General features: G+C 37.5%; 104 protein-coding genes, 4 pseudogenes and 2 riboswitches (1 of these 110 only partly in view). Of the genes and pseudogenes, 92 read left to right on the top strand and 16 right to left on the bottom strand.

Annotated elements, in window-relative coordinates:
* Both ACQ4QH_RS03485 and ACQ4QH_RS03490 read left to right on the top strand, forming a co-directional pair.
* Positions 1 to 534 carry the 3' end of a CDP-glycerol glycerophosphotransferase family protein gene (locus ACQ4QH_RS03485; RefSeq protein ID WP_439819292.1) on the top strand. It extends 609 nt beyond the left edge of the window, so 534 of the gene's 1143 nt are visible here — the last part of the coding sequence; the start codon falls outside the window, past its left edge; it ends in the stop codon at positions 532 to 534.
* A 779-nt stretch (positions 535 to 1313) separates the two neighbouring features.
* Positions 1314 to 3047 carry a hypothetical protein gene (locus tag ACQ4QH_RS03490; RefSeq protein ID WP_439819293.1) on the top strand — a complete coding sequence of 578 codons (1734 nt, stop codon included), beginning with the start codon at positions 1314 to 1316 and terminating at the stop codon, positions 3045 to 3047.
* A 390-nt stretch (positions 3048 to 3437) separates the two neighbouring features.
* On the opposite strand, the pseudogene ACQ4QH_RS03495 reads toward ACQ4QH_RS03490, so the two are convergent.
* Together ACQ4QH_RS03495 and ACQ4QH_RS03500 are read right to left on the bottom strand one after the other, a co-directional pair.
* Positions 3438 to 4970, bottom strand: a pseudogene (locus ACQ4QH_RS03495) (IS3 family transposase).
* A 70-nt stretch (positions 4971 to 5040) separates the two neighbouring features.
* Positions 5041 to 5121: pseudogene (locus ACQ4QH_RS03500) on the bottom strand (transposase); the annotation flags it as partial.
* Between the two features lie 183 nt (positions 5122 to 5304).
* Between ACQ4QH_RS03500 and ACQ4QH_RS03505 the strand changes: the two are divergent.
* The 3 genes from ACQ4QH_RS03505 (at position 5305) to ACQ4QH_RS03515 (ending at position 7931) form a co-directional block, all read left to right on the top strand.
* Positions 5305 to 5529: a hypothetical protein gene (locus ACQ4QH_RS03505; protein WP_439819294.1), complete on the top strand. Its 225-nt coding sequence runs from the start codon at positions 5305 to 5307 to the stop codon at positions 5527 to 5529.
* Complete coding sequence (locus tag ACQ4QH_RS03510) at positions 5529 to 5969, top strand: IS3 family transposase (protein ID WP_439819295.1); 441 nt, start codon at positions 5529 to 5531, stop codon at positions 5967 to 5969. The genes ACQ4QH_RS03505 and ACQ4QH_RS03510 overlap by 1 nt, the downstream gene beginning before the upstream one ends.
* A 387-nt stretch (positions 5970 to 6356) precedes the next feature.
* The gene (locus ACQ4QH_RS03515; RefSeq protein WP_439819296.1) at positions 6357 to 7931 is read left to right on the top strand and encodes a GH25 family lysozyme; all 1575 of its coding nucleotides are present in this window, start codon (positions 6357 to 6359) and stop codon (positions 7929 to 7931) included.
* A 92-nt stretch (positions 7932 to 8023) separates the two neighbouring features.
* On the opposite strand, the gene ACQ4QH_RS03520 is transcribed toward ACQ4QH_RS03515, so the two are convergent.
* A complete protein-coding gene (locus tag ACQ4QH_RS03520) occupies positions 8024 to 8251 on the bottom strand; it encodes an integrase core domain-containing protein (RefSeq protein WP_439819500.1) in 228 nt (75 codons plus the stop codon).
* A gap of 272 nt (positions 8252 to 8523) precedes the next feature.
* Between ACQ4QH_RS03520 and map the strand changes: the two genes are divergently transcribed.
* From map to ACQ4QH_RS03605, 17 genes are all read left to right on the top strand, one after another.
* Positions 8524 to 9306 carry a type I methionyl aminopeptidase gene (map, locus tag ACQ4QH_RS03525; RefSeq protein WP_439819297.1) on the top strand — a complete coding sequence of 261 codons (783 nt, stop codon included), beginning with the start codon at positions 8524 to 8526 and terminating at the stop codon, positions 9304 to 9306.
* Positions 9307 to 9337: 31 nt separating this feature from the next.
* Positions 9338 to 9961, top strand: coding sequence for a sugar transferase (locus tag ACQ4QH_RS03530; protein WP_439819298.1), 624 nt, complete (start codon positions 9338 to 9340; stop codon positions 9959 to 9961).
* Between the two features lie 159 nt (positions 9962 to 10120).
* Complete coding sequence (locus ACQ4QH_RS03535) at positions 10121 to 10894, top strand: DUF4422 domain-containing protein (RefSeq protein WP_439819299.1); 774 nt, start codon at positions 10121 to 10123, stop codon at positions 10892 to 10894.
* Between the two features lie 57 nt (positions 10895 to 10951).
* Complete coding sequence (glf, locus tag ACQ4QH_RS03540; RefSeq protein WP_439819300.1) at positions 10952 to 12127, top strand: UDP-galactopyranose mutase; 1176 nt, start codon at positions 10952 to 10954, stop codon at positions 12125 to 12127.
* Positions 12128 to 12370: 243 nt separating this feature from the next.
* Entirely contained in the window at positions 12371 to 13828 is a 1458-nt protein-coding gene (locus tag ACQ4QH_RS03545; RefSeq protein ID WP_439819301.1) for a flippase, read from the top strand.
* Positions 13829 to 13882: 54 nt separating this feature from the next.
* Positions 13883 to 14812 carry a glycosyltransferase family 2 protein gene (locus tag ACQ4QH_RS03550; protein WP_439819302.1) on the top strand — a complete coding sequence of 310 codons (930 nt, stop codon included), beginning with the start codon at positions 13883 to 13885 and terminating at the stop codon, positions 14810 to 14812.
* Between the two features lie 752 nt (positions 14813 to 15564).
* On the top strand, positions 15565 to 16590 hold the full coding sequence (gene hrcA, locus ACQ4QH_RS03555) for a heat-inducible transcriptional repressor HrcA (RefSeq protein WP_436585613.1): 1026 nt from the start codon (positions 15565 to 15567) through the stop codon (positions 16588 to 16590).
* Between the two features lie 19 nt (positions 16591 to 16609).
* Entirely contained in the window at positions 16610 to 17176 is a 567-nt protein-coding gene (gene grpE, locus ACQ4QH_RS03560; protein WP_002827417.1) for a nucleotide exchange factor GrpE, read from the top strand.
* 55 nt (positions 17177 to 17231) lie between these two features.
* On the top strand, positions 17232 to 19067 hold the full coding sequence (gene dnaK, locus ACQ4QH_RS03565; RefSeq protein WP_439819303.1) for a molecular chaperone DnaK: 1836 nt from the start codon (positions 17232 to 17234) through the stop codon (positions 19065 to 19067).
* 104 nt (positions 19068 to 19171) lie between these two features.
* The gene (locus ACQ4QH_RS03570) at positions 19172 to 20095 is read left to right on the top strand and encodes a DnaJ C-terminal domain-containing protein (RefSeq protein WP_439819304.1); all 924 of its coding nucleotides are present in this window, start codon (positions 19172 to 19174) and stop codon (positions 20093 to 20095) included.
* A 78-nt stretch (positions 20096 to 20173) separates the two neighbouring features.
* Positions 20174 to 20446 (top strand): hypothetical protein, encoded by a 273-nt coding sequence (locus ACQ4QH_RS03575; RefSeq protein WP_439819305.1) that lies wholly within the window; start codon positions 20174 to 20176, stop codon positions 20444 to 20446.
* 14 nt (positions 20447 to 20460) lie between these two features.
* The gene (locus ACQ4QH_RS03580; protein ID WP_439819306.1) at positions 20461 to 21204 is read left to right on the top strand and encodes a hypothetical protein; all 744 of its coding nucleotides are present in this window, start codon (positions 20461 to 20463) and stop codon (positions 21202 to 21204) included.
* Between the two features lie 144 nt (positions 21205 to 21348).
* The gene (gene rnz / locus ACQ4QH_RS03585) at positions 21349 to 22329 is read left to right on the top strand and encodes a ribonuclease Z (RefSeq protein ID WP_251940277.1); all 981 of its coding nucleotides are present in this window, start codon (positions 21349 to 21351) and stop codon (positions 22327 to 22329) included.
* Between the two features lie 14 nt (positions 22330 to 22343).
* Positions 22344 to 24650, top strand: a complete 2307-nt coding sequence (recJ, locus tag ACQ4QH_RS03590; RefSeq protein ID WP_439819307.1) for a single-stranded-DNA-specific exonuclease RecJ — start codon at positions 22344 to 22346, stop codon at positions 24648 to 24650.
* Between the two features lies 1 nt (position 24651).
* On the top strand, positions 24652 to 25170 hold the full coding sequence (locus ACQ4QH_RS03595; protein ID WP_439819501.1) for an adenine phosphoribosyltransferase: 519 nt from the start codon (positions 24652 to 24654) through the stop codon (positions 25168 to 25170).
* Positions 25171 to 25508: 338 nt separating this feature from the next.
* Positions 25509 to 26108: an IS110 family transposase gene (locus ACQ4QH_RS03600; protein ID WP_439819308.1), complete on the top strand. Its 600-nt coding sequence runs from the start codon at positions 25509 to 25511 to the stop codon at positions 26106 to 26108.
* A 212-nt stretch (positions 26109 to 26320) separates the two neighbouring features.
* Positions 26321 to 26710 carry a transposase gene (locus tag ACQ4QH_RS03605; RefSeq protein WP_439819502.1) on the top strand — a complete coding sequence of 130 codons (390 nt, stop codon included), beginning with the start codon at positions 26321 to 26323 and terminating at the stop codon, positions 26708 to 26710.
* A 175-nt stretch (positions 26711 to 26885) separates the two neighbouring features.
* On the opposite strand, the gene ACQ4QH_RS03610 is transcribed toward ACQ4QH_RS03605, so the two are convergent.
* The 4 genes and pseudogenes from ACQ4QH_RS03610 to ACQ4QH_RS03625 form a co-directional block, all read right to left on the bottom strand.
* The gene (locus ACQ4QH_RS03610; RefSeq protein WP_439819309.1) at positions 26886 to 27341 is read right to left on the bottom strand and encodes a transposase; all 456 of its coding nucleotides are present in this window, start codon (positions 27339 to 27341) and stop codon (positions 26886 to 26888) included.
* Positions 27334 to 27495 (bottom strand): annotated as a pseudogene (locus tag ACQ4QH_RS03615) (transposase); the annotation flags it as partial. The gene ACQ4QH_RS03610 and the pseudogene ACQ4QH_RS03615, both read right to left, overlap by 8 nt.
* A 116-nt stretch (positions 27496 to 27611) precedes the next feature.
* Positions 27612 to 27986: a hypothetical protein gene (locus ACQ4QH_RS03620; protein ID WP_439819310.1), complete on the bottom strand. Its 375-nt coding sequence runs from the start codon at positions 27984 to 27986 to the stop codon at positions 27612 to 27614.
* Between the two features lie 317 nt (positions 27987 to 28303).
* The gene (locus ACQ4QH_RS03625; RefSeq protein WP_439819311.1) at positions 28304 to 28558 is read right to left on the bottom strand and encodes an acyltransferase family protein; all 255 of its coding nucleotides are present in this window, start codon (positions 28556 to 28558) and stop codon (positions 28304 to 28306) included.
* 150 nt (positions 28559 to 28708) lie between these two features.
* Between ACQ4QH_RS03625 and ACQ4QH_RS03630 the strand changes: the two genes are divergently transcribed.
* Complete coding sequence (locus ACQ4QH_RS03630; RefSeq protein WP_439819312.1) at positions 28709 to 29305, top strand: sugar O-acetyltransferase; 597 nt, start codon at positions 28709 to 28711, stop codon at positions 29303 to 29305.
* A 128-nt stretch (positions 29306 to 29433) separates the two neighbouring features.
* On the top strand, positions 29434 to 30099 hold the full coding sequence (locus tag ACQ4QH_RS03635) for an MgtC/SapB family protein (RefSeq protein WP_150190691.1): 666 nt from the start codon (positions 29434 to 29436) through the stop codon (positions 30097 to 30099).
* A gap of 79 nt (positions 30100 to 30178) precedes the next feature.
* Here the strand turns inward: ACQ4QH_RS03635 and lexA are convergent, their stop codons facing one another.
* Positions 30179 to 30754 carry a transcriptional repressor LexA gene (lexA, locus tag ACQ4QH_RS03640; RefSeq protein ID WP_404975589.1) on the bottom strand — a complete coding sequence of 192 codons (576 nt, stop codon included), beginning with the start codon at positions 30752 to 30754 and terminating at the stop codon, positions 30179 to 30181.
* Between the two features lie 135 nt (positions 30755 to 30889).
* Between lexA and ACQ4QH_RS03645 the strand changes: the two genes are divergently transcribed.
* Together ACQ4QH_RS03645 and ACQ4QH_RS03650 are read left to right on the top strand one after the other, a co-directional pair.
* Positions 30890 to 31144 carry a DUF896 domain-containing protein gene (locus ACQ4QH_RS03645; RefSeq protein ID WP_002827396.1) on the top strand — a complete coding sequence of 85 codons (255 nt, stop codon included), beginning with the start codon at positions 30890 to 30892 and terminating at the stop codon, positions 31142 to 31144.
* Positions 31145 to 31216: 72 nt separating this feature from the next.
* Positions 31217 to 31453 carry a YneF family protein gene (locus ACQ4QH_RS03650; RefSeq protein ID WP_150177026.1) on the top strand — a complete coding sequence of 79 codons (237 nt, stop codon included), beginning with the start codon at positions 31217 to 31219 and terminating at the stop codon, positions 31451 to 31453.
* 116 nt (positions 31454 to 31569) lie between these two features.
* Here the strand turns inward: ACQ4QH_RS03650 and ACQ4QH_RS03655 are convergent, their stop codons facing one another.
* A complete protein-coding gene (locus ACQ4QH_RS03655; protein WP_439819313.1) occupies positions 31570 to 32202 on the bottom strand; it encodes a lysophospholipid acyltransferase family protein in 633 nt (210 codons plus the stop codon).
* A gap of 87 nt (positions 32203 to 32289) precedes the next feature.
* Between ACQ4QH_RS03655 and ACQ4QH_RS03660 the strand changes: the two genes are divergently transcribed.
* The 19 genes from ACQ4QH_RS03660 to ACQ4QH_RS03750 all read left to right on the top strand — a co-directional run bounded on the left by ACQ4QH_RS03660 (position 32290) and on the right by ACQ4QH_RS03750 (position 54299).
* The gene (locus tag ACQ4QH_RS03660; protein ID WP_040760246.1) at positions 32290 to 33054 is read left to right on the top strand and encodes a tRNA1(Val) (adenine(37)-N6)-methyltransferase; all 765 of its coding nucleotides are present in this window, start codon (positions 32290 to 32292) and stop codon (positions 33052 to 33054) included.
* On the top strand, positions 33047 to 33334 hold the full coding sequence (locus ACQ4QH_RS03665; protein WP_150177028.1) for a GIY-YIG nuclease family protein: 288 nt from the start codon (positions 33047 to 33049) through the stop codon (positions 33332 to 33334). The genes ACQ4QH_RS03660 and ACQ4QH_RS03665 overlap by 8 nt, the downstream gene beginning before the upstream one ends.
* Before the next feature lie 146 nt (positions 33335 to 33480).
* Positions 33481 to 34257: a 30S ribosomal protein S2 gene (gene rpsB, locus ACQ4QH_RS03670; protein WP_040760244.1), complete on the top strand. Its 777-nt coding sequence runs from the start codon at positions 33481 to 33483 to the stop codon at positions 34255 to 34257.
* A 176-nt stretch (positions 34258 to 34433) separates the two neighbouring features.
* The gene (gene tsf, locus ACQ4QH_RS03675) at positions 34434 to 35315 is read left to right on the top strand and encodes a translation elongation factor Ts (protein ID WP_002827389.1); all 882 of its coding nucleotides are present in this window, start codon (positions 34434 to 34436) and stop codon (positions 35313 to 35315) included.
* 20 nt (positions 35316 to 35335) lie between these two features.
* Positions 35336 to 36058, top strand: a complete 723-nt coding sequence (gene pyrH, locus ACQ4QH_RS03680; protein WP_002827388.1) for a UMP kinase — start codon at positions 35336 to 35338, stop codon at positions 36056 to 36058.
* Positions 36059 to 36062: 4 nt separating this feature from the next.
* Positions 36063 to 36620, top strand: coding sequence for a ribosome recycling factor (frr, locus tag ACQ4QH_RS03685; protein WP_002827387.1), 558 nt, complete (start codon positions 36063 to 36065; stop codon positions 36618 to 36620).
* Positions 36621 to 36817: 197 nt separating this feature from the next.
* A complete protein-coding gene (locus tag ACQ4QH_RS03690; protein WP_439819314.1) occupies positions 36818 to 37927 on the top strand; it encodes an LCP family protein in 1110 nt (369 codons plus the stop codon).
* 234 nt (positions 37928 to 38161) lie between these two features.
* Positions 38162 to 39346, top strand: a complete 1185-nt coding sequence (locus ACQ4QH_RS03695) for an ammonium transporter (RefSeq protein ID WP_131473650.1) — start codon at positions 38162 to 38164, stop codon at positions 39344 to 39346.
* Positions 39347 to 39819: 473 nt separating this feature from the next.
* Positions 39820 to 41637 (top strand): glutamine--fructose-6-phosphate transaminase (isomerizing), encoded by a 1818-nt coding sequence (gene glmS, locus ACQ4QH_RS03700; protein ID WP_259704925.1) that lies wholly within the window; start codon positions 39820 to 39822, stop codon positions 41635 to 41637.
* Between the two features lie 112 nt (positions 41638 to 41749).
* Positions 41750 to 42580: an MYG1 family protein gene (locus ACQ4QH_RS03705; RefSeq protein ID WP_259704924.1), complete on the top strand. Its 831-nt coding sequence runs from the start codon at positions 41750 to 41752 to the stop codon at positions 42578 to 42580.
* Positions 42581 to 42694: 114 nt separating this feature from the next.
* Positions 42695 to 43912 carry a CCA tRNA nucleotidyltransferase gene (locus tag ACQ4QH_RS03710; RefSeq protein WP_150177654.1) on the top strand — a complete coding sequence of 406 codons (1218 nt, stop codon included), beginning with the start codon at positions 42695 to 42697 and terminating at the stop codon, positions 43910 to 43912.
* A gap of 6 nt (positions 43913 to 43918) precedes the next feature.
* Entirely contained in the window at positions 43919 to 45820 is a 1902-nt protein-coding gene (locus tag ACQ4QH_RS03715) for an ABC-F family ATP-binding cassette domain-containing protein (RefSeq protein ID WP_439819315.1), read from the top strand.
* A 1-nt stretch (position 45821) separates the two neighbouring features.
* Positions 45822 to 46319, top strand: a complete 498-nt coding sequence (locus ACQ4QH_RS03720; RefSeq protein ID WP_040760235.1) for a dihydrofolate reductase — start codon at positions 45822 to 45824, stop codon at positions 46317 to 46319.
* 93 nt (positions 46320 to 46412) lie between these two features.
* A complete protein-coding gene (locus tag ACQ4QH_RS03725; RefSeq protein WP_040760232.1) occupies positions 46413 to 46601 on the top strand; it encodes a YjzD family protein in 189 nt (62 codons plus the stop codon).
* Positions 46602 to 46729: 128 nt separating this feature from the next.
* Positions 46730 to 50098, top strand: a complete 3369-nt coding sequence (locus ACQ4QH_RS03730) for a DNA polymerase III subunit alpha (RefSeq protein ID WP_439819316.1) — start codon at positions 46730 to 46732, stop codon at positions 50096 to 50098.
* Between the two features lie 157 nt (positions 50099 to 50255).
* On the top strand, positions 50256 to 52487 hold the full coding sequence (locus tag ACQ4QH_RS03735; protein WP_251940304.1) for a RelA/SpoT family protein: 2232 nt from the start codon (positions 50256 to 50258) through the stop codon (positions 52485 to 52487).
* The gene (gene dtd / locus ACQ4QH_RS03740) at positions 52487 to 52933 is read left to right on the top strand and encodes a D-aminoacyl-tRNA deacylase (protein WP_439819317.1); all 447 of its coding nucleotides are present in this window, start codon (positions 52487 to 52489) and stop codon (positions 52931 to 52933) included. Before ACQ4QH_RS03735 ends, dtd begins: the two co-directional genes overlap by 1 nt.
* Before the next feature lie 138 nt (positions 52934 to 53071).
* Entirely contained in the window at positions 53072 to 53248 is a 177-nt protein-coding gene (locus ACQ4QH_RS03745) for a type II toxin-antitoxin system RelB/DinJ family antitoxin (protein WP_002827374.1), read from the top strand.
* A gap of 85 nt (positions 53249 to 53333) precedes the next feature.
* A complete protein-coding gene (locus tag ACQ4QH_RS03750; RefSeq protein WP_251940306.1) occupies positions 53334 to 54299 on the top strand; it encodes a cation:proton antiporter in 966 nt (321 codons plus the stop codon).
* Positions 54300 to 54533: 234 nt separating this feature from the next.
* On the opposite strand, the gene ACQ4QH_RS03755 is transcribed toward ACQ4QH_RS03750, so the two are convergent.
* A complete protein-coding gene (locus ACQ4QH_RS03755) occupies positions 54534 to 55085 on the bottom strand; it encodes a hypothetical protein (protein ID WP_439819318.1) in 552 nt (183 codons plus the stop codon).
* Positions 55086 to 55326: 241 nt separating this feature from the next.
* Between ACQ4QH_RS03755 and ACQ4QH_RS03760 the strand changes: the two genes are divergently transcribed.
* From ACQ4QH_RS03760 to ACQ4QH_RS03845, 18 genes are all read left to right on the top strand, one after another.
* Positions 55327 to 56199, top strand: a complete 873-nt coding sequence (locus ACQ4QH_RS03760; RefSeq protein ID WP_040760226.1) for a CvfB family protein — start codon at positions 55327 to 55329, stop codon at positions 56197 to 56199.
* 1 nt (position 56200) lies between these two features.
* Positions 56201 to 57109 carry a site-specific tyrosine recombinase XerD gene (gene xerD, locus ACQ4QH_RS03765; RefSeq protein WP_259703857.1) on the top strand — a complete coding sequence of 303 codons (909 nt, stop codon included), beginning with the start codon at positions 56201 to 56203 and terminating at the stop codon, positions 57107 to 57109.
* A gap of 22 nt (positions 57110 to 57131) precedes the next feature.
* Entirely contained in the window at positions 57132 to 57497 is a 366-nt protein-coding gene (locus ACQ4QH_RS03770) for a hypothetical protein (RefSeq protein WP_002827369.1), read from the top strand.
* Positions 57494 to 58285, top strand: coding sequence for a segregation and condensation protein A (locus tag ACQ4QH_RS03775; RefSeq protein ID WP_251940314.1), 792 nt, complete (start codon positions 57494 to 57496; stop codon positions 58283 to 58285). Before ACQ4QH_RS03770 ends, ACQ4QH_RS03775 begins: the two co-directional genes overlap by 4 nt.
* Positions 58275 to 58916: an SMC-Scp complex subunit ScpB gene (gene scpB, locus ACQ4QH_RS03780; RefSeq protein WP_002827366.1), complete on the top strand. Its 642-nt coding sequence runs from the start codon at positions 58275 to 58277 to the stop codon at positions 58914 to 58916. Before ACQ4QH_RS03775 ends, scpB begins: the two co-directional genes overlap by 11 nt.
* Entirely contained in the window at positions 58916 to 59683 is a 768-nt protein-coding gene (locus tag ACQ4QH_RS03785; RefSeq protein WP_439819319.1) for a pseudouridine synthase, read from the top strand. Before scpB ends, ACQ4QH_RS03785 begins: the two co-directional genes overlap by 1 nt.
* 61 nt (positions 59684 to 59744) lie before the next feature.
* A riboswitch (FMN riboswitch) is annotated at positions 59745 to 59881 on the top strand.
* Between the two features lie 94 nt (positions 59882 to 59975).
* Positions 59976 to 60554: an ECF transporter S component gene (locus ACQ4QH_RS03790; protein WP_002827364.1), complete on the top strand. Its 579-nt coding sequence runs from the start codon at positions 59976 to 59978 to the stop codon at positions 60552 to 60554.
* Between the two features lie 78 nt (positions 60555 to 60632).
* Positions 60633 to 61688: a helix-turn-helix domain-containing protein gene (locus ACQ4QH_RS03795; RefSeq protein ID WP_439819320.1), complete on the top strand. Its 1056-nt coding sequence runs from the start codon at positions 60633 to 60635 to the stop codon at positions 61686 to 61688.
* Positions 61689 to 61694: 6 nt separating this feature from the next.
* Positions 61695 to 63134 (top strand): RecQ family ATP-dependent DNA helicase, encoded by a 1440-nt coding sequence (locus tag ACQ4QH_RS03800; protein ID WP_439819321.1) that lies wholly within the window; start codon positions 61695 to 61697, stop codon positions 63132 to 63134.
* 85 nt (positions 63135 to 63219) lie between these two features.
* Positions 63220 to 63825: a hypothetical protein gene (locus ACQ4QH_RS03805; protein WP_002827360.1), complete on the top strand. Its 606-nt coding sequence runs from the start codon at positions 63220 to 63222 to the stop codon at positions 63823 to 63825.
* 132 nt (positions 63826 to 63957) lie between these two features.
* Positions 63958 to 64632, top strand: a complete 675-nt coding sequence (gene cmk, locus ACQ4QH_RS03810; RefSeq protein ID WP_150190720.1) for a (d)CMP kinase — start codon at positions 63958 to 63960, stop codon at positions 64630 to 64632.
* Positions 64633 to 64729: 97 nt separating this feature from the next.
* Entirely contained in the window at positions 64730 to 65947 is a 1218-nt protein-coding gene (gene rpsA / locus ACQ4QH_RS03815; RefSeq protein ID WP_002827357.1) for a 30S ribosomal protein S1, read from the top strand.
* 333 nt (positions 65948 to 66280) lie between these two features.
* A complete protein-coding gene (gene der, locus ACQ4QH_RS03820) occupies positions 66281 to 67591 on the top strand; it encodes a ribosome biogenesis GTPase Der (protein ID WP_140836921.1) in 1311 nt (436 codons plus the stop codon).
* A 207-nt stretch (positions 67592 to 67798) separates the two neighbouring features.
* Complete coding sequence (locus ACQ4QH_RS03825; RefSeq protein WP_002827353.1) at positions 67799 to 68074, top strand: HU family DNA-binding protein; 276 nt, start codon at positions 67799 to 67801, stop codon at positions 68072 to 68074.
* A 128-nt stretch (positions 68075 to 68202) separates the two neighbouring features.
* A complete protein-coding gene (locus ACQ4QH_RS03830) occupies positions 68203 to 69009 on the top strand; it encodes a bifunctional hydroxymethylpyrimidine kinase/phosphomethylpyrimidine kinase (protein WP_439819322.1) in 807 nt (268 codons plus the stop codon).
* 5 nt (positions 69010 to 69014) lie between these two features.
* On the top strand, positions 69015 to 69521 hold the full coding sequence (locus ACQ4QH_RS03835; RefSeq protein ID WP_140836918.1) for an ECF transporter S component: 507 nt from the start codon (positions 69015 to 69017) through the stop codon (positions 69519 to 69521).
* 237 nt (positions 69522 to 69758) lie between these two features.
* Complete coding sequence (locus ACQ4QH_RS03840; RefSeq protein WP_439819323.1) at positions 69759 to 70931, top strand: exonuclease SbcCD subunit D; 1173 nt, start codon at positions 69759 to 69761, stop codon at positions 70929 to 70931.
* A 1-nt stretch (position 70932) separates the two neighbouring features.
* Positions 70933 to 74139 carry an AAA family ATPase gene (locus tag ACQ4QH_RS03845; RefSeq protein WP_439819324.1) on the top strand — a complete coding sequence of 1069 codons (3207 nt, stop codon included), beginning with the start codon at positions 70933 to 70935 and terminating at the stop codon, positions 74137 to 74139.
* A gap of 168 nt (positions 74140 to 74307) precedes the next feature.
* Here ACQ4QH_RS03845 and ACQ4QH_RS03850 read toward each other — a convergent pair whose 3' ends face one another.
* Positions 74308 to 74784 carry an NUDIX hydrolase gene (locus ACQ4QH_RS03850; RefSeq protein ID WP_439819325.1) on the bottom strand — a complete coding sequence of 159 codons (477 nt, stop codon included), beginning with the start codon at positions 74782 to 74784 and terminating at the stop codon, positions 74308 to 74310.
* A 115-nt stretch (positions 74785 to 74899) separates the two neighbouring features.
* Between ACQ4QH_RS03850 and ACQ4QH_RS03855 the strand changes: the two genes are divergently transcribed.
* The 13 genes from ACQ4QH_RS03855 (at position 74900) to ACQ4QH_RS03915 (ending at position 88687) form a co-directional block, all read left to right on the top strand.
* Positions 74900 to 76603, top strand: coding sequence for a hypothetical protein (locus tag ACQ4QH_RS03855; RefSeq protein ID WP_439819326.1), 1704 nt, complete (start codon positions 74900 to 74902; stop codon positions 76601 to 76603).
* A gap of 10 nt (positions 76604 to 76613) precedes the next feature.
* The gene (locus ACQ4QH_RS03860; protein ID WP_439819327.1) at positions 76614 to 76754 is read left to right on the top strand and encodes a hypothetical protein; all 141 of its coding nucleotides are present in this window, start codon (positions 76614 to 76616) and stop codon (positions 76752 to 76754) included.
* 21 nt (positions 76755 to 76775) lie between these two features.
* Positions 76776 to 78044 carry a tetratricopeptide repeat protein gene (locus ACQ4QH_RS03865; protein ID WP_166434731.1) on the top strand — a complete coding sequence of 423 codons (1269 nt, stop codon included), beginning with the start codon at positions 76776 to 76778 and terminating at the stop codon, positions 78042 to 78044.
* Positions 78045 to 78195: 151 nt separating this feature from the next.
* A complete protein-coding gene (locus ACQ4QH_RS03870; protein WP_439819328.1) occupies positions 78196 to 78897 on the top strand; it encodes a tRNA (adenine(22)-N(1))-methyltransferase in 702 nt (233 codons plus the stop codon).
* Positions 78884 to 79681 (top strand): Nif3-like dinuclear metal center hexameric protein, encoded by a 798-nt coding sequence (locus ACQ4QH_RS03875; protein WP_002827340.1) that lies wholly within the window; start codon positions 78884 to 78886, stop codon positions 79679 to 79681. Before ACQ4QH_RS03870 ends, ACQ4QH_RS03875 begins: the two co-directional genes overlap by 14 nt.
* Positions 79682 to 79700: 19 nt before the next feature.
* A complete protein-coding gene (pepT, locus tag ACQ4QH_RS03880; RefSeq protein WP_040760202.1) occupies positions 79701 to 80936 on the top strand; it encodes a peptidase T in 1236 nt (411 codons plus the stop codon).
* 60 nt (positions 80937 to 80996) lie between these two features.
* Complete coding sequence (locus ACQ4QH_RS03885) at positions 80997 to 81179, top strand: hypothetical protein (protein ID WP_002827338.1); 183 nt, start codon at positions 80997 to 80999, stop codon at positions 81177 to 81179.
* A 135-nt stretch (positions 81180 to 81314) separates the two neighbouring features.
* Positions 81315 to 84752, top strand: a complete 3438-nt coding sequence (locus tag ACQ4QH_RS03890; protein ID WP_439819329.1) for a pyruvate carboxylase — start codon at positions 81315 to 81317, stop codon at positions 84750 to 84752.
* A gap of 144 nt (positions 84753 to 84896) precedes the next feature.
* On the top strand, positions 84897 to 85529 hold the full coding sequence (locus ACQ4QH_RS03895; RefSeq protein ID WP_150190733.1) for a hypothetical protein: 633 nt from the start codon (positions 84897 to 84899) through the stop codon (positions 85527 to 85529).
* Between the two features lie 194 nt (positions 85530 to 85723).
* Positions 85724 to 85873 (top strand): 50S ribosomal protein L33, encoded by a 150-nt coding sequence (rpmG, locus tag ACQ4QH_RS03900; protein WP_002827335.1) that lies wholly within the window; start codon positions 85724 to 85726, stop codon positions 85871 to 85873.
* A gap of 2 nt (positions 85874 to 85875) precedes the next feature.
* Positions 85876 to 86145: a 30S ribosomal protein S14 gene (rpsN, locus tag ACQ4QH_RS03905; RefSeq protein ID WP_002827333.1), complete on the top strand. Its 270-nt coding sequence runs from the start codon at positions 85876 to 85878 to the stop codon at positions 86143 to 86145.
* Positions 86146 to 86292: 147 nt separating this feature from the next.
* The gene (locus ACQ4QH_RS03910; RefSeq protein ID WP_439819330.1) at positions 86293 to 87483 is read left to right on the top strand and encodes a class I SAM-dependent methyltransferase; all 1191 of its coding nucleotides are present in this window, start codon (positions 86293 to 86295) and stop codon (positions 87481 to 87483) included.
* Between the two features lie 97 nt (positions 87484 to 87580).
* Positions 87581 to 88687, top strand: a complete 1107-nt coding sequence (locus ACQ4QH_RS03915; protein WP_439819331.1) for an SLC13 family permease — start codon at positions 87581 to 87583, stop codon at positions 88685 to 88687.
* Between the two features lie 125 nt (positions 88688 to 88812).
* Here the strand turns inward: ACQ4QH_RS03915 and ACQ4QH_RS03920 are convergent, their stop codons facing one another.
* Positions 88813 to 89469: an NAD(P)H-binding protein gene (locus tag ACQ4QH_RS03920; RefSeq protein ID WP_131473631.1), complete on the bottom strand. Its 657-nt coding sequence runs from the start codon at positions 89467 to 89469 to the stop codon at positions 88813 to 88815.
* A gap of 201 nt (positions 89470 to 89670) precedes the next feature.
* On the opposite strand from ACQ4QH_RS03920, the gene ACQ4QH_RS03925 reads away from it, so the two are divergent.
* The 7 genes and pseudogenes from ACQ4QH_RS03925 (at position 89671) to ACQ4QH_RS03955 (ending at position 98867) form a co-directional block, all read left to right on the top strand.
* Complete coding sequence (locus tag ACQ4QH_RS03925) at positions 89671 to 90486, top strand: AraC family transcriptional regulator (RefSeq protein WP_150190738.1); 816 nt, start codon at positions 89671 to 89673, stop codon at positions 90484 to 90486.
* A 142-nt stretch (positions 90487 to 90628) separates the two neighbouring features.
* Positions 90629 to 92050 (top strand): glycoside-pentoside-hexuronide (GPH):cation symporter, encoded by a 1422-nt coding sequence (locus ACQ4QH_RS03930; protein WP_150222801.1) that lies wholly within the window; start codon positions 90629 to 90631, stop codon positions 92048 to 92050.
* Positions 92051 to 92081: 31 nt separating this feature from the next.
* On the top strand, positions 92082 to 93248 hold the full coding sequence (locus ACQ4QH_RS03935; protein WP_150222802.1) for a galactokinase: 1167 nt from the start codon (positions 92082 to 92084) through the stop codon (positions 93246 to 93248).
* A gap of 17 nt (positions 93249 to 93265) precedes the next feature.
* Entirely contained in the window at positions 93266 to 94771 is a 1506-nt protein-coding gene (locus tag ACQ4QH_RS03940) for a UDP-glucose--hexose-1-phosphate uridylyltransferase (protein ID WP_150176522.1), read from the top strand.
* A gap of 91 nt (positions 94772 to 94862) precedes the next feature.
* Positions 94863 to 95435, top strand: coding sequence for a TetR/AcrR family transcriptional regulator (locus ACQ4QH_RS03945; RefSeq protein WP_439819332.1), 573 nt, complete (start codon positions 94863 to 94865; stop codon positions 95433 to 95435).
* A gap of 128 nt (positions 95436 to 95563) precedes the next feature.
* Positions 95564 to 96895, top strand: coding sequence for a dihydrolipoyl dehydrogenase family protein (locus tag ACQ4QH_RS03950; protein ID WP_439819333.1), 1332 nt, complete (start codon positions 95564 to 95566; stop codon positions 96893 to 96895).
* 355 nt (positions 96896 to 97250) lie between these two features.
* Positions 97251 to 98867 (top strand): annotated as a pseudogene (locus tag ACQ4QH_RS03955) (peptide ABC transporter substrate-binding protein).
* Positions 98868 to 99009: 142 nt separating this feature from the next.
* On the opposite strand, the gene ACQ4QH_RS03960 reads toward ACQ4QH_RS03955, so the two are convergent.
* Entirely contained in the window at positions 99010 to 100743 is a 1734-nt protein-coding gene (locus ACQ4QH_RS03960; RefSeq protein ID WP_439819334.1) for a hypothetical protein, read from the bottom strand.
* A gap of 124 nt (positions 100744 to 100867) precedes the next feature.
* Here ACQ4QH_RS03960 and ACQ4QH_RS03965 point away from each other — a divergent pair, with 124 nt between their 5' ends.
* Positions 100868 to 101491 (top strand): pyridoxamine 5'-phosphate oxidase family protein, encoded by a 624-nt coding sequence (locus ACQ4QH_RS03965; protein WP_439819335.1) that lies wholly within the window; start codon positions 100868 to 100870, stop codon positions 101489 to 101491.
* Positions 101492 to 101544: 53 nt separating this feature from the next.
* Positions 101545 to 101589: riboswitch (PreQ1 riboswitch) on the top strand.
* Positions 101590 to 101597: 8 nt separating this feature from the next.
* Entirely contained in the window at positions 101598 to 102098 is a 501-nt protein-coding gene (locus ACQ4QH_RS03970) for a QueT transporter family protein (protein WP_439819336.1), read from the top strand.
* Positions 102099 to 102145: 47 nt separating this feature from the next.
* Here the strand turns inward: ACQ4QH_RS03970 and lepA are convergent, their stop codons facing one another.
* The gene (gene lepA, locus ACQ4QH_RS03975) at positions 102146 to 103927 is read right to left on the bottom strand and encodes a translation elongation factor 4 (RefSeq protein WP_439819337.1); all 1782 of its coding nucleotides are present in this window, start codon (positions 103925 to 103927) and stop codon (positions 102146 to 102148) included.
* Positions 103928 to 104189: 262 nt separating this feature from the next.
* On the opposite strand from lepA, the gene ACQ4QH_RS03980 reads away from it, so the two are divergent.
* The gene (locus ACQ4QH_RS03980; protein WP_288572791.1) at positions 104190 to 104459 is read left to right on the top strand and encodes a helix-turn-helix domain-containing protein; all 270 of its coding nucleotides are present in this window, start codon (positions 104190 to 104192) and stop codon (positions 104457 to 104459) included.
* Between the two features lie 111 nt (positions 104460 to 104570).
* On the opposite strand, the gene ACQ4QH_RS03985 is transcribed toward ACQ4QH_RS03980, so the two are convergent.
* The gene (locus ACQ4QH_RS03985; protein WP_439819338.1) at positions 104571 to 106505 is read right to left on the bottom strand and encodes a glycoside-pentoside-hexuronide (GPH):cation symporter; all 1935 of its coding nucleotides are present in this window, start codon (positions 106503 to 106505) and stop codon (positions 104571 to 104573) included.
* Between the two features lie 181 nt (positions 106506 to 106686).
* On the opposite strand from ACQ4QH_RS03985, the gene ACQ4QH_RS03990 reads away from it, so the two are divergent.
* Together ACQ4QH_RS03990 and ACQ4QH_RS03995 are read left to right on the top strand one after the other, a co-directional pair.
* Positions 106687 to 108906, top strand: coding sequence for an alpha-galactosidase (locus tag ACQ4QH_RS03990; RefSeq protein ID WP_439819339.1), 2220 nt, complete (start codon positions 106687 to 106689; stop codon positions 108904 to 108906).
* Between the two features lie 78 nt (positions 108907 to 108984).
* The gene (locus ACQ4QH_RS03995) at positions 108985 to 109929 is read left to right on the top strand and encodes a Dyp-type peroxidase (RefSeq protein WP_439819340.1); all 945 of its coding nucleotides are present in this window, start codon (positions 108985 to 108987) and stop codon (positions 109927 to 109929) included.
* Between the two features lie 54 nt (positions 109930 to 109983).
* On the opposite strand, the gene ACQ4QH_RS04000 is transcribed toward ACQ4QH_RS03995, so the two are convergent.
* The gene (locus ACQ4QH_RS04000; RefSeq protein WP_439819341.1) at positions 109984 to 110634 is read right to left on the bottom strand and encodes a DUF3862 domain-containing protein; all 651 of its coding nucleotides are present in this window, start codon (positions 110632 to 110634) and stop codon (positions 109984 to 109986) included.
* Between the two features lie 168 nt (positions 110635 to 110802).
* On the opposite strand from ACQ4QH_RS04000, the gene ACQ4QH_RS04005 reads away from it, so the two are divergent.
* From ACQ4QH_RS04005 to ACQ4QH_RS04020, 4 genes are all read left to right on the top strand, one after another.
* Positions 110803 to 111882, top strand: coding sequence for a YdcF family protein (locus ACQ4QH_RS04005; protein WP_439819342.1), 1080 nt, complete (start codon positions 110803 to 110805; stop codon positions 111880 to 111882).
* A 902-nt stretch (positions 111883 to 112784) separates the two neighbouring features.
* Positions 112785 to 113576 carry an FxLYD domain-containing protein gene (locus ACQ4QH_RS04010; RefSeq protein ID WP_439819343.1) on the top strand — a complete coding sequence of 264 codons (792 nt, stop codon included), beginning with the start codon at positions 112785 to 112787 and terminating at the stop codon, positions 113574 to 113576.
* A 248-nt stretch (positions 113577 to 113824) separates the two neighbouring features.
* Positions 113825 to 114037, top strand: a complete 213-nt coding sequence (locus ACQ4QH_RS04015; RefSeq protein ID WP_439819503.1) for a tyrosine-type recombinase/integrase — start codon at positions 113825 to 113827, stop codon at positions 114035 to 114037.
* A 108-nt stretch (positions 114038 to 114145) separates the two neighbouring features.
* Positions 114146 to 115111: a D-2-hydroxyacid dehydrogenase gene (locus ACQ4QH_RS04020; protein WP_439819344.1), complete on the top strand. Its 966-nt coding sequence runs from the start codon at positions 114146 to 114148 to the stop codon at positions 115109 to 115111.
* Positions 115112 to 115343: the final 232 nt, after the last annotated feature.

Here is a 115343-nt window from a genome sequence, read left to right on the forward strand (position 1 = left end):
ATATCGGCTGCGCAGATTAAACGTCAGTTGGGAATCACGTCAGAAAAGCCAGTTTTATTATATGTACCAACTTTTAGAGGATATCAAGCTAAAGAGCAAACCAATTTAACGCAAGCAGCATTGAAAGAATTGACAAAGAACTACACGGTTATTTACCGTGGACATTATTTTTCTGAAAGTGTTAAGCAAGGGCAAGTAATTACTGCTGACACGTATTCTTTGTATAAATTATTTATGATAACGGATATATTAATTAGCGATTTTTCAAGTGTTTTTTTTGATTTTGCTGTTTATGGAAAAAAAATCTATATGTTCCAACCGGATATTAACGAATACTATGCTCGACGTGGTGTCTATTTGGATGCAAAAAAAGATTTAGGATTACCTGTTGCATATTCCGAAGCAGAATTAATGGATTTATTACATACTAATCATTATGATTATGGAGTACTAGCAAAGATTAGTAAGCAATATAATGATCATGATGGAGATGATGCTGTGACAGCATTAAAGAATATCTTGAAGCATGTATAGTGAGTGATATGTAATCTAAGAAAAGTTAATATAATTTTCTGGGTAACGATTTGTGTGGTTGATATTTATGCCATAAATGGAGTATGTATATGATTATGGTGCCATATTAAACAAGTTTTTTGGTATTTTGTGTTATACCAATGAATATATTAAGCTAATGAATTTATAAAATTTTGATTTGTGGATAAAATAATTCTGTTTTTAAATATATGTCCAAAGAAGCTACTACCTTGTGCACTATTTGGCATATAATCTATCTTAGATATTGAACGTGGTATTTAATTTGTTTCTATCAATTTAATCCAAATTAGTCATCAATGGAGTCTTGATTGCCTCATATAATGTGTTTACGCACAGCTTTTATTTCTGTGATAATGTTATTATAGAAGGCTAATTTTGTTACAAAAAGATACAAAAAAGTTGAAGTATATTGATGCTAAAATGTTTAATATATTTCAACTATATAATGAATTTATTCAGCAATATGGTATTTCTACTGAATTGATTTGCCTGTGTGTGAAAAATGCTAATAAGAATAGTCCTTCAAAAAAGATTGTTTTGGAATACAAGGATGTCTATTGATTAAGTAATGTGTCACTAAGGGGGTTAATATGGTCCTAATTATAATTAGTTAATTAATCAACTATTAAAAATAACAGTCTATAAGTTTAAATAAGGGAACTTTTTTAGAATCAAAAAGAAAAATTATTTATACTGCTAAGGAAAAAGGGTGTAGGAAATTGAGAAGAGGGTTAATTAAGAATTCTAGAGTAAATAAGGTGTTAATTTCTATTTTTATAATTTTAATAGTGTCATTTATTATTGTTTCACCACAAATTTATCAAAAGTATATTGTTCTAGGACATGATGTTATGTTTCATTTTAATCGATTTTATGATTTATATCGTCAAATTGAAACAGGTCACTTTAACTATTTTCAATCAAATTATGGTTTTGATAATAGTGGCAGAATAATTAATGCCTTATACGGCTATGATTCAGCTTTTTTTCAGGCAATCCTACTATATATAACTAAATCATGGTTAAAATTTCAGATTATATCCTCTTTTTTGTGCTTAGTTACTTCAGGAATTACAATGTATGCTTTATCAAAAAAAATTGGTATTTCTAACAAATTTGCAGTTCTTTCGGGTATTCTATATATGACTAGTGCATGTGTAAACTATTATGTTAGATATCAAGCATTCACGGGTTGGGGAGCAGCCTTTCTTCCTTTAATTTTTATTCCGGCAATGTATGCTTTACAAAACAAAGAAAAACCAATAAACTCTATTTATTTGGCAATACCAGTGGCTATTTTAATAAATGTTCATATAATGAGTGCTGTTATGGGCGTTTTAGCAATTATTCCATTTTATCTGGTAAGTTTTGTTCAAACGAAAAAAAAAGGTCAATGGATTAAGGATGCTTTTGTTGCAGTTTTATTAGTAGTTTTGATGTCTTTGAATACATTGTATAGCTATTACGAAGTGTTTTCGTCTAATAAGATACTTTCCCCATTTATTTCTAAATCAATGTTTTTAGATGCATTTAACTTATCAATCACAGGACCTTCATTTCAAAAGAGTGCCGGAGTTATTTTTAGCATTATATTTCTAATAACTATTGCTTTCAGTATTCTTAATTGGCAACGTCAAACTAGGGGGAAAAAAGTAATAGATTCAGTTGGAATCAGCTTTTTAATTTTGTCTTCAACTTTGTTGCCATGGGATTTTCTAGCTAATCATTTTACATTTATTTCTATTATTCAGTTTCCTAGTAGGTTCTCGGTTATAGCGTATATTTTACTTATAATTTCTTTTTTTCTAAATATTAAGGGATTATATGAAATGGGAAATGATAAAATAAAATTAATTATAGGTTCTATGGCATTGGCTCTTACTTTATTATCTGTAGTTTCAATTCATAATATTATGGTTGAAAATGCTAAAAATTGGCAGGTGACTCCTTTAGTGACGGGGGATAACAAGAATGATGTGAGAGTAGAAAGTATGGAGGAAGTTCGCAATAATTTTAGAAGTGAAGACTTGGGAAAGGCTTTACAAACTATTTCTAAAGGAACACCAGATTATTTACCGATTTCAGGAGAATACAGCAATAAAGAAATGTATGAGAAAAGAAGGCCTTACACAATGTATATAAATGAAGTCATAAAAAATGATATTGTGACTAAAAAAGAGGTTCTTAAAGATGGAAGCATTTCTCTAAATTGGAAACAGGCAAAGAAGGAAGAAGTTATTCTACCAATTATTATTTACAACCACAGTACGGTAAAAATAAATGATGTGAACTTGCCATCTAAAAATGTGAATAAAACTGAGATAGGTTCGTTAAAAATGACTGCTAAAAAAGGTCAGAATCATGTTATTGTTGGATATCAGCCCAAAATAAAAATGAGTATTATTTTGAGTATTAAGATTGTAACTGTTTTAAGCGTCTTTCTTTATTTAATCGTAAAAATAATTGTTACAAAATTCTTTTTTAATAATTAAACGGGATCATAAAAGAGTTATCAAATATAATAGTGATTACCATCAATTTATAGATTATCCGTATAGGAAACATATTAACATTAGAAGCAGGAACAGATATGACGATATCTGTTCCTGCTTCTTTAATTGGCTCAATGTCAAGTGGCATGAAAAATCGTAAAATCGACAAATTGAGTTTGTGAAAACAGGCTGTTCGTCAAATGGTACTGATAGCAGAATTATTTAATTGAATAGCTTGCACATCAAGCAACTGAATTCTTCACGAATTTGGTTGCTTTTTTTGTATAGTTTTGTGAGTAGAAGCTGTCTTTAAAAGCAATTAAAATGCGTATGTAAAGGGTCATCGTAAAATGTCATAAAGGGCGTGCGGATATTTTTCTGAACCAATTATTAGCTTAAATTACGGCTATGCCGATATTCTGATAAGCTTTTCCCTTCTAAAGAAATTTTTCGACGTTTGGTATTGTACCAATGAATGTATGAATCTAATGATTTTCTAAAATCTTGATCAGTCTTTCCAATCCAATTCTGTGAATAGAAAAATTCTGTTTTTAAATGGCCAAAGAAGCTTTCAGCTTGCGCATTATCTGGTGTATAACCCTTCTTAGACATTGAACATGGTAATTGATGCTCTTTCATTAATTGAATCCAAACTGGCCAGCGATAGTGTGCACCTCGATCAGAATGAACAATGGGCTTCTCAGACTCTGTTAAGGTTTCTAATGCGGCACGTAACATAGCATTAACTAACTCGGCATTGGGATGCCTACCAATTGTCCAACTAACAATTTGTCCATCGAAACAGTCAATGATGGGTGATAAATAAATTTTATCAGCTTGAATAGTAAATTCTGTAATATCAGTGACCCATTTTTGATTAGGTTTATTAGCATTAAAATCACGCCTTAGTAGATTGGGCACAGCGGGTGATATTTCACCAGCGTAAGAACTATATTTTTGATAGCGACGATTGATAACCTGTAAGTTTTCTTCTTTCATCAGACGACGAATCACTTTTTCTGATAGTTGAATACTTTCATCTGCAAGTTCTAGTTTCATACGTCGATAACCATAGCTTGCATAATTTTGTTTAAAAATTATTTTTAGCCGTGGACGAATACTGGCATATTTATCATCACGTTCGAAAACATGTTGTTGGTAAAAGTAGCTACTTTTTGAAAGTGATAACTGACTTAAAAGTGTTTTCAATGAATATTTTGATCGTAAGGCATTAATCACTTGTACTTTTTCAGCATTTGTTAAAATTAATTGATTAATGCCCTGTTCTTTTTTAGCAGGTAATTAACTTGTCGTAAAATATCATTTTGTAGTTCTAATTCTTTAACTCTAGCACGTAATGCAACTGTATCTAGAGCTGTTGGATCTACTGTATTTTTTAATTCATTTGATTGTGCGGGAAAGTCATCACCTAAAAGGTCAGCTTTCCCGTCATATAGAGTTTTTCTACTAACGTGATATTGATTGGCTATCTGTTGCACAGTTTGTCTCCGTTCGTAGATGGCTGCGACAGCTTTTGTTTTTATTGCTGTTGTGGCAGCTTCCTTCGAAGCGGTAGATGGTGATTTTTGCACATGCAATGAAATATCATAACGGGAATCCGCACGTAACCACTTGCGAAGGATTTGTTTTGATGGATAGCCCAGTGCTTGAATAGTTTTCATAATAAATTGCCCATGTTCAAAATAATAATCGGTAGCAATTTTTTGTTGTTCAGTTGTAAATTTAGGCTTTTTATCTAACATCTAACCGCTTTAGTGATAACGCATCAGTCTAATACGCTTTAATCCACGCTTTTAAAGTACCTACTGATGGATATCCTAAGTCTCTTGTAACTGCCACCCAGGCACGATTATACTGATAGAAAAGGTTAATTGCTTTTAGTTTTTGATCTTTTGTATACATAAACTTATTTTACCTTAAGTCCAGAATTTTGTCCGCATTCCCTTATGACAGTTTACGATGGCCCTTGACAGCGTAAACGAAATAGTTTAAAGTTACGGAATCCGTAGGCTGTACGTTTAATGACTTTGATTTTATTGTTGGCTCCCTTAACAGAGGATATTAAAGTTGTATCAAATCGAATCAGGCGTGGATTAGAATTGTCATTTCCTGAAATGAACACGGCTCCTATACTGAATTTACGCACAACTTTTATTCGTGCGATAATGTCACTATAGGAGCTTAATTTTATGGCAAAAAGATACACAAAAGAATTTTTAAAGATACTGTTGTTGAAATGTTTAACACGGGAAATTATACCTATGATGAACTGGCTCAGGAGTATGGTCCTTCGGCGGACTCTATTCGTCTGTGGGTTAAAAATACCCGGCCTGTTGGTATTGATGAAAACGGCGAGACGGTGACTTTAGCCGAGTACAAGAAGCTTCAGAAGGAACTGAAGCGTGTCAAAGAAGAAAATGAAATTTTAAAAGTAGCAGCGGTGTTACTGGGAAAGCGTTAATGCAGGGCGGCCGTCTGGTCGTCCTTTCTGTTATCAGACAGAGTTTATCTCAGAGACACCGCTTATCTGCTATATTATCTGCGTTTAAGGTACCGCACCGAACTTATTACGACTGGCTAAACTATGCACCATCTCACCGTGATAAACGGCGAAAAAAGTTAATTAGCTTGGTGCATGCACTTTGGAAAGCCCATCCAGAATACGGCTACGTTCGTATTGCAAAGGCAATTCGACAGACTTTTAAATTAAAACTCAGTAATCGTACAGTTTGGTCAATCATGTCTAATCTAGGAATTCATTCGATTATGTGCCACAAGCGGAACCGTAAACCAACAACCATTACCCAAAAACCACAAATGCCTAATTTAATCCAGCAACTAGATGATCTTTCAGGCGTTGTGACAACAGATATTACTTATGTTCAACTGAAATCTGGTTGATGGGCATATGTTTTAACGGCCTATAATCCTGAAAATCGTCAAGTATTGGCATTTCAAGTGAGTGATCATATGACAGCTGAATTAGCTACTGAACCAGTCAAACAGTTAATTGATCGTCATTATCCATTTAAGATTGTCCATCTGATAATGGTCGCCTTGGGGCATATCATTCTTTAAGAATGAGCTAGCAATTTGAAATAAATTTGTGCGGGTTATTGACATTCCTGCATATTGCTTGATTATAATTGCTTATAATAAAAATATTAATAATTTGATGACTATTTTTTTAACCGTTGATAAATAACTGTTCATTTTTAATTTATCAAATATAGTAAGATAATTCAGTGCTTTTGAAAGTACAATCCTACAATATGAGGTAAGTTTAAGATGTATTATTTTAAACGTTTTTTAATTGTGTTGCTAATTGGTATGTTGGGTACTCTAATGTTAGCAAAATGTATTTCAGCTAACGGCATACCAAGTATAGTTGCCGGTCAATCGGGAATACCAAGGATTGACTTTGTGGATGTCTCATCATGGAACGGTCGTCTTTTATCCGATGATTTTAAAAAAATGAAGGATTATGGTGTGAAAGGCGTTGTTGTTAAATTAACTGAAGGCAAGTATTATTTGAACCCAAATGCACGATTACAAATAGATGGTGCTCGTCAAGCAGGGTTAAAAATAGCGGTGTATCATTATTCAAAATTTGATTCACCATCAGAAGCAGCGCTAGAAGCAGATTATTTCTTAAACCATGTTAAGCAGTTTGGATTATCTCGAGAGACAGTTTTAGTAAATGATTTAGAAGATGCACAGACGCAACAACCAACTGTAACTGCAAGTGCGGTTGTATTTCGTAATTGTTTGGTGAAATCGGGCTATTCAAAACATATGGTGTATACATCTCCCAATTATATAACGGTAACAAAGTTTGACGTGCGATTATTTGGAAATCGAAATATTTGGATGGCGTCATACCCATACCAACCAACAAGTAGCAATTTATGGCATACCCAATATGGGGCATGGCAGTGGAATTCAAAAACCAATTTTCCAGGAGTTTCCGGGCTGTTTGATGTTAGTGTAGATTATGGATCGACTTTTTTACAACAAGCTAAGCCAATTGAGCCTCAGAATACCATCATTAATAGGAATCAGCAAAAGAAGTATAACGATAATCTAAATGGATATCATCGTGACGGCAAGGGGTGGTATTGGTTTGAAAAGGGAAAACGATATACAGGTTTCAAACATTATATGGGGAAATACTATTGGTTTATTAATGGTGTTCGACAAAATAACCAATGGAAGAAAAATGGGAGATATTGTTATTATTTTGGTTCTAATGGTCAGGCTGTTCAGGGAATAAATAAAATTGGACAATATCAATACTATTTTGGTGAAAATGGCACGTATTTCTTACACATTAATAAAGTTTTAACAATTAAGGGACAAGCTTATTATGCTAATGCACGGGGAGTATTGACCCTATATCAAGGGTACCTTAATGCTAATACAGGGTGGCGTTGGTACGAAAAGGGTAAGCTATATACTGGTCGACGATATTATAGGGGATCTTACTATTGGTTCAATAAAGGAGAACGGCAAAATAATCAATGGCGACGGGATGGAAAATATCGCTACTATTTTGGTATTAATGGAAAAGCAGTTCAGGGAATTAAAAAAATAGGCCGATATCAATATTATTTTGGTGAAAATGGTACGTATTTCTTACGCGTCAATAAAGTTTTAACAATTAGGGGACGAACTTATTATGCCAATGCACAGGGAGTACTGACACCTTGTAAGGGATACGTCAAGACTGATATGGGATGGCGTTGGTATGAAAAGGGTAAGCTATACACTGGGTTCCGATATTATAAAGGATCTTATCATCGGTTTAACAAAGGAAAACTACAAAATAATAAATGGAAGAAGCCGAGGGAATATACCAATTAAAGAAAGTGGTTAATCAATTTTATAAAAAGCTGTTAATTTGACATGTGTACTAGGCCCCGACAAGTTGACGGTTGAAATAATATAAAATTGAATTAGGCACTCTTGCCATTGTAAATGGTCATATTCCGGAAATCCTCCGGGGTATGACCATTTATTGTTTCTGAGCGTCGCATAAGATTAAAGTAATCAATTCCTGCTTTGATTGCTTCAATCGCTTCTTTTAATGTGTAACTGTGTTGCTTATCCCACCATTCCACTTTAAAGTCATTCCAAAACTTTTCCATGATGGCGTTGTCGTATGGCGTGCCTGGACGAGACACGCTTCGTCGCGCATTGTGACGGCTCAAGTAATTTTTGAAGGCTCCTGATGTATAGGCGGCTCCTCGATCAGAGTGGACTAAGACATCCTCTAGGGGAGTATAGCAATGAATGCCAGATTAACGGCTTTTTTAATAGTGCTAAATTTGTGGGGATGCCTTTTATTAAAAATAATGTACTATAAGTGAATGTTAAGAAAAGTTAGCAAGAATTGTTCAAGTAAGCGTATAATATTACTAGTTAAACTGAATTAAGAAAAGCAGGTTAAAAACAAATGATTACAATTAAATCACAACGTGAAATAGAAGGCATGAAAAAGTCCGGTGAAATTATTGCGGGCATGCATAAAGGTCTACGTGAATTAATCAAACCAGGTATTTCAACTTGGGAGATTGAAGAATTTAGTCGCAATTACATTGAGAGTCACGGTGGTCGTGCCGCACAAATTGGTTTTGAAGGCTTTAAATATGCAACGACTGTATCTGTTAACAATGAAGTTGCGCATGCCTTCCCTAGGAAAAAGTTATTCTTAAAAGATGGTGATCTAGTTAAAGTGGATACTGTTGTTGACCTAGATGGTTATTACTCAGATTCAGCATGGTCATATGCGGTAGGAAATGTTTCTAAAGAAGTGCAACGATTAATAGAGGTTACCAAGAAAGCACTATATATTGGGATTGATCAAGCTCAAGTTGGTAACCGTATTGGTGACATTGGAGCAGCTATTGATAAATATGTGACTGAAGAAAACGGTTATGGTAATGTTCGTGAGTATATTGGACACGGAATCCAACCAACAATGCATGAAGAACCTGCTGTACCACATTATGGTAAAGAAGGACATGGTCTACGATTAAAGGCAGGGATGACAATTACTATTGAGCCAATGGTTAATTTAGGTGGTTGGAAAGTAAACACATCAACTGATGATGGTTGGACCGTAACAACTGACGATGGTTCTTGGTCAGCACAGTATGAACATGTGGTGGCTATCACTAATGACGGTCCCAAAATTTTGACGTCACAAGATTCGGAATTTGATGCAAAATATCTATAAAAAGCATTAGCAATAAAAAGGAGGTTTCGAGTTGTCAGAAACCGGATACTTATTTACGAAACGATTTTTAGATATTTCTGTTTCATTATTTTCTTTAATTATTTTGTCGCCAGTATTTTTAATTGTTTCGATATTTTATTATTTTGGTGATAATCGCGGCCCCATTTTTTATCAGCAAATACGAATTGGCCAGAATCATAAAGAATTTAATATTTATAAATTTCGTTCAATGGTAGTTGATGCAGAAGATAGATTGTATACTAATAAGTCTTTGTATACAAAATTTGTTAAAAACGGGTACAAATTATCAACAAAAGAAGATCCACGTATTACAAAATTCGGATCATTCTTACGCAAAACATCAATTGATGAATTACCACAATTTATCAATATTTTAAAAGGAGATATGAGTATTATTGGTCCACGTCCAGTAGTACCGAAGGAATTAGTTGAATATGGCGAATATGTGGACAAGTTTTTGTCAGTAAAACCAGGTGCAATGGGGTTATGGCAGGCAAGCGGTCGCAGTAAAATTCATTATCCAGAACGTGCTCAACTAGAAATTAGTTATGTTGATCAAGCTAGTTTATGGTTTGATTTTAAAATTTTATTTATGACAGTTATTGCCATCTTTAAAGGCGATGGTGCTATGTAAAGTAAAGAACAACGAGACTATTCTACTTAAAACACTTGTATATGTTAGTATTTAATTGTAGTTTCGTCACACCAACAAATGTCTCATTATGACGCATTTTGTTGATGTTATTTTTTTATTAGTGTTTTATTTATTGAGTAGAGGGAGACGTGTTAAATCATGAAAATTTTGATTGCAACGCATAAGGAATATGACATGCCTAAAATATCAGGATATCATCCAATTATGGTGGGGGCTTCATTACAAAATAATATTCCGAACGATTATTTACGAGATGATTTAGGTGAAAATATTTCAGAGCTTAATCCATTTTTTAATGAGCTAACGGCATTGTATTGGGCAAAATATAATTTATGTGATGAAGATATTATTGGATTAGATCACTATCGAAGATATTTAGGTAAAAAATCAGGTCATAAACTTCAGAATATACTCAATAAGCAGCAAATATACGATGCTTTGGATGAAGTGGATATTCTTTTGCCAAAACAACGTAATTATTTTATTGAGACACAAAAGGTGCATTATTTAAATGCACATAATCATGAACCATATATTGAAATGGAAAAAGTTATTAGAGAAAAGTTTCCAAAATATTTGCCAGCATTTGAAATAATGGAGCAGAATAAAAAGGCCCATTTGTTTAATATGAGTATTATGAAACAAGCAGATTTTCAATCCTATACAAATTTTATATTTGGTGTATTAGATGAAGTGGCGAAAAGTATTCCGTTTGAAACATATGTGGGACAGGAGAAAAGAGTATTTGGATTTTTATCTGAGCGACTAATGGATACCTGGCTTTATACCGAAAAGAAGACTTTCCGCGAATTTCCAATAGTTGCTACCGAAAAGACGAATTGGTTAGATAAAGGTATACAATTTTTAAAAAGAAAATTTTTAAGAAATTCAAATAAGAAAGTTCACTTTTAAACTGAATTTTTGATGAGTAACTTTAGGCTATTTTTTAGGATATAGAGAGGAAAATGAATGATTTTGAATGATAAAAATTATGACTATTTAGTGGTTGGATCTGGCCCTTTTGGGGTAATTTTTGCTTATGAAGCGGCCAAACGTGGTAAACGAGTACTTGTCATTGAAAAGCGACCACATATTGCTGGAAACATGTATACACATACTGAACATGGCATTACAGTACACGATTTTGGTGCACATATTTTTCATACAGATAGTAAGAAAATTTGGGATTATATTAATCAGTTTGCGGAATTTAATAATTATCAAAATCAGGTGATTGCTAATTATAAGGGTGAATTATATAATTTGCCGTTTAATATGAATACTTTCTATGAGATGTGGGGAACTAAGACACCAACAGAGGCTAAAGCCAAAATTGAAGCACAAAAGGCAGTTGCGTTGGCTGAATTGGGAAATCGTGAACCTCGTAATTTAGAGGAACAAGCAATTTCATTAATTGGAACGGATATTTATCAAAAGCTAGTTAAGGGTTATACAGAAAAGCAATGGGGTCGTAAAGCCACTGAATTGCCGGCATTTATCATTAAGCGATTACCAGTTCGCTTTATTTACGATAATAATTATTTTAATCATCGTTATCAAGGTATTCCTGTAGGAGGTTATACACAAATATTTGAAAAAATGTTGGATAATGAGCTGATTGATGTACGAGTAAATGAAGACTTTTTTGATCATAAGGATGAATATATTATTGAATTCCCACGAATTGTTTATACAGGAATGATTGATGAATTTTTTGATTATAAGTTTGGTGAACTAGAATACCGTTCAGTACGTTTTGAGTCGGAGTTAATGGCAACAGATAATTATCAAGGAAATGCAGTAATTAACTATACCGATGTGGAAACGCCATATACACGTGTCATGGAATGGAAACATTTTGATGGCTTGTCAGATAACGGTGTAACAATTGTTACCAAAGAATACCCACAAGAATGGGATCGTTCAAAAGAAGCTTATTATCCTGTTAATGATGAGAAAAACACAAGCTTGTATAAGAAGTACGCAAAGGAAGCACAGAAACACCGTGAACAATTTATCTTTGGTGGTCGTCTAGGACAGTATCGCTATTATGATATGGATCAAGTGTTCAATGCTGCTTTCAATACCGTCCGTAAAGAATTTAATATACCAGCAGAGTTTAGTTTTGTTGATGATAAAGAATGACCATCTTGTGAAATTCATATTATGTTTTTTAAAAGAGGCTTGATGGTTAGATTGGTTGAAACTGAATTACCTTTTTAATTCTTTTAAGTAACTTATAAAAAATAGATTCATTTAAGTTTATTTAATTGGTCAAAATTAATAACATTTTATTAGTTAGTAACTAAGTAGTACACTATACAAAATAGTTAATGGAAATTTATGGAGAATACTCATATATTTAAACATTAGCAGGAGAAGTAGAACATGCAGGTTGTAAAAAATTATTTATATAATGTGTTTTATCAACTTTTGGTTGTATTAGCACCTTTAATTACTATGACATATTTATCCCATGTACTTGGTGTTCAGGGTATGGGGATTCAGGCATGGACAAATTCAATTGTGAGTTATTTTCTATTATTAGCAACATTAGGAATTACATTGTATGGTCAGCGAGAAATTGCATATGTTCGCGATGATCATGTATTAAGAAATCAACGATTTTGGGAAATTCAAATTTTACATACCATAGTTAGTTTGATAGCTATTGTTGGTTATATATTCTTTGTATATATGATGCGCGATGTATCGGTTGAATTTAACCAAAATATACATCAGTTGTACTTACAAACATGGGTGATTGTGGCAGGATTATTAGATATATCATGGTATTTTATGGGATTAGAGGATTTTAAAAAAACGGTTATCCGAAATTCATTAGTGAAAATTACTATGGTTGTGTTAATTTTCTTAGTTGTAAAATCACCTAATGATGTAAATAACTACATTCTTTTATTAGCATTAACGCAAGTCTTAGGCAATCTATCAATGTGGTTCTACATACCAGAAAAGATTAAAGTACCTAAAATTAGCACAATAAATTTGAAACAACATATTATACCTACGTTAGCGTTGTTTGTGCCCACAATTGCGACACAAATCTATTTGCAGTTTAATAAGACAATGTTGCCTTTACTACAACCGGGTTCAATTGCGTTATCAGCGCTTTATGAAAATGCTGATAAAATTATTAAAGTGTCGTTAGCAGTTGTTACGGCGTTAGGAACGGTTATGTTACCACGTATAGCAAATTATTTTGGTAAAGGAAACCTTGCTGCAGTTAATAAGGCTATTTATAAATCAATGGATTTTGTAACCGCATTGTCGGTACCTTTAATGTTTGGCATGATGGCTTTAGGTCCTAAAACATCTATTTGGTATATGGGTTCCTCATTTTTACCATCTGGTTGGACCATATCAATACTATCACCAATTATTGTTTTAATTGCATGGAGCAATGTGCTAGGTACGCAATATTTATTACCAGTGAGTCGTACCACTGATTACACAATATCTGTAACAGTCGGAGCTATTCTTAATGTTATTTTGAATTTTATCGCTATTCCTAGATGGAGTCTGTATGGGGCAGCTTTAGCAACAGTATTCTCTGAAGCAGCTATAACGTTATATCAATTAATCATTATTAGGCATGATTTATCCATAAAAAAATTATTCATGGGTGTATGGAAATATTTTGTTGCGGGATTGATTATGCTACCCGTACTTGTGTTAATGACGATAAAATTATCGCCAAATCCCACAGGAACAGTGGTAAGTATTGTGGTTGGGTCAATAATTTACGTCTTGATTATTATCTTATTACGTGCAAATCTTGTTACTGAAGTTCTAATGTTTATAAAAAATTATTTGAAAAATAGATAGTAAACAACATTATTGTTATAATGAGATTTAATAGGGTTTTAAAAAGGAGAAGGGATGAATAAGTTATCTTTAATTGTGCCTGTTTTTAACGAGCAGGATACAGTGGAAATGTTCTATTCTGCGATAGAAAAAGAGCATAAAAATTTTTTGGAATATGAACTTGAATATTGGTTTGTTGATGATGGATCTTCTGATAATACAATGGGTGTTGTGAATGAATTAATTGAAAAAGATAATCATGTTCATACTGTTTCGTTTTCTAGAAATTTTGGAAAAGAAGCAGCTTTATATGCTGGGTTAGAACATGCTACTGGTGACTACATTGCTGTAATGGATGTTGACTTACAAGATCCTCCTGCTATGTTGCCCGAAATGCTAGCAGGTGTTTCATCTGGTGAATGGGATGCGGTAGGAGCTCGTCGGACAAGTCGTAAGGGAGAGCCTATTCTTCGTTCGTGGTTTTCAAGTTTATTTTATAAGTTAATTAATTTAATGTCCGATACATATATTGTTGAAGGTGCACGTGATTTTCGCGTGATGAGTCGACAAATGGTAGATGCTATTTTGAGTATGCAAGAATATAATCGCTTTTCAAAAGGTATTTTTACTTGGGTTGGATTTAAACAAAAATATTTAGATTATGAAAATCAAGATCGCGTAGCCGGTCAAACATCATGGTCGTTCTGGGGATTATTTAAATATTCTATTGAAGGATTTATTGATTTTTCTAGAGCTCCCCTATTACTTGTATCATTACTGGGTGGGATAGCGTTCATTTTAGCAGTTATCGGTGCTATTGTTGTTTTTATTCGAGCAATTCTATATCCAGGTACTTCAGTGTTTGGTTGGCCTTCCGTTGTAGTTATCATCTTAGCTTTAGGTGGTGTTCAACTTTTGAGCCTTGGTGTTGTAGGTCGTTACATTTCAAATATCTACTTAGAAGTAAAAAATCGACCAATTTATATTGCTAAAAAGGTAAAGTAATTCTTATTATTAATAATAGTGAATCAAAATATGGTCCGTGAATTTGGCATGTATGTCAGGCTTGCGGGCTTTTTTCTGCGTAATATTGCTGAACGAAGTATTTGACCAATTACATTAAGTCGTAAAAATTGGCATTCTTCAACCAGTGAAGCTGGTGCATAAGCTAATGATATGATGAATTCTATTGTAAAATCAACACGGGAAAACATACTAAATGTTAAAAATATTCATTATATTTATCCAAAGATAGTGACAACCTTGGAAAATGAGGACGCGCTGATCGTCTTGAAACTTATTTACCATGGCATCCAGAAATTATTCAAAGAATTAACTTAATCATAAGTAGTATAACCAATTCGTTTTGTATGTTAGTTGATACTTTTAATTTATCCACTCTACAATGCTTTTAGGAATAGTATTTTGACTTCTTGTATCATGGTAAATTTAATAGTCATGTATGAAGTGTAGGTTCGTGGTATTTAATTTTGGATCAGATTACTAAAGCTGTGGTGGATAAATGAATTTTGAATTTGGGTGGACAAATAAGAAACTTGTACGTCTTTATTTAAAAAATATAATGAAATAAAAGGCCGTTATTTTCTGCTATATGTAGCGCTTTATTGTAGGTAAATCAAAATAAATTAGCACTTAATAATAAAGAGTGCTAAAATATGTTGACAAGTTAACTTCAGGCGTGTACTATAATAACTGTTAGCACGAAGTAGTTGAGAGTGCTAAGGAAGGTGGCGCGCATGTTAACGGACAGACAGCGGCTAATATTAGCCACAATAATTCGCGATTACGCAAAAACCGGCAAAGCTGTTGGATCTAAAACGCTATTAGGTGAATTAGATTTGACAGTCAGTTCAGCAACTGTGCGAAATGAGATGGCACTACTAGAGGAATTGGGCTTGCTACAAAAAGAGCACACTTCATCGGGTCGCGTGCCTTCACAACGGGGCTATCGCTATTATGTTGATGAATTAATGCATCAACATCATTTATCAAAAGTTGTTCAACAATCATTAGAACGTGTGTTTAATCGTAACTTTCAGGAGATTGACGATTTGATGCAAACGATGGTAGATGAACTAGCGAGTCTGACAGGCTATACGGTTGTTGCTCTAAAACCTGAATCAGCTGATATTCGGCTTTCGGGTTTCCGCCTAGTACCAATAAATGGTCAGCAAATAATGGCCATTATTGTAACTAATGATGGACAAGTTACCAGTCAAAGTTTTAGATTGCCAGAAGGAACGTCTGTTCGATATCTTGATGATATGGTTGATTATATTAATAGAACATTAGTTAACCAGCCAATTATTGAAGTATTAAGGACACTAACAGGTGATTTGCCTTGGCAAATGGAACGAACTATCCGTACACCGGTTGCGTTTTTGCAACTGTTTGGTGACGTATTAGCTCGATCGATTCATGATAACGTATTTATTGGCGGTTATTTAAATGTTCTTGACTTTACTGTTGATTCAAGCTTGCAAGATGTCAAGCAACTATATCAGTTGCTTGACTCAGCACAAGATATGAGGCGTGTTGTTGGAACTGCTAATGATGGAGTGATTATACAAATCGGTGATGAAAATGGTAATGATTTATTGTCACCATATAGTCTAGTATCAGCCACATATCGTGTAGCACAGTATGGCGTTGGCGCAATTGCTATTTTGGGGCCAACATCTATGCGTTATGCTGACATGGTGAGTTTGGTTGATGCGTTCCGCAGTGCTTTATCGCAACAGTTACTGGAGTATTATCGATAGTTAGAAAAGAGGTGTTAACATGTCAGAAGAGAAGCAAACCCCTGAAGAAGAAATTGAGGTTGTCAGTGAAGAAGCGGATGTTGACACTGAAGCTAAATCTAGTGAGGCAGAAAAGCCTGAGCAAGAAACAGAAGCAGATCAAATTTCTGACCTAAAGGACAAAGTTGCCGAAGCTGAGGACAAATATTTACGTGCAGAAGCTGAGATGCAAAACATGCAATCTCGATATGCTAAAGAACAAGTTCAAGCTGTTAAATTTGCAAACCAAAAATTAGCAGCTTCAATTCTACCAGCGGTAGATAACTTGGAACGTGCACTACAAGTAGATGCTGAAGATGGTGCAGCAAAGCAAATTAAGACTGGTGTTGAAATGGTTTATAAAACACTGATTTCAGCACTTGAAGAACATGATGTTAAGGCAGTTGGTGAAACTGGCGAAACATTTGACCCGAACTTCCACCAAGCAATTCAATCAGTACCTGCGGATGATGATCATCCTGCAGATACGATTGCAACGGTTCTTCAAAAGGGTTATGTCTTAGCTGATCGAGTAATTCGACCAGCGATGGTAGCTGTTTATAACTAAACAACTAATCATTAAATAATATATAAAAAATCTGATCAATAAGAGGTAAATTATTATGTCAAAGATCATTGGAATTGATTTAGGAACTACAAATTCTGCTGTTGCTGTTATGGAAGGTGGATCTCCAAAGATTATCACTAACCCAAACGGTGGTCGTACGACACCATCAGCTGTTTCATTTAAGAATGGTGAAACACAAGTTGGTGATACAGCAAAGCGTCAAGCAATTACAAATCCAGATACAATTTTGTCAATCAAGTCACACATGGGTGAAGCTGGTTACAAGGTAACTGTTGATGGCAAAGATTATACACCACAAGAAATTTCAGCAATGATTCTACAATATATCAAGAAGTATGCTGAAGATTACTTAGGTGAGACAGTTGACAAGGCTGTTATCACTGTTCCCGCATACTTTAATGATGCGCAACGTCAAGCAACTAAGGATGCTGGTAAAATTGCTGGCTTGCAAGTAGAACGTATTGTTAACGAGCCAACTGCTTCATCATTGGCATATGGTCTAGATAAGCTTGATCAAGATCAAAAGATTTTGGTTTATGACTTGGGTGGTGGAACATTTGATGTTTCTGTTCTTGAGTTAGGTGATGGTGTGTTTGAGGTACTATCAACTAATGGTGATACACACCTTGGTGGTGACGACTTTGACCAAAAAATCATCGATTGGTTAGCTGATGGCTTCAAGAAGGAACACGGCATTGACCTAAAGAATGATAAATTAGCATTACAACGTTTGAAGGATGCTGCTGAAACTGCAAAGAAGACTTTGTCATCAGCCACTGAAGCTCAAATTGATTTGCCATTTATCACAGCTACTAATGAAGGTCCATTGCACTTGCAAACAACATTGTCTCGTGCGCAATTTAACCAATTGACAGCAGACCTAGTAAAGCGTGCCGAAGGTCCTGTTCGTAGTGCTTTGAAGGATGCTGGTCTTTCAATGGGTGATATTGATAAGGTTATTTTGAACGGTGGTTCAACTCGTATTCCAGCTGTTCAAGAATCTGTTAAGGAATTGACAGGTAAGGAACCAGATCACTCAATTAACCCTGACGAAGCGGTTGCACTTGGTGCAGCTGTTCAAGGTGGTGTGATTACTGGTGATGTTAAGGACGTTGTTTTGCTTGATGTTACACCATTATCACTTGGTATTGAAACAATGGGTGGTGTCTTCACAAAGTTGATTGATCGTAATACAACGATTCCAACGTCAAAGTCACAGACCTTCTCAACAGCAGCCGATAACCAACCAGCTGTTGATATCCATGTCTTGCAAGGTGAGCGTTCAATGGCAGCTGACAACAAGACACTGGGACGTTTCCAATTAGCTGATATTCCTGCTGCACCTCGTGGTGTACCACAAATCGAAGTTAAGTTTGATATTGATCGTAATGGTATTGTGTCTGTTTCTGCTAAGGACTTAGGTACAAACAAAGAGCAAAAGATTACAATTCAAAGCTCAGGATCATTGTCAGATGAAGAAATTGAGCGTATGATGAATGACGCGAAGGCAAATGAGGAAGCTGATAAGAAGCGTAAGGACGAAGCAGACTTGCGTAACGAAGTTGACCAATTGATCTTCCAATCAGAAAAGACGTTGGAAGAAGTTGGTGACAAGCTACCAGCTGACGAAAAGAAGCCAGTAGAAGATGGTGTTGCTGATTTGAAGGCAGCTAAGGAAGCTGATAACTTAGAAGATATGAAGGCAAAGAAGGAAGCTTTAGAAAAGGTTTCTCAAGAATTGGCTGTTAAGTTGTATCAACAAGCACAACCAGAAGAAGGCAAGGACAGAGCTGCTCAAGATGGTAAGTCAGGCGATGACAATACTGTTGATGGTGACTTTGAAGATGTCTCAGATGACGACAAAAAGTAAACTAAACTAACGATCTGAACACCCCTACGTTACAGACCGTACGCCTTTGTGAGAATAGCAGCTCACGAGGCGATACATATTTAAATTTTAGGAGGACTTGCCTCATGAATAATACTGAATTATATGAGCGTTTAGGTGTTGATAAAAATGCCTCACAAGATGAAATTAAGAAAGCTTACCGTAAGCTATCTAAGAAATATCACCCGGATATTAACCATGAGGCAGGTGCTGAGGAAAAGTATAAAGAAGTTCAAGAAGCCTATGATACATTAGGTGATGAACAAAAGCGTGTAATGTATGATCAATATGGTGCGACCGATGGTCAACCAGGAGGTCAAGGTGGTTTCGGCGGCTTTGGTGGTTTTGGTGGCGGTGGCGCTCAATATGGGGACTTTTCTGATCTTGGCGATATTTTTAGTCAAATGTTTGGTGGCGGTTTCCAAGATCCAAATCGTCCACGTAAGGGGCAAGACTTACAGTATCGTATGAACTTAACCTTTGAAGAAGCGGTGTTTGGAAAAGAAACAACTATTTCATATACGCGTTCTACAGATAATGGTAAACAAGAAAGTAAAGAGTTAAAGCTTACTGTTCCCGCAGGTGTTGAGAATGGTCAACAGATGCGTTTGTCTGGTCAAGGTGAAGCAGGATTTAACGGTGGCCCATACGGTGATTTGTTTGTTGTATTCCATGTTGCACCATCTAAAGATGGATTTGAACGTGAAGGTGCGACAGTATATTCACGCATGGGTGTTGATTTTACTACCGCAACATTGGGTGGTGAAATTGCTGTTAAAACTGTCCATGGTGATGTAAAGCTTAAGGTACCAGCCGGAACGGCAACGGAAACTAATTTCCGTTTGCGTGGTAAGGGTGCACCGCACATGCGCAATAATAACAACAATGGAGATCATATTGTGACATTGTTTGTTGATGTGCCAAAGAAGTTAACAAAAGAACAGAAGAAGGCCCTTGAAGCTTTCCGCGAAGCCATGACTGGTGAGCATAAAAAAGGATTTTTCGGTTAATATAGCCACAAGTGACTTTATTTAAGGTTGCTTGTTTTTTTATATGTCATAATATATAAATGAAATGGAGTGTGCGAAGTGCGATTAGGAGATTTAAAAATATCAACAGGTGGTATGCCGGTAAACCGTCTAATCGCAACGCGTCTATTTGTGACTACGTTTGAATCAATTAGAATCGTCGGTAAAGATGGAAACTTTTTGGTTTTAGAAATAGATAAAAATCAAGTAACGACAATTAATGATCTACAACAGTATCATGATGATTTAGAAATTGTCATTCGTGATAGTGATCAAACATTACATAAAATATACGGCTATCGCATTATTGAGGATGTTATTGTGTTAGGCTGATGAGGAAGGAAAGTATGCAAAGACGAATAGGATGGCTTTTAACAACAATTATAGGTATTGTTGCCGTTATTGTTGTTTTAGTGTTGTATCGCAGTAATGAGCAACCTACCCGTGTTCGAACGATGGCGGAGGTTAACCTAACACATAACAAACGCCCTTTTTCAAAAAAAGATAGTGACAAAGATAGTAGCTATGAACCAACTAAGAAAGATTTGGCAGATAAAAATTATGTTAAAACTGGCCAAATTAAAAAAATTGGTCAATATCAAATCACTGAAAATGGTCTTGTACAAAAATGGGTTGACAGTAAAAAGGTTAATCCTACCATAACGAATGGATCAATTAGTTATAAAATTGAACAAATTAATACCATTGAAAACACAGCTCGGACACAAAATGCTTTGGTTGCAGCAAGACATACGTTAAATGACCGAAACATGTCTGATAAGTTTACGACATTGGTAATTAGTTATAGAGTTACGAATAACAATTCAGTGACAGCGATAACGCCAGGGATTACAGCAATTAAATATCCTGGGAGTATAACCATGTCAGCATTGAGTGGTATTTATAATGATGGACAGTTGAACACGGCTGGCATTGTACCGTATAGTACGGTAGTTACGACAACAACTGTTTTGGTGCCTAAAAAGGATGTTGCCAAATTGAAGTCGCTTGACGTACAATTCGCAACTGTGAAAGATTCAGCTGGTAATGAAATTGAGAAACCTTCTGACGTTGAGACAATTACTTTTTAACGATGTAAAACCGCTGTATTAAACGTTTAAAAGATGATAATATTGTAGAGAGTATTGACCGTCATTTTAGACGGTTTTCTTTTTGAATAAGTTTGATACTTATACATGAACAAATATTTAAAAAAAGATAAGGAGTTCCTAACTATGCAAATTGAGTTTCTGGGAACTGGAGCTGGTTCGCCAGCACATTTTCGTAATGTAACAGGGGTTGCTTTACGATTACTTGAAGAAATTAACGAAGTATGGTTGTTTGATGTTGGTGAAGGAACCCAACGTCAAATGTTACAATCAACAATTCGGCCCCGTAAAGTCACTAAGATATTCATTACACACTTACATGGTGACCATATTTATGGGCTGCCAGGATTGTTATCATCACGTTCATTCCAAGGTGGCGAAGATGAACTAACGATTTATGGCCCAAAAGGTATTCGCCAATTTGTGGAAGTTAGTTTGCGTGTCTCACAGACACACCTAACTTACCCAATTAAGTTCGTTGAACTACCAGATGATGGGGGCGATGTCTTACAGACGGATAAATTTACAGTTTCTGCATTACCATTGGATCATCGAATTACTTCATTTGGTTATCGTGTGACAGAGCATGCACACCCAGGTGAGCTACTAGTTGAGCGTTTACGTGAATTAAACGTGCCTGCTGGACCGTTGTATGGTCAATTAAAGCAAGGTAATGATATCACTTTGGCAGACGGTCGCACAATCCATGGTGCAGATGTTATTGGGGCACCACAACCAGGACGTTGTGTTGCAATTATTGGTGATACACGCAAGACAAATAATACGATGACCCTTGCAAGAAATGCAGATGTTTTAGTTCATGAATCGACTTACGGTAAAGGTGAAGGTAAGCAGGCTCGTAATCATTTCCATACGACTAGTGTGCAAGCAGCAACTATTGCGAAACAAGCCCAGGTTGGTCGATTATTATTAACACATATTTCTGCCCGCTATGCTGGAAAGGCAGCGAATGAATTAGCTTATCAAGCACGTTCAATTTTTCCAAATACGCGTGTTGTCAATGATTTTGATGTCTTTGACATTCCATTTGGTAAACAAGGAAACACAAAACCAGTGAAATTGACTGTACCCAGTGAGGTTGAGTAGTAAGGAGGCAGCGTATGATTGATTCACGTTATCAATGGGAATTTCCTGAAGTAAGTAATCAAAAGGCGGTTAAAACGATCAGTGAAGCGTTTGGCGTCACAGAGTTGATTGCTAAGATTTTAGTTAATCGAGGTTATGACACTATTGAAGCTGCGAATGCCTTTTTAAGACCTGATCTTTCTGGTTTGTATGATCCATTTTTGTTGCATGATATGGATAAAGCTATTACACGTCTGATGCAAGCCATTGATAATGGACAAAAGATTATTGTCTATGGTGATTACGACGTTGATGGTATGACTAGTACAGCTATTATGACTTGGGCGTTGGAATTAATGGGAGCGAACGTAGACTACTTTGTTCCTAGTCGTTTTAGTGATGGTTATGGTCCAAATTTGGCAAACTATCAAAGGTTAGCTGCTGAAGGAATGCAATTACTAGTGACTGTTGATAACGGAGTTTCAGGAAAAGATGAAGTGGCATGGTTAATGTCACAAGGGATTGATGTCATTATTACTGATCATCACGAACTACCAGAGGAGCTACCAATTGCAACAGCTATCGTCCATCCACGCCATCCTGAAGGTGAATATCCATTTGGTGGTCTTTCAGGAGCTGGTGTGGCTTTTAAAGTGGCATCTGCTTTACTTGAAGAACCTGCTGACGAAGTATTAGACTTAGCAGCTTTAGGGACAGTTGCCGATGTGATGTCATTAACGGATGAGAATCGCATTATCGCTAAGCAAGGTCTTGAAAATCTGAAATTAGATCCTCGTCCTGGACTTGCAGCATTATTAGCAGCAGCTGGTACGCAATTATCTGACATTGATTCTTCAACGATTGGTTTTACGATTGCACCAAGATTAAATGCATTGGGTCGGTTAGAAGATGCAACTATTGGTGTGCAATTATTATTAATGGATGATATTGGGGATGCCAAACCTTTAGCTGATCACATCAATAGCCTAAATCAAGAACGTCAACAGTTAGTCACAACTATTACTGCTGCAGCACAAGAGCAGGCTGCACAGTTGCGTGATGATCCAGTACTTGTGGTTGCTGGTGAAAATTGGCACGAAGGTGTCTTAGGAATCGTTGCTAGCAAGTTAGTTGAGCAAACAGGTAAACCAACAATTGTCTTGAATATAAATGGTGATGAGATGAAAGGATCCGGTCGTTCAGTACCATTCTTTGATTTATTTACAGCATTAGATGGACATCGTGATTTAATGACTGCTTTTGGTGGGCATGCAAGTGCTGCAGGAATGACAGTGCCAACTAACAATTTAACTGCATTGAGAGCTGCTTTGCATGATGCAGCAGCACAACAAGAGTTATCTAACGCACAAAAACCAAATCTTCAAATTGCTGCAAAAGTAAGTGCTGCTGATTTTACAAAAGAAAATTTTGATAATTTACAAGTACTGGCACCATTTGGTGAAGGTAATCCGGAACCCTTATTCATGTTGGATTTACTGGGTGTTAATCAAGTGAAAACAATGAGTGACGGCAAACATTTACGATTTATTGCACAAACAGATACGGACCAATTACCCGTGATTGCCTTCGGCTGGGGAAATCAAGCAAGTGCGCTTGCAGGTCATTTTTCTTCTCTACAGATTATCGGTACGATGAGTCAGAATTCTTATCGAGGGAACATTTCTTATCAATTAATGTTACGTGATATGTTAGCTGAAGGAGCGGCTATTTTGGATTGGCGCACGAGCCATCTTACCAGACAAACTTTTAATAAGCCCGTAACCTATGTTTTTTTCAAAGAAAATCATTTACAACAGTTAGCAACATATATTGATTCAGCTGCACAACCTTTAATGTGGCAAGATGCAATGAATGAATCGGACATTCAAACAATGGTACTAGTTGATTTGCCCGATTCCTTAGATCAATTACAAATGTTATTAAAGGCAAGTACGCCAGGTAGATTAGCACCGATGTTTTACGTGCAATCACCAGTTTATTTACAACCTATACCAAATAAGCAAGTCTTTTCTAATGTTTATAAATTTGTCTATTCATTCAAAAACATCAACTTACAAACACAATTTGATGCGATGATTAATCATCTGAAAATCTCTAATATGACATTAAAACTAATTTTAAAGGTGTTTTTAGAGGCAAAATTTGTTACAATTGACAATGGTGTTTTGAATGCTGTGCCTAATCCAACGCCGATGAAATTAACACAGACAAAGACGTTCCAACGATTTATGGCTCAGCGAGATCTTGAACAACAACTAATTTACAGCACAACAGCTGAATTAGAAACTTTATTAATGAATTTAAGTAAGCAGGAGAGCTAGACTGATGTTGGATTTGAATGACTATATTGCCTCTATTCCGGATTTTCCAGAAAAGGGTATAATTTTCCGTGATATTACGCCACTCTGGGGTAATGCAGAAGCATATGCAGAAGCTACGCACCGCATTGCACATTTTGCAAAGATGCGTGATGTTAACGTTGTGGTTGGTCCAGAATCACGTGGTTTTTTGGTTGGAGCACCAGTAGCTAATGAATTAGGAACTGGTATTGTCTTAGCTCGCAAGCCAGGTAAATTACCGCGAGAGACAGTTAGCGAAAAATACACTTTAGAGTATGGCGAAGCAGAATTAGAAATGCATAAGGATGCGATTAAGCCAGGAGAAAAAGTGTTGATTACCGATGATTTACTTGCAACGGGTGGCACGATTGATGCGACAATTAAACTAGTTGAATCGTTAGGTGGTGAAGTTGCAGGACTGGCATTTATGATTGAATTGAATGACTTACATGGACGCGAAAAACTTGCAGGGTATGATATTTTATCGTTGATGGATTACTAAAATAAGAAAAATTTATTTTTTTGAAATATGATTTATAACACTTTTAAGTAAAGGGCCGGGGTTATTTTGGTTCTATGTCAAACATATTAACATTAGAAGCAGGAACAGATATGACGATATCTGTTCCTGCTTCTTTACTTTTATAATTAAAGTAATAAATCTATGAGGTCGTTCACGCTAATGGGTTGTTAACTCACATATGTCAAACTGGCCAAGTAAGTGTACATATAGTTAGATTAATATGTTGGGCCGTTGAGCTTGTGTTAGGAAAATAAATAATATGTACAATGTTACTTACGGATAGATTTGTGTAAATCATAAATAAGGAGGAAAAAAACATGATTAATGTGGCTCTTGATGTCAGTAAAGGGTTGAGTCATTATGTCATTATTCAGAATGATGCAATTGTAGATGAAGGCATTGTTTATCATAATAAAATCAGTTTTAAAAAATTTTATGATATGCTTCATTATTTGGATGAAATTCCAAATGTTATTTTTGAAGCAACTGGGGTGTACTCTAAACCTCTGGAACGTTTCTTTACAGATTTCGAAATAAATTATAAGGTAGTTAATTCTCTAGCTGCTCATCTAAAATTACAGTCCTTAAGACAAAATAAGACGGATGTTTCTGATGCACGTGTGTTGGCAAGCATTGCTAATGATCCAGTATTTATGACGCATTCCAAAGTCGGTGATAGTTATGAACAACTTAAAACTTTGTCTAATAATTATTTACAAATTATTGAGGATATTAAGGTTATATCGAGTCGAATTAGACGTGGATTAGAATTATCGTTTCCTGAAATGAATAAATTATTTAATCCAATTACTTCTACGTTAGCATATAACCTTTATAAGGCTCTTTCCGCACCCAGATGCTCTAATGGGTATGACGAGAACAAAATTGAAAAATCTAATTTTAAAGAGTACGAATAAAAAATATCGCAAAATATTGCGCTTGAAAAGGCTGAATATTTATTAAAAGTATCTTATCTTTCTTATCCATCTATTGATATGAATGATGCAGAAATTAGTCATACTTTATTTTTAGTGGATACATTAGAGGATTATAAACAAGAAAAAAATAATTTAAAAAAACAATTAATTAGATTGGTAAAAGAACTACTGAATTTGATTGTTTAGTATCCATTCCTGGTATTGGGGAGTTAATCTTGGCATTATTTTTCGGACAAATTGGGTGTATCAAACGATTTGATTCTGCAAAAAAAGACAATGCATTTGTCGGTATTGATATCCGAAGATATCAATCTGGTCAAAAGACAATGCGTGAACATATTGGACGTCATGGTAATACAAAAGCACGAGTGCTTTTGTATGAAATGATTCAATCAATGTTATTTAATAAAAATCGAATTCAAAATCATATTGTAGATTATTATTATAAATTAACAACTGCTCCCATGAATAAACCTCATATGGTAGCAGTTGTTGGTGCTGAAAATCATTTGATTAGATGCATGTACAATCTTGTAAAATTCAATACTACATATGATTATGCACGAACTAATCATTCTTAGTAAATTTCAAAATTTACAAGTTATGATATCGTTTTAGTGCGGCTTTTTTTAAAGGCATAATAAGACTTGACTATTTTTAGGAAATAGCGTGAAAAATCGTAAAATCGACCTAAAGAGTTTGTGAAATATAGCTTGTGAATCTGATAATTTTGTCAGACTCGCAAGCTTTTTTTAGTTAGTAGGTTCGTTTGCGATTGAATAGTTGTAGACGTATTCTGAAAAAATAATTTAATGAGTTGCCATAGCCATACGCCGTACGACCAATTTGTTTAATGCGACGATTAATGCCTTCAATCCGTCCGCTTGAAGGTGTTTGTAAAAAGGCATTTCTGATACTTTTTAGATTTTTCTTGTAGGTTAAGATCACTTGGTCCATTGCTGAGTGACTAGGCTCGTATTGCGATAAAATTGCTGAAAATTCATCAAACGAACGAGAACGCTGCGCACATAAGACGGCTTGGTATATTTTATAATCTTGTTTGAACGTTGGTGATAGACCAAAGATAAGTTGTAAGGCATCTTGTGGATATAGGTATTCATTAATTCCTTTGAACCATCGTGATTGCGTTGTGTCTATCTTTGACTGGTCTGTAATAAAGAATTGCCAGTTAGATTTTAGTAGTTTATACATTTATTATTAATTGTTCATTGTAGTGTGATACGTGTGGGGATTGTACAGCTTTCATGGCTAATTGAATGATATGAAAACGATCAATAATAATTTGGGCGTTAGGAAACATTGCTCGTAAGGGAACGCCATAGTTAGCGTTCATATCAGTAACGACTTATTGGATATGTTGACGATTAGATAAATCGTAGTTAGATAAAATACCTACGAATATCTATACTGGTACGGGTTGGGAATATCTCAATTAAATCACTCGTCGTGCCATTGATCATTTCAAAACCGTAATGATGGCCGTGAAATAGTTGAATGAGGCATAAAATCCTTTGATTGTGCTATAAATGTATTCTTACAATGTAGACATTGATAACGTTGTTTGGTTAATAATAAGATTTGTTGATAACCGTTTTCCGTGGGTAATTTGTATGATGCAGTACCGGTACCAGCTAGATAAAAATGTCCCGACAATAAGAAACCACATTGCGGACAATGTTCTGGAACCGTCATTACCGTTGCGCGATAGCGTAAGGCTTGGTGTTGATCATGACCCATGGTAACCCATTCATTGAAGTCACCGTTATCAGAAATTAAAAATTTAATGTTTTTATCTGTTAAACCAACTGAATTTAGGGTAGAATCATTAATGGACATCAATAAATACCTCGTATCTGTTTTTTTCGTCGATTACATTTTACGCCGGTATATTATTGGTGCCTTTTTTTATTTGTGAAAAAGGCGAAATAAAAAGCGTGAAATTTTTAATTTCACGCTAGAAAGTATAGAGCCGATATTTGTTTCTGCTTCTTTAATTTTATAATGAAAATGTACAAATTTATAAGGTAGACAGTACCATTGGGTAATGAACTCTAACAGGTCAAACTGGCTGGGTGAATGTGCATATAATTAGTTTAATATGTTAGGTCACAGAGATTGTGTGAGTAAAATAAATAATGTACACAATATTCTTATCAGTGAATTTGTATAAATCTAAATGGAAGGACAAAAAGGTCATTTGTATTAATTCCAGTTTGGATGACATCTTTCATTTTTTTTGAATGATAGAAGTAACCAGAGATAATAAAGAATACTGGTAAGTTTGCGGCAAATACAAAATTAGATTGCCATGTCCCCCATAAACCAGTCATTGAATGGCCAATGATTACCAGGTAAATCGCCATTGCACGAGCAATATCAAAGGAGAGATTTCGTTTAGACGTTGTCATATAATTGCCTTTCTAAAATAAAACTGATAAAAATAATGTTATCATTTAAATCCGACTTTCACAATTGGTCACGGTGACGAGACTTATGTTAGAATTAGACAGTTCATATACAATAGGGGGGGCTATTAAATTAAAACTGAACGTGAGATTATGTTGTCAGCTAATTTGTATGATTCAACTGACAAAGAATTGATTGCTTTGCGAAAGGCATGTAAGCGGAGGGTTGCCTTGTACAATCAGGTTGCTCATGAGGAAGAAGATCAGGTCCAGGAGCTACTATCAGAAATATTTGGGACAGTTGGTGAGGGGAGTTACATTGAGCCAGACCTTTATATAGATTACGGTAAAAATGTCTATATTGGTGAAGCTTTCTACGGGAATACTGGGTTAACGATATTAGATACGTGTGAGATACATATTGGTGATCACGTGATGATTGGGCCACGTGTAAGTTTAATTACAGCCGGACACCCTATTGATGCTGGTGTCCGGACACGTGGACTAGAATTTGGTAAACCAATTAACATTGGCAATAATGTTTGGATTGGCGCCAATGTTTTTATTGGACCTGGTGTCACAATCGGTGATAATGCGGTTATCGGTGGTGGAACAGTTGTTGTGAAAGATGTTCCTGCCAATACGGTAGCGGTAGGGAATCCGGCTAAGGTAATGCGGCAAATAACAGCCGAAGATCAAGATTATTGGGAACAGCAAGAACAATCGTATTATGATGATCGAAAAAATTAGGTAACTAAGTGCTCTGATAGTGGTTTAATTTCTGTTATCAGAGTCATTTTTTTGGTTAAATAGAAAGTATGAAACAAATAACGTCACCGATCAGCTAAATCTCGGGCGTTATTTGGGATGGAGGTAAAATGACAACTAAAGAATTATTAATTCGTCTATTATTAGCAACTTTGGCAGGCTTATTAATTGGTATTGAAAGACAAACTAGGTCGAAATCTGCCGGTCTACGAACGCATGCAATTGTTAGTTTAGGTGCAGCATTAATGATGATTGTTTCACAATATGGCTTTGGCTCTGTTTTAAGCATGCAAAATGTTAACCTCGATCCATCACGTATTGCTGCCCAGATTGTTAGTGGCATCAGTTTTCTAGGTGCGGGGATGATAATTGTTCGTAGTCCAGACTTTAATGTGATTGGTGGTCTAACAACGGCAGCTGGTATTTGGACAACTGCTGGTGTGGGGATGGCCATTGGGGCCGGTTTGTACGAAGTGGGCTTTGCAGCGACATTTATTATCGTTATTTTGCAACTGGCATTTCATTATTTTAATGATTTTAATTTGCGCCAGTCATTTTCGATTAGAGTTTACTTGAAAAAAATTGATGATGTGAAAAAACTACGTAATTACCTAGAAGAGCAGCACATTTTAAGTAAGGTCTCTAGTTTGAAAAAATCGTCAGAAGGATTGACAGTGAATTTAGCTTTATCAACACCAAGGAATTTATCACTTGAGGACGTTGGTCAGATGATATCTGATACTGATATTGATTTAAGTTGGGAAATGGGTCTATAGCAATCAAATACCCTAATCTATCAAATTAATGAGTTGATAGATTAGGGTATTTGATTGCTTTATTAGATATTTTCTGAATTTAATTGATATGATTGCGGTAAATTCCAACGACGCGGCCAAGAATAGTAGGATTTTCAATAATAACAGGTTTTAAATTACTATTCTCTGGTTGTAGCCGGCAATGGGTACCTTCCTTGAAATAGCGGTACACGTTAGTCATTTCATTAATTTTAACAACAATAATATCACCATTGACAATGGATTTTTGCTTTTTAACAATCAAATAATCATTATTTAAAATACCAATGTTGAGCATGGTGTTACTGTGTTGCTGTAGGATAAAAGTATCATCATCGAATGAAAATAAATTTTGTATTGTTATATTAGTGACTGGCTCTTTCGTTTCATCATTATGATAATCCTGATTTAGTAATGACATACCTTGTGGTGTTACCTTGATTGCGCGAGTCTTTTCAGCATCCTTAGTAATTAAGCCCTTTTTTTGTAAGCGGTCTAGGTGACCATGCACGGTTGAGGATGATGCTAAACCAACTTTTGCGCCAATTTCACGAATAGTAGGCGGGTAACCACTGGTTAATTGCTTTTCATATATGTATTGTAGTATCTCTAATTGCTTTCTAGGCTTTTTTGTCATACGTTGGTTGCTCCTTTGTAACTACTGAATATTGTACGACAAACATTGGCTCATATGTACATCAGTTAATACAAATATTATTAATCAAAATATGTTAAAATGGTAACATTAAATTCAAAAAAAGGTGGAACTAGCATGGTTGAGACAGATCACATGATGGCTGTTCGTTCACGAATTAATGAATTAGCAGCAAAAGCAAAATCTCCAGAAGGATTAACAAAGGATGAAGTTGCCGAACGTGCGGATTTGCGGGCTGAATTTTTGGATAATTTTAGAAAGTCCTTTCGTTCTCAAGTAGAAATGCTACAAGTCTACGATGAGAATGGCAATGAAGTAACTCCTGAAAAAGTAAAGAAAATTCAGCGTGATAAGGGATTACGTGATAATTAATCGTTCGGGTAGCTAGTCAAACGGCATTTAGTTCGCTATAATGATACTTGAATATATTTTTGGAGTAATAAAATGAGCACAACAATTTGGATTTTTATTGTCGTTCTTGCCGCGGTAGTTGGCGCTGTCGCTGGATTCTTCATCGCACGTCGTTCAATGGAGACGTACATCAAGAATAATCCGCCAATTTCAGAAGAAATGATGAAATCAATGATGACATCAATGGGACAAAAGCCTTCTCAGAAGCGTTTGAACCAGATGATGGCACAAATGAAGAGTCAAGCACAAGCTTCTTCAAAAAAGAAGTAATGTGTGAAAAAAGTTGAGTTATCAATACTCAACTTTTTTTGTGCAGTTATAAAAAAAGAAGTTGGAACAAATCCTTCTGTCCCAACTTCTCTATACGTATTGATTATCTACTTGATTTAATCTTTGTTCTTCGGATTTGGATCAACATAAACCCAGTCAGGATTAATTTCATCATCTAGCTTGTCAAAAGCTGCTTGTAGAGTATCACCAAATTCAGCGGTATTTTCTTCATTTACTTTGATACGCTTATCAATGTAAATGGGATCACCAAATGCCATTGTGACATTTTTGCGCTTGAATAAACCAGAAAACTTTACTGGTCCTTGATAAACGATTGGTACTAATGGTGCACCAGAAAGTTTTGCAATCATTAAAGCGCCACCTTTCATTTCTTCAGAATGGCGACTACCAGATGGAAACATAATCAAACTTAAGTCAGTCTTTTTTAAGTTCTTAACTGGTGTTTTAATGGCTGATGGACCTGGATGGTCACGATCAACCGAAAAAGCATTGGCATGGACAAGAATCCAGCGTAAAATAGGATTCTTGAAAAGCTCTTTTTTAGCCATAAAGCTAAATTTATGTGGCCAACCCGCTAGAGCAAAAAATACAGGTTCCCACCAAGTACGATGTGGACCAACTAAAATATAGTTGCCCTCAGGTAATTTGTCTGTCCCCAGCAGATTGTAGCGACCATTGATAAGCCAAACAATTCCTGCAGCGACATAACGTATGAATGAATAGAACATTTTGTTCATCCTCCCTAATAATAACGCCTTATTATCCCACATAACAGGCGTTTTTGGCAAACGATGGTGAACGATAAGGAGAAAAATATGAAAGTTGAACTGTTACCTGATGAACGTATCGATATGCTATACAATGACGACGTTCACATCATTCAAAGTAAATCTGTCTTTTCATTTTCACTGGATGCAGTATTACTGGCCAATTTTGCTGAACCCCGGAAAAATGGTCGGGGTTTGACAGTTGATCTTGGTGCCGGGAACGGTGCGGTGTCATTATTTATGGCGCACAAAGTTTCTGGCCAAATTGTTGGTGTAGAAATACAAGAACGTCTAGCCGATATGGCACAACGATCAGTTATGATGAATGACTTAACTGATAAAATTCGCATTATGAATGCAGATATGCGAGATATTTTCAATGACATTCGTCCGGGGTCAGCAGATATGGTGGTATCAAATCCACCTTATTTTTCGATTGATAACGAGCATACAGTCATGCATGAAAATAAACATTATGCGATTGCACGTCATGAATTGATGGCAGATTTGGATTTAGTAACATATACTGCTAAGAAGTTGTTGAAAAATAAGGCGCATTTTTTCATGGTTCATCGTCCTGATCGTTTGTTTGAAATTTTAGAGTCATTACAAAAAAATCATTTATCACCAAAGCAAATTCAATTTGTCTATCCTAAAGTTGGTGAACCAGCTAATATCGTGTTAATTGATGCAATCAAAGACGGTAAATTAACAGGAGCAAAAATTTTACCACCGATTGTTACCCATAATTTAGATGACACCTATACAGATGCTGTTTGGTCAATTTATGAAGGGCGTCAGCAGCATGGATAAACCATATTATATGTACGTGTTATTGACTGCGGATAATATGCTTTATTGTGGGTTCACGGATGATGTTGGTAAACGTCTAGCCACCCATGAAGCAGGTAAGGGGGCAAAGTTTACTAGACCAGCCAAACGACACCCACTGAAACTGCTTTATGCGGAGGCGTTTACAACGAAACATGATGCATTGCATGCAGAAGCTATGTTTAAAAAGCTTACGCGTAGCCAAAAAGAGAAATTTCTACATGATCACCATGTGCCAGAGTTTGAGAAAAATTTTGGTTGACATATTGCATAAAACTGAGTAACATTAATTATTGGTTTTATACCAAAAATACTCACTAGTTCTCAATAGTTTGACGGGTGCCCCTTTACCGGGTCGCCAGGCTACATGCGAGGCTAGGCGGAAAAAACATTTGGAGGCAGATACTCATGGCAGTAATCTCAATGAAGCAATTGCTTGAAGCTGGTGTACACTTCGGACACCAAACTCGTCGTTGGAACCCAAAGATGTCAGATTACATCTTTACGGAACGTAACGGTATTTACATTATCGATTTGCAAAAGACAGTTAAGTTGGTTGACCAAGCATATAACTATGTTCGCGATGCAGCTGCTGATGGTGCAACGGTATTGTTCGTTGGTACTAAGAAGCAAGCACAAGACTCAATTGCAGAAGAAGCAACTCGTGCAAACATGTTCTACGTTAACCACCGTTGGTTAGGTGGAACTTTGACTAACTGGAAGACTATCCAAGCTCGTATTGCTCGTCTAAAGGAATTGCGTGCAATGGAAGAAGACGGTACTTTTGATCGTTTGCCAAAGAAGGAAGTTTCATTGCTAATCAAGCAACGTGAGAAGTTGGACAAGTTCTTGGGTGGTATTGCTGATATGCCTAAGATTCCTGATTTGATGTTCATCGTTGATCCTCACAAGGAACAATTGGCTGTGCAAGAAGCACACAAGTTGAACATTCCTATCGTGGCTATGGTCGATACTAACGCTGATCCAGATCAAATTGACGTTAAGATTCCATCAAACGATGATGCAATCCGTGCCGTACGTTTGATTACTTCAAAGATGGCAGATGCTATTATTGAAGGTAACCAAGGTGAAGATGCAGTTGAAGAAGCTGATTTTGCAGCTGAAGGTGACAAGCCTGCTTCAATCGAAGAATTGACTGATCTTGTTGAAGGTAAGAAGAACTAATTATCTTTTGACAAATAGCAAAAAAGCTTATTCCAATTTACGGAATAAGCTTTTTTGCGCTCTACGCAAAACTCATGTAAAATGATTACTAGATATCTAATATGTGTATAGAAAATCGTTATATTTTCGTGTATACTAGTTGAGATAAGATTTAGCATATACAAGGAGACCATAAAATGGCTATTACTGCTTCACAAGTTAAAGAGTTACGTGAAAAGACTGGCGTTGGAATGATGGATGCCAAGAAGGCATTGGTTCAAACTGATGGTGATATGGACAAGGCAATTGATGCTTTGCGTGAAAAGGGAATGGCAAAGGCTGCTAAGAAGGCCGGCGCTGTTGCTGCTGAAGGAATGACTTATGTTGTTTCAAAGGACAACAAAGCTGCTATCATCGAATTGAACTCTCAAACTGACTTCGTTGCTGGCAATGCAGAATTTAACGAATTGTTACATGCTGTTGCCAACGCAATTGTTGAATATGCACCAGCAAATGTTGAAGATGCTTTGGCACTAAAAGTTTCTGAAGATCAAACATTAAATGACATGATTATTCACACGACACAAATCACTGGTGAGAAGATTACACTACGTCGTTTTGCAGTTGTTGAAAAAGCAGAAGGTCAAGTATTTGGTACTTACTCACATATGGGTGGTCGTATTTCATCACTTGTATTGTTGGATGGTTCAGATGAACAAGTTGCAAAGGACGTTGCAATGCACGTTGCAGCAATTGCACCAAAGTACGTTTCAGCTGAAGAAGTGCCAGCAGAAGTTTTGGATCACGAGAAGGCCGTTCAAATGAAGTCAGAAGACTTAGCAGGTAAGCCTGATAACATCAAGGAAAAGATGGTTGAAGGACGTTTGCACAAGTTCTTGGCAGAAATTGCATTGGTTGACCAACCATTCGTAAAGGGTGACGGTAAAGAAACTGTTGCTAAGTATGTTGCAAGCAAGAACAGCAAGGTTGTTTCATTCGTTCGCTATGAAGTTGGTGAAGGAATCGAAAAGAAGGCAAATGACTTTGCTGCTGAAGTTGCAGCTCAAATGGGTGAATAGAGACCGAGGCGATTAAAATAATGGCAGATGTAAAGTACAAACGAATATTGTTAAAGCTCTCAGGTGAAGCTTTGTCCGGTGAGCGTGGGTATGGTATTGATCCAGAAACTGTTAACAATATCGCAGCGGAAATCAAAGAAGTTTATGAACTAGGTGTTGAAATTGCAATCGTTGTTGGTGGTGGTAACCTATGGCGTGGTGAAGCTGGTGCAAAGTTGGGAATGGAACGCGCACAGGCCGACTATGTTGGTATGTTAGGTACAACTATGAACGCATTGGCATTGCAAGACGCACTTGAATCACACGATGTTCCCACACGTGTACAAACTGCTATTGAAATGCGTCAAGTTGCTGAACCTTACGTTCGTCGAAAGGCAGTTCGCCACTTAGAAAAGGGACGTGTTGTTATTTTCGGTGCAGGTACTGGTTCACCATACTTTTCAACGGACACAACTGCAGCCTTACGTGCCGCCGAGATTAATGCTGAAGCTATTCTAATGGCTAAAAATGGCGTTGACGGTGTATACAGCGACGATCCTCGTAAAAACCCAGACGCAACGATGTTTGAAAAGCTAACGCATAAAGACATTATTGCTAAGGGGCTTAAAGTGATGGATTCAACTGCTTCAACACTATCAATGGATAACGATATTAATCTGGTGATTTTTAACATGAATACATCTGGCAATATTAAGCGTGTTGTCTTGGGTGAGAATATCGGAACAACCGTGGAGGTAGATTAGAATTATGGCTAATGCAATTATTGAATCAGCAAAAGAGCGTATGAGCAAGGCTGGTGATGCATTACGTCGTGAATTAGGTAATATCCGTGCGGGTGTTGCTAATCCATCAATTCTACGTAATATTACAGTAGAATACTATGGGGCAGAGACACCACTTAATCAATTAGCATCGGTAACTGTACCTGAGGCACGCGTATTGTTGATCACGCCCTTTGATAAGTCTGTTTTAAAAGGAATTGAGCAATCTATTTTTGCATCTGATTTGGGATTGACTCCAGCCAACGATGGGTCAGTTATTCGCTTGGTAATTCCAGCTTTGACTGAAGAAACTCGTAAAGATTTGGCTAAAGAAGTTAAGGCAGAATCAGAAAAAGCAAAGGTTGCTGTTCGAAATGTTCGTCGTGATGCGATGGACGATGCGAAGAAAGCATTAAAGAACAACGACTTATCAGAAGATGAAGCACACAATATCGAAGATGACATTCAAAAGGCAACGGATGCTGCTATTAAGAATGTTGACGAAATTGCGGCTGAAAAAGAAAAAGAATTGTTGACTATCTAGTTGATGGTTATTTTCTAAAAAGAATTGGGAACCAATCGTTCTCAATTCTTTTTTATATCTTAATAAATTTGTTACTTATTCATTGGTTTATTTGTGTATAATGCTTTATAGGTGGAATATACTACACAAAATAATGCCTGTTTCAGGAGTAGGAGTGTCAACAATTTTTATTTGCTGGCAAATAGGGAGGACAAATCATGGATGATGAGCAAAAGGTATCTCGCTCAGAACGTGGTAACAAAAAGGGTAAAAAGAAAACGCATAAGGTACGTAATACGATTTTGAGTCTTTTGTTACTGATCATATTAGCTGTGGCTGGTCTATTCGGCTACGCATATATGCAAACCAAAGGGGCCATTGATAAATCATATGTTGCGCCAAATATAAAGAAGGCACGTGATGTTTCAAGTGTCCTTAATGACGGCCGGCCAATTTCTATTTTGTTGTTGGGTACTGATACAGGAGAATTAAACCGTAACTATAAAGGTCGTACGGATTCAATCATGGTTTTGACGATCAATCCAAAAACGAATAAGACAACAGTCATGTCAATACCACGTGATACATTGATTGCCATTGTCGGATATGAAAATACATTCCCACAAAAAATCAATGCGGCTTATTCATATGGTTCAGCAGCGACAACGATTAAGACAGTGCAAAAGTGGTTAAATATTCCAATTGATTACTATGCATTGGTCAACATGGGTGGTATGGAGAAGGTTGTTAATAAAATTGGTGGTGTCACAGTAACATCACCACTAACTTTCAACTTTAACCCAGATACGGCACATTCTACAGGAAGTAATTTGTACAGCTTTACTGAAGGATCAAGTACGTATTCACATAATGGCAAGACTTACTCAAAAATGAATGGTAAAGCAGCCTTAGCATTTTCTCGTATGCGTTATAATGATCCGCAGGGAGATTATGGTCGTCAGACACGTCAACGACTAGTTTTGCAAGGTATTATTGAAGCTGCGAAGAATAATCCAACAAAACTATTGGACTCAGGATTCTTAGATTCAGTTTCATCCTCAACGCAAACGGATTTGACCTATCATGATATGATTACAATTGCTCGTAAGTATGCGAAAGCAGCTGGACATATTTCAAATGATCATATTCAAGGTACAGGGTATAGCTTGTCATCAGGTTCAACCGAAGTTGTTTCAAGTGATGAACAACAACGTGCAACCAATGTCTTGCGCAAGTCATTGGGTCTAAAAGCTGCACAAACTGGACCACTTTATGGTGGCAATGTTTCAGTATCTGAAATGAGTTCAATCGGTGTACCAACAAATTAATATAATTGTTAGAAATAAGAGGTTAGCATACTTTCTCTATCCTAACTTCGTTTAAAGGACGTCAATCTACCGAATTCAAAGAGGTAGATTGACGTCCTTTTCAGTCTGTAATGACTAGCTATGTCTATTTGTCTAGACCACCAAATGTTAGCATTGTTAACACAATTTATTACGTTCGCTGGGTATGTGCTTATACTGATGTTAAGTTATTTCAAGAAAGCGCAGGTGAGAAGAATGAATGGTGCAGATGTCGCATGGGTGTTAGTAAGTGCAGGATTGGTCTGGTTAATGGTGCCTGGATTGGCATTATTTTATGGTGGTTTAGCAGAAACACGGACAACGGTAAATACATTGGCAATGGTTATGATTGCGATTGCAGTTGGTGGTGTTGTTTGGTTTACAGTTGGTTATTCATTAGCCTTTAGTGGTTCAGGACCTATTATTGGTAACCTAGATGCAGCATTTCTTCATAATGTCTCTATGACAAAGAGTACACGAGGTTTAGGTATCTCAGATGGTCTATTTGCACTCTTTCAAGGAATGTTTCCAATGATTACTATGGCAATTATTGCGGGTTCAGTTGTTGGTCGTATGAATTTTAAGGCATTTATTTTGTTTTTAACTGCTTGGATGTTGCTAGTTTATGTCCCATTGGCACATATGATTTGGGGTGGTGGAATTTTAGCACAACATGGCGCCTTGGATTTTGCTGGTGGTGATGTTGTTCATATTTCATCAGGTGTGTCTGGTTTGGTATTAGCTTTAATGATTGGTAAGCGGCGAGTGAACACCGATACGTCAGGGAACAATTTATTAGCAACAGTTATTGGTGGTGGCTTACTCTGGTTTGGTTGGTTTGGTTTCAATGCTGGTTCTGCCTTAGCAGCCGATGGAGTTGCCATTGTTGCTTTCACAAATACAAATATTGCGGCAGCTTTTGCCATGCTAACTTGGGTTATTCTTGATTTTATCTTGTTCAAGCGCGTACGTATTTCCGGAGCTATTTCTGGAGGTGTGGCAGGATTAGTTGTTATCACACCAGCTGCTGGATTCGTGCAACCAGCTAGTGCGATGATCATGGGAATTATTGTTGCTATTGGTGCTTATTTTGCAACAACTGTGATTAAGTATCGATTGGGATATGATGACACACTAGATGCTTTTGGATTGCATGGTGTTGGTGGTGTCATTGGTGGTATTTTGACCGGTGTCTTTGCTTCAAAGCCATTGGCTGGTACGTCAGTTAGTTGGCAATTAATGGGTACCCAACTTGGCGCAATCTTGGTAACAATTGTTCTAGTTGTTGTCTTAACATTTATTATTGCGAAAGTCGTTAACTTGATTACACCTCTACGAGTTGATGAAGCTGTTGAAGAAGATGGTCTAGATTATGACCTTCACGGCGAAGTCAATGCATAATTTATTGACTTTTTAAGGTAAATAGTTTAGTATGAGTCCACAGGTTAATATTACAGTAATGTAAAGATTATCTTTACATGAATTAAATGAAAAAGGGAGGTAATTTTATGTTCGGAATGAATATGTTGAACAAGAAAGTTGATCGCGCTGTTCGTGCATACAAGAACATGGATATTCAGCGCCACCCTAAGGCTTGTGGACATCACAAGGCTCACTAATTTGGCGATGATTATTAAAAAATAAAATTATTTTTTACTGACTGGGACATATAATAATGTTTCAGTCTTTTTTTATGATAATTTCGCACATCAATAAAACCTATACCAATTTAGACCAAATAGATAGTTAAACGTTATAAATTCATTGACTGATACAAATTAACGCGCAATAATGGTCATTGTACTTAAAATAAAAAACAAAAAAATACTATACCATTAGTGAAAACGTTGTATTAGTTGTATAAGGAGAAAAATATGTTCTGTGGAATTGTTGGATTTACTGGAAATAATTACCAATCAGCACCTATTCTATTAAAAGGATTACAAAAGTTAGAATATCGTGGTTATGATTCTGCTGGCTTATATGTAGCAGATGAGGCCAATGGCACAGATCAACTGGTTAAGGAAAATGGTCGCGTTTCAGAACTAGTAAAACTGGTTTCAGAGAAAAATGTCAAGGGAACTGCCGGTATTGCACATACTCGTTGGGCAACCCATGGTGTGCCTTCTGTAGCAAATGCGCATCCCCATGTTTCTGCAGATGGTCGTTTTTACTTAGTTCATAACGGTGTGATTGAAAATTATGCGGAATTGAAGCAAAATTATTTATCAGACGTTCAGTTTGCATCAAATACTGATACAGAAGTTGCTGTACAAATGATTGATAAGTTTGTAAAGGAAGGTGAAACAACTGTTAATGCACTTAAGAAGTTAATTGCATTGATGGATCGTAATTCAGCCTACGGTTTCTTGCTAATGGATCGTGAAGAACCTGAACGCATGTATGTTGCTAAGCAAAAGTCACCTTTGTTGATTGGTATCGGTTCAGATTTTAATGTCGTTACATCTGATGCCGTTGCCATGCTGGATCAGACACATGATTTTATTGAATTACATGATGGTGAAATTGCCATCGTTGATCCAGACAATGTGCAATTATTCGCTGCTAATGGCGATGCAATCTCTCGTGAGGCTTTCCATCTAGATATTGATGCAACCGAAACAGATAAGGGTGCTTATCCATTTTATATGTTAAAAGAAATCGATGAACAACCTGTTGTGATTCGACAATTAATTTCACGTTACTTACCTAAGGATGGTCAGCCACAAATTGGTGAAGGAATTGTGAAGGATATGTTAGCAGCGGATCGTATCTACATCGTTGCTGCTGGAACTTCATATCATGCAGGACTAGTTGGGGCACGGCTCTTTGAACGTTGGGCTGGTATACCAACAGAAGTTCATGTGTCATCAGAGTTTGCTTATGAGCAGCCATTATTATCAGAAAAGCCATTCTTTATTTTCCTATCACAGTCTGGTGAGACGGCAGATTCACGTGAGGTTTTGCAAAATATCAATGCCCAAGGGTTCAAGTCATTGACATTGACTAATGTTGAAAAATCAACACTATGGCGTGAGGCAACTTACGCTTTGCCACTACTCGCTGGTCCAGAAATTGCTGTGGCATCAACGAAAGCATATGTTGCACAAGTGACTTTGCAGGCTATTTTGGCATATGCTTTGGCAGACCGTGAAGCGTTAAATCTAGATTTAGAACAAGAATTATCAAAGATTGCCATTGCTATTCAGGGAATTATCGATGATAAAGAGCAGCTGCAAGAAGTTGCAGAGGAAATGCTTGTACCAGCACACCATGCATTTTACATTGGGCGTGGTGTAGATTCAGCAGTTGTACTGGAAGCTGCCTTGAAGTTAAAGGAAATTTCATATGTTCAGACTGAAGGATTTGCTGCTGGTGAATTAAAGCACGGTACATTAGCCTTAATTGAAGAAGATACACCAGTTATTGCTGTAATGACCCAACCACGTTTAGCTGGACTGGTTCGTGGTAATTTGGCTGAAACACAAGCTCGTGGCGCGAAAACTTATACGATTGTGACACAAGCTATTGCCAAACCTGAGGATGATTTTGTACTACCAGATATTAATGAATTGTTGACACCGTTGGTTAGTGTCGTACCAACGCAATTGTTGGCTTATTACACATCACTTGGTCGGGGATTAGATGTTGATCATCCACGTAATTTGGCTAAGTCTGTTACTGTTCAGTAAAAAAGTAATCTGAAATGTTTAACGTTGATTTGTTTCGGCAAATCAACGTTTTTTATTAGCAGATGACGTGTACAATAGAGAGTAGGAAAAAAGGTAATTTGGAGGACTAACGATGTATAAAAACTTAGTCACACATAATGGGAAGTTTCACGCAGATGATGTCTTTGCGAGTGTTATCATGACACAGCTTTTTCCAGAATTGACAATCATTAGAACACGTGATGAAGTCGTTACTGATGATCATCAGAATTTTGTCTATGATGTTGGTGGTGGTGAATTTGATCATCATGGTATTGATGATACTCGTCAGCATCAAAACGGGGTACCAATGGCTGCGTTTGGGTTAATTTGGCAAACTTTTGGTCAACAATATATTGAAAAATTAGTTCCTGACTTATCAGAAGAAATTATTAAGTCTGTTCATCGTCATGTTGATAGTAGCTTCGTTATTGGTATCGATGCATTGGATAATGGTGTTTCCGAATACCAAAGTGAAGTCTTTACAGTACCGGATGTGATTAATGACTTCTATGAAGAAGATGATGAAACAAATAGTTTTAATCACGCAGTGGCTTGTGCGACATTGATTTTGGAAAATCGGGTCAAAAAGACAGTAGCTAAGCAAATTGCACAACAGGCGGTTATTGAACAAGCAATATTCGTATCTAATCAAATCTTATTATTACCAATTTCGGGACCTTGGAAAGATTATGCTGAGCAATTTGATCAATTAGTATTTGTTGTATTACCTAGAAAAGACGGTAATTGGATGATACAAGGTGTTCCAGTAACCCATGGCAGTTTTGAAGTTAAGCATGCGATTCCACAAGTAAAAGAAGATGGTATCGTATTTATACATCGCACTGGTTTCATGGCAGTCGTAGATACACAAGAACATGCATTGCAATTAGCCCAGCAAGTACTGGATGGGCGGGAAAACTAAAAATAAATGAACGTTCGTTTATTTATGGAACGTGCATTCTATGGTCTACACAATTCATAAAAAGATTAAGGTGTCTGGTATACTGAGTAGTAGTAGAAAAAAAGGAGGCCCAACATGAAAATAAATAAAATGCCATTGGAGTTTATTGAGGCATTGCCGATTTTAGAAACGATAGAAAATGCGGGTTATGAGGCGTATTTTGTCGGTGGATCGGTTCGTGATACATTGCTCAGTAAACCAATCCATGACGTTGATATTGCGACCTCGGCTTATCCTGAAGAAATTAAGAAAATATTTAATCGTACGGTAGATACCGGTATCGAACATGGGACGGTTATGATTCTGGATCATGGCACTGGTTATGAGACAACCACATTTCGAACAGAATCAACCTACACAGATTTTCGTCGACCAGATGAGGTGAAATTTGTTAGATCCTTAGATGAAGACTTAAAGCGACGTGATTTTACGGTTAATGCACTGGCTTTAACAAAAGATGGTGAGGTCATTGACTTATTTGGTGGTGTCCAGGATATGTCAGCTAAAGTATTACGAGCTGTTGGTCGACCTGAGGAACGGTTTCATGAAGATGCATTACGCATGATGAGAGCAGTGCGTTTTGCTGCCCAATTAGACTTTAAAATCGATCCTGATACACAAAAGGCGATTGCAGAAAACGCACCATTACTAGCAAACATTGCTGTGGAACGGATCAATGTTGAATTTAGTAAACTCATGCAGGGAACTTCAGCTAGCTATGGTTTAGTTGAAATGATTAAAAGTGGCTTGAACGGATTTATGCCGGGGTTATCAAGCACAGATCAGGACCTAGCTGCCTATGCTGAATTATTACAAATTGCGCAGCCTGCTGATGATAACCAAGCTTGGTCATTACTATCTTTCGAGCTGGGATTAAATCCACAGGATACGAGTAAATTCTTAAAGCTATGGAAGCAACCAAATGAAATGATTCAGACGGCAAAGTCAGTCATTACACTGATGAATAAACTGCGTCTTGGTGATGTTAACGATTGGGATCTTTATCAAACACAGGATGCCATTACGACAGCTTTAGCTACTGTCAAAATAAGTGAAATTAGCGCTAATGTTGACAATTTGTCAATGCGTTATCAAGCATTACCTATTAAACATAAACAAGAATTGGCCATCAATGGTGGTGAACTAGTGAAAAGTTTGCATCTTGCACCTGGACCATTATTTGGGAAAATATTAGCTGACTTAGAGCATCGGGTTGTAACTGGTGGGCTAGAGAATGAGCGAGCGGCTTTATTGCACGCTGCTGCTGAGATTGTAGAGAAAGAGAAGAAATAATATAAAATGAAGCAATTAAGGGCAACAGATCTACATAGTGTCTATGGTGAAAAAACACTGTTAGACAAAGTGTCATTTTTGATTGAGACAGGTGACCGTGTGGGAATCGTTGGTGTTAATGGTACAGGTAAGACAACGTTATTAAATGCTGTTTCAAAAGTTGTGCCTGCTGATAGTGGTCAAATTGAAACACCAAATGACTACACGATTGGCTATTTACAGCAAGAACCACCACTAGATGAAAATAAAAAAGTGATGGATGCCATTTTTAGTGGTGCCCAACCAGTCTTTCAGTTAATTCGTGATTATCAAGCGGCACTAGCTGAATATTCCGAAAATCCAGCTGATGAAAAGCGACTTTCTCGTTACACTAGACTAGAACAACAAATGACGCAACAAGATGCCTGGTTAGCTGAGTCTGAAGTTAAAAATATTCTGACACAATTACACCTACCAAACTTGGACTTACAAATATCTGCACTATCTGGTGGTCAACGTAAGCGTGTCGGTCTTGCTCAAGTGCTTATTCAGGCACCAGATCTATTATTATTAGATGAGCCCACGAACCACCTTGATTTTGATTCAATTGCGTGGTTGGAGAAGTATCTAGCTAATTATTCCGGTGCCGTCATGACAGTGACTCATGATCGGTATTTCTTAGATAGTGTCACCAATCGTATTTTTGAGTTATCATTTGGGAAACTCTATGAATATCATGGTAACTATGAGAAATATGTTACTGCCAAGGCTGAACGAGTTAGTGCTGAAGCTGTTGCAGAACACAAATCAGCACAGTTATACAAAAAAGAATTGGCTTGGATGCATGCGGGTGCGAAAGCCCGTTCTACCAAACAAAAAGCTCGTGAAAATGCCTTTGCAGAATTAGCGGCACAACAGGGAACTCGTCAGGTTGAAGGTGAAGTTTCAGTCAATCTTGGACAAACGCGTTTAGGTAAAAAAGTTATCAATATTGACCATGCAAATTTGGCATTTGATCAATTAACGATTTTAAAAGATTTTAGTGAGTTGGTGCAAGGTAATGAACGGATTGGTATCACCGGACCAAATGGTTCTGGAAAATCAACCCTTTTAAATGCGATTGCAGGGCAACAGCCACTAGATAGTGGTGTGATTGAAATTGGTGAAACCGTTAAAATGGCGTATTATACGCAAATTACCGAACCAATACCAGAAGATAAGCGAGTGCTTGCCTATTTAAGTGAAGTTGCTGAAGAGGTTACGGATTCGGATGGTAATCACATTTCGGCTGCTGAATTATTGGAGCAATTCTTATTCCCACCATTCATGCATGGTACGTTAATTCGACAGCTTTCTGGTGGTGAAAAGCGCCGGCTGTATTTACTGAAATTATTAATTCAACAACCGAATGTATTACTACTAGACGAGCCAACGAATGACTTAGATATTGGTACCTTGACCGTTCTTGAAGATTATCTACGATCATTTGCAGGTACGGTGATAACTGTTTCTCATGATCGGTATTTCTTAGATAAGGTAGCTAACAAACTGTGGATATTTAAAGGACAGGGTGCAATCATACGCTACAATGGTAGTTTCAGTGATTATTTGGACACGTATGGTGCACCAACTCTTGATGTAAAGGCCACTAAACCAGTTGCTGAAGTAGACGAAAAGGTCAATAAAAAACCAGTTCCTAAAAAGAAAAAGCTGACTTGGAATGAGAAACAAGAATGGGCAACTATCGAAGATGATATTGCCAATTTAGAAAGTAAAATTAGCGCTATTGAAGAAGAAATGAATATAAGTGGTGATGATTTTACAAAATTAGCGGATTTGCAAAAAGAATTAGAGCAAACAAATGACGCATTAGAAGCAAAGATGATACGATGGGAAGAATTATCTGAACTTGTAGAAGGTGGTGCATAAGATGGCTGAGAAAAACTTAATTTGGGCACAAACACTGGATGGTACGATTGCTATTGATGGACATATTCCTTGGCATCAAAAGGCTGATTTACAATTTTTTAAACAATCCACTATTCATGAGGCAGCACTAATGGGACGCCATACAATGGCTAGTTTTCATGGTCGTCCATTGCCTGAACGCTTAAATTTAGTACTGACAAGAAATCATGATTTGGAAGTTCCAGAGGGCTTTCAAAAAGTTTATAGTGTTGCTGAAGCCGAAAAGGTCGCTGATAATGCTAACTTGAAGTTGCAAGTTATTGGTGGTAAACCAATCTATGAAAGTTTCATGGATACAGCAGATACATTATATGTGACCTATTTACAGACAGATTTTTCTGGGGATGTTAAAATGGCACCAGTTGATTTGACTGTCTGGCAAGGTGAAGTGATTGATCAAGGACCTGCCGATGCAGATAATGATTACGATTGGCGATTAGTGAAATACACAAGACAATAGATTTCTGTGAATTAATTAACATGTGACAAATTGGTTGCTGAGGCGTAAAATGATGGAGTAAAACATTTTGGCGATATGCTAAGAGGTGTCAATATGAAGTATGTTGTAGCGTTTGTTTGGACATTTGTTTTGGGAGAAGTACTTGGTTACATTGGTAGTGCGCTTGAGAGTGCAACTTACAATGCAACTATGACTTCTTTGTTCTCTGTGGTTATCGGTATGATTGGAACAATTGCTTATGTTGCAATTTCAAAATCAGCTGCGCCTCACGTAGAAAAATAATGACCATTAACAAGCTAAGTATAAGGAGATCACCATCATAGGTGGTCTTTTTTATTTGCAATGGCTATAATTAAATTAAGTTAAAATAAATATTCATCAATTGGATTCTTTGAAAGAAGGAGGCTATTATGGTACCACTTCAAACCATGACAGCATTTAGTTTGTTGCGGAGCCCGATGACTCCTCAGCAATTGATAAAGGCTGTACAAGATAAGGGTTATCAGGCCGTTGCGTTGACGGATTACAACGTTTTATACGGGATGTATGATTTTTACCAAGCAGCCCAGGCAGCTGACATACAGCCCATTTTAGGATTGACAGCTGAATTGATTGGTTTGCAATCTTCACAATCTTATCCGGTAATTTTTCTGGTTGAAAATCAGGTTGGGTATCACAACTTATTGCAAATCAGTAGTGCCATTAATACCCAAAATGAGAAAATGACGCTCGACGATTTAAAATCGTATTTATCAGGTTTATATATTATCTTACCCAGTATCGGTGAACTAGCAGTTTTGTTAGGAACTGAACCTGAACGAGCAATGACATTGGTTAAAACAGTCACCGCATTAGCTGATGCTACTCATGTCTTTTTGGGAGTTTCGTTGGATATGCGTGAGGCTATGTTGCAATCGATCAAAGAGCTTGCACAAAATACTGGCACACGTATCATTGCGAATGAAAATGTCTTATATCCTAACGCATCTGATCAGTTTTCAGCGCAAGTTATTCAGAAACTAGGCCAAGGTGAGATTATATCTAATGTTGGTTTGGCACAAAAGCAAGCCGCAACAGCATATTTGAAAGAAAGTACCGATTGGGCAAATGAATATAATAGCCGCGGTTTATCAGATGCTGTCGAGAATACAGATTGGATTGCAGCACATAGTTATGTGGTGTTAGAGCAGTCATCAGTGACCGTGCCAAAATATGAAACACCGCAGGGACAATCTTCCTCGGATTACCTTGCAGAGTTAGCGACAACCGGGTTGACCAATCGTTTGCATGATATGGCTGTTGATGCTACACCGTATAAAGCACGTTTAAAAGAAGAATTACGTATCATTAATGAACTAGGTTTTGCCGATTATTTCTTAATTGTTTGGGATGTTTTGAATTATGCGCACAAAAAATCAATTCGAACTGGGCCAGGACGTGGATCAGCAGCTGGCTCGTTAGTTGCCTATGTTTTGTGGATCACGGATGTTGACCCTATTGCTTATGATTTACTTTTTGAACGTTTTTTGAATCCAGAACGTCACCAAATGCCGGATATCGATATTGACATCCCCGACAATCGCCGTGAAGAAATTTTGGATTATCTACATGAGCATTATGGGCATGAGCGAGTTGCTCAAATTATTACCTTTTCAACGATGGCCCAGCGCGCAGTTATTCGAGATGTTGCCAGAGTTTTTGGTTTGAATCCAACACAAATCGATAATTTATCGAAATCAATGCCTCGTGGGACTGCCAGTTTACAAGGTTCATATGAGTCGTCTTTGCCATTTCGTAATGCGTTATTAGACTTACCTGTTGATGGACAACTGTTATATCAGACAGCATTGAAGTTAGAGGGATTGCCACGCAATGCATCATTACATGCAGCAGGGGTCGTCTTATCCGCCGAACCATTGGCAAATTATATGCCAGTTCAACTAGGGGACGACGGGCGTTTAGTCACACAACTCCCCAAGGGTCCCGTAGAAGCATTAGGACTGTTAAAAATGGACTTTTTGGCTTTATCTAACTTAAACATCTTAGATATTGCTATTCGTGAAATTCAAAAAATACCTGATCATGAGTCATTTAGTATCGCAAGTGTATCATTGGATGATCAAGCGACGTTAAGGCTGTTTCAAAATGGTCTGACGAATGGTGTTTTTCAATTTGAATCAGGGGGGATGAAAAATATTTTGCGTCAATTACGTCCTGATAGTTTTGAAGATATTGTGGCAGCAAATGCTCTCTTCAGACCAGGACCCATGCAGAATATTCCTCATTTCGTTGCCCGTAAGCATCAAGAAGAAAAACAAGATGTACCAGATGCAAGTATGGCTGAAATTTTAGCGCCGACATATGGCATTATCGTGTATCAAGAGCAAGTTATGCGAGTTGCCGAACGCTTTGCAGGTTTTTCATTGGGTGAGGCCGATTTGTTGCGTCGAGCAATGTCAAAAAAAGACCATGATAAAATTGCGGCTATGCAATCAAAATTTATTGATGGTGCAGTTGGCCGACATCATGACCAGCAAGTTGCCGAACAGGTATTCAGCTATATTGAAACGTTCGCTCAATATGGTTTTAATCGATCACATGCCGTTGCTTACTCGAAACTAGCTTTCCAACTGGCATATATTAAGGCACATTATCCAGCCGCTTTTTATAAGGCGGTATTAAATGATTCAATTGCTGATCATAAAAAAGTTGGTATTTACATCGCCGAGGCAAAATTAAGCCATGTGACTATTTTGCGCCCTAGTCTTAATCATTCGTGGCAGGGATACAGTATGAATAAACAAGGCGAGCTTCAAATGGGACTAGCATCAATTAGCGGCTTACGACGTGATTTTCGTGAAGCGCTGATTCAAGAACGGCAAGAAGGTGGACAATATCGTGATTTAACGAACTTCATTGGTCGTCTACCTAGCAAGTATCGCAAAGTCTCACAGTTAGAGCCGTTAATTTATGCGGGTGCTTTGGATGAATTTGGATTTAATCGTAAAACGTTGTTAGGGTCAATGCAGGGGTACATTGATGCAGTTGGGTTGGCTGGTGAATCGATTTCATTATTTGAGTCGCTAACACCAAAAATGCATGAAGTTGCTGAGTTTCCACTCAATGAAAAGTTGGGTTATGAACATGAATATTTAGGTGTTTATCTAAGTGGTCATCCAATTGAACCTTATTTGGCTGCGATACCAGAGAACAGACGGACTGACATTGCTAACTTAGCAGTAGGTATGACATCGGTAACGGTCGTTATTTATGTCCAAAATGTTAAAAAAATCCGTACTAAAAAAGGTGATCCAATGGCTTTTGTAGACGGTATTGATTTAACTGGGACCTTATCGATTACTATTTTTCCAACGGTTTTCAAAAAAATCGAGCCATTATTGGTAAATGAAAAAGTGCTATTAATTACTGGAAAAATTGAACAACAACGTGGTCGTGATACTTTACAGATGATTGCAAATCAAGTAATTAATGGTGATGAATTATTGGCAGAATCATCTGTTTCTGAAAAAGCAGCAGCATCGACTGGACAATGGTACTTAAGAATTATGGCATCAGCTGAAGATGCTGGTGTCATGCCAGCATTGCAGAATATTTTGCGACAACACCATGGTGCTAATCCGGTATTGATTGTATTTGAAAGAGATCATCGTAAAATTGCCTTGAATGAAACGTATTGGTTAACCGCTGATGATGAAACCGGTGAGGCAATTCGGTCAATTTTGGGCGAAAACAATGTCGTATTCAAATCAATTCAATAATTTTTTTAGAGAATTATTAAAATTAAAAGCAAAATACAATACAAACAGCTATAAAATGCGTTAGAATAAATTAACTATTCAGAGTGATAGGTGAAAGATGCGATGCTGCGGGTATGAATCCCAATCGGCGTGAATCTAAAAATAGAGGATGATTTTTATGGCAGAGGCAAAAAATTTGACAGCACAAGACGTGCATGATTTAGTTGCAGACTATATGAACGATGAGCATGTCAAGAAGGTTGATAAAGCTTACCAGTTTGCATACCATTTGCATCAAGAGCAGAAGCGTAAATCCGGGGAACCGTATATCATTCATCCAATTCAGGTGGCAGGAATATTAGCTGAATTGCATATGGATCCTGATACGGTTGTTGCAGGATATTTGCACGATGTGGTTGAAGATACGACGGCGACATTAGCTGACGTAGAACAAGCTTTTGGACACGACGTTGCCATCATTGTTGATGGCGTTTCAAAGTTGTCACGAATCAAATATAAGTCTTCGCGAGAACAATTAGCTGAAAACCATCGTAAATTGTTACTCGCAATGTCACATGATATTCGAGTTATTATTGTTAAATTAGCTGACCGTCTACATAACATGCGGACGTTGTCTGCGTTACGAGAAGAAAAACAGAAACGAATTGCTTCTGAGACACTTGAAATTTATGCACCTTTGGCTGATCGGCTTGGAATCATGACGATCAAGTGGGAATTAGAGGATATGGCGTTACGCTATCTTAACTTTGAAGCGTATCACGATATTGCAAAGTCCATGAACTTACGACGTCAGGAACGACTGGAGATTGTTGATCAAGCCGTTAGTGAAATCGAGCATGCAATTACAGATTTGCATTTAGACCACACTGAGGTTTATGGACGACCAAAGCATATTTATTCAATTTACCGGAAGATGGTTGATAAAAATAAGCGCTTTGAAGAAATTTATGACCTATTAGCCATTCGTGTGTTAGTTGACACCATTCCCGAAACATATGCAGTTTTGGGAGCAATTCATGCACGTTGGACACCAATGCCTGGCAGATTTAAAGACTATATTGCTTTACCAAAGGCAAATGGGTATCAGTCATTACATACTTCTGTCATTGGACCAGGGGGACGCCCACTAGAAGTTCAAATTCGTACGTATCAAATGCATGAAATTGCCGAATTTGGTATTGCTGCCCACTGGGCATATAAGGAAGGTAATTTTGCTGGCGCCGATGTTCAGAATGCTGATCAGCAAAAGTTAAATGTGATTCAAGGGATTTTAGAATTACAAGTAGATGCGCAAGATGCTGATGACTTTATGGAGTCAGTTAAAGGTGATTTATTTACTGACCGCATTTTCGTCTTTACACCAAAAGGCGATGTGATCGAAATGCCTAAGGATGCTGGTCCACTAGATATGGCGTATACGATTCATACGAATGTTGGTAATCATACTGTTGGTGCTAAGGTCAATGATCGGATGGTACCGTTGGATTTTCCAATCAAAACGGGTGACATTGTTGAAATTTTAACATCGCCAAACGCCCAACCTAATCGGGATTGGTTAACGATGGTGTCTACGCGTCGGGCGCGTAATAAAATTAGACAGTATTTCCGTAAGCAGGACAAAGCTGATAACATCGAAGCCGGTAGAAAAATGGTGGCTGACTGGTTAGAAGATGAAGGTTACGATGTTGAAGAACTGATGCAACCTGAAAATGAGGAACATGCAGCTGAAAAAATGCATTTCTTAGCAGTTGATGATATGTACGCCTCACTTGGATTTGGTGATATTAAACCACAAGGTGTCGCTAACCGTTTTTCAGAAGAGAAACGTGCTGAGATTGAAACTGCCCGTCAAGAAGCTGAGCAAAAAGCAATCTTAGAACATCATCAAACAATCGAAAAAGAAACGAAATCTGCAAAAAATCATGCACATCGTGAAGATCGAATCGTGATTCAAGGTGTCGATAATATGCTGGTTCGCTTGGGGCATTGTTGTACACCTGTACCTGGGGATGAAGTTATTGGCTACGTCACCAAGGGGCGTGGTGTATCAGTACATCGCTTGGGATGTCCTAATCTCAAGGCTGCTGAAGTGGAAGGTAATCGATTGGTTGATGTGGCTTGGGAAAACCCAGCAGGCAATAGCAAAACAGAATATGATGCTGATTTACAGGTCTCAGCAACCAATCGCAACCGTTTATTGAATGATGTTATTCGGATGGTCAATAATACAACTCGCTCATTAAATTCGGTCAATGGGCGCGTCGATCATAACAATGATGTGCGCATTTCAATTAGTATCGGTGTAAAAAACTTAGAGCAACTCGAATCAATCATGGTCAATATCCGAGATGTTAAAGATGTTTATGAAGTAAAGCGAGCATTCAAATAATGAGAATAGTTCTACAAAGAGTCAAATCAGCTAGTGTATCAATTGATGAAACGGTTGTTGGCAAAATTGGTGTTGGCTTTGTATTACTGGTTGGCATTGCTGATAGTGATACGGAAGCTGAATTAGATTATTTAGTGAGAAAAATAACAAAATTAAGGGTATTTGAAGATTTAGTTGGTAAGATGAACTTGGCTATTGAGGATGTTGGTGGACAAATCTTATCAATTTCACAATTTACGTTATATGCTGACACTAAAAAAGGTAATCGTCCCAGTTTTACGAAAGCAGGCGCACCTGATTTTGCTGACAAGATGTATCAGTTGTTTAATAAAAAGTTGCGGGATACAGGCTTAACTGTCGAGACTGGTGAATTTGGTGCAAATATGCAAGTTCAACTAATAAATGATGGTCCAGCCACAATAATCTTTGATACTGAAAATAAGTAAAATATGTGAATTTAGATAGAAAGTACTAGCCAAAACGTATAAAAGCGTGTAGTATTTGATTTATATTTAAGGTACATGTAAAGTGTGCCATGATATAGTATTTGTATAGAAAGTAATTATTGTGAAGGGAGTAACATTATGGCAGAAAAGTTAATTCAATTGCGTGTCGAGGACAATGTTAAAGACAAAGCAGATGAAATTTTTAAGTCACAAGGTTTAACCACGCAGACTGCGATCAAAATCTTCTTGACACAGGTTGCAAATACTGGTGAATCACCATTCAGCAACTTGTTTTCACGCAATTTATCAAAGTAAATAAAATTTCGGTTGGGCGTATGCTTCAAGTTCCTGGGTGGGTAACCAGTTAGGATTGAAGTATACGTTTTTTTTGGAGGTTTATATGGGAATTTTGGGACAATTAATCATTTTAATTATTGTGACTTTTATTATGGGGCGCATCGGGCAAAAACTTGGATTTGCAGAAGTTGTTGGTCAGCTGATTGCGGGTATAATCATCGGACCAGCACTTTTACACTGGGTAACGACAGGAGAAACAGTCAGTTTTTTGTCAGAATTGGGTGTCTTGCTACTAATGTTTACAGCGGGGTTAGAGACAGATATTGGTCAATTGAAACGCAATTTAAATGGGGCAACTTTAACCGCTATTATGGGCGTGGTGGTTCCGTTAATATTGTTCATAGTAGTCGCTTTAGTATTAGGCTATCAGTTTAATATTTCTATTTTTTGGGGTATTGTATTTGCTGCAACATCAATTTCAATTACCATTAGTGTGTTAGGCGAATCTGGACAACTGGGATCACAGGTTGGTGCAGTCGTTCTAGGAGCGGCTGTTTTGGATGATATGTTAGCCTTGTTATTGGTTGGGGCATATGTTTTAGTATTTGGTGGACAAGGTCTGAGTTTATCAACGTTATTACCAATTGTGGTGTTTATTTTAGGGTTAGTGGCTGATCGATTACCGAGTTCAGGAAAAATCCTAAAGTTTGCCAACTTATTAGGTACTTGGACGCTATTTCCGATCTTCTTTGGCTCAATTGGATTACATATTTCTTTGAATGGACTACAAAAAACGTGGCCTTTGATTATTGTTTTAACCGTGTTGGCGGTAGCAACAAAATATTATGGTGCGCAATGGGGAGCCAGGCTTGCCAAGTTAGATAAACCAGCCGCACGGGCAGTCGGGGCAGGTATGGTTTCAAGAGGTGAAATGGCGCTCGTCGTTGCTCAAATTGGGTTAAGTGCTGATTTGATCGCTAAAAATATTTTTGGTGATATGGTCTTTGTGATTATTATCTCAACAATCATTGCGCCGTTACTATTGCGGCCGCTGCTTAAAAGAATTTAGCAAAAAGGAGAGCGAGACAAAAGTTGTTTTGAAGCCGGTGTGACACGTGATTTGCGTCATTTTTGGTCGTAGCAAATCGAAGGACAGGAATGGCATAAATTGCGTTACATTGAGACTTCAGACTTTTGGAACGCATTTATGCTATAAAAATTTAATGCTGATAATTAATACATTTTTAGCAAAAAGAAGTTGGAACAAATTTTTTTGTTCCAACTTCTTTTGTTTTTTCATTTATTACAATGGCTCAATATCGTAGCGTTTTGTACGTAATTCACGCTTCTGGGCTTTCGTTGGCTTATACAGGAATTCAAAATAAGCAGCACGCCAATCATCAAATGATGAGGCTAATGTTGCGATTTCTTCAGGAATTTCTTGGCGCGGCACACGATCAAGATCAGGGTGCTCGGCAAAGTAACTATCTAACCAAGTTGAAATTTTTTCGTGACCAGCATTTTCAGCCTCAACGTTAAACCAGTTAGTTGGTTCAGGTTTAATCAAGGTATCATCAACATCAAATAACTCCATGGTACCGTGTACTTTAAATGGGCGGATTAGAGTGACTTCAGGATTAAATTTCCAAACAAAATTGCCAGGTGCAGTTTCTTCAACATCCTCTAATTGCACGACGGCATCAGCCATACTTGATGGTAAGCCACTTTGCTTAAGCGCATAAGAGGTTACAACTAAATCACCACGATGTTCTGTTCCAAACGGATAAACAACACCAATCTTGGCACCCACAAGAATGTCGATCAGTACTTGTGGTTCCATACCAATTGCTTTCATAAATGATTAACTCACTTTCAAATTATTACTAACTATTTTAGCAAAAAAATATTGTTTTTGGCGAGACAAACAAGAGAATCTGGTTTGCATATATCATATCCAATGTATATCTGTTAAGATAATTAGATATAGTGAGCAAGATTACTGGCGCTATGATGCTGGTTATGAATAACCTTTACCAGTGCTGTGGCATCGGACTTATAGAACAATAGATGCAGCTGATGTAAAAGGATGGAGAAAAATGACACATAAACTTGGAGACGTGATTACAGCTAAAGTAACTGACGAAAATGATCGTTATTACTACGCACAAATTGACGGTGAAACATACGAGATTGACAAATCAGAATTAAAGAAGCCATTATCGATTGGTGGACTAGTTTCAGGATTTGCCTACGAAAATGAAAAACATCAATTACAAATAACGAAGAATCTACCAGAGGTTCGCCTTGGTCATTATGCCTGGGGAACAGTGACAGATATTCGTCGTGACTTAGGTGTCTTTGTTGATATTGGGTTACCTAATAAAGATGTGGTGGTTTCTTTAGATGAACTGCCAACTATTAAAGAATTATGGCCACAGCGTGGGGATAAGCTAATGATTACGCTACGCATTGATAAAAAAGATCGTCTGTGGGGCGAACTGGTTACCTCAGATATTCTGCAAGCAGTTAGAATTCCAGCGAAGCCAGATATGCATAACAAACAAGTCCAGGCAACGGCCTACCGCTTAAAGAAGGTTGGTACATTGGTCGTTACTTCAGACTATAACTTTGGGTTTATTCATCCTGATGAACGACAACGTGAGCCCCGTTTAGGTGAAGTTGTATCTGCACGAGTAATTGGTGTGCGCCCTGATGGTGTATTGAACTTATCATTGCGCCCACGAGCATATGAAGCTATCCCAGAAGATGCTCAGATGTTGTTAACGTTGTTAGAACGTTCAACAACCCACAGTTTACCGTTCACAGATAAATCAGATCCTAAAGCAATTAAGAAATATTTTGGTATGTCAAAATCACAATTTAAACGTGCTGTAGGTCGTTTGTATAAAGAACGTCGCATCACACAAAATGAGAACGGTCTTTTCTTAGTAGAAAGTGAAGGCGAATAGGATGAAAGTGCAGGTAGGACCATTTGAGGATGTTTTGGTTGACTACCTTCATTATCTAACTGTTGAGAGAGGCTTATCAGCTAATACCAAGCATTCCTACCAACAAGATCTTGTCCAATTTTTTCAATATTTGTTAGCTGAGAAATATGATACGTTGACAGCAGTTGATCGTTTTACAATCATGGCATTTTTGGGACAGTTAGAACAAAAAGGCAAGTCACGTAATACAATTATTCGCATGGTATCGACTTTGCGAAAGTTTTTTGAATTTGTTCAAATGAATAATTTGATAACCAGTAACCCGATGGATCAAGTAGATTCACCCAAAAAGGCGCAGCATCTACCAGCAGTATTGACTTTAGAAGAAGTTGAAGCGTTGTTGCAGGTTCCTGATACAAACACGCCACTTGGGTTACGAAATCGAACAATACTTGAAGTCATGTATGCGACAGGTTTACGTGTCAGTGAGTTGGTCAATTTACGCTTAGATAATTTACATTTGGACTTAGGTCTCATTCAAACGATTGGTAAAGGGGACAAAGAGCGGATTGTGCCAATTGGTGATGTTGCAGTCAAGTGGTTAGAGAACTACTTAAATAATAGTCGCCCGTTGCTAGGTAAACAGCAAGATCCACACGTTATTTTTTTAAATGATCACGGTCATCAGTTAACACGACAAGGTGTTTGGAAATTAATTAAGCAATGGGTTAAGCAGGCTGGGATTACGAAAGATGTTTCGCCACACACTTTAAGACATTCATTCGCCACCCATATCCTCGAAAATGGGGCAGATTTGCGAATTGTTCAGGAATTATTGGGACATGCTGATATCTCAACAACGCAAATTTATACTCATATCTCAAACAAACGATTAACCGAGGTATATGAAAAGGCGCATCCTCGTGCTTAGTTTAGCTTGATTGGAGAAAAATATGTTAATTATCGTACGTAAAGATCAATCAAAAATTGTTATGGGGCTGCTGTCTTACAGTCCGAATTTACCAGATATTTTAGCTGTGCAACGTGAATATGATTGGTATCAGTCTGATGATAATCGGGATATTCTTCTATGGCGTGATGAAAATACACATCATTTTACCGTATTACTGGGGGTTGCACGTGTTTATAATTCCTTGGTGATTCGACGGATTGTTTTTAGTCCCGAAGTACAACCAAAACAAAAATTAAAACTTGGCCGTAAAATATATCAAGCGTTGCAATCTCAATATCCAGATCAAGTGATTATGGGTTCAATTGCCACACAAAAATTTGTAACGAAATGGCGAGATATGCAATGAGTGAAGAATTAACTTATCATTTAGAAGATTTTGATGGGCCATTGGATTTATTGCTCCATCTTATTCGGGTGAATGAGATGGATATTATGGATATTCCGATAGTTGAGATTACGGCACAATATCTGACATTTCTACATGCGGAACAAGAACGTAATTTAGATGTTGCTGGTGAATTTTTGGTCATGGCCGCAACGTTGATGTCAATAAAGGCCAATTACTTACTACCTAAAAATGATGTCTTTCAATATGATGAGGATTTAGCTGAATTTGTTACTGAAGAAGATCCTCGAGACACATTGATGGCACAATTAATTGAATATCAGCGCTATCAACAAGCTGCAGGTGATTTACGTGAACGAGAAGAAGAACGTCAATTACAGTTTTCTAGAGCACCGATGTCAATCCCAGACGATATAAAGGGCGCACCTCTGCCAGAAGGACTCGTATTGCGCGATCTTCAAAATGCATTTGATCGTTTGGTGAAAAAACGCTATCAAAAGCGGGTACAACCACGCTCATTGCAAGGTGATAACTGGTCAATTCAACAACAAATGACTAAAATTATGTCAAAGGTAGACACTGATCATGTTGTAACTTTTGACCAACTTTTTGCGGAAAATGCAGATAAGGATGAAATGGTCACAACATTTATGGCAATGTTAGAATTAGTGCGTCATCAGCACTTGACTATGACACAAAATAATTTATTTGACCGAATTGATGTTTCACGCGGTAAGGTACCCTACCAGCAGGAAAGTAGAGAGGATGAAGAGGCTGATGCAAAATAGCTTACAACAAATTGAAGGATTATTATTTGTTGCAGGAGATGAGGGTATCTCTTTGGCAGAACTGTCAGCAGCAACACAATTTTTAAAGCCAGCAGTTAATGGTCTACTAGACGAGTTGGCGATTAAGTATGCGCAAGATGAAAGTTGTGCTTTTGAAATTCTCAAAACAGATGATCGTTATCAATTAGTGACGAAGGCAAATTTATCAGAAACCATTCATCGTTTCTTTACAGCGCCACTAACAACAGCTCTATCACAAGCATCATTGGAAGTTCTAGCTATTATTGCTTATAAACAACCGGTTACACGTGTTGAGGTAGATGAAATTCGTGGTGTCCAATCACAATCGACCATCCAAAAATTAATTCTTCGTAATTTAGTAACGGGTAAGGGAAGATCGACTGAACCAGGACGACCAATTCTTTATGTGACAACCAACTATTTCCTAAATTATTTTGGGTTAACCAGTTTAGATGAGTTACCACCGTTGGTTACTGCTAAAGCACTAGAAGATTTACAAAATCAGCAAGATGTGACGATTCCGTTATTACCATCAGAAAAACAACAGTCTTCATTTGATGTCACAATTGCTGAATTAACAAAACAATCAGAAAGTAATGAGGAAAAATAATGGCAGAACGATTACAAAAAGTCATGGCTCAAGCAGGGGTTGCCTCGCGCCGGGCTTCTGAAAAAATGATTACTGAAGGGCAAGTCACGGTTAATGGTCAGGTAATTCGAGAGTTAGGAACGAAGGTTGAGCCCACTGATCACATTGAAGTAAATGGCACACCAATTGATTCAAAAGAGAAACTAGTTTACTTCCTATTGGATAAGCCACGCGGTGTTGTAACGACTAATTCTGATGACAAAGGGCGTCAAACGGTCATGGACATTGTTGATGAAACTGAACGGGTTTATCCCGTTGGACGTTTGGATTATGATACGACTGGTGCATTGCTATTAACCAATGATGGTGATTTAGCTAATAAGTTGATGCATCCTAAGTATCGCATTGATAAGGTCTATGTTGCCAAGGTCAAAGGTATTCCAACGAATGAGGAATTAGAAAAATTGCGTCATGGTGTGACTGTAAAGACTGTCCAAAATGGACGTCATTATACCTTTAATGCGGCACCAGCTCATGCAGAAATCTTATCAACTGATAAAAAGAAGCACACGGCAATCGTCAAATTAACTATTCATGAAGGTAAGTATCATCAAGTGAAAGAAATGTTAAAATCAGTTGGTCATGAGGTTATTAAGCTAACTCGTGAACGTTATGGGATGCTTGACTTGACTGGTTTGACACCTGGTGAATACCGCCCATTGCGTCATGAAGAGGTCCAAGCGCTCAAGTCTGGGCGTCAATTCCGCAAATCAGCTGGTCGTTGGTAAAATGGTGGCATGAATTTTTATTGACTTTTAATTAGCAGAAAGATATGATAATAACATAACTAAATATCTTCAGGGCAGGGTGTAATTCCCGACCGGCGGTAATTTCGTTTTTACGGAAAAGTCCGCGACCCACAGTTTTGTGGTTGATATGGTGAAAATCCATAACCGACAGTAAAGTCTGGTATGCAGAAGAAATTAATGAATTTGACTGATAGAGTCGGTCTTATTTGTGTCGCCCTGACATAAATAAGATCGACTTTTTAATTATCAGCGTGGAGGATTAGGTAGTCACATGAATAAAACACGTCATTTAACAATCATTGCTTTATTGTCAGCAATTTCGTTTGTCTTGATGGTTTTCCCGCAATTTCCAATCTTACCTGGCGCAAGCTTTTTAAAGATTGATTTTTCAATTGTTCCCGTATTAATGGGAACTTTACTATTAGGGTTAAAACAAGGTTATCTTATTTTAATTTTACGGTCGGTTTTGAAACTATTACTTAATAATGAAGGGCCTGGTGATTTAATTGGGCTACCAATGAATATCATTGGTATGGCTATTTTTATTACCATAATTATTCTAGTAATGCGTCGTACAAATGTGTCTAAAAAGCAGTTTATGTGGGGAACATTGCTTGGAACGCTTGGGTTAACATTGGTGATGGTTATTCTAAATTATGTTTATGCAGTGCCATTATATGCTTTGTTTGCAAATTTTGATATCCGAGCAACAATTGGCATGGGACACTACTTACTTTGGATGGTTGTGCCATTTAACTTAATTGAAGGCGTTATTCTTGGTACTGTATCAGGCGTTGTCTTCTATTCGTTTCAGCGGGCATTAAGCAACATGCATTCACAATTAAATTAAAACACGCAGCTTGCACTTACCTCACTATTTTTTTAAACTAGACAATAGTACAGCACAAAGTGAGAGGTGGGCAATGTCGTGATAACTGATTTCCTGATTACCCTTTTTTCGCCGGTTCAACCACGGCGACATCGGGTAATTTTTGGTTTATTAAAGCGTCGTTTGACAGTATCAACAGAATATTGGGGATTACGTTATCAATTGTTACCCATTATTGGTTTATTGCCACAATTAGAAAAAAATGATTTTGATGAACAAATTGCACAGCTCATCAAACAGGGGTTGCTCATTGAACAGCAACCAAGTTCTGGACAATTATTGCTAACCGATAAGGGCGTTACTTTTCAACAGAATTATAGGCAATACCATTATCAATTAAAATACATTCCTCTAATGGTCCAACCACTAGCGAATATCCGGCAGTTCCGGGAAGCGTTTTGGTTGGCGAATCAAATCGTGTCGGAAGTGGCATATCACAACAAACACTACTATCCGTTACAAATTGATTTTAAAACGAAAAAATTAGTAAAAAATTGGTATGGGCAGACAGATAAAAAACACTTAATCAATGATTGGTTTGCAGAATTAACCGACTTTTTAAAATTACTTGATCAACAAACTGCGGATCAATTAGTTGCGACATGGGTTGGACATCAAATACCTGGACGAAATAGTGACCAACTAGATTTACCGCAATCTTGGACGGCAACTGATTTTTATCTTTGGGAAATTGATTTATTTTCTTTTTGGAGCCAGCAATTATCACAGACTAATGCTAGCAGTGAATTAAAAAGGTTATGGGAATTAACACAGCAACAAGCCAACTTGTCACCCAGCGTGCAATTAACATGCCAGCAGGTGCATCGGGGGATGTCTATTGAAACCATTAGTAAGCAACGCCATTTGAAAATCGGCACGGTTAGGGAACACTTGCTGACAGCAGCAGTTTGGCTACCTAAAGCGGATTTTCCCTATGAATTGTTTTTAAGTGCTTCAACCATTCAATATCTAGAACAACATTTGACTGGCATTATTGATAATTGGCAATTTTCCGACATTAGAACGTCAGATAACCCAAATGAGTTTTTTATCTTCAGATTATATGAAATTTACTTAACCAAACAGGGGAATTAAGCACCGATGACAATTAACTTAGAACAGGTTTTACAAGATAAATTTGGATTTGAGAGTTTTAAAACGGGTCAAAAAGAAATCCTAGCGGCCTTATTGTCAAAGCAATCAACATTAGCAATTTTACCAACAGGTGGTGGTAAGACGTTGATTTACCAGATGATGGGGGCGGTTCGAGATGGATTGGTTATGATTGTCACGCCATTACTTTCACTAATGCAGGATCAGGTTGCACGATTGAATTATCTTGGTGAAAAAAATGTGGTGGCTTTAAATTCGACATTAACATTTGAGAACAAAAAGAGTGTCCTTAAAAATTTAAATCGTTATCATTTTTTATTTGTTTCGCCTGAGATGCTCAACCAAGAACAGGTACAAACAGCTTTAAAACAAGTGAAAATTAACTTAATGGTTATTGATGAAGCTCATACAATGGTTACTTGGGGTCAGGATTTTCGACCAGATTATTTATCATTACCTAGTATTCACGAACAGCTTAATCGACCACAATTACTTTTATTAACGGCAACCGCAACACCAAGTATGATGTTAGCAATTACTGAGAATTTTCATGCGCTGCAAGATAAATGGTTTATTTATCAACAACCGGTTGATCGACCAAATATTTTTTTGCATACAGAGCAACTAACTAATGAAATTGAAAAAAAACAACGCTTAAAATATTTAATTCAGACGGTTAATGGACCTGGTATCGTTTATTTTACTTCACGTAAGCTAGCAACAAGCATGGCGGAGTGGCTAACAAATGAAACTGGACAACGGGTCGTTGCATACCATGCTGGTATGGATACAATGTCTCGGTATCGTGTACAACAACAATTTATGCAGGGAGAGATCGATGTCATTACGGCGACTTCCGCATTTGGCATGGGCATTGATAAAGAAGACATTTGTTTTGTCATTCATTATCATTTGAGCAATGATCTTTCAAATTATCTGCAAGAAATTGGTCGTGCAGGACGTGACGGACAACAAGCGGTTGCAATCTTATTGTATGTACCTGGGGATGAACGTATTCAATTTAATTTGATTGATCAAACCATCCCTGATAATTATGCGATTCAAAGTTATTTGGAGCAGTCGTTGGTGACAACACTAACACCTGAGCAGGTCAGATTATTGAATTTTTATCAAAATAAGGGCTTATCATCAGCTGAAATTATTCAAATTTTTGATAGTAGACGCGTGATGAGACAGAGTAATTTATGGTCAATGATTAACTATGCAAAGTCCGATGGTCAGCTGCGTAATCAAATCAGTCAATATTTTGGTAATGCCACTGACAACTTATCGCAAACGGATGAAAGTGTGGGTGTGACAGATTGGCATCCCAAAGAATTAAATTTCGTGCGAAAAGAAGATGGTAAACGGCAAGCAAAGGTGGTAAATTGGTCTAAACAACTAAAAAAACTATTTAATTTACAGTAAAGATTAGGTGTGACACTAACTATTTTAAGGCGGTTAGTGTATTATTAGAGATAGTAAAAAAAGAGAGTAAGGAGAGCCACCAATCATGACCGAAAAAAAGGATGAAAAACAGCCATGGGAGGCATCTTTTAAAGATGAAACAACCAACCAGTATTCAAGAACACAAAATCGACGCAAGTCACAACGTGTCAGTATGGTTGTCGGAATTCTGGTACTGATTGTCATTGCTTTGTCTTTCGTTCCTGTTTATAAGTATTTGCAGGAATTGAATAAACCAGCTGATGCCACATCGAACACTGAATTACCAGTTGCTTCATCAACGAAAACGACCACTTCAACGAATAAAGTGACCGATACCGCAAAATCAGAATCAAAAGCTAAGGTTGCTGCATCAAAGTCATCATCTGAGGCAGCGGCAGCCAAATCATCATCAGAAGCAGCAGCAAAGTCATCGTCAGAGGCGGCAGCTAAATCATCAAGTGAAGCAGAGGCAGCAGCGTCTTCTTCATCAGAAGCAGCAGCTTCATCTTCTTCAGAAGAGGCTTCTCAAACCGTTTCATTTGATTCTGGTACACTGTATAGTTTTGCCGTTGCAAATGGCACAACCCCTGAAGAGTTGTATACTTTGAATCCTGGTCTAACGGCAAGTAATTATGCATCATACTATGGTAAGGGATTAAAAGTTAAATAGAAATATTTTGATTATGATTATCAAATTGGCTGGAACGTTAATTGTTCCGGCTTTTTTTACTAAATATACCTAGTGTTTCAGCTAAATTAAGCGTAAAATAAAACAGTAATAAATTGAATAAGGATGTGGATCATGAACCCAATTCAGATTGCAATTGATGGACCAGCCTCGGCAGGAAAGTCAACGATTGCTAAAATTTTGGCTACTGACTTAAATTTTGTCTATGTTGATACAGGCGCAATGTATCGTACCGTTACACTGGCTGCGATTAAAGCAGGTGTTACGTTGACGGATGAAGAAGCAGTTGTCGCATTGTTACCTAAAATTGATATCTCGTTTAAGCCGGGTAATCCTGTACAACGTGTGTTCTTAAACGATGAAGAAGTGACTGATGATATTCGATCAGTTGAAGTAACAGCTAATGTATCGATTGTTTCAGCTTATGGTGAGGTGCGTACTGCAATGACTGACTTGCAACGTAATATTGCAAGTGAGGGTGGTGTCGTGATGGATGGACGAGATATTGGCACCACGGTATTACCAAAAGCTGAAGTCAAGATTTTTTTGATTGCCTCAGTTCATGAACGAGCAGTCCGCCGTTTTAAGGAAAACCAAGCAAAAGGTATGACAACGACGTTAGCGGGCTTAGAAACAGCAATTGAAAAAAGAGATTACTTAGATTCTCACCGTGAAATATCACCACTAAAAAAAGCATCCGATGCGGTAGAATTGGACACTACTGGACTATCAATTTCAGAAGTGGTTGCTGAAGTAAAACGCATTATTGAAAATAAATTACAAAATTAATAAATACAACTCAAAAAAGTGTAAAAAGCACTGGTAATATATACCAATATTGGGTATAATATTCATTAGAGTCGTGTGACCAGGAGGATATATTGTAATGAACGAAGAGAACAACGAGCTATTGGCAGCTCTTGACAGCGTAGCCGAAGTTAAAGTTGGCGATGTAGTTAAGGGTGAAGTCTTGGCAATTGATGATAATCGTCAAGTTATCGTAGGTATTGAAGGTGCCGGCGTTGAAGGTGTAATTCCTTTGCGCGAATTGACAACTGACCGCGATGCGGACGTAAATGACCTTGTCAAGGTTGGAGACGTGTTGGATTTGGTAGTTGTATCAACTATCGGTTCTGACAAGGAAGGTGGATCATACCTATTGTCAAAGCGTCGTCTTGAAGCTCGTCGTGCTTGGGAAGAAATCGCAAGCAAGCACAGTGTTGACGACATTGTGGAAGCCCCAGTAACGCAAGCCGTTAAGGGTGGTTTGGTTGTTGATGTTGAAGGTGTACGTGGATTCGTACCTGCTTCAATGATTGAGAACCGTTTCGTGCAAGATTTGAACCAATACAAGGGTCAAACTATCCGTGCAAAGATTATTGAAATCAATGCTGCAGATAGCCGTTTGATCTTGTCACGTCGTGATGTGTTGAATGAAGAGCGCTCAGCTGCTTTGGCACGCATCTTTGATGAACTATCAGTTGGTGATGTCATTGAAGGTAAAGTTGCTCGTATGACTAACTTTGGTGCATTTATTGACCTTGGTGGTGTTGATGGATTGGTACACGTATCTGAAATCTCACACGAACGCGTTTCACAACCTTCAGACGTTTTGTCAGTTGGTGAAGAAGTTAAGGTTAAGGTTTTGGGCTTGGATCCAGAACGTGAGCGTATCTCATTGTCAATCAAGGCTACACAACCAGGACCTTGGGATGCAGCTGCTGAAAAGGCACCAGCTGGTACAGTTCTAGAAGGAACTGTTAAGCGCGTGGTTGACTTTGGTGCATTCGTTGAAGTGTTCCCAGGTGTTGAAGGTTTGGTTCACGTTTCACAAATCTCACACAAGCACATTGCTAACCCTAGTGATGTATTGAAGGCTGGTGACAAGGTTCAAGTTAAGGTTTTGGATGTTAACCCAGAACGTCAACGTTTGTCATTGTCAATCAAGGCTTTGGAAGAGGCACCTGCACACGAGGAAAATGATCGTCCTCGTCGTTCACGTCGCCCTCGCCAATCTGCACCTACTAACTACTCAACTTCTGAAGAAGAAGGTTCAGCAACGTTAGGTGATGCTTTTGGTGACATCTTCAAAGATTTTAACTAAGCATTAGAATAGTTTAAAACAGTTAGAGGCTGGGACAGATGTTGTCTCAGCCTCTAATTTTTGTGCTAAAAGTTATTAATTAAACGCATGTTAGTTTGATAGCATAAATGCGTTCCAAAAGTCTGAAGCCTCAATGTAACGCAATTTATGCCATTCCTGTCCTTCGCTTTGCTACGGCAAAAATGGCGCAAATCACGTTACACACCGGCTTCAAAACGACTTTTGTCTTGCTCTCTAATTTTTGTTTCGTATTAATTCATGTTAATATTAAACATAGCGTATACAAATTAAAACGAATTGCAATAATCTTTGTGATTCAGAAAAGAGGATAATATGGGATTTCCTGTTGTGGCTGTTGTTGGTCGTCCAAACGTTGGTAAATCAACAATTTTTAACCGCATCGCGGGTGATCGAATTTCAATTGTAGAGGATACACCAGGTGTCACACGTGATCGTATTTACACGCGTGCTGAATGGTTGACTCATGAATTTCGATTAATTGATACCGGTGGAATTGACATGGGTGATGAACCATTTATGTCACAAATTGTGCAACAAGCTGAAATTGCGATTGACGAAGCTGACGTGATTGTTTTCATGGTTTCAGCCCGTGAAGGATTGACAGAAGCTGATGAACGTGTTGCTAAGATATTATATCGATCAAAAAAACCGGTTGTTTTGGCTGTTAATAAAGTTGATAATATTGAATTGCGATCAGAAATCTATGAATTTTATGCATTAGGATTTGGTGATCCATATCCAATTTCTGGTGCACATGGTACGGGATTAGGAGACTTACTAGACCAAGTTGTTGCTAATTTCCCAGAGATTGAGGCACAAGAAGAAGACGATGCAGTACGTTTTTCATTCATCGGTCGTCCAAATGTTGGTAAGTCATCATTAGTAAATGCTATTTTAGGCGAAGAACGAGTGATCGTTTCGGACATTTCCGGAACAACACGTGATGCAATTGACACAAGATTTACTTCAGCTGATGGTGATGAATTCGTTATGGTCGATACCGCCGGAATTCGTAAGCGTGGTAAAGTGTATGAATCAACTGAAAAATATTCGGTTATGCGTGCTATGCGTGCCATTGATGATTCCAACGTCGTGTTGGTTGTCTTGAATGCGGAGGAAGGTATTCGCGAACAAGATAAACATGTGGCAGGTTATGCGCATGAAGCTGGTCGAGCTGTAATTATTGTTGTGAACAAGTGGGATACCCTTGAAAAGGATAATCATACGATGGCTGATTTTGAAAATCAGATTCGTCAAGAGTTCCAATACTTGTCATATGCACCAATTGTTTTTGTTTCTGCTATGACTAAGCAACGTTTGAATAAATTACCAGCCTTAATCAAGCAAGTAAATGATAATCATCAAAAGCGCATTCAGTCAGCAACGTTAAATGAAGTTATTATGGATGCCTTGGCACTAAACCCAACTTCAACAGTTAATGGTAAGCGATTGCGTGTTTATTATGCGACACAAGTTGCTATTCAACCACCAACGTTTGTTGTCTTTGTAAATGATCCTGAGTTGATGCACTTTTCATATGAACGTTTCCTAGAGAATCAAATTCGTAAATCATTTGATTTTACAGGAACACCAATTCATTTGATTAAACGAGCACGAAAATAAAAATAAACTTAATCTAAGCTTCTTTCATCACAATTTTATGAAAATGTTTAAGGATATGACAAAAACCTTGTCATATCAACGTTTTAAGACATTTTTTACTTGTAAGAAGCGTATAATTATGATATTCTAAATATCGAAATCTAATTACAGATTCAATCTAAATTTATTGGCACTTAGCTAATAATACCTATGCAGGAGGAAAACTAAATGGCTAACAAGCAAGAATTAGTAACTGATGTTGCAACTGCAACTGGTTTGACAAAGAAGGATGCAACTGCTGCAGTTGATGCAGTGTTTGCTTCAATCCAAGAAACTTTGGCAAAGGGTGAAAAAGTCCAATTAATTGGCTTTGGTAACTTTGAAGTACGTTCTCGTGCAGCTCGTAAGGGTCGCAACCCACAAACTGGTGAGGAAATCGAGATTGCTGCATCAAAGATTCCTGCATTCAAGCCTGGTAAGGCATTGAAGGATGCAATCAAGTAAGTTGTATCAAAAAAAGAAGTCGTGGTAACACACGACTTCTTTTTTTGTACCTACGCTTAATAAGTCTATGTTTACAGTCAGTAATTTGTGCTAAACTTAAATTTAATTATTGTAAAAGAGGTATTGCGATGGTGGTAGGGAAAATCATAACAATCGCTGGTTCTGATATTTTATCTGGCGGTGGTGTTCAAGCTGATTTATCAACGTTCAATGAATATGGTTTGTTTGGCTTAAGTGCAATTACAAGCATTGTGACTGTTAATCAACACGATTTTGATATCCATGAGGTACCAATATCTGTGTTGGCGAAGCAATTGACGTCCCTGGGAGAGTTGTCAGACATTAAGGGAATTAAAGTCGGTTTGTTACCCTCTGTTGCACATATTGATTTAGTTAGTCAGTTTATAAAACAATATGTTGGACAGGTGCCAATAGTGATTGATCCAGTGATGGCATTTAAAGAAACTGATTCAGTTAATGCCTCAGAATTAACCACTGCAATTAAGCAAAAGTTATTACCATTAGCAACGGTTGTGACACCTAATCTGATTGAGGCCGAGTTACTAACACAACAGACCATTCATTCTGAGGCTGGCCTATTGACGGTTGCTGAAATGCTTCATAAAATCGGTCCCAAGACGGTTGTTGTTAAAGGTGGTGTTCGCTTAGACGGTGACATGGCATCAGATGCAGTGATTTCTGAAGATACAAAAAAAATTATTAAATTACCCAAAATAGCACGACCATTTAATAATGGTGCAGGCTGTACATTTTCTGCGGCAATTGCCAGTCAAATCGCTCAAAATGTTCCCGTGTTAATGGCGATTGATGATGCAAAAGATTTTGTCCATCATGGTATTTTGCATGGTGTTAATTTAAATGATGATTTTAAGATTGGTAATGTTTGGCAGGCAGCACGCCGGCGTAAGGGGTAAAATAAATGAAAACAAAACAACTCACTATCGGGGCGGTTTTAATCGCCATTAATATTGTATTAAGTTACGTCGCTAAATTACCAACACCCACCGGATTTGTCTCTTTGGTTGAAACGGGTATTTTTATTGGTGCTTGGCATTTTGGACCTAAAATGGGTCTGGCAGTTGGTGGATTGACTGGTTTTTTGTTGGATTTATTTGCGGGCTATCCACAATGGATGTTTTTTTCATTGATTATTCACGGAACAGAAGGCTGGATTATTGGGCACTATAATGTTGAAAAAACAGTCGGTGTCCGTATATTAGGGAATTTCTTAGGCGGTTTGACAATGGTAGTTGGCTATTGGGTAGCAGGTACTTTCTTACTTTGGGTTACAGGTGGCTCAAAGATGTCTTTGCAATCAGCAGCATTAGCTGGTTTAACGGATGTGCCTGCTAATATTGTCCAAGTCTTAGTTGGTTTTATTTTGGCATTGATTGTGAGCGTACCATTGCGTAAGTGGATACGTTAATGAAAAAAATATCAAGTTATAAAAAAGCGAGACAAATTGCGCTACATTGAGGCTTCAGACTTTTGGAACGTGTTTATGCAATTAAATTGCCGTGCTTTTAATTAAGATATTTTTAGCAAAAAGAAGTTGGCACATTTTCCTTTGTCCCAACTTCTTTTTGTTTTCTAACTGAAAAATAACCTTTAGAATGACAATTAATAGTTAAATAATCAATGAAAATTAGAGGAAAATTTGATTATGAAGTTTTTACATACAGCTGACTGGCACATTGGTAAGGAGTTAGGGGGCTACTCACTACTGGCAGAGCAGCAAACAGCTTATCAACAAATTAGGGATTTAGCAGTTAAGGAAGAAGTAGATGGTGTAATTATCGCTGGTGATTTGTATGATCGGGGTATTGCACCTATTTCAGCAGTCAACAGTTTAGAAGGTATGTTAAAAGATCTAAATATAACGTTTAAAATGCCCATTTATGCTGTTTCAGGAAATCATGATGGTGCAACCAGGTTGGGCGCAGGGCGTGAGTGGCGTGAAAAAAATCAATTATATTTAAATACAACCCTTGCAGATACCTTTAAACCAGTTGAGACACAGGATACACAAATATTTTTATTGCCTTTCATTGAACCTTCAATGGCCCGTGTTTATTACGGTATAACAGAGGACGAAGCATCTCAGTATCAAACAATTAATCAGGTTATGCCTCGTATCGTGTCAGAGATGGTTGCCCAGTTTAAACCAGAAATGAACCATGTATTAGTGACCCACTACTACGTTGTTGGTAGTAAAAATCAAGATTATGAGTTTACTAGTGAAACAAACTCACAAGTTGGTGGATTGCGAGGCTTGGATGACCAACTATTTCAGGATTTTGATTATGTTGCGCTCGGACATTTACATCTACGACAAGCTAGTCCGAGTGATGTTGTGCAATATTCAGGTTCACCAATTAAATTTAATACCAAAGAAGCCCAGTCTGAAAAAGGGGTCTATATTGTTGAAATCAAAAATCATCAAGTGAGAACAAGTTGGCACCCTTTGTTACCTAAAAAGGATTTGATTCTGTTAACTGGTACGTTTGAACAATTAATTGATGCCGATTTTTATCAGCAATACGAACGAGGTCATAAAAATTATTTTAGTATTAAAATTCAGGGACATGTCACGGCAACGAATGCACGGGCGATGTTAGCTGAAATTTATGGGGATGTTGTAGAAGTTAAATATGATTTGCCAAAATTAGTTCAGAATCGACAGGATATACCGGAAATTAAAGCTGATGATGGTAACGATGATGTCATGATTGCTAATTTTTATCAATTTGTAACTGGTAAACAGTTAAATAACAATCAAAAAAAACTTATTGATGATACTTTGAGCCAGCTACATCAACAGGAGGAAGAAAACTAATATGCGTCCTATAAAATTACAGTTGAACAATTTTGGACCGTATGATCATGCAGTGATTGATTTTTCGAATTTTACAGAATCTAAATTATTCTTAATCACAGGTGATACAGGTGCTGGTAAGACAACTATATTTGATGGTATGACCTATGCGTTATTTGGTGAAGGCACTGGTGAACGCCAACCGGAAGATATGCGCAGTGAATTTGCGGATACAGTTTCTGAAACAAAAGTCATTTTTTGGTTCGAACATAATGGTCATTTCTATGAAATTAAACGAACACCAACGCAGATGCTGAAAAAAAAGCGGGGAGCAAAATCAGATTTGGATTTAACCGCTCATAAAGCCACGGTTTCTCTTTTAGAAGTCGACAACACACTCAAAACGCCTGTTGCTGCACTAGGAGATAAGGCGACTGTTGTTAATGACCAAATTAAAGAATTATTGCATTTGAATGCTGAACAATTTCGCAAAATCATTTTGTTACCGCAAGATAAATTTCGTGAATTTTTAAGTGCTCAAAGTGATGAAAAAAAGGTAATTTTACGCCAATTATTTGGTACAGCAATTTTTGATCAATTTACTAATGAGTTAAAGCAACAACAAAAAATATCTGACAGTAATTTGGAAAAAATTGTTTTTCAACGAAATGAACGACTAAATCAAATTAGTTGGCCACAAGATGATATTGAAACAAGCGCGCCAACTGCAGAAGAAAAATTGGCAGTCTTGATTCAGATGAATAAAGATATGCGGGTGACAATAACTGAGCAAGGTAATCAGCTAGCAGTTGCTCGAAAAAAATTGCAATCTGTGCAGCAAGAATATCAAGATGGACGACGAATTGCTGATTTATATACACAATTAGCAAAACGACAACAAGATTTACAAGAAAAAAAGACGTTTAAACCAGAAATTGACCAGAAAACAGTTTGGTTGCGCACATTACGTTGGGGTGCAGCACAACGTTCAATAGTTGATAAGCAAGATCAATTGAATGCGCAACTTAATGAAACGTCAGAAAATAAGCAACAAATTGATAAAGCAATAAGTGTCCTAAAACAACAACAATCGAGTTTAAAGGACGCGCAAGCAAAGCATAATGAACAACAGGAAAACATTGCTGAGAAACGGGTGACGCTACAACAAATTCAAAGTGATTTACTTCCTAAATCGCGTCAACTGACGAAAGCTCAAGAAAAATTGCAACAAGCGATTGCAGCAATAAAGTCAGGAGAACAAACACAACAAGTCTTAACAGGACAATGCCAAACTGCTCAAAGCGACTTAGCTACACAACAAAAACATTTATCTGATAAACAGAAAATTGCCGTAAATGAAATTAATTTAACAAGGTTGATTTCACAGATAGCGTCTCTAGATGAAAAAAGTAGTGAGTATGACTCCCGCCAGATAACTTTAAAAGAAATAAAAGCACAAGCAACCGAATTAGCAGGACAAGTGGCTACGGCAGAAAATAACCAAGCTTTGCAACTTCAAAAATTAAAGGAACAGCAATCTTTACGTCGGAATATCTTAATTCAGCAACTAAAGCAAGAATTACAGGTTGGTGAGCCTTGTATCATTTGTGGCCAGATTTACCAAGGGCAACAGCATGAACATGAAATGGATAGTTCAATTTCATATATAGATTTAAAAAATGCCATTCAAGCTGTTGAAGAGACGGAGCTAGCAGTTAGAAAAGCGACTGCACAGTTAGCCAAAGTTAAAACGGATCACCAGACTAGTTTAACTAAAATTGATAGTGAACAAGTCTGGTTGACGTCACGAAAAAATGAAATAGCACATCTTTATGAGCAATTAAAAACCGACTGGCAGCAGATCATGGGGACTTTAGATCAATCTTTCAGTCAATTACCAACTGCCTTTGACAATAATTTACTCAAAGAGACTGGGCAATTGGCATTAGACTTTATGCGTGATACTAAGGTGCAGATTGATGTGTTATCACAGGATATTGTCACGAAACAGCAGCAAGTGCAACAAATTAAGGATAAAATAGTTGAAAATAATCAGACTCTAGTCTTACAGAAAAATACCAAGCAGGATTTGACTGAGGAAATTGAGCAACTCACTGGTACATCTGAAGGATTACTATCGGAGATGGCCTATGAACAAAAAATTGAGCGACTTCAAACTGAAATCAAACAATATGAGGGCTTTGGGACAAAGTTAAGAGAACAATTGTTAACTAACGAAAATAGTCAGCAGGAAAAGCAACAACAATTGACAGGCGTTCAGCAAAAATTACAGCAAATTCAAGACGATTTAGTCAATGAACAGAAGATTTTAAATGAGTCAATTGATGAAGGCCCGGTTAAAGATTGGACAGCATTTTCAGACTTGATGACACATTTACAACAAAATCCAGACGAAATCAATCAATTGCGTGATGAGATTATGGCTTACCAGACAAGCATCAAAAACTTGTCTTCAGAAGTAGCAGATTTACAACACCAAATTGGTAATGAAAATCATCCTGACTTAGAAAAATTGCAAGGACTTGTTAATGAACAACAAACTTTTGTTGAGCAACAGGTTGCTGATTATACGGCTAAGAAAGCACAATTAGATCAACAAATAAAGATTGAGCTGTCGGTACAGAAATTACAAGATGAATGGTTGGCGCAACAAGCTGCTGGTAAAGATCTATTCGCATTGGTGCAAGCAGTTGATGGTAACAACGACAAGCGATTACGGCTCGAATCATTCATTTTAGGGCGCTTCTTATATGATGTGTTAGAGTATGCTAATCGTCATTATATTGGTGTTCTATCCGCTGGCCGATACCAATTTATTTTGTCAGATCGACAAGCAGGTCGAGCAAATCAAAATGGCTTAGACATTGACATCTATGATCAAGATGGCGGTAAAATCAGAGCGACGAGTACACTATCCGGTGGGGAGTCATTCATTGCAGCGCTTTCGATTGCCCTTTCAATGGCTGAAATTGTCCAGCATCGAGCAGGTGGTGCAAAAATTGACGCGCTCTTTATTGATGAGGGCTTTGGCTCACTTGATGAACAAACGCTTTCACAAGCTATGGAAGCTTTGAGTATGGTTGAGCAGAGTGGCCGATTAGTGGGTATTATTTCGCACGTTACGTCAATGAAACAGCAAATTCCGCAACAGTTAGCAGTTAAAAAATTAGGTAATGGACGCAGTAAATTGACTATGCATATGCTTTAGAGAGCGAGACAAAAGTTGTTTTGAAGCCGGTGCGCAAATTGCGTTACATTGAGGCTTCAGACTTTTGGAACGCGTTTATGCTATTAAATTTACAAGTTTATAATTAATACATTTTTAGCATAAAGAGGTTGGAACTGCTATAGTCCCAACCTCTTACGCTATTTGCGGTTAAAAGTACCAGCCATAGGGCACTTGATTGCTAATTTGATCGATAGCTAATTGATGCTGTTTGTTGTACATCTTGGGTTGCTCAGACAGTGGGACAAATTTTAGCGACAATGTCTCGTCACCGTCGGCAATGAGTGTACCACCAACTCTTTCAACTTCAAAAAGAAACATTGGAATTTGTGCTTTGTCACCTGAAGGGAACGTATGATGAAAATTGGTATCAACACCAATTAATGCCTTAATTTTAACATCAATACCGGTTTCTTCTTTATATTCACGAATGAGTGATGTTGGGGCAGATTCACCTAAATTCTGCATACCACCAACAAGACTCCAGCCGATTTCGCCGTCACCACGTTGCTCCATGAGAACTTTTTGATGCGTCTCATCAAACAAAACACCAGCAACACCTGGCATAATAATTTCCTCATGGCCAATTTTTTTACGTAAATTCTTAAAGTATTGTTCCATAACCATTAATGGCAGCCTCCTAAGTTAGTGTCTAAGTTCATCATAGCATACCGGTGGGAAACTTAAAAAAGGCTGATATTATGGTACAATTATGGTATCTATTTTATATGAGGAGAAATGCATGATTACATCATTTTTAGTTCTGGAAATTACGGCTATTGTGACGTTTCTATGGGCAAAAAATTTAAGGCTTAGCAAATTAGATTGGTTGGCAGTTGGTATTGTTACTGTCATGAATGCTATTTTTGTGTATTGGTGGATGCCAGTGCCGACACTATCACAATTAGTAATACCAGTGGCAATTGAAACCACGCTAATCAGTATTTGGTCGGTGATTACTGGTGCATCGTCTGTCCTAGTTGAGCGAGTGACGAATGGTAAACGTTCATTTAGTGTACAGGGCATTACTTTTTGGCCATTTATTATTCCGTTTGTAGCTATTGGTATATCAGTATCTGCAGGCGTATCAAAGGCACTAACTGTGCGACCAATGTATCATTCTGTCCAAGCAGAACACCATAAAGAAGCACCGTTGACTAAGGACGATCAGCCAATTGCTTTGTCAGCACAAGCAGCAAAAAATATGATGAAAAAGGCTTTCTCACAAGTGCCAGATTCGTCAATGTATGAATTAGGTGATTTATCGGCACAATATATTAAAGGAAAGCCATATTATGTAGCGCCAGTAGAATTTAATGGTTTTGTATCATGGTTTATGAATCGTGAATTACCAGGTTATTTTATCATTTCAGCAACTGATATTAATGACACAGCACACTTCGTGAAAAATGATATGGCTTATTCTGAAACGAGTTGGTTCTCGCATAGCATTGCTCGTAAAATTTATATGGCTAATCCACGATATCAACAAGTTGGTGAGCCAATTTTAGAAGTTGATAATCATGGCAAAACCTATTGGGTACAAACCCTATTACGTGTTCGATGGGCTGGTCAATTATTGTTTGATAATATTCATGTTGCAATTACTAGCGCAGACAGTGGGCAAACAAAAGTTTATAAAACAAATGAATTACCAAAATGGGTCGATGTTGGTGTTTCACCTGAGGCAGCAACCTTAATGAATCGAACATATGGTAATCCATATGCATTTAATTTCCGACACAAAAATCAAATCAAACCAACTGAGAATGGTTCTGAAAGTGGCGTGACCCCTATGTTTAATGTTAATGGGTCATTGGCATATTTTGATGATTTTACAACGGTACGTTCAAATGCGGATTCGGATAAGGGCTATTCACTAGTAGACACACGAACTGGTCAATTACGGTTCTATACCGGTAAAAATGTTGGTATCATGGATTCTGAAGGTGCGATGAAAGTTGCTAAGCAGTTACATCCACAGAATAAATGGCATGGCTCGAATCCAGTTATTATGAATATTGATGGAACTCCAACTTGGGTTGTTTCGATGATGGATAATAACGAGCGTTTCCGTGAGTATGCCTATATTAAAGGTGCTGACCAGAATGTTATTGGTGAGGGTGCCAATGCATCAGACGCACTGTCATCTTACCGTAATGCCCTTGCTGGTAGCGTGCAGTCAGCAGCCGCAAGTGATCAAAAGGTTAAAATCAAAAAGGTTAGCGGTAAAGTCTCTCGCGTTAATACTAATGCGACGTTAAATAGTAAACAAGTTGTTGTCTTTAAGCTGACCGATGATCAAACGCTGTACACTTTGGATCCTTCACAAAGTCAAACCGCTCTGTTAATGCAGGCAGGTGATCAAGTTGATCTGAAGGTTAAGTCTATTAAGGGAGCTGCGGTCGCTAATGTTGTTTCAATAACAAATGAATCATTGAAGTAGGAAGAATTTTATGGGAAAAGGAACAATTAAATCAAATGATTTTGCTCGTGGTGCAGCAAAAAAGGGTAAGGTAACTGCTGATCAAAAAAAATCAGCACGACAAGCTTTGCTCGCGCAAGCAAAACAAAAAGCACAAAAAAACAAACATTAAGTGCTGAGAAAGGATGGCGTTATGGCAAGTTTTGCAGAACGTATGCTTGATGAATTATCGAGTGGACAGTTAGATGCGGCAAAGAAATCTTTTGCATCATCTTTAAGATATGATGATGATGACACAATTTATTCGTTGGCTGAAGAACTCTATGGGTTAGGCTTTTCTAACCAAGCTAAGCGTGCCTATAAGAAATTACTAGATAAATATCCAGATGAAGATCAACTACGGACATCATTGGCTGATATTGCGATTGATGAAGATAATACAGATCAAGCATTGATGTATTTGTCAGAAATTTCAAAGGATTCAACAGCTTATATTGAATCCTTATTGGTTGCGGCAGATTTGTATCAATCAGAGGGATTGACAGAGGCTGCAGAAGATAAGCTGCTGACGGCATATCAACAAGATGCAGAAGAACCAATTATTCAATTTGCGCTCGCTGAATTTTATTTTGCGACAGCAAAGTATCAGACGGCAATTCCGTATTATCGCCAACTTATTAAAAATGGTGAGCGTTACTTCTCAGGCTTGGATATTGTATCGCGAATCGGTGTTGCGTATGCGTTAGTTGGTAATTTTGATAATGCGCTCGGTTATTTAGAGCAAATTAACGATGCTGATATGACGCCAGATGTGCGTTTCCAGCTAGGTTTGACTTATGCCACAAATCCGGAGAATCAACAAAAGGCAATTAAAACTTTTACTGAATTGCGTGATATTGATGCATCTTACGTTGGTGTATATGATCCATTAGCTCAGCTCTATATACAAACACATGAGCCTAAAAAAGCATTACTTACTTACCAAGAAGGTATTGCTGTTGATCCTTTTAATATCAAGTTCTACCAAGAAGGTGCTAAAATTGCAGCTGAATTAGATGAGAATGAACAAGCGAATGCGCTTTATAAAGAGGGACTAGCTAATAACCCTGACGATTCAGTTCTTGTGACAAGTTATTCTGATTTCTTGGTACAAACGGGAAATGATATTGATAATATTAATCTGCTAAATGATTTCTTTGATGATGATGATACTGATGTAAATCCACAGCTTTATTGGAATTTGGCACAGAGTTACACAGCATTAGAAGACTTTGAAATGGCAACCAAGTATTGGCATGCAGCATTGCCATTCTTTATGGATAAGCCTGACTTCTTGAAACCAGCCTATTATTATTTCAGAGATGAAGGTGAACGTGAACTTGCGCTGCAAGCCTTGCAACAATATGTCAAATTAGTACCTGAAGATTATGATATGGTAGCAACTTTACAAGACGAATTTTAAAAATACAGATATAGCATACTTTTTTAATGATGGTTATCATCGTTGGAAATGTATGCTATTTTTATGTGTTTTATGCTGTTTGTCACGGTGTGTTTAAAAATGTATAATATGATTATTAGAAATTAATAAGATATAGAAATGAGGATGGACAATGGACGCTTGGCATTTGTCAAAACGTTTAGCTGCAGTGGCTGATTTTGTTCCCGATGGCGCTCGAATGGCAGATATTGGATCAGATCATGCGTATTTGCCAGCCAATTTATTATTAAATAAACATATTTCATTTGCCATTGCTGGAGAAGTTGCACCGGGTCCACTTGCTAATGTTGAAACGGAAATACAGCGTCATCGCCTTAGTGATGTGCTAATGCCACGTTTAGCAAATGGATTGGCAGCAATTAAAACAAGTGACTTAATTGATACCGTCGTTATTGCCGGTATGGGTGGTCGCTTAATTTGTCAAATTTTAACGGATGGCGAATTGGACAAATTTCGATATCATCGGCTTGTTTTACAACCAAATATAGATACAGATTTGGTAAGAGCGTGGTTAGCTGAAAATAGTTATCATTTGGTTGATGAAGCTGTCGTTGCAGATGATGGTCATTACTATGAAATATTAGTTACCGAACCAGGAAATGTAACTTATTCTTTGCAAGAGTTAAAATTTGGTCCCTACAATTTAACGGAGCCTTCACCAGCATGGTTAGAAAAATGGCAACGAGAGGTCGTACGTATTCGTCATATTATGAATAAACTTGAATTTGCTGGTCAAACAGAAAGTGACGCTTATCAAGAATATGGCAAGGAAGTACAGACGATTATGGAGGCGATTGCGTATGCTAGCATGTGAATTAATGGCACAAATTGAGACGTATGCGCCGAAGTCTTTAGCCTGGGAGAAAGATCCAATTGGCTTGCAACTGGGTGATCCCCAAAAAGAAGTTCGTCGGATCATGACGACTTTAGATGTTCGACCAGAAGTCGTGGATGAAGCTGTTGACAGACATGTTGATTTTATTTTTGCACATCATCCAATGATGTTTCATCCCGCTAAAAATTTGGACCTGTCAGTGCCACAAAATGCCATGTATGCCAAGTTAATTAAGCATGACATTGTCGTTTATGCAGCACATACTAATATGGATGCAGCCGCGAATGGTATGAACGATTGGTTGGCTGCAGCATTACAACTTAATAATGTGCAACCATTAATACCAAATGCTGATGGTCAAACTGGACTTGGTAGAATTGGACAGTTAACCAAGCCCCAAACAGTTAAAGAATTTGCAACTTTTGTGCGTGATTTATTTCAGGTTAAAGCTGTGCGGGTTATTGCAAATGATTTGCAACGACCAATTCAACGTATTGCTGTTTTAGGTGGTGACGGTGGGGATGACTATCCAACGGCAATCGCTGCTGGCGCTGATGCCTATGTCACAGCGGATTTTTATTATCATACAGCACATGATGTTTTGGCTGATGATTTTGTAGTTATTGATCCAGATCATCATATGGAGGCGATTGCTAAAAAGCATATGGTAAATTTGATTACTGATTGGCAGCAAGAGAATAATTGGGTCATAGATGATGTATTTGCATCAACAATTAACACTGACCCATATACTTATATTTAATAAAAAAAAGAGGTGCAACATGACAGAAGAACTTTACCCTAATTTAGTTGATCGTTTTATTGATTACGTTAAAATTAATACGCAATCAAATGAAAATTCAACGACAATTCCATCTGATCCTAAAGAAGTCGCATTCCTAAAAGACTTGGCCAATGAATTAAAGACGATTGGTTTGGAAAATGTGCGGACAATGTCCGATGGTTATGTATTTGCTGAATTGTCAGCAAATATCGATAAGCAAGTGCCAACGATTGGGTTTATTTCGCACGTAGATACAGCTGATTTTAATTCAGAAAATGTGCAACCACAATTTGTGACAGATTATGATGGCCAATCAGAAATCAAATTAAACGAAGATTACTCGCTAACAATTGAAGATTTTCCATCATTAAAGAAATATGCGGGTCATACATTAATTACAACTGATGGAACAACATTATTGGGTGCAGATGACAAGGCTGGTGTTGCAGAAATTGTATCGGCTGCAGAATATTTCATTGCTCATCCAGAGTTGAAGCACGGCAAGCTTGTATTTGCATTCGGTCCTGATGAGGAAATCGGTATTGGGGCAGATAATTTCCATGTTGCAGAATTTGGGGCAGATTTTGCTTATACGGTTGATGGTGGACCACTTGGTGAACTAGAGTGGGAAACTTTCTCAGCTGCTTCGGCAGTTGTTGAAATTCAAGGACGTAATGTGCATCCTGGAACGGCTAAAGATACAATGGTAAACGCTTTGCAGGTTGCTATTGATGTGCACAATGCGCTACCAGCTGGCGATCGTCCAGAATTAACAGAAGGTCGTGAGGGATTCTTCCATCTATTGAGCTTATCAGGTACTCCTGAAGAAGCACGAATGGACTATATTATTCGTGACCATGATCGACAAGAATTTGAAACCCGTAAAGCACTGATGGGGCAAATTGTTGATCGCTTGAATAGTGAATTAGGTACAGATCGTATTACACTCACTTTAAAGGATCAATACTACAACATGGGTGAAATTCTTAAGGACGATATGACACCAGTTGATTTGGCAGCTGAAGCAATGCGTGAATTGGATATTGCGCCAATTATTGAACCTGTGCGTGGTGGTACGGATGGCTCGAAAATCACCTTCTTGGGGTTGCCAACGCCTAACCTATTTGCCGGGGGTGAAAACATGCACGGACGTTATGAGTATGTTTCAACGAAGGTAATGGCTCAAGCAACCGATACAATTATTAAAATTGCGACTTTAAATGCTGAAAAATAAGCTAAGTATAATTTAAGACATTAGTGATATCGTACTTAATAATCAGATTGGGGGAATTAAATGTTTTTTCTAATTATTATGTTGATCATTGGTCTCTGGTGGTGGAAGAGTTCACGGCGCATTAAGCAGGTCGTAGCTAGAGTACAAGATCAATCATCTTTTCAAACTAAGCAGCAAACAACACATCATGAGAATGTCTTTGATGGTGAATTTGAAGAAATCAAATCAAACCATCGTCAATAATTGTTAAAAATAAATTAAGCGTCATATACTATATTTTGTGGTATGTGGCGCTTTTTTCTGATAAACTGAATGAAAACATCGTTATTTTAATGAGATGTTTATCATAAATTTGGGTGATAAGGGGAGTTCAATCAAATGGAAAAGTTGTTGATTGCAAACCGAGGTGAAATTGCGGTGCGGTTAATACGTGCAGCAAAAGAACTCGGTATTAAGACGGTTGCTATCTTTGCAAAAGAAGATGAATTTGCGGTTCATCGTTTTAAGGCTGATGAAGCATATCAAGTCGGCGAAGGAAAAGCGCCGATTGCTGCATACTTAGATATTGCAGATATTATCCGTATTGCAAAGCAAGCAGGTGTGGATGCAATCCATCCAGGATATGGTTTTCTATCTGAAAATGATGAATTTGCTGCTGCTGTTGAAGCTGCTGGTATTAAATTTGTTGGGCCTAAGGTCGAACACTTAAAAATATTTGGTGATAAGATCATCGCCAAACAAATTGCAATTAAGGCTGATGTGCCAACAGTTCCAGGTACAGACCATCCCGTTGCTGATGTTGCTGAAGCTTTAGCATTTGGTGAGACTCATGGTTATCCATTGTTTGTTAAGTCAGCAGCTGGTGGTGGTGGTCGTGGTATGCGTGTGGTAGAACACGAAGAGGAGCTAAAAGAAGCTTTTGAACGTGCCGCATCTGAAGCTAAGCAAAGTTTTGGTAAGCCAGATACATACTTGGAAAAGTATTTGCGTGATCCAAAGCACGTTGAGATTCAAATTTTGGCGGATGAACAAGGTGAAGTGATGCATCTGTTCGAACGCGACTCATCAATTCAACGTCGTCACCAAAAGATTATTGAATTTGCACCAGCGGTTTCAGTTTCTGTGGCTATGCGCCAACGTATTCAAGATGCTGCATTACGGTTGATGCGTAGTGTTCACTATCAAAGTGCTGGAACAGTTGAGTTCTTAGTTGAAGGTGATAATTTTTATTTCATTGAAGTTAACCCACGTGTGCAAGTTGAACATACCGTGACAGAAGAAGTGACGGGTATTGATATTGTAAAATCACAATTATTGATTGCCCAAGGATATGGCTTGCATGAGGCACCATTAAGTATTCCTGAACAAGATCAATTACACGCAGTTGGTGTGGCCATTCAATCACGTATTACAACAGAAGATCCAGCAAATAACTTCATGCCTGATACGGGTAAAATTGACTGGTATCGTTCGCCAGGTGGTACAGGTGTTCGTTTGGATGCGGGAAATGTTTATGCAGGTGCCACGGTGACACCTTATTTTGACTCGCTACTTGTTAAACTGATAACACATGGATCTGATTTTGCTGCTGCAGTTGATAAAATGCAACGTGCATTAAATGAATTTGTTATCCGTGGTGTCAAAACAAATATTCCATTTTTGAAAAACGTTTATGCTCACCCAACATTTAGAGCAGCAGATGCACCAACAACATTTGTCGATAACCATCCAGAACTATTCGAAATCTTGCCAGACAAAGATCCAGAGCGTAAAGTATTGCGGTATGTCGCTGAAACGACTGTTAATGGCTTCCCTGGTTTAGATCGTGATCGACCAAAGATATATACCACAACACACTATGAGTCAACGCAGCAAACAACACTACCTGAGAAGTTAGTAACGGCTAAGGACGTTTTAGATGCTAAGGGACCAGATGGTGTCGTTGATTGGTTAAAGCAACAGGATAAAGTATTGCTGACGGATACAACGATGCGTGATGCTCATCAATCATTATTTGCGACACGATTACGTACCAAGGATATGGCAGCAATCGCAGCTGATTCACAACTTGCCTTACCAAACTTGTTTTCAAGTGAGATGTGGGGTGGAGCAACTTTTGATACAGCTTATCGTTTCTTAGGTGAGGATCCTTGGGAGCGTTTACGTATTTTGAGAAAGAAAATGCCACGAACACTAACGCAAATGTTGTTCCGTGGTTCAAATGCGGTTGGCTATCAAAACTATCCAGATAATGTTCTAGAAGAATTTATTAGATTATCAGCTACTAATGGTATGGATGTCTTCCGTATTTTCGATAGTTTAAACTGGTTGCCACAGATGGAAAAGTCTATCCAGTATGTCCGCGATAATAATAAGTTAGCAGAAGTCGCAATGGCTTACACGGGTGATATTTTAGATCCATCAAGGACGAAATATAATTTAAAGTATTATACGGACTTTGCACAAGAATTAGTTGATGCGGGTGCACACATCATTGCCATTAAAGACATGGCTGCACTATTAAAGCCAGAAGCTGCTTATCAATTGGTAAGTGCGTTGAAGGATAAGGTTGATGTACCAATTCATTTACACACCCACGATACAACTGGTAACGGTGTATACACTTATGCACGAGCCGTTGATGCAGGGGTTGATGTCATTGATGTTGCGATGTCAGCATTCTCAGGTGCAACATCACAACCATCAATGGGTGCAGTCTACTACTCTTTGACAGGACATGATCGTCAGCCAGAGTTAGACATTCATGCAGCCAATCGAATCAATGATTACTGGACTGGGGTAAGACCATATTACCGGGACTTTATGAGCGAAACAGCTGGTACGCAGACGGATATCTTTGAGGTCGAAATGCCGGGTGGTCAATACTCTAATTTGCAACAACAAGCGCAGGCATTGCGTCTGGGAGATCGTTGGAACGATGTTAAGAAGATGTATGTGACAGTTAATCAGATGTTTGGTGACATTATCAAGGTAACCCCTTCATCTAAGGTTGTTGGTGACATGGCATTGTTCATGGTGCAAAATGATTTAACGCCAGAAAAGGTGTTAGCTAATGGACAATCAATTGATTTCCCACAATCGGTTATTGATTTCTTTGCTGGCGATTTGGGTCAGCCGGTTGGAGGATTCCCAAAGGATTTGCAAAAGGTTGTTTTGAAGGGACAAAAGCCGATTACAGTACGTCCGGGTGAATTAACGGCACCGGCTGATTTTGCAACTGAAGAAGCAGCTTTGAAAGAAAAAATACACCGACAACCAACCGCTGAGGAAGTCATTTCATATATTCTCTATCCAAAGGTCTTTTTGGATTATATGGCTAATAATGATAAATTTGGTCCAATGACTGTACTAGATACGCCAACCTTCTTCCAAGGCATGCGCTTAGGTGAGCGTATTGATGTTAAAATGGGTGAAGGCCAAACGGTTATCTTCCAACTTGAAGAAATTGGTGAGCCAAACGTTGATGGTATCCGCACATTGTACTTTGATGTGAATGGCACACCACTTGAAGTTGATGTTCAGGATGCAAGTATTCAAACAACGACTGTTGTTCGTCGAAAAGCTGAACCATCAAATGAACATGAAATTGGTGCAACTATGGCAGGAAGTGTCTTGTCAGTCAATGTTGAAAATGGTCAAAGTGTCAAGCAAGGTGACACGTTGCTTGTTACTGAAGCAATGAAGATGGAAACGACTGTTCAAGCACCATTTAATGGAACCATCAAACAAGTTTATGTATCTGCAGAAGATATGGTAGACGGTGGTGACTTACTTTTGGAGATTGAGCCAGCCTAGCATTAAACAACAAAAAAGAGTAAAAGGCATTCTACTAAATGACTAACGAAACAGGCTTGCTGCCTAGAAAAAAATTCGTTATATTGGTGTAAGAGCTTTTTGCTCTTTTTATTTATAAAAATTTAGCAAGATAAGGAGATCATCATGCAGCCGTGGTGGCAGAAAAAAATTACTGTGGGAGCGGGGATGGTTGGTAGTCTCCTATTAATCTTACAAAGTGTTTTAGGAACAATTGTTTGGCCAACGTATAAAATTAGTCAATTTCCTCTGGCGATGTTAACAGCCAAGGGAACGCCTTATGAATATGTCTTTAAAACATTACAATTAGTTGCTGGTGGCTTGGTATTAGTTACGCTCATTGCACTCATTAGATACGCCTTAGCAACCAAAAAAGCGACATTTGATCGAGATTTAAGGGTGTTAACTCTTTCTTGGTTAGTTTGGCTATTGTTGCAATTTGTATGGCCCATTTCAATTGACGTTGCGATTACGACAACACCCGTGTCGATACGTGATATTGTATTTGGTTTGCTAATAATTATTATGGCATTTGCAATGATTCAATTAGGAAAATCAGCAAGAAAGAATCGTTTCGAATCGCTCCGCAACGCATTGACATTACTAGGTATTCTGTATGTTTTATTTAATTTCCTATCTTATGTCGTGACGTTGTTGGGATGGCCAATTCATGGCTTTTTAGATGTGATGGCCAATGATATATTGGCAGTGGCAATGGGATTCTTGAGTTGGTATTTTATGCGACTAGCGGAATCTTAATGATCAAAAGAAAAATTTAATTTTTTTGGTTCAAAATGCTTGCTATTTATTGAAAATGTGTGTAATATAATTATTTGTAATTTACTAGCTATATTGTAACGGCGCAAGCTTGGGGATTAGCCCAATGCAGCTAATCCTGTCGTTCAAATTAGTGGTAGGGGGCACCCTACAAATAAATTCAAGGAGTTATGTTAATGCGCATTAACATTTTATTAGAAGCCGCCGAAACTGGTGAGCGTATCTACTTGACTTCTAAGAACCGTCGTAACACGCCAGACCGTTTGGAGTTAAAGAAGTATTCTCCAAAGTTGCGTCGCGTTACTGTGTTCAAGGAGGTAAAGTAATCATGGCTAAAAAGTCAAAGATCGCTAAGGAAAAGAAGATCGAAGCAACTGTAGAGAAGTACGCTGCAAAGCGTGCTGAACTAAAGGCTGCTGGTGATTACGTTGGGTTGTCAAAGTTGCCTCGCAACGCTTCACCTGTTCGTATCCACCGTCGTGACAAGATTGATGGTCGTCCACGTGCATACATGCGTGAGTTTGGTATGTCACGTTTGAACTTCCGTGACTTGGCACACAAGGGTCAAATTCCTGGTGTTAAGAAGGCTTCATGGTAAAATTTTTACCATAAAGCAAAAAGAGTATCCGCTTTATTGTGGATACTCTTTTTTTGCATAAAAATGTTTTTTAAAGCAGTTAATCAGCAAAACTTGACACCAGGGTATACAATAGAAGTATATTTTTATTGCGAGGTGTGAAAAGAGATGTTACAAAAAAAGGTTTTAAATAAGCTTCTTGCAAGTGCGTTTGATATGCCAATCATGGTGACATACTGGGATGGCAAGACTGAAAATTATGGTGATGGGCTGCCACAAATTCATATTACATTCAATAAGAAACTTGATTTAAAACGGATGGCGAAGGTGCCAACATTAGAGGTAGCTGAAGCGTATATGAAACGTGATATTGAAATTGATGGTAGCATTCAAGATCTTGTCACCGCAGCGTATCGACAAGCAGATAGCTTCTTAACCGATCAAAGTGGGTTTACAGGATCATTGATCAGCAAGTTTACTTCTTCGCATGATAAAGAAACATCTAAAGAAGATATTCAAAGTCATTATGATATTGGTAATGATTTTTATAAAAAATGGTTAGATGATACGATGACTTATTCATGTGCCTACTGGGCGCGTGATAATATGACGCTTGAAGAGGCACAAATTGCCAAAGTACATCACATTTTGGATAAGTTAAATAGTGAACCAGGCAAGACATTGCTTGATATTGGTTCAGGTTGGGGAACGCTTATTATTACTGCTGCCCAAGAGTATGGGTTAGAAAGTTACGGTGTGACGCTTTCTGAGGAGCAATATGCCTATACCTTGCAACAAGTAAAGGAATTAGGCTTGGAAGATAAAGTACATGTTATGCTAAAGGATTACCGTGACATTGACCAACAGTTTGACTATGTCACGTCTGTGGGTATGTTTGAGCATGTTGGTAAGGAAAACTTGGGTGAGTACTTTAAAGATGTTGCGAAATATTTGGTACCAAATGGTCGGGCATTAATTCATGGTATTACAGGGCAACATTATGGGGCAGGTGTGGATCCATTTATTGAAAAGTACATTTTCCCAGGTGGTTATATTCCAAATATAGCTGAGAATGTGACACACGTCTTAGACGCTGGCTTGCAATTGGACGATATTGAACCATTGCGGCGACACTATCAAAAAACGCTAGAACACTGGACTGAGAATTATCATAAAGTTTATGATGAAACGATTAGTGAATATGGCGAAGAATTTGCTCGTATGTGGGATCTGTATTTGCAGGCTTGTGCAGCTTCATTTGAAGCCGGTAACATTGATGTCATGCAATTCTTAATGACAAAGGGTGCTTCAGGTCAAGGATTGCCAATGAATCGTGCCTTCATGACAGCCAGAGATTAAATCTTGCATGTATGATAGAATAAAATGATTTATAAAGGTTGGAACAAAAGCAGCTGTTCCAACCTTTTTATGCTAAAAATAATAAGGAAAATAGCGTATGCATACACTCATTTATAAAATTCTCAACGATCGTACATTGTGGGTAACGACAGCGTTGTTCATCATCAGTTTGTTTTTTGGCAACATTCAGTTACAAGACATTGACATGCAAACGATACTTGCATTGCTGTCATTAATGATTGTCATCAACCTATATGAAGAAGAGGGGCTGTTGAAATATATCGCAATTTCAATTATTAGAAAGTGCCAAACCACACGGCAAGTGCAACTAACTGTATTTCTATTAGTTTTCTTTAGTGCGATGTTTTTAACAAATGATGTGGCCATCATCACATTTATTCCTATCTTTGTAGTTATTGCACAAAAAATTCATGTTAAAGCGGTCCTACCAATCATTTTATTAACAGTGTTTGCTAATTTAGGTAGCTCCGTAATACCTTTTGGTAATCCGCAGAATATCTACCTAAGTAGTCATTATCATTTACAAATCGGTTCCTTTTTTCAGATGTCACTACCGCTGGGATTAATTAGTTTGATGCTTGTGCTGCTAAGTAGTTTGTTTTTTCGCTCAGAAAGACTAGAACAATTAACTCTTGATTTACCAGTTATTAGGACCAAACAAACGATTTTGTTAGTTGTTGGTAGTCTAGTTGTTTTAGCGGGTTTGTTACACTTGGTACCCATTATGGTCTCATTATTAGTCAGTATTGTCTTAACTCTAATCATTAATAGAAAAAGTTTTTTGCATGTAGACTATGGCATTATTATTTTGTTTATTGAATTATTTTTAATTGTGGGTGTACTAAGTCGCATACCAATGATTGTCTCGTTATTTAAAGGACTTACGCAAACGGTTAACGGATCATTTATTTCAGGGGTGATACTTAGTCAATTTATTAGTAATGTACCAGCAGCTGTTTTATTGAGTGCATTTACTAATCGCGTATATGCAGTGTATCTAGGTGTTTCAATTGGTGGGTTAGGCACACTTATTGCCTCATTGGCTAATTTGTTGGCATGGCGTCAATATCGGCGACAAGTTGGCGAGAAGAATGACAATTTCTCGCTTAGGTTAATGACTATTAATTTATTATTGCTAATTATTTTTATCTTATTGGGATTTTTAATACTAGCCATTGGATAGAGTGTGACAAAAGCTATTTATGCTATAAAATTTGTACGCTTATAATTAAGACATTTTTAACTAAAAAAGGTTGGAACATTTACTTTTGTTCCAACCTTTATTGTATCCCGAAAGATAATTAAATTTTAACCGTTTGTTACGATAAAACGCTCTTGCTTATGAGCGGGGGTAATGATTTCGTCAATAATGGCCTTGGCCATTGTCTCACTAGTTGTTTGTGAACGTCCCTGTTCATCAAATAGCATGTCATCTTTACCATAAAGTATTTTTGTTGCTAACTCTCCTGGGACAAATAGTTGTCCTGGAGAAATACCAGTCCAGTTAACATTTTTAACGTCCTTTAAGAAATTCAACTCATATAGTTGGTTTTCTGGAATGCTTTGCCAAGCAGCATTGTTTGGATCAGCTTTGATATCATCATAGGCATAGTGGCGTTGCTCACCATTGCCAACAAATGAGCTACCGGCACCCAAAATAAAGATTAACCGTGGTGAATCTGTTTCACGAAGTACAGCAACTAAATGTGCCGCTAAATCTGTATGCAGATAGGCCTGTTCTGGTGCGGTTGCAAAAGCATCTACAACGACATCAAATTGCTCTAAATCAGATTTTGTTAAATTAAAAGCATCGGTTTCGAGAATTTGAATATCGGAACCTAAATTTTGTTTTGCCTTATCGGCATTGCGGACAATTGCTGTGACATCAAGACCAGCGTTTTGAGCAGCTTTAAATGTTGCTGAACCCGCCATACCAGTAGCACCAATAATACCAACTTTAGTCATAAAAAACCTCCCAATTAATAATACTATTTAATTACATTTTATAAGTAAAAATTAAAAAAAGCAAATTGCACAAATCAAAATTATGAAAAATTTCAGTAATAAGCTAAAATAATGAGTAGATGTCTAATTATATAAGTATCAAATTCGATAGTGGAGATATCATGAATAGTGACATTGCTAAGAACAAAGTGAGGAAAATATATGCGTGCCTATTTTAATTTAGATGCTAATGATTTTCCGGTCACAGTTGAACATATCGGTGCCGAATGGCCACAGGATCAAATTATTAGATATCAGGGATTTCCACACTTTCATTGGTTGCAAACCGAGAAAGGGGTTGGTGACTTTTGGATTGGTGATACACACTTGGTTTTACCAGAAAAAGCAGGTGTATTAGTATCTCCTGGCGTTGCCCATCGCTATGAATCAGCTAATATCAATGAGCCGTGGGAAGTGATTTTTGTGACTTTCCAAGGAAAATTTGCGGATGATTTTAATCAACAAATGATGAATCACGATTATGTCTATATCCCTCCTGAAAGAGGGGTTGAGTTTGTCCAGCAAGTGGAAAAGATTATTGCAACATTAGACTCAAATCCAGTCGATAATGAATGGGTATCAGCTTTATCGTATTATCTACTGTTATCATTGGGACGTGAAGAATCATATCATGTCAATGTTAATCATCCTGATTTTATTCGCTATGTTAAACCAGCTATGACCTATATGTCTGAAAATTTTGCGACGCAATTGACGATTACATCAGTCGCAAAACATTTAAATGTGACACCACAATATTTAGATCGGGTGTTTCAAAAAATTATGCATCTGAGCCCACAAGAGTACTTACTTCAAATTAGGATTAGCCATGCTAAGAAATTATTAGTTTCTCAAAAACATCTGCGCGTTGTCGCTGTTGCCAACGAAAGTGGCTTTCGTGATGCCGCATATTTCAGTCGAATTTTTAAGCGAGAAACTGGCGTAACACCACTTAATTTTAGAAAATGGCAAACATAATGACAAAAAATCAATTTGAAATAAAGTGAGCATAATTTCAATTTGTCCTTTTTTTTGGTTCAAATTAAGCAAATATAATTTTGAAAGCGCTTTATCATTAATAATGTAGATATGCACAGATGTGCTTTGGAGGAATTATATTATGAAACAGGTAAAACAGTACTTGTCCTACGCGGCAGGAGCTTTTGGTCACGATGCATTTTATGCAACATTAAGTACATACTTTATGATGTTCGTGACAAGTCAGTTGTTTAACACTTCGGATGCAGGGTTTAACGACAAGATGATCGGTTGGGTCACTGGTTTGATTGTTGCACTTCGTATTGTAGAAATTATTTTCGACCCAGTTATTGGTGGTGTTGTTGATAACACACGTACACGTTGGGGAAAGTTTAAGCCATGGTTGGTTGTTGCTGGATTAATCAGTTCAATTCTATTGGTTGTTATCTTTACCGACTTTGGTGGATTAAACGTTAGCCACCCAGTACTATACATTGTCTTGTTTGGAATTGTATTCATTACTTTGGATGCTTTCTATTCATTCAAGGACGTGGCTTTCTGGTCAATGTTACCAGCCTTGTCATTGGATAGTAAGAAGCGTGAAAAGTTTGGAACAATTGCTCGTTTCGGATCAACCTTAGGTCAACAAGGTGTACAAATTGTTGTTATTCCTTTGGTAACAATGTTCTCACTAGCATTTGTTGGTTCACATGCTGAAACTAAGACTGGATGGTTCTGGTTCGCAATTGTTATCGCTGTTGTTGCTTATCTTGGTGTTATGCTAACGGTTTGGGGAACTAAAGAAGAAGATAACATCATCCGTAAGAACACTGAAAAGTCAGGTATTAAGGCGATCTTTACTGCCGTAGCCAAGAACGATCAATTGATGTGGCAAGCATTGTCATACTTCTTGTTTGCCCTAGCTTACGTTTCAACTAACTCAATGTTGTTGTACTACTTCAAGTATGTCATGGGTGCAGGGGACAAGTTCTACTTAGTTGGAATCTTTACAGCTATTGAAGGAATTATTGCCGTTGCGATCTTCCCAACATTATCAAAGTTTTTCTCACGTCGTACGATCTTTACGACAGGTGCAATCATCATGCTTGTTGGTTATGCACTGTTCCTATTCTCATCAAATAGCTTGCCATTGGTATTGCTAGCTATTACGTTGTTCTTCTCACCATATCCAATCTTGTTCTTGGTTGTTTTGATGACAATTACTGACTCTGTTGAGTATGGACAATTGAAGTTAGGTGTTCGTAATGAATCAGTGACATTGTCACTACGTCCATTGATTGACAAGTTAGCTGGTGCCTTTGCAAATGGTATCGTTGGTATTGCCGCTGTTGCTGCAGGTATGACTGGTTCAGCAAAGCCTGAAGATATCACTGCCGCTGGTATGCAATCATTTAACTTGTTTATGTTCTATATTCCAATCGCTTTGATTATCATCTCAGTACTTATTTACTGGTTCAAGGTTAAGTTGACTGAAAAGAAGCATGCTGAAATCGTTCGTCAACTTGAGGAACGTTTACGTAAAGAAGAAGCAGAAAAGAATTAATTTAAAAAAGGAATTTTAAAGGTATTTAATTATGACTCTTACAAAAGAATTAGGTGAATCATTCGAGCGTCGTTTTGGTCATCCAGCAGAACACTTTTTCTTCTCACCAGGTCGTGTTAACTTAATTGGTGAGCATACTGATTACAATGGTGGTCATGTGTTCCCAGCTGCTATTAGTGTTGGAACATACGCAGCAGTTTCACTTCGTGATGATAATGAAATTCATGCATTTTCAGCAAACTTCAAGGATGCTGGCATGGTTTCTTTTGCAAAGGATGATTTGAAACTTCGTCAATATGATAGTTGGGTAAAGTATGTACGCGGTGTGATCAGTGAATTAAGTAAACTGGGTCATGAAGTACCACGTGGATTTAATCTAGCCATTGTTGGTGATATGCCAACTGCTTCTGGTTTGTCATCATCAGCATCATTAGAGTTGTTAATTGGTGTTATGTTGAATGATTTGTTTGATTTTGGTATGGATACCTTGTCATTGGTAAAGCTTGGTCAAGCAGTAGAAAATGACTATCTTGGTCTTCAAACTGGAATCATGGATCAATTTGCCGTTGCCTTTGGTCAAGAGAAGCAAGCAATTTTCTTGGATACAAACACAATGGACTACGAAATGGTGCCAGCTGATTTTGGTGACTATGAGCTAGTTATCATGACCACCAACAAAAAGCGTGAATTGGTAGATTCAAAGTACAACGAGCGTCGTGCTGAAACACAAAAGGCACTTGAAGAATTACAAGCTGTCGCTGATATTAAGTCATTAGGTGATTTGACGACTGAAGAATTTGAAAAGATTGTTGATCATATCAGCAGCCCAGTTAACCAACGTCGTGCTCGTCATGCCGTTGCTGAAAATGAACGTACTGTGTTGGCAAAGAAAGCCTTATCAGAACATGATATGAAGCGCTTTGGTGAATTATTGACAGAGTCACATAATTCATTACGTGACGATTACGAAGTGACAGGTATTGAGTTAGATACCTTAGTTTCAGCTGCGATGGCACAACCAGGTGTCTTAGGTGCTCGTATGACTGGTGCTGGATTTGGTGGTAGTGCAATTGCGCTAGTTGCTAAATCTGAAGCTGATAACTTTGCTGCAGCTGTTGGTAAAGTTTATGATGAAAAGATTGGTTATCAAGCATCATTCTTTGTCGCTGATATTGTTGATGGTACCCATGCCTTGTAGGAGGCCGAAGTTTTAAAATGAAGTCATTGAATGAAGAACAAAGTCAAGCTGTAATGGATTTCGTTGCGTGGGGAGTAGCCATGCATGCTTATTCAGAAGCTGAAACGGTTTATCGGACGAATCTTGTGTTAGCCAAGCTGGGTGCTACTAGCCTGGTTCAAGGTTTGACAGGTCATACAGACACTAATTTAAGTGATTTAGCTGATCAATTGATTGCAGTCCAAGATACTGATTTTGAAATGGGATGGCAAGCAGCCATTGATCGTACGGAATTGCTAAATATTGTGACACCAACACCAGATGTATTGGCAGCTGAGTTTGAGCGTTTGTATAAGGTTGATCCTGAACAAGCAGTGAAGTATTACTACTTTATTAGTGAATCAGTCGAAAACGTTAAAGTGAAGGACATTGCTCGTAATATTGCTTTTACCCATAATTCAAAGTATGGTGATATTGAAATTACGATCAATCTTTCAAAGCCTGAAAAGACAACTGCTGAGATTAAAGCAGCCGCTAGTGCACCAAAATCAACTTATCCACCAACTGCGTTAGATTATACTAACGAAGGATATCTTGGTACAGTGACTGCGGCACCACGTTTAACACATCGTTTTATTCGTGAAAATTTCAGTAATGAAACTTGGGGTTGGCATTACTCACCATATGCATATTTTGAAGAACATGCTATTTTCGTGAACTTCAAACGTCAGCCAATGCAAATGGGTCTGCGAACATTTACGCGTTTGATGCAAATTGTGACGCGTTATCCAATGTATATGGTTGGTTCAAATGCTGACTTACCAATCGTTGGTGGATCAATTTTGTCACAAGAACATTATCAAGCGGGACGTCATGCATTTCCAATGATGAAGGCAGATGTGAAGCAAAAGGTTGCCTTATCGGAATATGAAAATGTTGAAGTTGCTGTATTGAACTGGCCGATGACTGCGTTCCGAGTTTCTTCGACTGATGCGGCAGATGTTGTTGCTGCAAGTGAGTTTATTCGTCGTGCTTGGGAAAAGTACTCTGATGAAAAGCTAATGATTCATGCAACTAGTGCTGAGGGTGATCGTCAACATACGGTTACACCAATTGCTCAGTTTAAGGATGGCAAGTACGAGTTGTACTTGGTTCTTCGTGATAATGGGACTTCTGAAGATTATCCTATGGGAATTTTCCATCCCCATGCAGATGTACAACACATTAAGCAAGAAAACATTGGTTTGATTGAAGTGATGGGCTTGGCTATTTTGCCTGCACGTCTCTTAAAGGAACTTCAGAAAGTTGAAGATTTCTTAATTGACCGCGCATCACTTGATGAAGTTGCCGAAGGTCACCGTGCTTGGGCACAACAAATTAAGCAAGATCGTCAAGCAAGTCCAACTACTGTTACAGAAATTGTACAAGAAGAAGTTGGTAAAGTGTTTGTTCGTGTGCTTGAGGATGCTGGTGTCTATAAGGATGATGCTAACGGTCAAGCAGGACTAGACCGTTTCATTAAATATCTCGCAAGTGCTGAATAAATCAGCTGATTTTAAAACTAAATGATAAGAGTGAACAGAAATTTACATGTTCACTCTTATTTTTTTGGGTTAAACAAGCTAGAATAGAGATATGAGACAACGAGATGAGAACAAAATATCAGCTTTATCAAAGGCAGCTATTGATTTAGTTGCGGAACAAGGAATCATCAATTTAAGTATTAATAAAATGGCCAAGCGGGCGGGAGTATCGGTTGCTACGGCATATGTTTATTATGACAACAAAGCGGATTTATTGGGGAAATTATTTCAACAGGTCCAAAATTTGCTAATCAATAATATGACAGTGCCCGCAGTTGATTTGCCCATTAAAGAGCAATTTGCACTAATTTTAAGGCAATATGCCGCACGCTTTAGGAATAATGTGAAGGAGGTTGAATTTCTAGCAGCAATGTTAGCAAATCCACAATTTTTGCCAGCAGATTTACAGAATAGTGGTTCATTATTAAATAACGAGTTGTTAACAGTTATTACACAGGCATACCGTCAAAAGTTATTGGTAACTGGCAGTGTCGACTTGATTGTGGCACAGACAATTCAGCCAATGCAATGGTTATTGCAATCACGGATACAAAATGGTTTAACAGTTTCTGATTTGGAAGTTGAAGAGTTTATTACAATGGCAACAAGGGCAATTTTTAAGTAAGTACTAAAAAATTAAGCTAAAATAAATGCACGTCTGATACTTTTCTTATATACTGGATGTAACGGTTGATTTAAGAGATATCAGCTGATTGAGAATTTTTAGTAAATTCCACGGGAGGAAGAAACAGAATGACAGCATATGATTATGATGTATTGTATATCGGTAGTGGTCATGGGACGTTTGACGGGGCAATTCCACTAGCAGCTAAAGGTAAGAAGGTGGCTGTAGTCGAACAAGACTTAATTGGGGGAACATGCCCAAATCGTGGATGTAACGCCAAAATCGTTTTGGATTCTCCAGTCGCTTTAAAGCGTCACTTAGAAGAAGTTCACGGTATTGTAACTGGTGACGTTGCGATTAACTGGTCAGAAAATCAGGCACATAAGCATGAAGTGATTGCTGGGTTACCAGATTTTATTCAAGGATTATTGGATTCTTCAAACGTTGATATCCTATTTGGTCGAGGCGCCTTAGTTGATAACCATACAGTTAAAGTAAATGGCGAAGAAAAAACGGCCGAAAATATTGTTTTGTCAACGGGGCTTCGTCCAAATCGTTTGAATATCCCAGGTGATGATTTAGCTCACGACTCAGAAGAATTTATGAACCTAAGTGAAATGCCTAAGCGTGTCACAATTATTGGTGCTGGTTATATTGCAATGGAATTTGCAACGATGGCACAAGCAGCTGGATCAGAAGTAACCGTTATTTTGCATGGTGATAAGGCACTTCGAGCTTACAACCAACCTTATGTAGAATTAGTTATCAAAGATTTGACATCAAAGGGTGTGAAATTCATTCGTGAAGTCGAAGTGGAAGCAATTGTCGGCGGTGCGAATGGTTTGGTTGTTCGTGGTAGTGAGTTAAACATTGATACTGATTGGGTGCTAGATGCAACTGGACGAATTCCAAATGTTGAAGATCTAGGTCTTGAAGAAGTTGGCGTTAAGTTTAACGAAAAGGGTATTGAAGTGGATGATCATCTTCGTACTTCAGTTTCAAATATCTATGCTTCTGGTGATGTCATTGATAAGGTACAACCCAAGTTAACTCCGACAGCAATCTTTGAGTCAACTTACTTGATGCACACTTTTGCCGGCGAGACTACTGAAGCCATTCAATATCCTGTAATTCCATCAGTTGTCTTTACTTCACCTCGTATTGCCAAGGCTGGAGTGACTGTTGCTGAGGCACAAGCAAATCCAGATAAATACACAATTGTTGAAAATGACTTGGCTGGCGATTGGTATCGTCAAGTTGAAAAAGAGCAAATTGGTCACAATACGCTTATTTTTGATGCTGACCACAAATTAGTGGGGGCAACTGAGGTATCTAATAAAGCAGAAGATGTCATCAATGCATTGCTACCAGCTATTGAGTTTAAGTTTGGTCCTGCTGAACTAGAGCGCATGGTTTACTTGTTCCCATCAATTGCTTCACAAGCATGGGGTCAATTGTAAAAATAAATTCAATCAATAATATCAATTAAATAGTTTAAATATTAAGCAACTGAATTCCGCGTGGGTTTGGTTGCTTTTTTGCGTAAAAAGTTATTTATCAATGATTCATTGTGTTTGTTAGCAAATTAAAAATGAGAAAACGATGAGTTTATGAAATGAAAGTACAAAATAAAAATGAATGCTCTTTTTATATATAAATGTTGGTATATCAACGTTTATATTGTGATTTATCGTTTGATAATATTTTTACGTTAAAATAAATTTAAAAATTCTGTTGACTATGATTTAAGTTTATTATATGATTATGAAAAATTTATTACGCATAATTAATTTGATTAGGAATCGGGGAATGATTATGAACAAAGCATTAAAGGTGAGCGCCTTATTATCTGGTGCGGTAATTTTAGGATCTACTTTTGTACCAGTAACAGCCAGTGCAGCAAAGTATAAGACGATTAACTGGACTGAAGGTGCTGATATTGGAACGATGGATCCTTCTTAGACAACAGCTGCCATTGACTTTAATTACTTACAAGCCACTGGTGAAGGTTTATACCGTCCTAGTAAAACTGGTACACCAGAACTAGCAGCGGCAACCTCTGTAGATAAGTCATCTGACGGATTGACCTTAACTTACCACTTACGTGACATGAAGTGGTCTAATGGTGACCCAGTGACTGCTAAAGACTTTGTTTACGGTTGGCAACGTACTAATGATCCAAAAACAGCTTCTCAATATGCTTACTTATTCTCAGGTATTAAGAACGCTGATGCTATTCAAAAGGGAAAGATGCCTGTAAGCGATTTGGGAGTTAAGGCAATCGATGATAAGACCTTACAAGTAACGCTTGAGCGTCAAATGCCACAATTGGAGTCAGTTTTAACAATGGCTGGTTTCTATCCACAAAATGAAAAGTTTGTTCAAAAGGTTGGTAAGAAGTACGGAACAGCAGCTAAGTACACGTTATCAACTGGACCATATATCTTGAAGAACTGGAATGGTTCGAATAACAAGATTTCTTTGGTTAGAAATCCTGATTACTGGGATGCCAGTGCTGTAAAGACACCAAAGATTACCGTACAAACGATTAAGGATCAAAATACAGGTTATAACTTGTTCAAGTCAAAGAAGGTTGATTACACAACCCTTTCAAGTGATCAAGTTAAAACTTCAAAGAAAAATAAAGCTTACACAGTTATTTCACAAGCAACAACTGATTATCTTGAATTTAATGAGAAGCGCAAGCCTTTGAATAACGTGAACATCCGTAAGGCATTGTCAAAGTCAATTGACCGTGAGACGATGTCATCAAAGATTTTAGTTGGTAGTGGTGAGCCAGCCTATTCATTTACAGCTGCTAACCTAGCAAAGGATCCAACAACAGGTAAGGACTTTGCAAAGGTTGCATCTGATAAAAGTGCAACGGGTTATGACCTAAAGGAAGCTAAAAAGTTGTGGAAGCAAGGCTTGAAGGAAACTGGTAAGAAGAAGATTACCTTGCAATACTTGACTGATGATACTGATGGAGCAAAGCGTTCAGCTGAATTCGTTCAGGCACAAATGGAAAAGCTACCAGGATTGAAGGTAACGATTAAGACAGTACCATTTAAGCAACGTTTGTCACTATCAGAGACTAAGAAGTTTGATATTGTTAATTCACTTTGGGGTGCTGATTATGCTGATCCATCAACGTTCTTAGACTTGTATAAGTCTGATTCAGACTTCAACAATGGTAGTTGGAAGAATGCAGATTATGACAACGCAGTTAATGCTGCTGAAACAACCGATGTGAGCGATAAGGCAAAGCGTTTCCAAGATTATGCCAAGGCTGAAAAGATTATTCAAGATGATGCTGGAATTGCACCATTGTATTACCAATCAAAGCCATCACTATTGAACACTAAGGTTAAGGGTGTTGTATCAAACACAGTTGGTGCACCATTCGATTGGAAGTGGGCATATAAGAAGTAATTGGTTTACGTTTCGTACCAAAATTATTTGAACAAATAGCCAAAGTAAAAAGAAGTTGGAACATTTCCTTTTGTTCCAACTTCTTTTTTTATGCTAAAAATGTATTAATTATTAGTCTATAATTTTGATAGTGAAAATCACGCTACACACGGGCTCCAAAATGATTTTTGTCTCGCACTACTTTTTTAATTCGTTGGTAAGTAACATAAATGGTGTAGCAAGTTAGAATAAGCCAGGCTAATTTATTGATGGTCATTAAGTTCATAAACCATTTTGCTGGTTGATAAGATAATTGCATAACATTTTCACCAACTTTGCTACGTACTTTGACAGCACCAATATCGGTTAATTGATAGTCGCGTGAAGATAAAGATTTGCCGTTCAATTTCAATTGCGTGTGTGCATATTTAATGACATTAATCGTTTTATAGTTGGGAGTCGTTGCATGCCAAATAATGTATAATTTTTTATTTTCAACATACTTAATAAAACTATATTGTCGCCGGGCAATCTGTTCATTGTATTTTTTATAAGGCTTTTTCACCTTTTTTTCACCATTAACTGGTAGATAATCAGGTGTTGGCTTCCAAACGCTATCCAGTAGGACATGCAATCTTTTATTGGCGTAGAAACTTTGTCGGATGGTTGTTTTTGTGGCATCCTGATGGATCTTATTTTTATCCGCAAGAACTTTGGGTGTATGCCAGATAGCAGCTTTTTTATGGACAATACCAATGTCATTTGCCAAAATACAGATTATTGCAGTTAATAAAATTAACGATAACTGCTTTTTATTAAATAGCAAATTATTATTTGTGGTTAAAGTAAGGCCAAGACCTAATAAAAGTAAAACAATGGCTGTTGGCAGTAAGCGATACGGAAACTGAAATAAACTAATAAAGTGGATTTTAAAAAGGGTATTCCAAGGGATAATTGATGAAGAAAATACTAAGCAAACAGTACCAATTAGTGTGACTGTCTGGATGATAAGGTTAGTATGTCGCCAATGTATTAATGTCATAAAAATTTGATAACCAAATAGTAAGACATATGGGAAAAATAATTTTAGATTATCAATTGGAAAAGCAACACTGCCACGTATCTGTGGTTTTTTGTTTTTAAAAGGTGGAATTAGCTGGTTTCCCATATATACTTCAAGAAAACTGCCCCAAATATTTGCCGTTAAAAATATCGTAAATAGTGCGGCGATTAATGTATGTGAAACAAGCATTTTTTTATCTGTCGATTGGATAACAGCGATAATAAAGAAAACAGTTAAGAGTACAATCAATAATAATGATGATAATACATGTGTTTGCAACATCAAAGTAACGGCTAGTGTCATTTCCAAGATATTTACTGGATTATCTTTCTCCCTAATTAAACGCGTGGCAACAGACACACCAAGTGGTAGGACGGCGGCTCCCCAACTTAAAAATTGTTGCGATATTGTCCAAGTAAAAATGACATAACTAAGCATATATAGTGTAGATAGTGGCATCAGGTAGCGTTCAGATACTTTATTTTGGACAAGTAAATAGTACATCATACAGCCGGCAATAAGCATCACCATAAAATCTGAGATAATTTGGTAAAGAAACCATGACCGGGTGAGCCACAAAATAAAACCGTGTAGGTAAGCAAGTAGTGGTCCATATATTGCATTGACAATGCGACCAGATTGGGTAAAACCATACATGGAAACAAAATACTGCCAATTATGATCATTGATTTGTGAAGCCATATCGTAGAAACGATTGAAGTGAAAGAGTGAATCGGCACCTAAAATCAAACTATGGAAGTATATTTGCGGAAAAATAACAATTAAGGCAAATACAGCAATTATCAGAATGTTTTTGGCATGTTTTTTAATCATTTTGACCTCACATTTATACTAATGGGTATTTTTAATTACCTGACTATGTATAGTGTAACAATAATGTGCTTTTAGTAGAATGGGTATTTTGTGATAAAATTACTTTGTGAAGGAGAAAACAATTATGTATCCAAAGAGATTTATACAATTATTCATTATATTTTTGGTCACTATATTTATATCATTAGGAATCGTTGATTTATTTCATGTGAGAGAATTTTGGCTACAAGGTATTCTGGTAACTATTGTGGGTTATATTATTTTAATTATTCCGTTAACAACATTGACCATTTTAAAACAAAGAAAAAAATTTAGCGGACAAGCTGATAATAATCGAGATGATGTGTTTAATAAGACATTAGCTAAACTAGAAAACGTTTTTGTCCTGGCAACAAAAGCATCAGATGGGAAATTGACAGCTAGCATTGTAACTTTCAAACAATCAACAGTTAATGAGAATGTTTTCTATATTGTCACTGACTCGAATTCAGAACGGACAGCAAACATTGCTCAAAATGGGGTGGCTGCTCTAACAACATGGTATGATAAGCAAACTGGGGCTAGATTGAGTTCAAGGCATGTCTCAGCAGCTGTTGTTGCGGATGATCAAGTAGCAACAATGTTACAAGAACACCCTGAGATTAAAGCATTGGGTGAAGATTTTTCTAATCATGTAATTATTCAATTAACTTGCCAGTCTGTTTTAATTGAATCATTTCGGGATCAGCCTGTTGCAGTATCCTTTTAATTTTGTCGCTTAGTTGCAATTCTTATTTGATAGTGCTATTTTTAATAGCAGTGATATCAGTGGTTCGTAACCATCCCACTCAAAAAAACTAGGAGTAGTAGAAACTATGGAACAAAAAACACATCAAGTTAGTTCAGCAAGAAATATTGCGGTGACAGCGGTCATTGCCGCACTTTATGTGGTGGCAACCGTTGCCATCCCGTTTGCATCATATGGACCGGTACAATTACGATTTTCTGAGGCCTTTAATCATTTAGCAGTATTTAATAAGCGTTATATTGTTGCGATAACACTGGGCGTGTTTATTGCTAACATTTGGTCACCATATGGCATTATTGACATGATTGTGGGGACTTTGCAGACGTTATTGATGTTATCAATCTCTTATTACTTAGCAAAGCATGTTAAGAGTATTGTGACCCGCTTGGCAATCAGTACCATCGTCGATACTTTAATGATGTGGGTTATTGCTGCTGAGCTATATTATGTTGCAAAAACACCATTCTGGGCAACTTATGCTTGGACTGCATTAGGTGAATTTGTTGCTTTGGTCATCGGAGCAATCATCGTGTATATCATTAGTCGGACAATTAACTTAGAAAAATAATCTTAAATAAGTAAAACCCGCTCATTTTCGTGAGCGGGTTTATTTATTTAATTACTATTCATTTCCAAAATGGCATCAAAAACAGCTTGTGGTAATTCGATATCACTTTTTTTAACACCTTGACGTCGCATTTGCTGTTGCTTTTTTGATACTTTAGTACCTGAAGCTTGAGCTTTTCGTAAAGGCGGAACATCTGCACGAGCAATGGCGCGTCCTTCAACAATTGCTTGTACAGGCATTGCTTGCAATTTACGCGGAATTAGGTTTTTAAGTTTATCAACAATCTCAATGCCCATCCGGTTAGCTTTCAGGCGATGTACAACGAATGTTAAGGCATCAATCTTAGCGTAGTCGATTGCAATGTCTATTCTGACTAAGTCTGATGGTTGATACTGATCAAACGTTGTTGAGAGGGTGGCAAAGCCATGTGAAACCGACTTTAATTCATTGAAGAAATCATATGCAATTTCGGAAATTGGCATTCGATAAGTAACTAATAGCATGGCACCGATAGTTTCTAAATCTACTAATTCACCACGACGACCTTCGGCTAAGCGCATGACATCATTCAACATTTCATTTGGCATCGTCATTTTAGCTAACATATATGGTTCTTCAACTAACACAATTTGGCCATAATCTGGAAATTGGGTTGGGTTTTCAACATAGATTGGCTCGTCTTCATTCTTGACGGTCACACGATAGGTTGAATTTGGCATTGTGGTCAATACATCCAGTCCAAATTCCTCTTTTAATCGTTCGCGAATAATTTGTAAATGGAAGATGCCTAAAAATCCACCACGGAACCCCATTCCCAATGCTTCTGACTGTTCAGGTTCATATTGAAAGGCAGCATCATTCAGGCCTAATTTTTCAATACCAATTTTTAGATCTTTAAACTCACTGCCACGAGGATAGAGTCCGGCGTAAACCATTGGCTCAACATCTTGATAACCAGGTAAGGCTGATGCGACAGGTTGTTTTGCAAGTGTAATCGTATCACCAACTTTAACTGCCTCAGGGTCTTTAATACCTGTCACAATAAAGCCAACATCGCCAGCTTTTAATTGCTTGATTGGTGTCATTAAAGGGGCGAAAACACCCATTTCTTTAATACCTGATTTAATTTGATTAGCCATAAATAATACTTGATCATTGCTGTTTAAAGTACCTTGTACGATTCGTGCCTGTACAATAATACCTTTATATGGATCGAATTTTGAATCGAACACGAGGGCTTGTAAATCAGCTTGTTCATTACCTTTGGGAGCAGGAATACGGTCACGAATGGCAGTTAGGACGGTATCTACATGTAGACCACTCTTGGCGGAAATTTTAATGATGTTAGCTGGTGTAAATGTATCATCTAAGTCTTCGAGTTGCGCAATAGTTGCATCAACTTCAGCAGCAGCTGTGTCAATCTTATTAACAATTGGAATAATGACTAAGTTAGCTTCTTTTGCAAGACGATAGTTAGCAACAGTTTGTGCTTGAACACCTTTGGTCGCATCAACAAGTAGCAATACACCATCAGTAGCTGATAAACTACGGGATACTTCATAATTGAAATCCACATGTCCTGGGGTGTCAATAAGATTATATTGGTATTCATCACCGGATTCATCGATGAAGTAGTTTCGGACAGTTCGTGATTTAACAGTGACACCATGTGCTTTTTCAACACTTAAATCATCAAGTAGTTGATCTTCAGCTTCTCGTTCTGAGATGGTATTTGTCATTTCCATGATTCGGTCAGCAAGTGTCGACTTACCATGATCGATATGGGCGATAATGGCAAAATTACGAATAAATTCTTGACGTGTAGACATTTTAGCTCCTTAAAAAAGATATAGTGTTCATATTATACCATTTTCATCAAAAATTACGGTTTTGCATTTCGCAATATCGCTCATATACGAACATTGTTTTTATTTTAATAACAATTATGAATCTAAAAATAATAAAAGACGAATTAAATTTAAGGTTATATCTAGTAAAGTTAGCTTTATTTTATTTGATAAAAGTGTTAGTATAGTTTGCATAGGAGTTGTTGTTGATATTTTTAGCCTGATAATTGGGAGGAAAAGTACAATGGATTACGCAACTGGTGCAATGGGTCCAAGTAGTTTACATTATAGTTTTGAGAAGACAGATGTTGCTAACTTTATAACTGGGGGTCCACAAACAATTACACAGCCCGAAGTGAATGATAAGTTAATTGCACATTTTCATGATCTTTGTGAACGCCACCCAACGTGGACGTTTGGTCAAATCGCAAGTGGCTTGCATGTAGATGCAGCGACACTACGACAAATTGAGATCATGACGAATAGTCGGTTGCGCTCTGCAAGGGCTCGTTAAAAGAATATGGATGATTAATATTGTCTATTAAAAAAAATTATTTTTGATGACATTTTAAGGCCCACAACTTTTCTTTAATTCGAAAAGTTGTGGGCCTTTTTGTAAGTTAAATTAATATCGACCAAGCTTCAAGATAGGTGTTGACTGTTCTATCAAAGTATTTGGTTCTTCAAGTAATTCAAAAGTTGTCAGATCATCAGAATTTGTAATAGTTACAATGACCGTGTCATCCAAACCAGCATCTGTGATTGATTTATCCCAGAATTCAATTAATAAATCACCTTTATTAACATGTTGACCACGTTCAAAGTAGGATACAAAGCCAGTTCCTTGTAGCTTAACGGTATCTAAACCAATGTGGATCAATGTAACGATACCAGTGTCAGACACGATACCGACAGCATGACGAGTTGAGAAAGCAATGCGTATTGTGCCATCAAATGGTGCATAAACGCGACCGTCTGCTGGCTTTATAGCAAATCCCTTACCTAAGTCGCCAGAAGCAAAAGCGTTATCATTAACACTACTCAACGGTAATAGGGTACCAGTGACCGGCATGTAGTAAATTGACTCACCTGCAGAAAGTTCTGGTAGTACCTCAGTCACTGTCTCATTAGTATCGTTAAACTGCTTACCCCAAGTTCGCTCAAGTTCATCGACAATTTCAGCATGCTTTGCTTCTGTTAAAGTAACCTTCTTGAAGAAAACAAAGACACCAGCAACAATAATGATAATTGGAATACCAAACATGATTGCCTTAAAAGTCAATGAATTTGCATGGGTAATAGATGCAGCGGTTGCACCACTAGTCATACCAGCAACAACGGCAGTTAATCCAACGACACCATTTGAAATGGCACCAGCTAATTTATCAAGCAGGGGACGAATTGATAAAGTTAATGATTCGTCACGGTGACCTAACTTTAACTGACCATATTCAACTGAGTCGGAAATGGTCATCAGAACAACTAAGAACACCAGTGGTTGTGGAATGGCGAATAATTCAGCAGCAACTAGAATAACGGGTAGTGATTTACCGGCAAAGATAAATACAACTAAGCCCAACAGCATGATGCCGACACTCCAGAAGAATAGCTTACGGCGATTTAGCTTATCAGCTAACTTAGGGAATAACGAAACAGAAATCAAACCAGTTATCACATTCAAGCTCGCTAGGATGGAGAATGACTTTGCATCACCTAAAATGAAAGTGAAATAGTAAAGTTCAAGTGAGTTAACCAACGTCATACCGGTCGTATACAGACCATACGCAACAGCCGTCCACATCAATTGGTCATTCTTGACCAAAATCTTAATAACTTGCTTAACTGTGGTTTTTTCTTTGTTTTGGCGTAGTTCTGAATCAACTTCTTTTGTACCAACACCAACCGCAATTGCACTGATCCAGGCAACAACAGAAATAATAATGGCAAACCATAACCAGCCACGTGTGTCTCCGGTACCACCGTTACTTTTAACTGAGAAAAACAGAACCAGAGGCATAACCACGACACCAACTAAATTGGCACCAAGTGTTGAACCAATTCGTGCAAAGGTAGCCGTCTTTTCACGTTCACGTGAATCGAATGTTAAAGCAGGGATCATTGACCAAAAACCAATGTCCTTGAATGAATAAAAGATATCCATCGTAATGTAGATAATAGCGAATAAAATTAGATAAGCCATTGGATTTGATTTATTCAAACCACCCATGCTTGTAAATAAAATGATTAGCGCAATCGAACCAATTGTTCCACCAATAACTACCCAAGGTTTAAATTTACCCCAACGAGTTCTGGTATTATCGATTGCATTACCAATAAATGGATCAATTGCTAACTCTACGAAACGTAATAAGAAGATGATTAATGTAATGGCACTAATCATTTTATTATTAGTTGCTGAATTGCCACCGCTAAACAAGTGAGTGGTGACGAACATGATGAAGTAGGTTGATAATGTTGCGAAAAACACATCATTACCAAATGCTCCAAAGGAATATGACCAACGTGATAAAGCTGACTGTTTGCTATTTTCAGTCTTCATGGCGCAAATTCTCCTTAAAAATTATTAAATTGTCAACTGCTTAATTGTAAGCGCTTTCACATGACAAAGCAAGTGTTTTTTAATGTTTGTCACTCAGTCGGCAAGCGGTTACAATATCAATAGAGAAACTATTTTTATTTTGTTAGATTAAGGATGATTAATCGCATCTATGGAGGGGTATATGGAAAAGGCAGTCATCACATTTGATAACACACAACGCACATTCCATCTTAGAAATGAAACAATTTCATATTTAATGTCAATCGAAGAAGGAGAAATTTTAAGTCATCTATATTTTGGGAAAAGGGTGACAGGATATCATGGGTCTCGTCATTATCCGAGGTATGAACGTGGGCTATCGCCTAATTTAGCTGGTCGGCCAGGGGAAGTAGATCGCTTTTATTCAAAGGATGTTTTACCACAAGAATTTGCAGGTAATCAGACCGGTGATTTTCGGAGTCCTGCAATCATTATTAAATCAGCAGATGGGGCTTTGGCAACTGATTTCCGTTATGATTCATATGAAATTTTTTCTGGTAAACCAGAATTAGAAGGTTTGCCACAAACATATGTGAAACAGGATGATGAGGCGCAGACATTAGCTATCAAACTAAAGGACAAAACATTAAAGGCATCGGTCGTGCTCTACTATACAATATATGCAGATCGATCAGTAATCACACGTTCAACTCGTATTTTTAATGAAAGTGAATGCTCATTCTCTATTGAAAAGATAGCATCATTACAACTTGATATGCCAAAACAAGCGATGGAAGTCATTTCATTTCCCGGATCACAATTCCATGAACGTCAGGTGGAGCGTGCACCATTACGTCAGGGAATGACAGAATTCAGTAGTCGCCGCGGTGCCAGTTCGCATCATATGAATCCGTTTGTGATAGCGGTTGATCCGAATACAACTGAGCAAACTGGGGAAGCTGTTGGTGTGCAGCTCGTCTATTCAGGTAATCATCAATTTACTTTTGAAAAGGATTATATTGACCAAGTTCGTTTGGTGACAGGAATCAATGAAGATGGTTTTAGTTGGCAATTAGCACCAGAAAAGAGTTTTCAATCTCCTGAAGCTATTTTGGTTTATTCAGATAAAGGGCTAAATGGGATGTCACAAACATACCATCATCTGTTACGTGAGCGTGTTGCTCGTGGTCACCATCAATACCAAGATCGTCCCATTGTCATTAATAATTGGGAGGCGACCTATTTTGATTTTAGTGCGAAGAAGATTGAGGCAATTTTAGATGAAGCCGCCCCATTGGGAATTGAAATGTTTGTGTTAGACGATGGTTGGTTTGGTCAACGTGACGATGATCGCCGTTCGTTGGGAGATTGGTATGAGTACACAAGTAAGCTAGCTAGTGGTGGTGGCTTGCGTGGCCTGGCTGAAAAGGTACATGCTAAGAATATGGCATTTGGGCTATGGTTTGAACCTGAGATGATTTCAGAAAATTCTGATTTGTACCGTCAGCATCCAGACTATGCAATCCATATTCCTAATCGACCAATGTCACTTTCAAGAGATCAATACGTTTTGGACTTTTCTCGACCAGAAGTCGTCGAAAATATTTATGAACAAATGACTGCAATTCTTGATCGGGTGCCAATTGATTATATTAAGTGGGATATGAATCGTCATATGACAGAAGTTTACTCTACTGTTCTAAATAGTGAACAACAAGGTGAGGTGGCTCATCGTTATATTCTTGGCGTCTATGATTTGGTGGACCGGTTGACCAAGCGTTATCCTGATATTTTGTTTGAAGGTTGTTCGAGTGGTGGCGGCCGTTTTGATGCGGGGATGCTTTATTATTTCCCACAAACATGGACCTCAGATAGTACTGATGCTGCTGAGCGAATTAGGATTCAGTATGGGACGACATTTGGTTATCCGGTATCTAGCATGACTGCTCATGTGGCGGCAGTACCAAACCCACAAACACAACGAATAACATCATTACAGACAAGAGGTGATGTTGCTAGCTCAGGCGTCTTTGGTTATGAACTAGATGTCCAACAAATGTCGACAGAAGAGAAAGAGCTGGTCAAACAACAGGTTGCTTTCTATAAAGAGCACCGTCATCTAATCCAATATGGTGATTTTTATCGTCTAAAGGATCCATTCTTGAGTAATGAGGCTGCGTGGGAATTTGTTAGTCCAAATGGTAATGATGTTTTGGTTTATCATTTTAGACTACTAGCCTCATCACAACAGAATTTTACGATTACCAAACTAGTTGGTTTAATCCCCGAGGGAATTTACGTTGATCAGGAAACTGGTGAAAAGTTCACTGGTGATGAGTTAATGAATATTGGACGTTATGACGACCCAACCCAAGCAGGTGATTTTACTTCTCAAGTTCGGACTTATTTCTTAAAGGATTAAGTTCGTAAATTTATTTTAAAAGGGATACAGCTGGTGTATGATTAAGGTGTATCAAATAATATTTTTTGGAGGAATAAAATGTTTAATGCAAATTTAGCACAAGATGTTTGGAAAGATCCAGGCAAAAATGTTTCATTTATTGTTTTGGAATTGAACCATCAAGATTTAGCTGATGAGCAGGAACATATTGCGACCTTTGCTGATATGTCTCAGTCGATTATTCGATCAATGCGTATTCGTAACCCTGAGTCTGGATTACAAGTTGCCATTGGATTTAGTAATAAAGCATGGGATTACCTATTTCCTAATGCTAAAAAGCCACAAGAGTTAGAGACCTATCAAACATTAACTGGTGCAGAATATAGTATGCCAGCCAGTGATGGTGACATTTTCTTGCATATTCGGGCGAGTGAAGAGGCTGTTGTCTACGAAATTGTTCGTCAATTTATGAAATTGTTATCACCAGTGACAACGGTGCTTGATGAAACAAAAGGGTTCCGTTACTTAGAGGGGCGTGCAATTATTGGCTTTATTGATGGGACAGAAGCACCAGCAATTGAGGATGCTGCTGATTATGCAATTATTGGGGATGAGGACTCAGATTTTGAAAATGGATCTTATGCATTTGCTCAAAAATGGCAACATGACATGGCATTCTGGGAAAAATTATCTGTGGAGCATCAAGAAAAGGCAGTTGGTCGTCATAAATTTGATGATATGGAATTAGATGACGAGGACAAACTTGAGAATGCGCATAATGTCGCTTCTAAACTAGAAATTGATGGTGAGGAACAGAAAATTATTCGCATGAATGTCCCATTTTCTGATCCAGCTTTAAATTATACGGGAACTTACTTCATTGGTTATGCTAGACATTGGCAGGTTACAAAGCAGATGTTAATCCAAATGTTAGAGAAGTCGGATTTTCTACTAACATTTTCAACATTACTAAGTGGTCAATTATTCTTTATTCCATCAAGAGATACACTCGCTGATATTGCGGATGGTAATTTCTTCAATTAAATAAAAATAGGTTTGAATCTCATTTTAAGTGAGATTCAAACCTATTTTTATTTATTAGCGTAACTTTTCTTGTGATTTATCAACAGCGGTATTATGCGATGAAAAATCGATAGACACAGTACCGTTGGCACCACCATTAGTGTTATGCCAGACAGCGTTGGTCTGTATTTTGCCATTGATCCGTGCAATGGTGAGTACAGCAGGTTTTCCATATTTATTAGTTAAACTAGATAATGAATCACCAGCATGTTCTTGGTCATTCTTGTCTTCAAGTGCAACTGCATTATAAGTGGTCATCGTCCATTTTTTCGCTAGGTTGATTGTTTTTGAGTCTAAAAGTGTTTTAGAAGTCAACTTAGCTGTTTTTGAGCTATCCTTTTGACTCATAAATGTTAGTGTGACACCAGTATAGTCACCAGCGACATTCTTCCAAGAAACAACCGTTAGGATATGATTGTCAGCTTTTGTTTTAGACTTTTTATCTGGACGACCGTATTTTGCCACGATAGATTCGTAGCTTGAACCACCTTTGCCAGTTTTATTAAAGTCACCAACTTTTAACTGATCAAACGATTTTTTGGTCCATTTATGAGAACTAACGGTTTTATCACTGCTGCTAGGTGTACCTTGATAATGATCTGAAACAACCACGATTAGGATAATTGCAATAATGCCCGCAATAACGGTAATAATTTTCTTTTTCATAAGTCTATATCTTTCTTTATTCGAAATAATCTTAATTAAGAATATCATAAAAACATTACCATGTAACGCATGCAAGTTATTTGTTACACAATTTAGTAGTCATCATCAAACTCTTTTTGTATAATCTTGGTATGCGTGAAGCATAAAATTATAGGAGGTGTGACAGGAATGTCTATTGTAAAAGATACAGCTAGTTTTCCTTTATTGATTCTGTTGCTATTAACTGTAACCTGCATCACATTGTTGATACTCAGTATGCGTCAAAATAAATTTCGGTTACTCAATGGTGTCTTAGCAAATTTTTCAGTGGTTTTAACTGGTATAACGTTAATGTTTCTGATTGAATTGCTAAACATTCAGTGGTTAAGGGTCATTTTTTATGCAATTTTTGTGATTATTTTAATTCCACTAGCAATTTTATATTCATTATTAGGTATTTTATTATTGTGGAATGCGCTAACCGTATGGCGTCGAGAAAGTCATACGCTTGGTAATATGCTAACGTTACTTCTGGGTATCTTGATCATTATTATTTTACCGATCATGCGTGCAATTGATAGTAAACTGCTAAGTGATCAAGCAGTTGGCTTGTATATTACGTTAGTTGAGCCAGTTATCCTGTATTTAGTTTTCTGGTTTTTGGCATTTATTACGTCATTTATTCTGACTAGATTGTATCGACCAAAGTATAACCAAGATTATATTATTGTCTTGGGTGCAGGATTACTTAATGGTAAAGATGTTTCACCATTACTGGCTTCTCGTATTCAGATTGCTTTGGACTTTGCGAATAAACAGTTTGAAAAAACTGGCTACTATCCTTGGTTAATTTTTTCCGGTGGGCAAGGAGGCGATGAAAAATTGCCTGAAGGAGTAGCGATGGCTGAATACGCAAAACAGCATGGTGCACAATCATCTCATGTATTAATTGAAAAGCAATCGAAAACAACTTACGAAAATATGCTATTTTCAAAGAAAATCTTGCAAGAGCGAGATTTGAATCTAGCAAATGGGTTATTTGCAACCAGTGATTATCATACTTTCAGAGCAGCGGGATATGCACGATTAGTTGGTTTGCAAATTGATGGATTAGGAGCAAAAACTAGTCGTTTCTTTATTCCGAATGCTTTCATTAGAGAATATATTGCGCTACTAGCAAATCATAAGGTATTTCATGCTATCTGCTTGTCATTGATTTTACTGGTTTCCATTATTAGTTTTATAGTTGGTAATGGTATTTTCTTTTAGATGAATAATTTGATATTAATATTATTCATTGTGGGATAAATAATACACTGGGACACTCAAGGTATAGATTACTTTGGGTGTTTTTATTCATGCTACAATAATTTGTGCGTTAGCTTATTAGCGGTTACGCCTATTATTTAAATAGAATAATAATAGCCGTGTAGATCAGTTGCCAGACCAAACGCACGGCTTTTGTTATGCTATGGTATAAAATAGTTAAGTCGCCAAACTTTTAGACACGGCTTTTTAATAATAAGCCACCTTTGAGAGACAGCCTTAATGGTTGTTTCTTTTTTATGCAACGAGTTTACTAGTAACCAGCCGATTGATTAACACACACCAGCTATCTAACACACATACACCAGACAACCTAACTAATACTTAGCTCACAACATCAACTAACTATCTAGCATACATCTTTGTATTACGCACTTACATACTACTTATCTAACTATCCAGCAACGACACCGAGGCAACCCGACCAGACAACCAGCAGGCACTTGCAGTGTCTCGCTACGCTCAACGAGGACACAGGAAAAGCAGGTCAGGGGGGAGTACGTATTCTCTCCCTATTTTGGGATGCAGCATCCCCAGTGAAGCAATCATAGTAATACCTTCCCAGCCGAAAGTTAGCCGATGATATTTGCTAGTCCTTCGTGTGAATAAAACTCGTTTTATGCGTGTAGAATACTTTTATACGCCATATAAGCTCCATATAGAGAATATAATTATAGGCAGAATATAACGTGCTTAAAACGGCTTAATATAGCATATTTGGTATTAACGACTAGTTGATGTAGTGTCTATATTTATGACTTTATTAAATGAAGCTTAAATTATTTTATGTATTAAGGTATAATACCAAAGGATATAGAAATAATATACTTAGGAGTAATGGGCAAATGAGTAAAAAGAAAACTGTTTGGGCAGTGAGTATAGTTTCAATTATTGTTGTAGCATTAGTTGCGTTCTTATCATTCAAAGCATTTGGGATTACAGAGAGTAAGACGTATGACCAACAATTCATGACATCACTAGAAAAAGGGCTAGAAAAGCGGTGGACTGAGGCGAATAAAGATAAAGACACAAAAGCATCTTACAAAAAAAGCATTCAAGCCGAATTAGATAACGTCGAGAAATACAAGGATAAGAATTTTAAAAATTCAAAGCTTCAAGAACAAGCGATTGCTTACATCAATGTATTAAATGAGTCAAAGGATGAACTAGATATTTTTGGATCAGATGAATTTTATGAAAAGTGGGACAAGACTTATGATGATAGAACGTCTATTCTCGTAAAGATAAATAAGATTCAGAAAATAAAGGTATCAGGCGATAAAAACAAAAGTCAACTCGATGAGTTACTTGGTAATGGTAAGTCTGCAACAAAGAAAACAAACTCAACTGACAAACTTAATTCAATATTGAAAGAAACTTCATTTGAGGCACAGCCAAAAGATTATGAAGATGACACGTTCACAACATATCGAGCTGCTGTAAAAAACACTACTGGTGCAGATATTAGTGATTTTACTGCAACTGTAAAATTAGTAAATAATGATGGTGTGGTTGTTGACTCGCAATACATTGATTCAGAGGAATGGTTACAAAACGAAACCTCACAATTTGAGTTTATGACGGATAAAGATTTTTCAAAGACTGAAATTCGCGTAACATATGCGGACTTTAAATAAATAGCCAAAATGGCATTCAGTTTAAACGAGCTGGGTGCTTTTTTAGTGGATGAGATTAACCACCGCATCAGTTAAAATGCTTGTAGAATGTGTTTATATGACACCGAATAATGCGGGTGGCTGTAAAAAAACCAACGCCTGTTACAGCGTCCAGTGGTATTAGTATTCTAAATCAGCAATGTGAGCATCTAACTTATCAACGGTATCTTTCAATTCCGTAATCTCCGAGTCGTCCGTGGCTCATTAAGATAGCTAATCATGCTGAGTTGCCCCGTATCAAGGTTCACGGTTTCCGTCACACTTACGCCACCCTAGATATTCAGGCTGGTATGAATGTTAAGCAATTACAGTATCAATTAGGGCATGATGATGTACAGACAACACTGTCAATATATACCACTTTGACGCAAGTGGATAAGGCTCAAACAGCTGATGTATATACGTCTCTAGTCAATTTCTGAAATACCCTTTCAGATACCCTTTTTGTCCCCAGTAAACACTTCATTGGCAAATTAACGTATCTAGTATGATATAATATTCATACAAAAATATTACTATTGGGGGTAATTATGAAAATTGTAGTTTTAGATGGGTTAGGCTTGAACCCTGGGGATTTAGACTGGCATATTTTAGATCAATTTGGTGAGGTTGTTGTCTATGATGCGACACCATATGATGACAAAGACGAAATCATTAAGCGATTAGCAGGTGCAGACGTTGCCTTGGTCAACAAGGTTCCGATTACATCAGACATTATCGATGCTTCTCCTGATTTAAAAGCAATTGCCGAAACGGCTACAGGTTATGACAATATTGATGTTAGTTATGCAAAAGCTAAGCATATTGCTGTAATGAATGTGCCAACCTATGGTACGGATGCCGTTGCACAGTTTACATTTGCGTTATTGTTAGCTGTTACTAGTCGAGTTAAGCAACATGACGATCTTGTACATGATGGTGAATGGGCAAAGGCTGGTCGTTTTTCATTTTGGGATGCACCATTGATGGAACTAAAAGGTAAAACACTAGGGTTAGTTGGTTTTGGAAAAATTGCACAAGCAGTCGCTAAGATTGCATTGTCCTTTAATATGCAGGTTATTTTTTACAATCATCGACCAACAAAAGCCTTTGATGATGCAATCAAGCAAGTTGATTTGCAAACTTTATACGCGGAGTCAGACATTATTAGTTTGCACGTGCCATTTACGCCAGAGATGTCAGAGTTTATTAATGCTGACACAATTGGTCAGATGAAAGATACCGCAATTCTAATCAATACTGCGCGTGGTAAGTTGATCAATGATACTGATTTGGCTGCTGCCTTAAATAGTGGTCAGATTGCGTATGCAGCTTTGGATGTTGCGACACAAGAGCCAATTAGTGATAATAGTCCTTTGTTAACGGCAAAGCATTGTTACTTAACACCACATATTGCATGGGCACCGCTAGAAACTAGACAAAGACTATTGGATATTGTTGTGGCAAATATTCAAGGTTATTTAGAGAATAATCCACAAAATGTAGTTAATGATTAATTGAAAATAATAGACTGTGTGGCATGTAAAGGCATGTCACACTTTTTTATCCAAAAAACTATTGAAAGCGTTTACAATTTGTGCTAAAGTGGACTTTATTCTTTTCAGTGATGATCTCAAAAAAGACTTAAAAGAGTGATTGCTGAAGATGGACAAAAATACATAGATAGGCGATGACACCAAAATTATTTTAATAATTTTTCAGGATAGCCATTCAATAAATAATTTTTCT

It is taken from the genome of Weissella paramesenteroides, from assembly GCF_051903945.1.
In the GTDB taxonomy this organism is placed as follows: Bacteria; Bacillota; Bacilli; order Lactobacillales; family Lactobacillaceae; genus Weissella; species Weissella paramesenteroides_A.

What these genes read in the sequence shown, in the direction of transcription:
- ACQ4QH_RS03505 (WP_439819294.1), top strand. Translation starts at nt 5,305, where the DNA reads ATGTTTAACACGGGAAATTATACCTATGATGAACTGGCTCAGGAGTAT.
- ACQ4QH_RS03510 (WP_439819295.1), top strand. Translation starts at nt 5,529, where the DNA reads ATGCAGGGCGGCCGTCTGGTCGTCCTTTCTGTTATCAGACAGAGTTTA.
- ACQ4QH_RS03515 (WP_439819296.1), top strand. Translation starts at nt 6,357, where the DNA reads ATGTATTATTTTAAACGTTTTTTAATTGTGTTGCTAATTGGTATGTTG.
- map (WP_439819297.1), top strand. Translation starts at nt 8,524, where the DNA reads ATGATTACAATTAAATCACAACGTGAAATAGAAGGCATGAAAAAGTCC.
- ACQ4QH_RS03535 (WP_439819299.1), top strand. Translation starts at nt 10,121, where the DNA reads ATGAAAATTTTGATTGCAACGCATAAGGAATATGACATGCCTAAAATA.
- glf (WP_439819300.1), top strand. Translation starts at nt 10,952, where the DNA reads ATGATTTTGAATGATAAAAATTATGACTATTTAGTGGTTGGATCTGGC.
- ACQ4QH_RS03545 (WP_439819301.1), top strand. Translation starts at nt 12,371, where the DNA reads ATGCAGGTTGTAAAAAATTATTTATATAATGTGTTTTATCAACTTTTG.
- ACQ4QH_RS03550 (WP_439819302.1), top strand. Translation starts at nt 13,883, where the DNA reads ATGAATAAGTTATCTTTAATTGTGCCTGTTTTTAACGAGCAGGATACA.
- hrcA (WP_436585613.1), top strand. Translation starts at nt 15,565, where the DNA reads ATGTTAACGGACAGACAGCGGCTAATATTAGCCACAATAATTCGCGAT.
- grpE (WP_002827417.1), top strand. Translation starts at nt 16,610, where the DNA reads ATGTCAGAAGAGAAGCAAACCCCTGAAGAAGAAATTGAGGTTGTCAGT.
- dnaK (WP_439819303.1), top strand. Translation starts at nt 17,232, where the DNA reads ATGTCAAAGATCATTGGAATTGATTTAGGAACTACAAATTCTGCTGTT.
- ACQ4QH_RS03570 (WP_439819304.1), top strand. Translation starts at nt 19,172, where the DNA reads ATGAATAATACTGAATTATATGAGCGTTTAGGTGTTGATAAAAATGCC.
- ACQ4QH_RS03580 (WP_439819306.1), top strand. Translation starts at nt 20,461, where the DNA reads ATGCAAAGACGAATAGGATGGCTTTTAACAACAATTATAGGTATTGTT.
- rnz (WP_251940277.1), top strand. Translation starts at nt 21,349, where the DNA reads ATGCAAATTGAGTTTCTGGGAACTGGAGCTGGTTCGCCAGCACATTTT.
- recJ (WP_439819307.1), top strand. Translation starts at nt 22,344, where the DNA reads ATGATTGATTCACGTTATCAATGGGAATTTCCTGAAGTAAGTAATCAA.
- ACQ4QH_RS03600 (WP_439819308.1), top strand. Translation starts at nt 25,509, where the DNA reads ATGATTAATGTGGCTCTTGATGTCAGTAAAGGGTTGAGTCATTATGTC.
- ACQ4QH_RS03610 (WP_439819309.1), bottom strand. Translation starts at nt 27,341, where the DNA reads ATGTATAAACTACTAAAATCTAACTGGCAATTCTTTATTACAGACCAG.
- ACQ4QH_RS03620 (WP_439819310.1), bottom strand. Translation starts at nt 27,986, where the DNA reads ATGTCCATTAATGATTCTACCCTAAATTCAGTTGGTTTAACAGATAAA.
- ACQ4QH_RS03625 (WP_439819311.1), bottom strand. Translation starts at nt 28,558, where the DNA reads ATGACAACGTCTAAACGAAATCTCTCCTTTGATATTGCTCGTGCAATG.
- ACQ4QH_RS03630 (WP_439819312.1), top strand. Translation starts at nt 28,709, where the DNA reads ATGTTGTCAGCTAATTTGTATGATTCAACTGACAAAGAATTGATTGCT.
- ACQ4QH_RS03635 (WP_150190691.1), top strand. Translation starts at nt 29,434, where the DNA reads ATGACAACTAAAGAATTATTAATTCGTCTATTATTAGCAACTTTGGCA.
- lexA (WP_404975589.1), bottom strand. Translation starts at nt 30,754, where the DNA reads ATGACAAAAAAGCCTAGAAAGCAATTAGAGATACTACAATACATATAT.
- ACQ4QH_RS03645 (WP_002827396.1), top strand. Translation starts at nt 30,890, where the DNA reads ATGGTTGAGACAGATCACATGATGGCTGTTCGTTCACGAATTAATGAA.
- ACQ4QH_RS03650 (WP_150177026.1), top strand. Translation starts at nt 31,217, where the DNA reads ATGAGCACAACAATTTGGATTTTTATTGTCGTTCTTGCCGCGGTAGTT.
- ACQ4QH_RS03655 (WP_439819313.1), bottom strand. Translation starts at nt 32,202, where the DNA reads ATGTTCTATTCATTCATACGTTATGTCGCTGCAGGAATTGTTTGGCTT.
- ACQ4QH_RS03660 (WP_040760246.1), top strand. Translation starts at nt 32,290, where the DNA reads ATGAAAGTTGAACTGTTACCTGATGAACGTATCGATATGCTATACAAT.
- ACQ4QH_RS03665 (WP_150177028.1), top strand. Translation starts at nt 33,047, where the DNA reads ATGGATAAACCATATTATATGTACGTGTTATTGACTGCGGATAATATG.
- rpsB (WP_040760244.1), top strand. Translation starts at nt 33,481, where the DNA reads ATGGCAGTAATCTCAATGAAGCAATTGCTTGAAGCTGGTGTACACTTC.
- tsf (WP_002827389.1), top strand. Translation starts at nt 34,434, where the DNA reads ATGGCTATTACTGCTTCACAAGTTAAAGAGTTACGTGAAAAGACTGGC.
- pyrH (WP_002827388.1), top strand. Translation starts at nt 35,336, where the DNA reads ATGGCAGATGTAAAGTACAAACGAATATTGTTAAAGCTCTCAGGTGAA.
- frr (WP_002827387.1), top strand. Translation starts at nt 36,063, where the DNA reads ATGGCTAATGCAATTATTGAATCAGCAAAAGAGCGTATGAGCAAGGCT.
- ACQ4QH_RS03690 (WP_439819314.1), top strand. Translation starts at nt 36,818, where the DNA reads ATGGATGATGAGCAAAAGGTATCTCGCTCAGAACGTGGTAACAAAAAG.
- ACQ4QH_RS03695 (WP_131473650.1), top strand. Translation starts at nt 38,162, where the DNA reads ATGAATGGTGCAGATGTCGCATGGGTGTTAGTAAGTGCAGGATTGGTC.
- glmS (WP_259704925.1), top strand. Translation starts at nt 39,820, where the DNA reads ATGTTCTGTGGAATTGTTGGATTTACTGGAAATAATTACCAATCAGCA.
- ACQ4QH_RS03705 (WP_259704924.1), top strand. Translation starts at nt 41,750, where the DNA reads ATGTATAAAAACTTAGTCACACATAATGGGAAGTTTCACGCAGATGAT.
- ACQ4QH_RS03710 (WP_150177654.1), top strand. Translation starts at nt 42,695, where the DNA reads ATGAAAATAAATAAAATGCCATTGGAGTTTATTGAGGCATTGCCGATT.
- ACQ4QH_RS03715 (WP_439819315.1), top strand. Translation starts at nt 43,919, where the DNA reads ATGAAGCAATTAAGGGCAACAGATCTACATAGTGTCTATGGTGAAAAA.
- ACQ4QH_RS03720 (WP_040760235.1), top strand. Translation starts at nt 45,822, where the DNA reads ATGGCTGAGAAAAACTTAATTTGGGCACAAACACTGGATGGTACGATT.
- ACQ4QH_RS03725 (WP_040760232.1), top strand. Translation starts at nt 46,413, where the DNA reads ATGAAGTATGTTGTAGCGTTTGTTTGGACATTTGTTTTGGGAGAAGTA.
- ACQ4QH_RS03730 (WP_439819316.1), top strand. Translation starts at nt 46,730, where the DNA reads ATGGTACCACTTCAAACCATGACAGCATTTAGTTTGTTGCGGAGCCCG.
- ACQ4QH_RS03735 (WP_251940304.1), top strand. Translation starts at nt 50,256, where the DNA reads ATGGCAGAGGCAAAAAATTTGACAGCACAAGACGTGCATGATTTAGTT.
- dtd (WP_439819317.1), top strand. Translation starts at nt 52,487, where the DNA reads ATGAGAATAGTTCTACAAAGAGTCAAATCAGCTAGTGTATCAATTGAT.
- ACQ4QH_RS03745 (WP_002827374.1), top strand. Translation starts at nt 53,072, where the DNA reads ATGGCAGAAAAGTTAATTCAATTGCGTGTCGAGGACAATGTTAAAGAC.
- ACQ4QH_RS03750 (WP_251940306.1), top strand. Translation starts at nt 53,334, where the DNA reads ATGGGAATTTTGGGACAATTAATCATTTTAATTATTGTGACTTTTATT.
- ACQ4QH_RS03755 (WP_439819318.1), bottom strand. Translation starts at nt 55,085, where the DNA reads ATGAAAGCAATTGGTATGGAACCACAAGTACTGATCGACATTCTTGTG.
- ACQ4QH_RS03760 (WP_040760226.1), top strand. Translation starts at nt 55,327, where the DNA reads ATGACACATAAACTTGGAGACGTGATTACAGCTAAAGTAACTGACGAA.
- xerD (WP_259703857.1), top strand. Translation starts at nt 56,201, where the DNA reads ATGAAAGTGCAGGTAGGACCATTTGAGGATGTTTTGGTTGACTACCTT.
- ACQ4QH_RS03770 (WP_002827369.1), top strand. Translation starts at nt 57,132, where the DNA reads ATGTTAATTATCGTACGTAAAGATCAATCAAAAATTGTTATGGGGCTG.
- ACQ4QH_RS03775 (WP_251940314.1), top strand. Translation starts at nt 57,494, where the DNA reads ATGAGTGAAGAATTAACTTATCATTTAGAAGATTTTGATGGGCCATTG.
- scpB (WP_002827366.1), top strand. Translation starts at nt 58,275, where the DNA reads ATGCAAAATAGCTTACAACAAATTGAAGGATTATTATTTGTTGCAGGA.
- ACQ4QH_RS03785 (WP_439819319.1), top strand. Translation starts at nt 58,916, where the DNA reads ATGGCAGAACGATTACAAAAAGTCATGGCTCAAGCAGGGGTTGCCTCG.
- ACQ4QH_RS03790 (WP_002827364.1), top strand. Translation starts at nt 59,976, where the DNA reads ATGAATAAAACACGTCATTTAACAATCATTGCTTTATTGTCAGCAATT.
- ACQ4QH_RS03800 (WP_439819321.1), top strand. Translation starts at nt 61,695, where the DNA reads ATGACAATTAACTTAGAACAGGTTTTACAAGATAAATTTGGATTTGAG.
- ACQ4QH_RS03805 (WP_002827360.1), top strand. Translation starts at nt 63,220, where the DNA reads ATGACCGAAAAAAAGGATGAAAAACAGCCATGGGAGGCATCTTTTAAA.
- cmk (WP_150190720.1), top strand. Translation starts at nt 63,958, where the DNA reads ATGAACCCAATTCAGATTGCAATTGATGGACCAGCCTCGGCAGGAAAG.
- rpsA (WP_002827357.1), top strand. Translation starts at nt 64,730, where the DNA reads ATGAACGAAGAGAACAACGAGCTATTGGCAGCTCTTGACAGCGTAGCC.
- der (WP_140836921.1), top strand. Translation starts at nt 66,281, where the DNA reads ATGGGATTTCCTGTTGTGGCTGTTGTTGGTCGTCCAAACGTTGGTAAA.
- ACQ4QH_RS03825 (WP_002827353.1), top strand. Translation starts at nt 67,799, where the DNA reads ATGGCTAACAAGCAAGAATTAGTAACTGATGTTGCAACTGCAACTGGT.
- ACQ4QH_RS03830 (WP_439819322.1), top strand. Translation starts at nt 68,203, where the DNA reads ATGGTGGTAGGGAAAATCATAACAATCGCTGGTTCTGATATTTTATCT.
- ACQ4QH_RS03835 (WP_140836918.1), top strand. Translation starts at nt 69,015, where the DNA reads ATGAAAACAAAACAACTCACTATCGGGGCGGTTTTAATCGCCATTAAT.
- ACQ4QH_RS03840 (WP_439819323.1), top strand. Translation starts at nt 69,759, where the DNA reads ATGAAGTTTTTACATACAGCTGACTGGCACATTGGTAAGGAGTTAGGG.
- ACQ4QH_RS03845 (WP_439819324.1), top strand. Translation starts at nt 70,933, where the DNA reads ATGCGTCCTATAAAATTACAGTTGAACAATTTTGGACCGTATGATCAT.
- ACQ4QH_RS03850 (WP_439819325.1), bottom strand. Translation starts at nt 74,784, where the DNA reads ATGGTTATGGAACAATACTTTAAGAATTTACGTAAAAAAATTGGCCAT.
- ACQ4QH_RS03855 (WP_439819326.1), top strand. Translation starts at nt 74,900, where the DNA reads ATGATTACATCATTTTTAGTTCTGGAAATTACGGCTATTGTGACGTTT.
- ACQ4QH_RS03860 (WP_439819327.1), top strand. Translation starts at nt 76,614, where the DNA reads ATGGGAAAAGGAACAATTAAATCAAATGATTTTGCTCGTGGTGCAGCA.
- ACQ4QH_RS03865 (WP_166434731.1), top strand. Translation starts at nt 76,776, where the DNA reads ATGGCAAGTTTTGCAGAACGTATGCTTGATGAATTATCGAGTGGACAG.
- ACQ4QH_RS03870 (WP_439819328.1), top strand. Translation starts at nt 78,196, where the DNA reads ATGGACGCTTGGCATTTGTCAAAACGTTTAGCTGCAGTGGCTGATTTT.
- ACQ4QH_RS03875 (WP_002827340.1), top strand. Translation starts at nt 78,884, where the DNA reads ATGCTAGCATGTGAATTAATGGCACAAATTGAGACGTATGCGCCGAAG.
- pepT (WP_040760202.1), top strand. Translation starts at nt 79,701, where the DNA reads ATGACAGAAGAACTTTACCCTAATTTAGTTGATCGTTTTATTGATTAC.
- ACQ4QH_RS03885 (WP_002827338.1), top strand. Translation starts at nt 80,997, where the DNA reads ATGTTTTTTCTAATTATTATGTTGATCATTGGTCTCTGGTGGTGGAAG.
- ACQ4QH_RS03890 (WP_439819329.1), top strand. Translation starts at nt 81,315, where the DNA reads ATGGAAAAGTTGTTGATTGCAAACCGAGGTGAAATTGCGGTGCGGTTA.
- ACQ4QH_RS03895 (WP_150190733.1), top strand. Translation starts at nt 84,897, where the DNA reads ATGCAGCCGTGGTGGCAGAAAAAAATTACTGTGGGAGCGGGGATGGTT.
- rpmG (WP_002827335.1), top strand. Translation starts at nt 85,724, where the DNA reads ATGCGCATTAACATTTTATTAGAAGCCGCCGAAACTGGTGAGCGTATC.
- rpsN (WP_002827333.1), top strand. Translation starts at nt 85,876, where the DNA reads ATGGCTAAAAAGTCAAAGATCGCTAAGGAAAAGAAGATCGAAGCAACT.
- ACQ4QH_RS03910 (WP_439819330.1), top strand. Translation starts at nt 86,293, where the DNA reads ATGTTACAAAAAAAGGTTTTAAATAAGCTTCTTGCAAGTGCGTTTGAT.
- ACQ4QH_RS03915 (WP_439819331.1), top strand. Translation starts at nt 87,581, where the DNA reads ATGCATACACTCATTTATAAAATTCTCAACGATCGTACATTGTGGGTA.
- ACQ4QH_RS03920 (WP_131473631.1), bottom strand. Translation starts at nt 89,469, where the DNA reads ATGACTAAAGTTGGTATTATTGGTGCTACTGGTATGGCGGGTTCAGCA.
- ACQ4QH_RS03925 (WP_150190738.1), top strand. Translation starts at nt 89,671, where the DNA reads ATGCGTGCCTATTTTAATTTAGATGCTAATGATTTTCCGGTCACAGTT.
- ACQ4QH_RS03930 (WP_150222801.1), top strand. Translation starts at nt 90,629, where the DNA reads ATGAAACAGGTAAAACAGTACTTGTCCTACGCGGCAGGAGCTTTTGGT.
- ACQ4QH_RS03935 (WP_150222802.1), top strand. Translation starts at nt 92,082, where the DNA reads ATGACTCTTACAAAAGAATTAGGTGAATCATTCGAGCGTCGTTTTGGT.
- ACQ4QH_RS03940 (WP_150176522.1), top strand. Translation starts at nt 93,266, where the DNA reads ATGAAGTCATTGAATGAAGAACAAAGTCAAGCTGTAATGGATTTCGTT.
- ACQ4QH_RS03945 (WP_439819332.1), top strand. Translation starts at nt 94,863, where the DNA reads ATGAGACAACGAGATGAGAACAAAATATCAGCTTTATCAAAGGCAGCT.
- ACQ4QH_RS03950 (WP_439819333.1), top strand. Translation starts at nt 95,564, where the DNA reads ATGACAGCATATGATTATGATGTATTGTATATCGGTAGTGGTCATGGG.
- ACQ4QH_RS03960 (WP_439819334.1), bottom strand. Translation starts at nt 100,743, where the DNA reads ATGATTAAAAAACATGCCAAAAACATTCTGATAATTGCTGTATTTGCC.
- ACQ4QH_RS03965 (WP_439819335.1), top strand. Translation starts at nt 100,868, where the DNA reads ATGTATCCAAAGAGATTTATACAATTATTCATTATATTTTTGGTCACT.
- ACQ4QH_RS03970 (WP_439819336.1), top strand. Translation starts at nt 101,598, where the DNA reads ATGGAACAAAAAACACATCAAGTTAGTTCAGCAAGAAATATTGCGGTG.
- lepA (WP_439819337.1), bottom strand. Translation starts at nt 103,927, where the DNA reads ATGTCTACACGTCAAGAATTTATTCGTAATTTTGCCATTATCGCCCAT.
- ACQ4QH_RS03980 (WP_288572791.1), top strand. Translation starts at nt 104,190, where the DNA reads ATGGATTACGCAACTGGTGCAATGGGTCCAAGTAGTTTACATTATAGT.
- ACQ4QH_RS03985 (WP_439819338.1), bottom strand. Translation starts at nt 106,505, where the DNA reads ATGAAGACTGAAAATAGCAAACAGTCAGCTTTATCACGTTGGTCATAT.
- ACQ4QH_RS03990 (WP_439819339.1), top strand. Translation starts at nt 106,687, where the DNA reads ATGGAAAAGGCAGTCATCACATTTGATAACACACAACGCACATTCCAT.
- ACQ4QH_RS03995 (WP_439819340.1), top strand. Translation starts at nt 108,985, where the DNA reads ATGTTTAATGCAAATTTAGCACAAGATGTTTGGAAAGATCCAGGCAAA.
- ACQ4QH_RS04000 (WP_439819341.1), bottom strand. Translation starts at nt 110,634, where the DNA reads ATGAAAAAGAAAATTATTACCGTTATTGCGGGCATTATTGCAATTATC.
- ACQ4QH_RS04005 (WP_439819342.1), top strand. Translation starts at nt 110,803, where the DNA reads ATGTCTATTGTAAAAGATACAGCTAGTTTTCCTTTATTGATTCTGTTG.
- ACQ4QH_RS04010 (WP_439819343.1), top strand. Translation starts at nt 112,785, where the DNA reads ATGAGTAAAAAGAAAACTGTTTGGGCAGTGAGTATAGTTTCAATTATT.
- ACQ4QH_RS04020 (WP_439819344.1), top strand. Translation starts at nt 114,146, where the DNA reads ATGAAAATTGTAGTTTTAGATGGGTTAGGCTTGAACCCTGGGGATTTA.